The organism is Nesterenkonia alba DSM 19423, from assembly GCF_000421745.1.
GTDB lineage: Bacteria > Actinomycetota > Actinomycetes > Actinomycetales > Micrococcaceae > Nesterenkonia > Nesterenkonia alba.
Genome location: NZ_ATXP01000001.1, coordinates 57672 through 172103, shown reverse-complemented (window position 1 = coordinate 172103; position 114432 = coordinate 57672). Strand labels below are relative to the sequence as shown.

At 64.7% G+C, this 114432-nt stretch carries 111 protein-coding genes and 1 riboswitch (2 of these 112 running past the window's edge); of the genes, 16 read left to right on the top strand and 95 right to left on the bottom strand.

All coding sequences use genetic code 11. From position 1 onward, the window contains the following. From hemC to H578_RS0100775, 6 genes are all read right to left on the bottom strand, one after another. Window positions 1-53, bottom strand: partial view of a hydroxymethylbilane synthase gene (gene hemC / locus H578_RS0100800; protein ID WP_022871814.1) — the start only. It extends 967 nt beyond the left edge of the window; 53 of the gene's 1020 nt are visible here — the first part of the coding sequence; the start codon lies at window positions 51-53; its stop codon lies off the left edge, out of view. Between the two features lie 89 nt (window positions 54-142). Then, window positions 143-1303 (bottom strand): ferrochelatase, encoded by a 1161-nt coding sequence (locus H578_RS12255; protein ID WP_022871813.1) that lies wholly within the window; start codon window positions 1301-1303, stop codon window positions 143-145. Between the two features lies 1 nt (window position 1304). Further along, on the bottom strand, window positions 1305-2108 hold the full coding sequence (gene hemQ / locus H578_RS0100790) for a hydrogen peroxide-dependent heme synthase (RefSeq protein WP_022871812.1): 804 nt from the start codon (window positions 2106-2108) through the stop codon (window positions 1305-1307). A 67-nt stretch (window positions 2109-2175) separates the two neighbouring features. Beyond that, complete coding sequence (gene hemG / locus H578_RS0100785) at window positions 2176-3573, bottom strand: protoporphyrinogen oxidase (RefSeq protein ID WP_022871811.1); 1398 nt, start codon at window positions 3571-3573, stop codon at window positions 2176-2178. 257 nt (window positions 3574-3830) lie between these two features. Next, complete coding sequence (locus H578_RS0100780; protein ID WP_022871810.1) at window positions 3831-4571, bottom strand: MIP/aquaporin family protein; 741 nt, start codon at window positions 4569-4571, stop codon at window positions 3831-3833. Between the two features lie 37 nt (window positions 4572-4608). Continuing rightward, window positions 4609-5019, bottom strand: coding sequence for a hypothetical protein (locus H578_RS0100775; RefSeq protein ID WP_022871809.1), 411 nt, complete (start codon window positions 5017-5019; stop codon window positions 4609-4611). 117 nt (window positions 5020-5136) lie between these two features. Between H578_RS0100775 and H578_RS0100770 the strand changes: the two genes are divergently transcribed. Continuing rightward, on the top strand, window positions 5137-6111 hold the full coding sequence (locus H578_RS0100770) for a sugar-binding transcriptional regulator (protein WP_051130725.1): 975 nt from the start codon (window positions 5137-5139) through the stop codon (window positions 6109-6111). Here H578_RS0100770 and hemE read toward each other — a convergent pair. Next, the gene (gene hemE / locus H578_RS0100765; protein WP_022871807.1) at window positions 6094-7191 is read right to left on the bottom strand and encodes a uroporphyrinogen decarboxylase; all 1098 of its coding nucleotides are present in this window, start codon (window positions 7189-7191) and stop codon (window positions 6094-6096) included. The genes H578_RS0100770 and hemE overlap by 18 nt on opposite strands. A gap of 81 nt (window positions 7192-7272) precedes the next feature. On the opposite strand from hemE, the gene H578_RS12250 reads away from it, so the two are divergent. Next, window positions 7273-8745 carry a glutamyl-tRNA reductase gene (locus H578_RS12250; RefSeq protein WP_022871806.1) on the top strand — a complete coding sequence of 491 codons (1473 nt, stop codon included), beginning with the start codon at window positions 7273-7275 and terminating at the stop codon, window positions 8743-8745. Between the two features lie 138 nt (window positions 8746-8883). Further along, the gene (locus H578_RS0100755; protein WP_028463795.1) at window positions 8884-9951 is read left to right on the top strand and encodes a baeRF2 domain-containing protein; all 1068 of its coding nucleotides are present in this window, start codon (window positions 8884-8886) and stop codon (window positions 9949-9951) included. A 60-nt stretch (window positions 9952-10011) separates the two neighbouring features. On the opposite strand, the gene H578_RS12245 is transcribed toward H578_RS0100755, so the two are convergent. The 10 genes from H578_RS12245 to H578_RS12220 all read right to left on the bottom strand — a co-directional run bounded on the left by H578_RS12245 (window position 10012) and on the right by H578_RS12220 (window position 22858). Further along, window positions 10012-10869 carry an inositol monophosphatase family protein gene (locus H578_RS12245; protein WP_245554861.1) on the bottom strand — a complete coding sequence of 286 codons (858 nt, stop codon included), beginning with the start codon at window positions 10867-10869 and terminating at the stop codon, window positions 10012-10014. Then, on the bottom strand, window positions 10866-13151 hold the full coding sequence (ligA, locus tag H578_RS12240) for an NAD-dependent DNA ligase LigA (protein WP_051130738.1): 2286 nt from the start codon (window positions 13149-13151) through the stop codon (window positions 10866-10868). Before ligA ends, H578_RS12245 begins: the two co-directional genes overlap by 4 nt. 183 nt (window positions 13152-13334) lie before the next feature. Further along, on the bottom strand, window positions 13335-15146 hold the full coding sequence (locus tag H578_RS12235) for an alanine/glycine:cation symporter family protein (RefSeq protein ID WP_245554859.1): 1812 nt from the start codon (window positions 15144-15146) through the stop codon (window positions 13335-13337). A 263-nt stretch (window positions 15147-15409) separates the two neighbouring features. Continuing rightward, window positions 15410-16927 (bottom strand): Asp-tRNA(Asn)/Glu-tRNA(Gln) amidotransferase subunit GatB, encoded by a 1518-nt coding sequence (gene gatB, locus H578_RS0100735; protein WP_022871801.1) that lies wholly within the window; start codon window positions 16925-16927, stop codon window positions 15410-15412. Continuing rightward, complete coding sequence (gene gatA / locus H578_RS0100730; RefSeq protein WP_022871800.1) at window positions 16927-18441, bottom strand: Asp-tRNA(Asn)/Glu-tRNA(Gln) amidotransferase subunit GatA; 1515 nt, start codon at window positions 18439-18441, stop codon at window positions 16927-16929. The genes gatB and gatA overlap by 1 nt, the downstream gene beginning before the upstream one ends. Window positions 18442-18443: 2 nt before the next feature. Beyond that, window positions 18444-18743 (bottom strand): Asp-tRNA(Asn)/Glu-tRNA(Gln) amidotransferase subunit GatC, encoded by a 300-nt coding sequence (gatC, locus tag H578_RS0100725; protein WP_022871799.1) that lies wholly within the window; start codon window positions 18741-18743, stop codon window positions 18444-18446. A gap of 229 nt (window positions 18744-18972) precedes the next feature. Continuing rightward, window positions 18973-19725 carry a PP2C family protein-serine/threonine phosphatase gene (locus H578_RS12230; protein WP_022871798.1) on the bottom strand — a complete coding sequence of 251 codons (753 nt, stop codon included), beginning with the start codon at window positions 19723-19725 and terminating at the stop codon, window positions 18973-18975. Window positions 19726-19828: 103 nt separating this feature from the next. Continuing rightward, window positions 19829-21217, bottom strand: coding sequence for an adenylate cyclase regulatory domain-containing protein (locus H578_RS12225; RefSeq protein WP_022871797.1), 1389 nt, complete (start codon window positions 21215-21217; stop codon window positions 19829-19831). Then, complete coding sequence (locus H578_RS0100710) at window positions 21210-21824, bottom strand: hypothetical protein (RefSeq protein ID WP_022871796.1); 615 nt, start codon at window positions 21822-21824, stop codon at window positions 21210-21212. Before H578_RS0100710 ends, H578_RS12225 begins: the two co-directional genes overlap by 8 nt. A 101-nt stretch (window positions 21825-21925) precedes the next feature. After that, on the bottom strand, window positions 21926-22858 hold the full coding sequence (locus H578_RS12220; protein WP_022871795.1) for a biotin--[acetyl-CoA-carboxylase] ligase: 933 nt from the start codon (window positions 22856-22858) through the stop codon (window positions 21926-21928). Window positions 22859-22987: 129 nt separating this feature from the next. Here H578_RS12220 and H578_RS0100700 point away from each other — a divergent pair, with 129 nt between their 5' ends. From H578_RS0100700 to H578_RS0100685, 4 genes are all read left to right on the top strand, one after another. Beyond that, window positions 22988-24577, top strand: a complete 1590-nt coding sequence (locus H578_RS0100700; protein ID WP_022871794.1) for an acyl-CoA carboxylase subunit beta — start codon at window positions 22988-22990, stop codon at window positions 24575-24577. A gap of 124 nt (window positions 24578-24701) precedes the next feature. Next, window positions 24702-24962 carry a hypothetical protein gene (locus H578_RS0100695; RefSeq protein WP_022871793.1) on the top strand — a complete coding sequence of 87 codons (261 nt, stop codon included), beginning with the start codon at window positions 24702-24704 and terminating at the stop codon, window positions 24960-24962. Continuing rightward, window positions 24959-25693 (top strand): Maf family protein, encoded by a 735-nt coding sequence (locus H578_RS0100690; RefSeq protein WP_022871792.1) that lies wholly within the window; start codon window positions 24959-24961, stop codon window positions 25691-25693. Before H578_RS0100695 ends, H578_RS0100690 begins: the two co-directional genes overlap by 4 nt. Window positions 25694-25695: 2 nt before the next feature. Then, entirely contained in the window at window positions 25696-27480 is a 1785-nt protein-coding gene (locus H578_RS0100685; protein WP_022871791.1) for an acetyl/propionyl/methylcrotonyl-CoA carboxylase subunit alpha, read from the top strand. On the opposite strand, the gene H578_RS0100680 is transcribed toward H578_RS0100685, so the two are convergent. The 5 genes from H578_RS0100680 to H578_RS0100660 all read right to left on the bottom strand — a co-directional run bounded on the left by H578_RS0100680 (window position 27477) and on the right by H578_RS0100660 (window position 32422). Next, the gene (locus tag H578_RS0100680) at window positions 27477-28208 is read right to left on the bottom strand and encodes a TVP38/TMEM64 family protein (RefSeq protein WP_022871790.1); all 732 of its coding nucleotides are present in this window, start codon (window positions 28206-28208) and stop codon (window positions 27477-27479) included. The genes H578_RS0100685 and H578_RS0100680 overlap by 4 nt on opposite strands. A 71-nt stretch (window positions 28209-28279) precedes the next feature. Beyond that, entirely contained in the window at window positions 28280-29035 is a 756-nt protein-coding gene (locus H578_RS0100675; RefSeq protein WP_022871789.1) for an iron ABC transporter ATP-binding protein, read from the bottom strand. Beyond that, window positions 29032-30069 (bottom strand): iron chelate uptake ABC transporter family permease subunit, encoded by a 1038-nt coding sequence (locus H578_RS0100670; RefSeq protein WP_022871788.1) that lies wholly within the window; start codon window positions 30067-30069, stop codon window positions 29032-29034. The genes H578_RS0100675 and H578_RS0100670 overlap by 4 nt, the downstream gene beginning before the upstream one ends. 52 nt (window positions 30070-30121) lie before the next feature. Then, window positions 30122-31165 (bottom strand): ABC transporter permease, encoded by a 1044-nt coding sequence (locus tag H578_RS0100665; protein WP_022871787.1) that lies wholly within the window; start codon window positions 31163-31165, stop codon window positions 30122-30124. A 165-nt stretch (window positions 31166-31330) separates the two neighbouring features. Next, the gene (locus H578_RS0100660) at window positions 31331-32422 is read right to left on the bottom strand and encodes a siderophore ABC transporter substrate-binding protein (RefSeq protein ID WP_028463792.1); all 1092 of its coding nucleotides are present in this window, start codon (window positions 32420-32422) and stop codon (window positions 31331-31333) included. A gap of 148 nt (window positions 32423-32570) precedes the next feature. On the opposite strand from H578_RS0100660, the gene H578_RS0100655 reads away from it, so the two are divergent. Continuing rightward, complete coding sequence (locus H578_RS0100655) at window positions 32571-33986, top strand: class I SAM-dependent methyltransferase (protein WP_022871785.1); 1416 nt, start codon at window positions 32571-32573, stop codon at window positions 33984-33986. 103 nt (window positions 33987-34089) lie between these two features. Here H578_RS0100655 and H578_RS0100650 read toward each other — a convergent pair whose 3' ends face one another. The 5 genes from H578_RS0100650 to H578_RS0100630 all read right to left on the bottom strand — a co-directional run bounded on the left by H578_RS0100650 (window position 34090) and on the right by H578_RS0100630 (window position 39891). Then, the gene (locus H578_RS0100650; protein ID WP_022871784.1) at window positions 34090-34764 is read right to left on the bottom strand and encodes a copper resistance CopC family protein; all 675 of its coding nucleotides are present in this window, start codon (window positions 34762-34764) and stop codon (window positions 34090-34092) included. A 74-nt stretch (window positions 34765-34838) separates the two neighbouring features. Next, the gene (locus tag H578_RS12215) at window positions 34839-35468 is read right to left on the bottom strand and encodes a hypothetical protein (RefSeq protein WP_022871783.1); all 630 of its coding nucleotides are present in this window, start codon (window positions 35466-35468) and stop codon (window positions 34839-34841) included. Window positions 35469-35562: 94 nt separating this feature from the next. Then, window positions 35563-36396: a phosphosulfolactate synthase gene (locus tag H578_RS0100640; RefSeq protein ID WP_022871782.1), complete on the bottom strand. Its 834-nt coding sequence runs from the start codon at window positions 36394-36396 to the stop codon at window positions 35563-35565. A 135-nt stretch (window positions 36397-36531) separates the two neighbouring features. Next, window positions 36532-37959, bottom strand: coding sequence for an MmgE/PrpD family protein (locus H578_RS0100635; protein ID WP_022871781.1), 1428 nt, complete (start codon window positions 37957-37959; stop codon window positions 36532-36534). 99 nt (window positions 37960-38058) lie between these two features. After that, a complete protein-coding gene (locus H578_RS0100630) occupies window positions 38059-39891 on the bottom strand; it encodes a glycoside hydrolase family 3 N-terminal domain-containing protein (protein WP_022871780.1) in 1833 nt (610 codons plus the stop codon). A gap of 120 nt (window positions 39892-40011) precedes the next feature. Here H578_RS0100630 and H578_RS12210 point away from each other — a divergent pair, with 120 nt between their 5' ends. Continuing rightward, complete coding sequence (locus tag H578_RS12210) at window positions 40012-41160, top strand: glutamate--cysteine ligase (protein WP_022871779.1); 1149 nt, start codon at window positions 40012-40014, stop codon at window positions 41158-41160. Here H578_RS12210 and H578_RS12205 read toward each other — a convergent pair. Genes H578_RS12205 through tsaB form a run of 3 tightly spaced genes read right to left on the bottom strand, consistent with a single transcriptional unit; the run spans window position 41104 to window position 43797 of the window. Beyond that, the gene (locus tag H578_RS12205; RefSeq protein WP_022871778.1) at window positions 41104-42453 is read right to left on the bottom strand and encodes a tRNA (adenosine(37)-N6)-threonylcarbamoyltransferase complex transferase subunit TsaD; all 1350 of its coding nucleotides are present in this window, start codon (window positions 42451-42453) and stop codon (window positions 41104-41106) included. The two genes, H578_RS12210 and H578_RS12205, sit on opposite strands and share 57 nt — an antisense overlap. Beyond that, window positions 42450-43031 carry a ribosomal protein S18-alanine N-acetyltransferase gene (gene rimI / locus H578_RS12200; RefSeq protein ID WP_022871777.1) on the bottom strand — a complete coding sequence of 194 codons (582 nt, stop codon included), beginning with the start codon at window positions 43029-43031 and terminating at the stop codon, window positions 42450-42452. The genes H578_RS12205 and rimI overlap by 4 nt, the downstream gene beginning before the upstream one ends. A 7-nt stretch (window positions 43032-43038) precedes the next feature. Further along, entirely contained in the window at window positions 43039-43797 is a 759-nt protein-coding gene (gene tsaB, locus H578_RS0100610) for a tRNA (adenosine(37)-N6)-threonylcarbamoyltransferase complex dimerization subunit type 1 TsaB (protein WP_028463787.1), read from the bottom strand. A 52-nt stretch (window positions 43798-43849) separates the two neighbouring features. Here tsaB and H578_RS12195 point away from each other — a divergent pair, with 52 nt between their 5' ends. Both H578_RS12195 and H578_RS0100600 read left to right on the top strand, forming a co-directional pair. Then, entirely contained in the window at window positions 43850-44665 is an 816-nt protein-coding gene (locus tag H578_RS12195) for a MurR/RpiR family transcriptional regulator (protein ID WP_022871775.1), read from the top strand. After that, a complete protein-coding gene (locus H578_RS0100600) occupies window positions 44662-45525 on the top strand; it encodes a DMT family transporter (protein ID WP_022871774.1) in 864 nt (287 codons plus the stop codon). Before H578_RS12195 ends, H578_RS0100600 begins: the two co-directional genes overlap by 4 nt. 10 nt (window positions 45526-45535) lie before the next feature. Here the strand turns inward: H578_RS0100600 and H578_RS0100595 are convergent, their stop codons facing one another. The 9 genes from H578_RS0100595 to glmS form a co-directional block, all read right to left on the bottom strand. Next, complete coding sequence (locus tag H578_RS0100595; protein WP_022871773.1) at window positions 45536-47296, bottom strand: PhnE/PtxC family ABC transporter permease; 1761 nt, start codon at window positions 47294-47296, stop codon at window positions 45536-45538. Continuing rightward, window positions 47293-48075 carry a phosphonate ABC transporter ATP-binding protein gene (phnC, locus tag H578_RS0100590; protein ID WP_022871772.1) on the bottom strand — a complete coding sequence of 261 codons (783 nt, stop codon included), beginning with the start codon at window positions 48073-48075 and terminating at the stop codon, window positions 47293-47295. Before phnC ends, H578_RS0100595 begins: the two co-directional genes overlap by 4 nt. Then, a complete protein-coding gene (locus H578_RS0100585; RefSeq protein ID WP_022871771.1) occupies window positions 48075-49118 on the bottom strand; it encodes a phosphate/phosphite/phosphonate ABC transporter substrate-binding protein in 1044 nt (347 codons plus the stop codon). Before H578_RS0100585 ends, phnC begins: the two co-directional genes overlap by 1 nt. Before the next feature lie 219 nt (window positions 49119-49337). After that, window positions 49338-50630 (bottom strand): CapA family protein, encoded by a 1293-nt coding sequence (locus H578_RS12190; RefSeq protein WP_022871770.1) that lies wholly within the window; start codon window positions 50628-50630, stop codon window positions 49338-49340. After that, window positions 50627-51259 carry a tRNA (adenosine(37)-N6)-threonylcarbamoyltransferase complex ATPase subunit type 1 TsaE gene (tsaE, locus tag H578_RS0100575; protein WP_245554858.1) on the bottom strand — a complete coding sequence of 211 codons (633 nt, stop codon included), beginning with the start codon at window positions 51257-51259 and terminating at the stop codon, window positions 50627-50629. Before tsaE ends, H578_RS12190 begins: the two co-directional genes overlap by 4 nt. Beyond that, window positions 51256-52392 carry an alanine racemase gene (gene alr / locus H578_RS12185; RefSeq protein ID WP_022871768.1) on the bottom strand — a complete coding sequence of 379 codons (1137 nt, stop codon included), beginning with the start codon at window positions 52390-52392 and terminating at the stop codon, window positions 51256-51258. The genes tsaE and alr overlap by 4 nt, the downstream gene beginning before the upstream one ends. Continuing rightward, window positions 52389-54119: an NAD(P)H-hydrate dehydratase gene (locus tag H578_RS12180; protein WP_084709768.1), complete on the bottom strand. Its 1731-nt coding sequence runs from the start codon at window positions 54117-54119 to the stop codon at window positions 52389-52391. Before H578_RS12180 ends, alr begins: the two co-directional genes overlap by 4 nt. Before the next feature lie 3 nt (window positions 54120-54122). Next, window positions 54123-54473: a holo-ACP synthase gene (locus H578_RS0100560; protein WP_022871767.1), complete on the bottom strand. Its 351-nt coding sequence runs from the start codon at window positions 54471-54473 to the stop codon at window positions 54123-54125. 102 nt (window positions 54474-54575) lie between these two features. Then, window positions 54576-56465 carry a glutamine--fructose-6-phosphate transaminase (isomerizing) gene (glmS, locus tag H578_RS0100555; RefSeq protein WP_028463783.1) on the bottom strand — a complete coding sequence of 630 codons (1890 nt, stop codon included), beginning with the start codon at window positions 56463-56465 and terminating at the stop codon, window positions 54576-54578. Between the two features lie 130 nt (window positions 56466-56595). Between glmS and coaA the strand changes: the two genes are divergently transcribed. The 4 genes from coaA to H578_RS0100535 all read left to right on the top strand — a co-directional run bounded on the left by coaA (window position 56596) and on the right by H578_RS0100535 (window position 59737). Continuing rightward, complete coding sequence (gene coaA / locus H578_RS0100550) at window positions 56596-57645, top strand: type I pantothenate kinase (protein WP_028463782.1); 1050 nt, start codon at window positions 56596-56598, stop codon at window positions 57643-57645. A gap of 24 nt (window positions 57646-57669) precedes the next feature. Then, window positions 57670-58542: a D-alanyl-D-alanine carboxypeptidase family protein gene (locus H578_RS12175; protein WP_169558482.1), complete on the top strand. Its 873-nt coding sequence runs from the start codon at window positions 57670-57672 to the stop codon at window positions 58540-58542. 45 nt (window positions 58543-58587) lie between these two features. After that, window positions 58588-59124 carry a large conductance mechanosensitive channel protein MscL gene (gene mscL, locus H578_RS12170; protein ID WP_022871763.1) on the top strand — a complete coding sequence of 179 codons (537 nt, stop codon included), beginning with the start codon at window positions 58588-58590 and terminating at the stop codon, window positions 59122-59124. A gap of 121 nt (window positions 59125-59245) precedes the next feature. Then, window positions 59246-59737 (top strand): hypothetical protein, encoded by a 492-nt coding sequence (locus H578_RS0100535; RefSeq protein ID WP_022871762.1) that lies wholly within the window; start codon window positions 59246-59248, stop codon window positions 59735-59737. Window positions 59738-59739: 2 nt separating this feature from the next. On the opposite strand, the gene H578_RS0100530 is transcribed toward H578_RS0100535, so the two are convergent. The 53 genes from H578_RS0100530 to H578_RS0100270 all read right to left on the bottom strand — a co-directional run bounded on the left by H578_RS0100530 (window position 59740) and on the right by H578_RS0100270 (window position 108812). Beyond that, complete coding sequence (locus H578_RS0100530; RefSeq protein ID WP_022871761.1) at window positions 59740-60630, bottom strand: nitroreductase family protein; 891 nt, start codon at window positions 60628-60630, stop codon at window positions 59740-59742. 61 nt (window positions 60631-60691) lie between these two features. Continuing rightward, on the bottom strand, window positions 60692-61231 hold the full coding sequence (locus H578_RS0100525) for a flavin reductase family protein (protein WP_022871760.1): 540 nt from the start codon (window positions 61229-61231) through the stop codon (window positions 60692-60694). Window positions 61232-61259: 28 nt separating this feature from the next. Continuing rightward, the gene (locus tag H578_RS12165) at window positions 61260-62423 is read right to left on the bottom strand and encodes an LLM class flavin-dependent oxidoreductase (RefSeq protein ID WP_022871759.1); all 1164 of its coding nucleotides are present in this window, start codon (window positions 62421-62423) and stop codon (window positions 61260-61262) included. Window positions 62424-62425: 2 nt separating this feature from the next. Beyond that, on the bottom strand, window positions 62426-63811 hold the full coding sequence (locus H578_RS12160) for an LLM class flavin-dependent oxidoreductase (RefSeq protein WP_022871758.1): 1386 nt from the start codon (window positions 63809-63811) through the stop codon (window positions 62426-62428). A 43-nt stretch (window positions 63812-63854) separates the two neighbouring features. After that, window positions 63855-64562, bottom strand: coding sequence for an ABC transporter ATP-binding protein (locus tag H578_RS0100510; protein WP_022871757.1), 708 nt, complete (start codon window positions 64560-64562; stop codon window positions 63855-63857). 6 nt (window positions 64563-64568) lie between these two features. Then, entirely contained in the window at window positions 64569-65501 is a 933-nt protein-coding gene (locus H578_RS12155; protein ID WP_245554857.1) for an ABC transporter permease, read from the bottom strand. Continuing rightward, window positions 65482-66600 carry an ABC transporter substrate-binding protein gene (locus H578_RS12150; protein ID WP_051130723.1) on the bottom strand — a complete coding sequence of 373 codons (1119 nt, stop codon included), beginning with the start codon at window positions 66598-66600 and terminating at the stop codon, window positions 65482-65484. The genes H578_RS12155 and H578_RS12150 overlap by 20 nt, the downstream gene beginning before the upstream one ends. A gap of 21 nt (window positions 66601-66621) precedes the next feature. Beyond that, window positions 66622-66736: riboswitch (SAM riboswitch) on the bottom strand. Between the two features lie 168 nt (window positions 66737-66904). Further along, a complete protein-coding gene (glmM, locus tag H578_RS0100495; RefSeq protein ID WP_022871754.1) occupies window positions 66905-68257 on the bottom strand; it encodes a phosphoglucosamine mutase in 1353 nt (450 codons plus the stop codon). A 126-nt stretch (window positions 68258-68383) separates the two neighbouring features. After that, a complete protein-coding gene (gene rpsI, locus H578_RS0100490) occupies window positions 68384-68884 on the bottom strand; it encodes a 30S ribosomal protein S9 (RefSeq protein WP_022871753.1) in 501 nt (166 codons plus the stop codon). Between the two features lie 36 nt (window positions 68885-68920). Continuing rightward, complete coding sequence (gene rplM / locus H578_RS0100485) at window positions 68921-69364, bottom strand: 50S ribosomal protein L13 (RefSeq protein WP_022871752.1); 444 nt, start codon at window positions 69362-69364, stop codon at window positions 68921-68923. Window positions 69365-69711: 347 nt separating this feature from the next. After that, window positions 69712-72411, bottom strand: a complete 2700-nt coding sequence (locus H578_RS0100480) for a hypothetical protein (RefSeq protein ID WP_022871751.1) — start codon at window positions 72409-72411, stop codon at window positions 69712-69714. Between the two features lie 40 nt (window positions 72412-72451). Further along, a complete protein-coding gene (locus H578_RS0100475) occupies window positions 72452-75802 on the bottom strand; it encodes a tubulin-like doman-containing protein (RefSeq protein WP_022871750.1) in 3351 nt (1116 codons plus the stop codon). Between the two features lie 112 nt (window positions 75803-75914). Then, the gene (locus H578_RS0100470; RefSeq protein WP_169558481.1) at window positions 75915-78437 is read right to left on the bottom strand and encodes a vWA domain-containing protein; all 2523 of its coding nucleotides are present in this window, start codon (window positions 78435-78437) and stop codon (window positions 75915-75917) included. Further along, entirely contained in the window at window positions 78428-78820 is a 393-nt protein-coding gene (locus tag H578_RS0100465; RefSeq protein WP_211215165.1) for a hypothetical protein, read from the bottom strand. Before H578_RS0100465 ends, H578_RS0100470 begins: the two co-directional genes overlap by 10 nt. A 128-nt stretch (window positions 78821-78948) precedes the next feature. Then, complete coding sequence (locus H578_RS0100460; protein ID WP_022871747.1) at window positions 78949-80403, bottom strand: sugar porter family MFS transporter; 1455 nt, start codon at window positions 80401-80403, stop codon at window positions 78949-78951. 119 nt (window positions 80404-80522) lie between these two features. Further along, complete coding sequence (truA, locus tag H578_RS0100455; protein ID WP_022871746.1) at window positions 80523-81371, bottom strand: tRNA pseudouridine(38-40) synthase TruA; 849 nt, start codon at window positions 81369-81371, stop codon at window positions 80523-80525. 194 nt (window positions 81372-81565) lie between these two features. Continuing rightward, a complete protein-coding gene (gene rplQ / locus H578_RS0100450; RefSeq protein ID WP_022871745.1) occupies window positions 81566-82177 on the bottom strand; it encodes a 50S ribosomal protein L17 in 612 nt (203 codons plus the stop codon). Window positions 82178-82249: 72 nt separating this feature from the next. Further along, window positions 82250-83269 carry a DNA-directed RNA polymerase subunit alpha gene (locus tag H578_RS0100445; RefSeq protein WP_022871744.1) on the bottom strand — a complete coding sequence of 340 codons (1020 nt, stop codon included), beginning with the start codon at window positions 83267-83269 and terminating at the stop codon, window positions 82250-82252. 137 nt (window positions 83270-83406) lie between these two features. Next, the gene (gene rpsK / locus H578_RS0100440) at window positions 83407-83808 is read right to left on the bottom strand and encodes a 30S ribosomal protein S11 (RefSeq protein ID WP_022871743.1); all 402 of its coding nucleotides are present in this window, start codon (window positions 83806-83808) and stop codon (window positions 83407-83409) included. Between the two features lie 15 nt (window positions 83809-83823). Further along, entirely contained in the window at window positions 83824-84192 is a 369-nt protein-coding gene (gene rpsM / locus H578_RS0100435; RefSeq protein WP_022871742.1) for a 30S ribosomal protein S13, read from the bottom strand. Between the two features lie 265 nt (window positions 84193-84457). Then, window positions 84458-84571, bottom strand: a complete 114-nt coding sequence (gene rpmJ, locus H578_RS0100430) for a 50S ribosomal protein L36 (protein WP_022871741.1) — start codon at window positions 84569-84571, stop codon at window positions 84458-84460. A 16-nt stretch (window positions 84572-84587) separates the two neighbouring features. Next, the gene (infA, locus tag H578_RS0100425) at window positions 84588-84809 is read right to left on the bottom strand and encodes a translation initiation factor IF-1 (protein ID WP_022871740.1); all 222 of its coding nucleotides are present in this window, start codon (window positions 84807-84809) and stop codon (window positions 84588-84590) included. Between the two features lie 239 nt (window positions 84810-85048). Further along, window positions 85049-85471: a VOC family protein gene (locus tag H578_RS0100420; RefSeq protein ID WP_022871739.1), complete on the bottom strand. Its 423-nt coding sequence runs from the start codon at window positions 85469-85471 to the stop codon at window positions 85049-85051. A 133-nt stretch (window positions 85472-85604) separates the two neighbouring features. Further along, window positions 85605-86444 (bottom strand): type I methionyl aminopeptidase, encoded by an 840-nt coding sequence (gene map / locus H578_RS0100415; protein ID WP_022871738.1) that lies wholly within the window; start codon window positions 86442-86444, stop codon window positions 85605-85607. 13 nt (window positions 86445-86457) lie between these two features. Further along, the gene (locus H578_RS0100410) at window positions 86458-87027 is read right to left on the bottom strand and encodes an adenylate kinase (RefSeq protein ID WP_022871737.1); all 570 of its coding nucleotides are present in this window, start codon (window positions 87025-87027) and stop codon (window positions 86458-86460) included. Beyond that, window positions 87024-88334: a preprotein translocase subunit SecY gene (gene secY / locus H578_RS0100405; RefSeq protein ID WP_022871736.1), complete on the bottom strand. Its 1311-nt coding sequence runs from the start codon at window positions 88332-88334 to the stop codon at window positions 87024-87026. Before secY ends, H578_RS0100410 begins: the two co-directional genes overlap by 4 nt. 136 nt (window positions 88335-88470) lie before the next feature. Next, window positions 88471-88968 (bottom strand): 50S ribosomal protein L15, encoded by a 498-nt coding sequence (gene rplO / locus H578_RS0100400; RefSeq protein WP_022871735.1) that lies wholly within the window; start codon window positions 88966-88968, stop codon window positions 88471-88473. Then, window positions 88968-89198: a 50S ribosomal protein L30 gene (rpmD, locus tag H578_RS0100395; RefSeq protein WP_022871734.1), complete on the bottom strand. Its 231-nt coding sequence runs from the start codon at window positions 89196-89198 to the stop codon at window positions 88968-88970. Before rpmD ends, rplO begins: the two co-directional genes overlap by 1 nt. Before the next feature lie 2 nt (window positions 89199-89200). Continuing rightward, a complete protein-coding gene (rpsE, locus tag H578_RS0100390) occupies window positions 89201-89932 on the bottom strand; it encodes a 30S ribosomal protein S5 (protein WP_022871733.1) in 732 nt (243 codons plus the stop codon). Beyond that, complete coding sequence (rplR, locus tag H578_RS0100385) at window positions 89929-90300, bottom strand: 50S ribosomal protein L18 (protein ID WP_022871732.1); 372 nt, start codon at window positions 90298-90300, stop codon at window positions 89929-89931. The genes rpsE and rplR overlap by 4 nt, the downstream gene beginning before the upstream one ends. Window positions 90301-90303: 3 nt before the next feature. Then, window positions 90304-90840 (bottom strand): 50S ribosomal protein L6, encoded by a 537-nt coding sequence (gene rplF / locus H578_RS0100380; RefSeq protein WP_022871731.1) that lies wholly within the window; start codon window positions 90838-90840, stop codon window positions 90304-90306. Window positions 90841-90860: 20 nt separating this feature from the next. After that, window positions 90861-91259, bottom strand: a complete 399-nt coding sequence (gene rpsH, locus H578_RS0100375; RefSeq protein ID WP_022871730.1) for a 30S ribosomal protein S8 — start codon at window positions 91257-91259, stop codon at window positions 90861-90863. Window positions 91260-91360: 101 nt separating this feature from the next. After that, window positions 91361-91936 carry a 50S ribosomal protein L5 gene (rplE, locus tag H578_RS0100370; RefSeq protein WP_022871729.1) on the bottom strand — a complete coding sequence of 192 codons (576 nt, stop codon included), beginning with the start codon at window positions 91934-91936 and terminating at the stop codon, window positions 91361-91363. Continuing rightward, a complete protein-coding gene (gene rplX, locus H578_RS0100365) occupies window positions 91933-92259 on the bottom strand; it encodes a 50S ribosomal protein L24 (protein ID WP_022871728.1) in 327 nt (108 codons plus the stop codon). The genes rplE and rplX overlap by 4 nt, the downstream gene beginning before the upstream one ends. Window positions 92260-92262: 3 nt before the next feature. Next, window positions 92263-92634, bottom strand: coding sequence for a 50S ribosomal protein L14 (rplN, locus tag H578_RS0100360; RefSeq protein ID WP_022871727.1), 372 nt, complete (start codon window positions 92632-92634; stop codon window positions 92263-92265). 314 nt (window positions 92635-92948) lie between these two features. After that, window positions 92949-93263, bottom strand: a complete 315-nt coding sequence (gene rpsQ, locus H578_RS0100355; protein ID WP_022871726.1) for a 30S ribosomal protein S17 — start codon at window positions 93261-93263, stop codon at window positions 92949-92951. A gap of 2 nt (window positions 93264-93265) precedes the next feature. Then, on the bottom strand, window positions 93266-93538 hold the full coding sequence (rpmC, locus tag H578_RS0100350) for a 50S ribosomal protein L29 (RefSeq protein WP_022871725.1): 273 nt from the start codon (window positions 93536-93538) through the stop codon (window positions 93266-93268). Between the two features lies 1 nt (window position 93539). Next, window positions 93540-93956, bottom strand: a complete 417-nt coding sequence (gene rplP, locus H578_RS0100345; RefSeq protein WP_022871724.1) for a 50S ribosomal protein L16 — start codon at window positions 93954-93956, stop codon at window positions 93540-93542. Then, window positions 93956-94750, bottom strand: a complete 795-nt coding sequence (rpsC, locus tag H578_RS0100340) for a 30S ribosomal protein S3 (protein WP_022871723.1) — start codon at window positions 94748-94750, stop codon at window positions 93956-93958. Before rpsC ends, rplP begins: the two co-directional genes overlap by 1 nt. After that, window positions 94750-95115 (bottom strand): 50S ribosomal protein L22, encoded by a 366-nt coding sequence (rplV, locus tag H578_RS0100335; protein ID WP_022871722.1) that lies wholly within the window; start codon window positions 95113-95115, stop codon window positions 94750-94752. Before rplV ends, rpsC begins: the two co-directional genes overlap by 1 nt. 38 nt (window positions 95116-95153) lie before the next feature. Next, window positions 95154-95435 (bottom strand): 30S ribosomal protein S19, encoded by a 282-nt coding sequence (gene rpsS / locus H578_RS0100330; RefSeq protein WP_022871721.1) that lies wholly within the window; start codon window positions 95433-95435, stop codon window positions 95154-95156. Between the two features lie 12 nt (window positions 95436-95447). After that, a complete protein-coding gene (gene rplB, locus H578_RS0100325) occupies window positions 95448-96284 on the bottom strand; it encodes a 50S ribosomal protein L2 (protein ID WP_022871720.1) in 837 nt (278 codons plus the stop codon). A 33-nt stretch (window positions 96285-96317) separates the two neighbouring features. Beyond that, window positions 96318-96626: a 50S ribosomal protein L23 gene (gene rplW / locus H578_RS0100320; protein ID WP_022871719.1), complete on the bottom strand. Its 309-nt coding sequence runs from the start codon at window positions 96624-96626 to the stop codon at window positions 96318-96320. Further along, window positions 96623-97243, bottom strand: a complete 621-nt coding sequence (gene rplD / locus H578_RS0100315) for a 50S ribosomal protein L4 (protein ID WP_028463779.1) — start codon at window positions 97241-97243, stop codon at window positions 96623-96625. The genes rplW and rplD overlap by 4 nt, the downstream gene beginning before the upstream one ends. 5 nt (window positions 97244-97248) lie before the next feature. Further along, complete coding sequence (gene rplC / locus H578_RS0100310) at window positions 97249-97911, bottom strand: 50S ribosomal protein L3 (RefSeq protein WP_022871717.1); 663 nt, start codon at window positions 97909-97911, stop codon at window positions 97249-97251. Between the two features lie 19 nt (window positions 97912-97930). Then, window positions 97931-98239, bottom strand: a complete 309-nt coding sequence (gene rpsJ / locus H578_RS0100305; RefSeq protein ID WP_022871716.1) for a 30S ribosomal protein S10 — start codon at window positions 98237-98239, stop codon at window positions 97931-97933. A 356-nt stretch (window positions 98240-98595) separates the two neighbouring features. Beyond that, window positions 98596-100560, bottom strand: coding sequence for a hypothetical protein (locus H578_RS0100300; RefSeq protein WP_156837148.1), 1965 nt, complete (start codon window positions 100558-100560; stop codon window positions 98596-98598). Between the two features lie 233 nt (window positions 100561-100793). Beyond that, complete coding sequence (gene tuf / locus H578_RS0100295; RefSeq protein ID WP_022871714.1) at window positions 100794-101984, bottom strand: elongation factor Tu; 1191 nt, start codon at window positions 101982-101984, stop codon at window positions 100794-100796. 191 nt (window positions 101985-102175) lie between these two features. Then, window positions 102176-104239 carry an elongation factor G gene (fusA, locus tag H578_RS0100290; RefSeq protein ID WP_051130730.1) on the bottom strand — a complete coding sequence of 688 codons (2064 nt, stop codon included), beginning with the start codon at window positions 104237-104239 and terminating at the stop codon, window positions 102176-102178. Between the two features lie 96 nt (window positions 104240-104335). Next, window positions 104336-104806: a 30S ribosomal protein S7 gene (rpsG, locus tag H578_RS0100285; RefSeq protein WP_022871712.1), complete on the bottom strand. Its 471-nt coding sequence runs from the start codon at window positions 104804-104806 to the stop codon at window positions 104336-104338. Next, on the bottom strand, window positions 104806-105180 hold the full coding sequence (gene rpsL, locus H578_RS0100280; RefSeq protein WP_022871711.1) for a 30S ribosomal protein S12: 375 nt from the start codon (window positions 105178-105180) through the stop codon (window positions 104806-104808). The genes rpsG and rpsL overlap by 1 nt, the downstream gene beginning before the upstream one ends. A gap of 266 nt (window positions 105181-105446) precedes the next feature. Next, complete coding sequence (locus H578_RS15320) at window positions 105447-106808, bottom strand: OmpA family protein (RefSeq protein WP_022871710.1); 1362 nt, start codon at window positions 106806-106808, stop codon at window positions 105447-105449. A gap of 111 nt (window positions 106809-106919) precedes the next feature. After that, complete coding sequence (locus H578_RS0100270; RefSeq protein ID WP_022871709.1) at window positions 106920-108812, bottom strand: OmpA family protein; 1893 nt, start codon at window positions 108810-108812, stop codon at window positions 106920-106922. A 183-nt stretch (window positions 108813-108995) separates the two neighbouring features. On the opposite strand from H578_RS0100270, the gene H578_RS0100265 reads away from it, so the two are divergent. After that, window positions 108996-109667 (top strand): hypothetical protein, encoded by a 672-nt coding sequence (locus tag H578_RS0100265; protein WP_022871708.1) that lies wholly within the window; start codon window positions 108996-108998, stop codon window positions 109665-109667. A 29-nt stretch (window positions 109668-109696) separates the two neighbouring features. On the opposite strand, the gene H578_RS0100260 is transcribed toward H578_RS0100265, so the two are convergent. The 3 genes from H578_RS0100260 to H578_RS0100250 all read right to left on the bottom strand — a co-directional run. Then, window positions 109697-110302: a hypothetical protein gene (locus H578_RS0100260; protein WP_022871707.1), complete on the bottom strand. Its 606-nt coding sequence runs from the start codon at window positions 110300-110302 to the stop codon at window positions 109697-109699. Between the two features lie 21 nt (window positions 110303-110323). Beyond that, window positions 110324-112474 carry an OB-fold nucleic acid binding domain-containing protein gene (locus H578_RS0100255; RefSeq protein ID WP_022871706.1) on the bottom strand — a complete coding sequence of 717 codons (2151 nt, stop codon included), beginning with the start codon at window positions 112472-112474 and terminating at the stop codon, window positions 110324-110326. Between the two features lie 204 nt (window positions 112475-112678). Further along, window positions 112679-114432: the end of a DNA-directed RNA polymerase subunit beta' gene (locus H578_RS0100250; protein ID WP_022871705.1), read on the bottom strand. The gene runs 2227 nt beyond the window's last position; the window shows 1754 of its 3981 coding nt (coding positions 2228-3981); its start codon lies off the right edge, out of view — the gene reads right to left on this strand; it ends in the stop codon at window positions 112679-112681.

The following is a 114432-nucleotide window of genomic DNA, read 5'->3' as shown; positions in this document are numbered from 1 at the left end:
GTCTGGGTCAGGGCCAGGCGGGACCCGCGTGTGCCGACAGTAATAGTGCTCATACCTCTAGCCTCTCAGACAGCACGCGGGCGCCACCATGCCGCCGAAGTGTTCAGCACAGTGCTGACGTTCTTCGGTTCAATGCGTCAGCTCAACTCTTCAGGGGAGTACACCAGCCACCCTCGGTGGTCAGGTCAGACCAGTCGCCGGGCACGGTCTGCTCCCCGGCGGCCAGCGGCTGACCGTCAGCACCGGTGATGTACTCGCCCATGATGTCGACCAGCCCGGAGACGAACTCCTGGTGTGTGCCGGTGGTTGCCGCGCGGTAGAAGGCCAGTCCCTTCTCCTCAGCGGTTTCCTTCGCCTCGGTATCCAGGTCCCAGATAACCTCCATGTGGTCGGAGACGAACCCGAAAGGAACGACGACGACGCCGGCATACCCGGCCTCAGCATCGTCAGTGATCTGATCGTTAATATCCGGTTCCAACCACGGGGTGCGCGGGTCACCGGACCGGGACTGGAAGACCACCTGGTAGTCGAGTCCGCGGGCTGGCTCCACCGCGTCCATGAGGTAGTCGGCCACCGCCTGGTGCTGGGCGGTGTAGACGTCGGTCCCGTAGACCTCCTTGATCCGTGCTGGCCCCTGGCGTTCGGCCACTGCGGTGGGGATCGAGTGGGTGACAAAGAGCACCTTGATGCGACCCTGAGGTTTCCCAGCAGCCTCAAGCTGCGCGCGCACATCCTGCACCCCAGTGGCGAGGAACTCCTCGTTGGGGCGGGTGAAGGCCTTGTCATAGAAGAACTGCCGCACCTTGACCAGTTGCAGCTCCCCCTGAAGGCCGCTGGCCTGCAGGTCACGTTCGAAGTCCTCCAGGTACTGGTCGTTGGAGGAGTACCCGGCATAGGCGGAGGTGACCAGCACCAGAATTTTCCGGTGGCCGTCAGCGTGCATCTGCTGGAAGACATCAGCAAAGTAGGGGTCCCAGTTGCGATTACCCCAGTACATGGGCAGATCGATCTGCCGGGCGGCGAGTTCGGCCTCCAACGCGGCTTTTAAGTCCCGGTTCTGCTGGTTGATGGGACTGACCCCACCGTTGGCCCGGTAGTGGGTGGCGACTTCCTCCAGCCGCTCGTCGGGGATGTTCTTCCCCCGGGTGACGTTGCGCAGGAAGGGAATGACATCCTCCTGGCCTTCGGGGCCACCGAAGCTGGCCAGCAGGATGGCATCGTAGCTGGTGCGTTCGGCCTCGGTGGGCTGCTGGGCGATGTATTCAGCGGGCAGGGTCTTGGCAGCGGGTGCAGTCTGGCTCATATCAGGAAAGAACCTCGATGATCTCGGTGGTGTCGGTCAGGCGGCGTCCGGTGTAGAAGGGGGTCTCGTCCCGGACGTGGTAACGGGTCTCGGACTCACGGAGCTTGCGCATCATATCGACGAGGTCGGTCAGCTGGGGGGATTCCAGGGCCAGCAACCATTCCCAGTCGTTGAGGGCGAAGGCGGAGGTGGTGTTGGCCAGCACGGAGGGGAACTCTTGGCCGAGCATGCCGTGCTCGCGCAGCATCTTTCCTCGCTTGGCCGGGTCCATGAGGTACCAGTCGTAGGACCGGTTGAACGGATAGACCACGAGCCAGTCCTCGGCCTCGACTCCGCGGGCGAAGGCCGGTACGTGGGACTTGGCGAACTCGGCGGTGCGGTGAACTCCCATCGCGGAGAAGGCGATCTCAGTGGTGTTCAGCAACCGGGTGCGGTGCAGGCGGCGCAGGGCGGCCTGGATCTTCTCCGCTTTGTGCCCGGTCAGCCAGAGCATCACATCAGCCTCGGCCCGGAATCCTGAGACATCGTAGACCCCACGCAATTCGACGGCGTCGTCGTCAGTGGAGAGTCCACCTGCGGTTAGTTCGGCGACGGTTTCGTCGAAGTCGCTGCTGACCGCTGAGGCGTCGGTGAAGAAGTCGGTCACCGTCCGGGCGAGGCGATCGCTGCCGGTCAGCCCGTCACCGGGAATGAAGCGCTTGATGTCGGTGCCCGCCCGGCGAAAAACGGTGAAGAGGGTGTACCAATCCTTGCCCGAGGCGTTGACTTCCTCAGGGGTGCGCTGTTGGTTCCGGCCGTAGCTCATGTGAAGCCTCCGTTTTCTGAACTATTCATAATACGTAGCCTACCGCGCGGCAGGCACAACTTCTACATCATGTAGAAGTCAGGATCTCCCGGGCTGTTTCCCGGGCGTCGGGGATCACACGCGCCAGACCGGTGCCGGCAAACCACGCACCGGCGGTCCACAGCTGCGGACCGGACCCGGCCCGCTGTGCGGCCAGTGCCCCGCGGAAGGACTGGACCCGGCGGCGGTGTCCGGCGGCCGAGGGCGGCAGGGCGCGCTGCCATCTGACCACTGCGGAGTCAACGATGCACTCTGGGGAGATGTCGACGCTGAACAGCGCGCTCACATCACCAGCGGCCGCCTGAAGCAGTTGCTCATCAGTGCTGGAGAATCCCAGACCCTGACCATCGGTGTCACTGATCCGCCCGTAGGACAGTCGCACGGCATGGTGGCCCTCACCCAGGGCGGTATGGAGATGACGGGAGGCCCATTCCCATTTGGCGGTGATGTGGGTCATCGCCTTGGCCCCGATATGTGGGGCGTCACGAGCCACAAGCATCCCTGTTCCACGCGGACGGGCATCGAGTTCTGGGGCGTGTAGCACCAGCGTCACCAGGGCCACTCCCCGTTCGGCCCCGTCGTCCTCTGGCCGGGGGGTCAGCTGTGGAACCTGCACGGTGCCGGCGGCGAGTGCGGAGGCTGCCGGACCGTCCAGGGCCAGCAGCACCTTCTGTGCATCCAGGTCGGTCAACGAGTCCATCGGCGTGTTGAGGTGGAGCCGGACCCCCAGGGCCCGCAGCCGGGATTCCAGGGCGGCGGGCAGCCGGTGCATACCCCCGCGCAGGGAGGCCACCGCGGACCCGGACGGGGATTCAGCGCGGATGGCCGCTGCTGCCCGGGCCAGGGACCCGTGGGACAACATGGCGGCATAGAGCCCCGGAGCGGCGGTGGCCAGGTCCAGATCATCGGGATCGGTGGAGTACACGCCAGAAGCGATCGGGGCGACGAGTTTCTCAGCGACGTCGTCGCCCATCCGATCACGGACCACTGCCCCCAGGGTGGGGGAATCTTCGGCACCCCAGGTCATCATGGCGGTCAGATCCTCGGCAGCTCGGGCTGCGGCCTCGGGGCCGATGAGCCGGATGACATCCTCAGCTTGGGGATCCACCGGGATCCCCAGAACGCCGGCCGCCGGCAAGGGCCCGGCGATATCAGGCAGCTGCAGCCAGGCCGGGCCGGGGTGCGGGGGGACGATCTCAGCGGAGAGGCCCAGGTCTTCTAGCAGCCGCGGCACCTCGGGGCTGCGTGTGGCGAAGGCCTCGGCACCGGCGTCGAGGGTGATGCGGCCGGAGGCCATCGGCAGAGCACAGACGGCTCCACCGAGGTGGTCCTCGGCCTCGAAGACTTCGACCTCGGCTCCGGCGGAGGCCAACTCCCAGGCGGCGACGAGGCCAGCGACCCCTCCACCGATCACAGCAATGCTCATGGCCACCATTCTGCCCTGAGGTGATCGCGCTCCGGCAGCGGGAGTGAACATCTTCTCACCGGCCGCCGGCGCCGCAGACCCTCATGCCGCCCCCTCTGAGGGCACAAGGCCAGATCCTCCGCCCTGGATCCGCCGGGACCCTGGGACTGTGCCGAGCAACGCACCAAGAGAAAGCACACAGAAAAGAGGGCGGCCGCACCGTATCAAGGGTGCAGCCGCCCTCAGCGGCGGAATCCTGGGGCAGGGACGCCGGGCTATCAGCCGCCCAGGAGGGGGAGAATCTGGACGCTGATGCCGGCGAAGACTCCGCCGAGCACGGGACCCACCACCGGGACCCAGGAGTATCCCCAGTCGCTGGAGCCTTTATTGGGGATGGGCAGGATGGCGTGGATGATGCGGGGCCCGAAGTCACGGGCCGGGTTGATGGAGAAGCCGGTGGGACCACCGAGACCGATACCGATGACCACCACGACCAGGGCCACCGACAGCGGCCCGAGGGCCGCGGGAGTCTCGCCGAGCAGCAGCACCAGCAGCACCAGGACGTAGGTGCCGATCATCTCGGTCACTGTGTTCCAGGTCAGGTTGCGCCGCTCGGGTCCGGTGGAGAAGACCCCCAGGATCTTGGCGGGGTCCTCTTCTTCGTCAAAGTGGTTCTTATAGGCCAGCCACACCCAGACAGCGCCGATCATCGCGCCGAGGAATTGGGCAGCCAGGTAGGCCAGCAGGTGCGGGAAGGTCGCTTCAATCCCGGGGGCGAACTCCTCGGCCCCGGAGATCATGATGCCGATGGTGACCGCGGGGTTGATGTGCCCGCCGGTGGCGTGGGCGACGTGCACACCGGTGAAGACCGCCAGACCCAGGCCGAAGGGAATCATCAGCCAGGTCAGCCCGACCCCCTGGCCTTTGGTGCCCCGGAGCATCGCGTTGGCGATGGTACCCAGGCCGAGCAGCACCAGGAAGGCGGTGCCCATCGTTTCGAACAGGAAAATAGTTGCCATATGCGGCAGCTCCTCGATAGTTGAGTAGGGGCGAATGTCAGGTGATGGGTGTGGTCAGTGCGGTGTGCGTGGGAATGTCTTCGGTGGAGACCACCCGAGTGGCGAAGACATTGGCGAGGCTGCCGCGGCGCGGATCCCGGATGATGACGCCGACGACGTCGTCTCCGCGGGTTAGCTGCCCCACGACGTCGGTTTCAGTCGCCACATAGGGTGCCGCGCCCCGGTGAGCCCGGCCCACCAGCCGAGGCCAGGGCCGCGGCATCCGGATGCAGGCACCTGAGGCGATCAGGCCCACGCGCAAGCCGACTGCGGCGGCGTCGTAAGCCAATGTCGTCTCGGTCTCCCCATCGCCAAGGACCAGCAGGTCCACCGGCTCGGCGGGGATCGTGTCCTCCAGGTGCTGGAGGGCGTTCTCACGTTCAGCCAGTTCCACGGCAACGGCGACCATGCTGCGGTTCCTCTCCTCACAAGCGGGTGTGCTCGACACGGTCCATCTCACCGGCGGCCCCGTGGCGGGGGCCACGTTTTTGGACGGACGTTCACTGAGGCGTTGATACTGGGATCAATGAACGCAGTGACACCGAGTTTCCGCGAGGGACTGGAGTTCCGGGCTGCACAGCTGTACTACGAGCGGGACCGCACGATGGAGGCGATCTCCCGAGAATTGGGGGTCTCACGGGCCACGGTCTCGCGGCTGTTGCAGGAAGCTCGCAACCGGGGCATCGTCCGAGTGAGTGTTCATCCACCCACTGACCGCTCCCGCGCACTAGAGCATCGACTGCACGAGATGTACGGGGTCCGGGCGTTAGTCGCTGAACCGCCCCGGCGACGGGACCCGGCGGTCACCACGGCCTCGGTGGCGGCCTTGGCCGCCCAAGCGCTCGATGAGCTCATCACCCCGGGGGCGGTCATCGGCACCTGCTGGGGAAACACGATGACGGCGGTAGCCGAGCGGCTTCCCCACCGGGAGGTCGAGGACCTCACCGTGGTGGGGCTCAACGGCGCCATTCACCCGGACCCGCTAGGCACCCGGGAACGCGGTGGATATCGCACCGCCGCCGAGGAGATTGCCGCGGCCTACTCCGGTGCGGCGGAGCTGCTGCCGGTGCCACCGTTCTTCGACCATGCCAGCACCAAGGCCGCGATGTGGCAGGAGCGCACCATCCGCCGCATGCTGGACCTGCAGCGGCGCTGCACTGCGGCGATCTTCGGTATCGGCACGTTCCACAGCAGCCCGGTGTCCCAGGTCTACGCTCAGGGGTACCTGAACCGAGAGGATCTCAACGGCCTGACCGCCGAGGGTGTGGTCGGCGATGTGTGCACCGTCTTCTTCCGCGGCGACGGCTCCTGGCGGGATGTGGAGCTCAACCGCCGATCCACGGGCATGCTTCCCGATGAACTGCGGCGGATCCCCCACCGGATCGGAGTGGTCAACGGGCCGCATAAGGTCACCGCGGTGCGCGGGGCACTTGCCGCCTCACTGGTGAGCGTGCTGGTGCTGGACCGGGATTCGGCCAATGAGCTAGTTCACGGGCTGTGAGTGCACCAACTCCACCACGCGGGTCAGCACATCGGGGTCGGTCTCCGGGGGCACTCCGTGACCGAGGTTGACCACGTGGCCAGGGGCTCGGGAGCCGGCCTCAATGACCGTATGCACATGGGCTTCGAGCACCTCCCAGGGGGCTGTGAGCAAGGCCGGGTCAATATTGCCCTGGAGGGGGGTTCCGGGCAGCCGAGTAGCCACCTCGGCGAGGTCGAGCCGGTAGTCCACACCGATGACATCCGCCCCGGCCCGTTGCATCAGGTCGAGGATCTCCCCGGTACCGGTGCCGAAGTGCACTGCGGGAACCCCGAGGTCGGCCACTTCGGCGAAGGCGGCCGCGGAATGCTGCATGACCCGTTCGGCGTAGTCGGCCCGGCCCAGTGAACCGGCCCAGGAGTCGAAGAGCTGAACGGCGGAGGCACCGGCCAGCACCTGGGCACGCATGAACAGTCCGGAAGCCCGGGCGGTCCACTCCGCTAAGGCGTGCCAGGTCTGCGGGTCGGCGTGCATCATAGTGCGCGGACCCAGATGGTCCCGGCTTGGCCGGCCTTCGACCATATAGGCAGCCAGGGTGAAGGGTGCCCCGGCAAAACCGATCAACGGTCGGGGGCCCAGCAGACTCACGCACTGGGCGGCCGCTTCACTGATGACCTCGAAATCCTTCAGATCGAGATCCGGTAACGCGGCGACGTCGGCGGCGCTGCGGACCGGGTTCTTCAACACCGGCCCCACCCCGGGCTCGATCTCCACGTCCACCCCGGCCAGGCGCAGGGGGACGACAATGTCGGAGAAGAAGATGGCGGCGTCGACGTCGTGCCGACGTACCGGTTGCAGAGTGATTTCTGCCACCATGTCTGGTTTCAGGCAGGCCTCGAGCATGGTGGTCCCTTCCCGCAGCGCCCGGTACTCCGGCAGGGAACGCCCGGCCTGCCGCATGAACCACACCGGCCGCCGTGCCGGGCGGACTGCCTCCCCGGTGAAGGTCTTACCCCCCAGATACTCGGTGATGAGCGGGGCGTCGGCGGTGACTCCAGTGTGCAGCGGGTGGGAGGTCATGGCCTCAGGCGTGGTCGTCATACCCCCATTGTGTCCTCTGAGCGAACATTGTGCCGACGGCGACTTCGACATGACGTAGAAGACGGTAGAATATCCTACGCCGTGGTTCTCTTTTCACTTGTCGCATCCCACTCCGACCTCGATTTGGAGACGGTCGGGACCCTGTCCACAGGAGCGGCCGACGTCGCCGCTTCTGTGTCCCTGCCTGCCGTCACGCTGGCCACGTGCAACCGTCTGGAGATCTACGCCGAGACCCCTTCGGACCGTGAAGAAGATCTCGAGGCCGCCAAACAGACACTCATCGACGCTGTGGCCGACTCCAGCGGTCTGGATCGTGACGTGGTCGCCGAGTCCTTTAAAACCCTGGTGGAGGACGAGGCCGTGACCCATCTGTTCGAGGTGGGCGCGGGTCTGGATTCGGCCGTCATCGGGGAACGCGAAGTCGCCGGGCAGGTCCGTCGGTCCCTGGCCGAGGCGCAGGCTGCCGGGACTGTCTCCGGGAATCTGACCAAGTTGTTCGAGACCGCCACCCGCACCGCCAAGGAGGTCGGTACTCGCACCTCCCTGGGCAGTACGGGTCGGTCGATCGTCTCCGTGGCACTGGATATCGCCGGGGATATGCGCGGTGGCTCCGAGCAGTTCTATCCGCAAGCCAACGCGGTCCTCATCGGCACCGGCGCCTATGCGGGCACCTCGCTGGCGCAGTTGGCTGAGCGGCACACCGGCGATGTGGCCGTCTTCTCCGGCTCCGGGCGAGCCGAGCAGTTCTTAGCTGAACGTGCTGACATTCTGGCCGCCCGGGGTGGGCGAGCCCGCCCACTGGCCATGGAGGAATTACCGGAGGCGTTCCGCCGTGCCGACGTCATCATCGGCTGTTCGGGTGGCAATCGGCAGATCACCGCCGGGGAGATCGAATCGTTGGCCGGATTGGAACAGCGCCACACCCCTTTGCTGCTGATCGATTTGGCCCTCTCTCACGATTTTGCACCCGAGGTGGCTGACCTCGAAGGCGTCGAACTCATCACCCTGGAATCAGTGAAGCTGGCGGCGCCGCAGGAGACCCGGGACGCCGTGGAGGAAGCCCGCGATGTGGTCCGTTCCCAGGCGGAGGCTTACCTCACCGAGCGGCGGGAACGCACCGCCGACGACGCCATCGTCACCCTCCGCAAACATGTTCAGCAGCTCATGGACGCGGAGATGGAGAAGGTCCGCGGCCAACACGGGTGCACCGCCGCCTCCGAAGAGGTCGAATTCGCCACCCGCCGGATCGTCCGGAAGCTCCTCCACACCCCCACGGTGCGGGCCCGGGAGCTGGCCGCCGAAGGGCGGGCCGAGGATTATGTCTCCGCACTGGAGACCCTCTTCGGGCTGCGGGTGGAATCGGCTGTGGAATCGCAGCGGCCCACACGCGCCCAGCGGCGCAAGGCTGAGGAGTTCTCCGCGGCGGAGCTGGCACAGATGGCCGCCTACCTGCAGCAGGTCCCCGAAGGCGGGTTCTGCCGCCACCACCGGCCCGGGGAGTTCAGCGTCGAGCGTCTCCCCGCAGTGGCCCACCTGCAGTTGCGCCGCGCCTGAGCCCTGGGCACCATTGGCGTCAAGCCACTTTCCAGCTGCCTTTACGCCAGCGCTGACCTGCGGTTTCTACGTTGATCCCATGAGGTTCCGGTCACCCCGGAACAGCACGCGATGGGTCATAAGGAAGGTGAACGACCGATGCAGTTGGCCGCACTTCGCTCGATATATGAGGCTGAGCCTCCGTTCGCGACCGTCTATCTGCAGGCTTCGGATCCCTCTGCTGAAGCGGAGCATGAGCTGAGTCTGCGGTGGCAAGCGCTGCGCGACGAGCTCGCCGACGCTGGAGCGCACGATCAGACCCTGGCCGCCCTGGACACAGCCGTGACCTCCGATCCGGTCGCCGTCCACACCGAAGGGCGGGTCCTGGTAGCCAACCGGAGTGGTCTGCTGCTCAATGAAGCGTGTGACGCCACCGGGTCCGCCGGGGACCGGGCCGTCTTCGGTGAACCTGCACAACTGGGTGACTACATCCGTGAGCGGGCCCGCTCCGTCCACGCCCTGGTGGTCCTGGTCGACCAGGAGCGCGCCACCCTCCAACGGCGGGTCTTCACCTCCTCCGAGACCCTGGAAACCGGGCCGGAGACCCGTGTAGAGGGGTCAGCGACAGAGACGGTCAATAAGCCCCGTGAAGGCGGAGAGCATCACCGGCGGATGCAGCAGCGCGCCGATGAGGCCGCTGCACTGAACATCCGCGATATCACTGAGGAGGTACGCAAGGCTGCCGACCGCTGGCGCCCCGATGTTGTGGTGGTGGCCGGGGAGGTCCAAGGCCGCAAGCGGCTCCTCGGTGAGCTTCCGACAGACTTAGCTCAGCGGGCCCATGAGCTGGAAGCCGGCGGTGGGATCCCCAATGATTCCGCCGACGACGGCGCCATCGCCGCTGTCGAAGAGGAGCTCTCCTCGCTGGGTCGGCGGTTAACCATTGAACGGGCCAAGGAGGTCACCGAACGCTTCGGTGATGCCAAGGCCAACGGCCGCGCGGTCGAAGGTGCAGAGGACATTCGCCGGGCCGCGCAGCTGGGCGCGGTGGAAACGCTGCTGCTGCGTTACACCGCACGCGCTGAAGACGAGGACGAACTCCTGCGTGCCGCCGCAGAAGTCGACGCCTCTGTGGCACTGGTGGGAGCCGATGTCGCCGACCATGCCGCAGCGATTCTGCGGTATGAGGCTCCGGTGGATCAGATGGAGACCCAGGCAGCAGCCTAGGCACCCTCCCGCCTCACTCGGCCAGTCTGCACGCAGTGCCGAGAGAAATCACAGGCACGGTCAGAAGGCACGTGGCGGCGGGCTGAGCCGGTTCAGCTCGATGCCGAGCTCCCCGACCACACACCAGTCGGGGTCGGCGTTACCGTCGGGGAAAGCCGGGCGGTAGACCTGCAGTCCGGCTTCCTCGGCGATGAGGGCCCCGGCAGCCCAATCGTGCTCTTGGATGCCGTACTCCGCGTAGGCATCCAAGGTGCCGTCGGCGACCATGCACATATCGAGGGCGGCGGCACCGAGTCGGCGCAGGTTGCCGAATGTCTCGAGCATGGCTGCTACGGCCTGGGCCTGGTCTTGCCGCCGCTCAGCGTCGTAGCCGAAACCAGTGGCCAGCAGCCCCTCCCGGGCCACACCGCGGGGACCGCGCAACCGGATCTGCTCGGGGTGGTCATCGTGAGCCGTGTAGGCGCCCTGCCCACGAATGGCCCACCATCTGCGGCGCAGCACGGGGGCCTCCACCACTCCGATGATCCACTCCCCACTGGGGGCTTGCAGTCCCACTGACGTGCCGTAGTAGACCACACCACGCACAAAATTCGTTGTCCCGTCGAGTGGATCGATGCTCCACCGGTACCCGGTGGGTTCGCTCACCTCGGTGGTGCCATACTCCTCCCCGGAGATGACGTCGTGGGGTCTGTATGCGGCGATGACCTCCCTCACGGCGTCTTCGGCTCGCTTGTCGAAGTCCGTGACGAGGTCAGAGGCGGAGGATTTTGTCTCGATACCAGTGTCCGCGTGGCTTAAAGCGATCCCTGTGGGGGCGATCTGCGCACGGCGGCTGAGCACCTGGGCCCCGGCGGCGGTGGCCTCAGTGGCGATCGTGAGCAGACTCTGCAGTGTGCTCTGCGTGGGCATCTGGCTCATGTGGTTAGCCCTTCGGGTCCGTGGGTGAGCAGGTCGGTGAACTGATCCTCGGTCAGCACCGGGACACCGAGGGATTCAGCTTTCGTCAGTTTGGAGCCGGCGTTCTCCCCGGCGACAACATAATCGGTCTTCTTGGACACTGAGCCGGAGGCCCGGCCTCCCCGGGCGATGATGGCCTCCTTGGATTCGTCCCGGGAGTAGTTCTCCAACGAGCCGGTGACCACCACGGTGAGCCCTTCCAAGGTACGGGGAGTGGACTCATCGACGTCGTCTTCCATCCGCACCCCGGCTTGCGCCCACCGCTCGACCAGGCGGCAGTGCCAATCCACAGCGAACCATTCACGGATGGAGGCGGCAATGACCGGGCCGACCCCGTCGATACCAGCGAGTTCTTCTTCATCGGCAGCACGGATTTTGTCCATGGAACCATATGCCGAAGCCAGGGCTCGGGAGGCGGTGGGCCCCACATGGCGGATCGACAGAGCCACCAGGACCCGCCACAACGGCTGCTGTTTGGCTTTGCCGAGTTCACGCAACAGCGTCTCGGCACGGTCGTTGGGGGTGCCGTCCTGTTTGGCGAAGTAGCGCTCGACCGTCCACAGTCCGGTGCGGGACCAGCTGCGGGTCTCTGCCTCGTAGATGCGTTCTTCCCGCCAGACGTAGATGTCTTTGAGGTCGGCATGGGTGAGGTCAAAGAGGCCGGCCTCATTGGTGAGCACCGGCTGCTGAGGTGTGGGGGCGCCGTCGTCGTCGAAGACCACAGGTGCTCCGGTCTCGGTGACTGCCTGCCGGTTGATGAGTTCCGGGCCCGGACGGCGGTAGTCCGGGTTGGTCAACGCCAGCCCTGACTCTTCACCCAAGCCTTCGATGTCCAGGGCTCCCCGCGAGCCGATGTGGATGACCCGCTCGCTCAGTTGGGCCGGGCAGGATTCCGCATTGGGGCACCGGTAGTCCACATCACCTTCTTTGCCGGGAGCCAAGAGGGTGCCGCACGCCGGGCAGTGTTCGGGGAAGACGTATTCACGGAGTTCATCTTCTCGACCTTCCCGGGCAGGGAGGACCGGTCCGAGGACTTCGGGGATGACATCGCCGGCTTTGCGGACGAAGACGTCGTCGCCAATGAGCACCCCTTTCTTTTTCACGATCTCCTGGTTGTGCAGGGTCGCCTTGGAGACCACGGATCCGGCCACCGGCACGGGTTTCAACACGGCAAAGGGGGTGACCCGTCCGGTGCGCCCGACCTGCTCGCGGATATCCAGCAGGCGAGTGGTGACCTCTTCGGGCGGGTACTTATACGCTGCCGCCCAGCGCGGCACCCGGGAGGTGTGCCCCAGGGCGCGCTGTTGTTCGAAGTCGTCGACTTTAATGACGACGCCGTCAATCTCGTGGACGAGGTCGTGTCGCTTCTCGAGGAACTCATCCAGGTAGGCCTCAATCTCCTCGAGGCTGTCCAGGACGCGGGTGTAGGGACTGACCGGCAGCCCCCAAGCGGCGAGTTGATCGTAGGTTTCGTGCTGGGAGGTCAGCACCAGGGATGAGCGGGCCCCCACCCCGTGAACGAACATACTCAGCGGGCGTTCGGCCGTCTTGGCCGGATCCTTCTGCCGCAGTGACCCGGCGGCAGCGTTGCGGGGGTTAGCCAGCGGGGCTTTACCAGCGGCGACGAGCTTCTCATTGAAGGCCTCAAAGTCGGCGGTGGGCATGAAGATCTCCCCGCGGACTTCGATCTCCTCAGGGTGGTTATCCCCGGTGAGCTGGTGGGGGATGTCCTCAATGGTGCGGACATTGTGAGTGACGTCTTCACCGGTGGTGCCGTCTCCGCGCGTGGCGGCCCGCACCAGCCTGCCGTACCGGTACAGCAGGCTGATGGCCAGCCCGTCGATCTTGACTTCGACCAACCAGCGCGGTGGTTGACCGGGACGCATCCTCTCCAGGGAGGCGACGGTACGGTCGTACCAGGTGCGCAGCTCATCCCGTGAGAAGAGATCTTCCAAGGAGTACATCCGCTGCAGGTGCTCGACCGGGGCGAAGGCCGACGACGGGTCAGCACCGATCTGCTGGGTCGGGGAGTCGGAGGTGACCAGCTCCGGGTGGGCGGCCTCGATCTGCCGCAACCGCCGGATGAGCTGGTCATACTCCGCATCAGAGATCAGCGGAGCGTCTTTCTGGTGGTAGGCCACCTGGTGGGTGCGTACCTGTTCGACGAGTTCGGCGTACTCCTCGCGCAGTCCCGCCTCAGGGGTGGAGACGGCGTCGTCGGGCTGTTCAGTCACGTCGCACAGTCTACTGAGGAGCACTGACGTACAGCACCGAGAACTCCGGAACCCCTCACTGTTTCGGTGCGCGTTCTTCCGGTGAAGAGTCCTCTGCTTCAGGCAGCCAGACACACGGCAGGCCCACCGGTGCGTACACCAGCGGGCCTGCCGTGACTGGGGTCAGCCGAAGCTGCCCGGAAAGGACGGGGGTTAGCTCTTGGCCTCAGTGTCCCCGCTGACGGTGTCGACCGGGTTGGTGGCCGGGCCGGAGACATCGTCGGCGTCCTTGTAACCGGTACCCACGGAGGGACCGGGCTCCCCGCGCAGCTCCCAGGTGGTCACCGCGGCGGTGTCCTCCGGGCCGGGGATGTACTCCGGGTCCTCCATCAGGCGGCCAGCCTTGCGATCGGCGAAGTACTGTTCCATCTCCCGTTTCACCACCGGGGCCAGCACGACCAGACCGATGACATTGATGAAGATGCACAGGAAGAGGGCCGAGTCGGCGAAGTCGATGATGTTGGCGAAGGACACGATGCAGCCCACCACGATCATCACGCAGACGATGAGCCGGAAGATCGTGTCCCCCACCTCGGACTTGCCGAACAGGTGCCGCCAGGCCTGGATGCCGTAGTAGCTCCACGTGATGAGCGTGGAGAAGGCGAACAGCGCCACACAGATGGCCAGCAGCACCGAGAAGCCCGGCAAGAAGGTGTCGAAGGCGTTGGCCGTCAGACCCACCGGGTTGTCGTGACCTTCACCGATGGAGGCCTCGTAGTCGGCAGGCCAGGCGAAGATGATGACCAGAGCGGTCATGGTGCAGACCACCACCGTGTCGATGAACGGCTCCAGGGAGGCCACGAAGCCCTCCGAAACCGGCCGGCGGGTCTTCACCGCGGAGTGGGCGATCGGAGCCGAGCCAATGCCGGCTTCGTTGGAGAAGGCCGCACGCTGAACACCGATGATGATGACACCGATGACACCACCGGTAATACCCTCCGGGGAGAAGGCGCCAACGAAGATCGCCGAGAGAGCGTCCCCGATATTGGTGATGTTGGCCAGGATGACCACCAGGCAGGCCAGCACGTAGATAGCGGCCATGATGGGCACGATCTTGGCGGTGGCCGACCCGATGCGCTTGATCCCACCGATGATGACCAGGGCCACCAGTGCGGCAAAGATGATGCCGAAGATCAGTGCAGTCAGCTCAGACTCGAGGAACTCGAAGGTGTTCGGGCCGCCTTCGAGCTCGTAGACGCTGATGCCTTCGGCTTCGAGAGCTTCGCGCTCCTCGTCGCTGAGCTGCATCTCGTCGATGGTGGCACCGGCGGACTGTACAGCACCGTAGGTCTGGTTGGCCTGGAACATCCCACCACCGATGATGCCGAAGAGCATCACCGAGATAGCGAAGACACCGGTGATGATTGCCACCGGCAGCCGGCCGAGCCGGCGGAAGGCGATCGGCAGGTACCGGAAGGGTCCACCGCGGACTTCACCGTTCTCATCGATGGTGCGGTACCGCACCCCCAGGGTGCATTCCACGAACTTGGTACACATTCCGAACAGTCCGGCCAGCACCATCCAGAAGGTGGCACCGGGACCTCCCAGGGAGATCGCGGCGGCCACACCGGCGATGTTGCCAAGCCCCACTGTTCCGGAGACCGCTGCGGTCAGTGCTTGGAAGTGGGTGACCTCACCGGGGTCGTCCTTGCGGGTCCACTTACCGCGGACCGCCTCGAGGGCGGCGCCGAAGCCGCGGAACTGCACGGCTTTGAAATAGATGGTGAAGCCGATGGCGGCGATGATCGCCCACAGCACCACCAGCGGTCCGTCCCAGAGCATGCTGTCCTCGGGGAACGGGTTTCCTAGCGGAACCTGGACTTCGGTCCCGAAAACCAGGTTCACGAAGAATTCGGTGGCCTGCCCGAAACACGCGTCGACGACGTCGGCGGCGTTCTGTACCGCGCTTTCGTCAGGGTCGGCAGGGGGCGCCCCGCAGATTCGAGTGTCCCCCCTCGACATCATTATCTGCTGCCATCAGCAGCCCTTGTGCACCCATGGTGTTCATCCCCTCAGGTCAGAGTAACGAGGTACGTGATCCAACACTCCTGAAGGAGTATTTCACTCCCAGAATGTCAGCAATATACTCCCACTCTGTTTCGGATGCTTTGCAGAACACGCACAGATGTAAACATTATGTTTCTCGTGAACCTCTCAGATCACGAATGTGTTACATAGGTGCCTGTTCTGCTGATCCGTCGGGGCACCGGGCGCTCAAGCGGCGGAGCTCAGCCCTCGATCCCCAGTTTCTCCAGCACGATCTGGCGGACCTTTCCGGCATCGGCCTGGCCTTTGGTCTCCTTCATGACCGGACCAATGAGCGCACCAATGGCTTTGAGTTTGCCGCCTTTGACTTTCTCGACGACGTCGGGATTCTCCGCCATGGCTTTTTCCACGGCCGCAGTGAGCGCACCGTCGTCGGAGACGACCTCGAGCCCACGCTGGGCAACAATCTGCCCCGGGCTGCCTTCCCCATCAAGGTGGTATTCGAGGACCTGCCGGGCGATCTTGTCGTTGATCTTCCCGTCCTCGATGAGCTGGTTGAGCTCAACGATCGTGGCCGGCTCCACCCCGAGTTCAGCCGGAGCGGTCTCCCGCGCATTGGCCAGTCGGGAGAGCTCTCCCATCCACCATTTGCGGGCCACAGCGGGACTGGCCCCCTGTTCAACGGTCTGTTCGATCTCATCGAGGAGGCCAGCAGCGACGACATCACGGAATTCAGCATCCGAGTAGCCCCAGGCTTCACGGAGCCGACGGCGCCGCTCGGCTGGCGGCTCGGGCAACTCAGCCCGCAGGGTCTCGATCCACTCTTCGGTGGTGACGATGGGAACCAGATCCGGTTCGGGGAAGTACCGGTAGTCATCCGCGTCGGACTTGATCCGTCCCGGGCTGGTGGTCCGGGAGGTTTCCTGCCAGTGGCGGGTCTCCTGGACGATACTGCCGCCAGCGGCGAGCACGCCGGCGTGGCGGCGGATTTCGTAGGTCACCGCGTGTTCGACAGCCCGCAGGGAGTTGACGTTCTTGGTTTCCGAACGGGTCCCGAATCGTGATGCACCCTTGGGCATCAAAGAGACGTTGGCGTCACAGCGGACGTTGCCCCGCTCCATGCGGGCATCGGAGATCTTCAAAGCTTTAACGATGTCCCGGATCGCCGAGACGTAGGCCCGGGCCACTTCCGGGGCGCGTTCACCGGCACCGGTGATCGGTTTGGTGACGATCTCGATCAACGGCACCCCGGCCCGGTTGTAGTCCACCAGAGAGTAGTCCGCACCTTGGATACGTCCGGAGGTTCCGGCGTGGGTGAGTTTGCCGGCGTCTTCCTCCATATGCGCGCGTTCGATCTCCACCCGGAAGATCTCCCCGTCGTCGAGTTCGACGTCGAGCCAGCCGTCATAGGCGATGGGCTCGTCGTACTGGCTGGTCTGCCAGTTCTTGGGGGTGTCCGGGTAGAAGTACTGTTTACGGGCGAACCGGCAGGACTCGGCGATAGAGCAGTTCAGTGCCAACCCGAGTTTGATGGCCGACTCCACCGCACGTCCGTTGACCACCGGCAGCGTGCCGGGTAGCCCGAGGTCAACCTCGTTGACGTTGCTGTTGGGTTCATCCCCGAAAGCGTTGGGGGCCGAGGAGAACATCTTCGAGACAGTGTTGAGCTCCACGTGGACCTCGAAGCCGAGGACCGGCTCATACTTCTTAAGCGCTTCCTCGAAGCTCAGTGGCTGGGGGTCTGTCAACGTCTCATTCATCAGTGGACCTCCTCGAGTTCGGGGATCTGCTGCCAGATGGCCTCACCCTTTTCACCGAGCAGGTGCTCCAGGGCTCCAGCAGCGTGGTAGGCGCGGATGTCCTCACGGGCCGGGGCGAGGAACTGGATGCCCACCGGCAGCCCCTCGGATAGCCCGCCGGGCACGTTGATCCCGGGGATCCCCGCCAGGTTGGCAGGGATCGTCGCGATGTCGTTGAGGTACATCTTCAGCGGGTCGTCTAACTTCTCCCCGAGTTTGAACGGCACTGTGGGGGCGGTGGGGCAGATCAGCACCTCGGCCTGCTCGAAGGCGCGGTCGAAGTCCCGTTGGATGAGGGTGCGGATCTTCTGAGCGGAGCCGTAGTAGGCGTCGTAGTACCCGGCGGAGAGCGCGTAGGTGCCCAGCACAATGCGGCGCTTGACCTCAGGACCGAATCCGGCGGCACGGGTGGCGGCCATGACCCGTTCGATGGTCAATGGCCCGTCATCGGGTAGTACTCGTTTGCCGTAGCGGACCCCGTCGTAGCGGGCCAGGTTGGAGGAGGCCTCCGAGGGCATGATGAGGTAGTAGGCCCCCAGCGCGTAGTCGAAGCTGGGACAGTCGACTTCGACGATCTCAGCCCCGGCCTCTTTCAGCGACTCCAAGGACGAGTGGAAGGCATCGAGCACGCCCTGCTGGTATCCCTCTCCGTGGGAGAGCTGCTTGATGACCCCGATCTTCTTACCGGCGACGTCGTGCTCGGCGGCGGCCCGGGCGAAAGCCGGCACGGGGTCCGGCAGGGAGGTGGAGTCCTTGGGGTCGTGGCCACCGATGAGCTCGTGCAGCAGTGCGGCGTCCTCCACTGTGCGGGCACAGGGACCGATTTGATCTAAAGATGAGGCCATGGCGATCGCACCGTAACGGGAGACTCCGCCATAGGTGGGCTTGGTGCCGACGGTACCGGTAAAGGCCGCTGGCTCCCGGATGGAACCACCGGTATCAGTGCCCAGCGCCAGAGGTGCCTCGAAGGCGGCAACGGCCGCGGCCGAGCCTCCCCCGGAACCGCCCGGGATGCGTTCGGTGTCCCAGGGGTTGCGCGTCACCCCGTATGCGGAGTGCTCAGTGGAAGAGCCCATGGCGAACTCATCGAGGTTGGTCTTACCCAGGATCGGCAGCCGTGCGGCCCGGATTTTCTCCACCACCGTGGCGTCGTAGGGACTCATCCACCCTTCGAGCATCTTCGACGCCGCTGTGGTGGGCTGACCCTTGGTGACGATGAGGTCCTTAATGGCGATGGGCACCCCGGCCAGCGGGTGCAGTTTCTCCGCCTCAGCTCCCCCGGCGGCACGGATCTTATCCACCCCGGCGGCGGTTTCTAGTGCTTCCTCTGCATTGACGTGGAGGAACGCGTTGATCGTGGGCTCGACCTGCTCGATGCGGCGCAGATGCGCCTGAGTCAGCTCCACGGAGGTGATCTCCCCGGCGCGGAGTTTAGCGGCCATCTGGGCCGCGGTGAGTTGAATCATGGGGTCCATGCTTAGGCCTCCTCGTCCAGGATCGCCGGGACCTTGAACCGTCCGGCGTCAGCGTCAGGAGCGTTCGCCAGGGACTGCTCCGGGGTGAAGGTGTGGCCGATGACGTCCTCGCGGAAGACGTTGGTCAGCGGCAGGGGGTGGGAGGTGGCGGGGACGTCCTCACCAGCGGCCTCCTGCACGGTCTTGACGGCGTCGACGATTTCGCCGAGCTCTTCAACGGTCTTGTCCAGCTCTTCCTCGGTCATGGCGATATGGGCCAATCTGGCAAGATGCTCGACGTCGGCACGCGAGATCTCAGACATGCAGCTCCCTTGAGTAGTTTCAGATTCGTGGAAACGTCTGCCGCTCATCCTATCGGCCTACGGTGAGCCTTCCGGTGCCCGCTGGGGACTCCGCAAACCTCTCCTCCTTTACTCGCGCTTCACCTTGCCGAGCTGCGAAAGCGTAGCTCGGTAAGGTTAAGCCGCTCCCACAAGGAATCCTCCGAGGTTTGCTCCGCCCCCATCGGGAACCGGGCACAGGCGCTAACGATCAGTGGTCGCCGGAGACGACGTCGACAAGGATGACGGTGACGTTGTCACGTCCCCCTGCTTTCAGCGACGCGTGAATCAACCAGTCGACGGTGTCCTGGGCACTGCGCCCGGCGTTGAGAATCTGGGCGATCTGCGCGTCGGTGAGTTCTCCGGTCAGCCCGTCGGAGCAGATCAATAGCCGCTGCCCCGGGGTGACCGTGGCGGTGGAGAAGTCCGCTTCGAAGAAGTCCCCGGCACCTAGAGCCCGGGTGATGACATTGCGCTGCGGGTGGGTCTGGACCTCATCGGCGGTGATCATCCCGGAGTCGACGAGGTCTTGGACCTGAGAGTGATCCCGGGTGAGGCGGATGAAGGCGCCGTCGTGGAGAAGGTAGGTGCGCGAGTCGCCGATGTTGAACACCAGCCACTGCCACTGGTTCTCCGTCTCCACCACGACCGCCCCGGAGAGCGTCGTCCCGGCTTTGGAGTCGGTGGCCTGACGGATGCGGGCATCGGCGTCGTCGAGGAAATGCTGGATGTCTGCTTCGGTGACTCGCCCCTGTGCGCGCTCCCACCCTTCAGCGAGGGCCTCGACCGCCAGACGGGAAGCCACCTCCCCAGCTTCGTGGCCGCCCATACCGTCAGCAACGGCGAAGAGGTTATCGGCCACGACGTAGGAGTCTTCGTTGAGCTCACGGCGCAGTCCCACGTGGGAACCGCAACCGTAGTCGACGTAGGGCTCCTGGAGGGTGTCAGGACTGTTCGCGCTCATTGTCACTCCCCCATCTTGTCACGGATCGTTGCCTTCCTGTGATCCGCGACGTGTCATTTTTTACCTCATCGTGATGTGCGTATGCCCATCGCCCATCCCCCTGCTAGGCGGTGGGTTCGTCAGGAGCGCTCTCCAAGACGATGCTGGAGGCCCCGGTGCGTAACAGCATCGCGGGGGCGACTTCCCCGAAGCCGCGCACCACCCGGGGCGGCTGGGGTACCAGGAGGTAGTCGTCGCGGCCTTCGAGAGCCTCGGCGGTGGCCGCGTCGACGAGCACTGTGCCGGGATCAGCCAGGGCCGTCAGCCGCGCGGCGAGGTTAACCACTGGTCCGTAGATGTCCCCCATCCGGGAGAGCACCCGCCCCCACACCACCGAGACCCGGGCCTGGGGCAGCACATCATCGGCGGCGATCGCCTCAGAAAGCGCCAGGGCGATCTCCGCACCGGCCTCAGGAGTTTCGGCATTGAAGAGCACCTCGTCACCGACGGTCTTGACCAGCCGGCCACCACCGATGCTGATGATCTCGGCGCATTTGGATTCGAACCGTTGCACCATCTGGGCCAGGGTGCGTTCACTCATTTGCCGGGACAAAGAGGTATAGGAGACCAGGTCGGCGAACCCGACGGCTCGGGCCAGGGGAAGGGGGGAATCGTCGTCGTCCTCCCGCCCCAGAGAGGCCAGACCAGATTCAACCCGCACGGTCAGCCGTTGCAGGGCGGCAGAAAGCTGCCTGCGCCAGGCGTAGCCCATCAGCTGCTGGATCGGCTCGATGAGCCGGGGCAGGGTTTCGACCACGTGACTACGAGCTTCGGCGTCGGAGAGCTGCTCGTTGGCGATTTTGTCCTCTACCAGCGCCTCGATCTGCCACACGACCATCCGATCAGTCATCTGCCCCACCGAGCGGGTCAGCGAGATGGCAGTCTCCTGGTTGAGGTGGCCTTCGCGGACGAGTTCAACCATCGTGGTCAGCGCCTCGGCGTCCGCCTCTGTGAAGGCTTTGACGTCGTCATCCAGGTTGGGGAACCCCAGGGCGCGCCACAACCGGCGGGCCGAGTGGGTGGAGACCCCCATACGGGCGGCCATCTGACGGTAGGTCAGGGTCCGTTCAGCCCCCAGAAGGCGGTGTTCCAACTCCCGAATGGAGCGGTGCCACTCGCGCTGTTGGAAAGTCGGCACCGGGATGGCTGCAGTCTCCGGGTTCCGCTCATAGGTCTCATCCACAGATCCGCTGAATGCCTGGGCTTCCACGGTCTCTACCGGGGTGGCGGCACTAGGGGCGGAGGAGTCGACCCGGGCGGTGGTGACCCCGCGCGCCGGGAAATCGGACCAGTCGGCTCGGGCTGCGGCGAGTTCGTCAGCGGTGTAGTCATGGGGCTCGACGGCGGCGAATTCGGCGGTCTCACCGGCCATGTAGTCCGCTGGGGCTCCGAAGCCGCGGCGGGTGGCCCGCTCCCAGGCTTCCCGTCCGGAGTCCTGATGTTCTTCAGCCATAGGCTCCGCCGAAGGAGGCGTGCGGAACATCCCCGTATCCATGGGCAGGACCGGGGTGGGCGGGGCTGTTCATCTGCGCCCAATAGTGGGCGTTAGCACGACGCCGGTACTCGGCGAGTTCTTGGGCGATGAGGGTGTGAAACCGGGCGGCGTCGGGCATATCCCGCAATGTGGTGCGCTGGTACTGGTTACCGATCCCGTGGATGAGGATGATGTCACCGGCTTCGACCACCCCCTGGGCTCGGGATTGCCGCCAGTCCACTTGAGTCAACAGACCCAGGGGGACCACCACCGCTTGCGCGGCGCCGATCATGTTTTTCTGTACCACCCGGTGGCTGGTGAGGTAGGTGATCCGATTCAACCAGGCCAGCGCGGGTTTGACGGTGCCGAAGGCCACCACGAGCAAACCGATGGCCCAGACGGCGAAGACCCCGATGTGGCTGTAGTGAACGATGAACGCCGGCTGGGTGGGGCGGGTGATGTAACCCAACAGGAACATCATCACCGCCACGGTGACCAGCAGGTTGGCTGCGGCGGGGATCAGGGCCCGCCAGTGGGCACGGGTGCGCACGATGACCTGCTCGCCGTCGACGAGTTTCAGCGGCACCGACGCACCTCCTTGACCTCACGAGCCCGGGCTATCCCGCCGGGGACTCTGGTGTGACCATCTCTCTTCCGCCCGATTCTACGTGGCTTCGGCACCGCCGATCAGCTGTGCGCTCGTGAGGAGCGCAGGTGGATGACATCGGCGGCGGTGAAGTGCTGGACAGCCGCCGGCACAGGCTCCCAGAGGTCCTGGGGCCCGCCTCCGGCTTCGGGGTCTAACCGGGTACGACGACGTTCGGTGACCTCGACGATGAGCCCGCCGTCGTCGTCGACTCCCACTGCGGTTCCGCGGGCGGCGGTCTGGTCCGGCAACTCCACCCGCACCCGAGTGCCAAGGGTACTGATGGCGGTGACGATATCTGCCCGCAGCGCAGCGATACCACCGGTGGCCTCGGCGGTCTCGTGCAGGTGGCGGAATCGGCTCAACCAGGCCACGAGCAGGTCAGTACGCAGGGCCGCTGCCTCTGTGCTGTGTGCCTTCGGGGTCTGTTGCCCAGAGGCGGCCAGTTCCGCCCGTAGGGAGGTGGAGTGTTCGGTGGGCAGTTCATCGGCCCCCTGAAGGACGTTGATGCCGCAGCCGAGGATGACCGCACCGGAGTCCTCTGCGGGGAGGACCGCCAGCAATCCGGCGATTTTGCGACCGTCGATGAGCACATCGTTGGGCCATTTCAACCCGGCAGCCAGACCGTGTTCCTCACGCAATATGGTGACCAGCGCGTAGCCGGCCACCAGGGTGAACCACGGTCGTTGAGCCTGCGGAAGAGATGAACGCAGCACCACGGAGGTGGACAGGGAGGCTCCCCGGGGGGAAGACCACCCCCTGCCGAGCCGGCCCCGTCCGGCGGTCTGCTCCTCGGCGGTCAGCACACTGAAGTGCGGCCACCGGTTCACGAAACCGGGCTGGGTGGCGTCGGTGAGCAGCTCATGATTGGTCGATGTCGTCGTCTCTGTGACCTCCAGCCGGGAGATGACCCCGGTGTCCATGAGCTCACGCTGCAGCCGCTGCACCTGAAGTGGCGTGGGGTTATCCGTCATAGCTGCAACCTACTTCAGAGCCAGTCTGCGATGTTGTAGGGGTTCCACAACGGCTTCCGGTGACGCTGTGCTTAAACTGGCGGCTGATTTGTAGAGTTTCCATCACGACGCCGAGAAGCGAAAGGCCCCATGAGCGACGCGCCTGATCTGAACAGCACCGCCGGCAAGCTCGCCGAGTTCCGGCGTCGTCGCGATCAGTCCTTGGTTCCAGCCGGCGCCGCCGCGGTGGAGAAACAGCACAACCGGGGTAAGCTCACCGCCCGGGAGCGGATCGAGATGCTGCTGGATGAGGACTCCTTTGTGGAGTTCGACGCTCTGGCGGTGCACCGCTCCACGGCCTTCGGTATGGAGAAGAAGAAGCTGGTCGGTGATGGGTTGGTCTCCGGGTACGGCACCATCGAGGGCCGGCTGGTGGCTGTTTACGCCCAGGATTTCACCGTCTTCGGCGGGTCACTGTCGGCGGTCAACGGCAAGAAGATCGTCAAGGTTCAGGAGTTCGCAGCCCGCAACGGCTGCCCGGTGATCGGCATCAACGACGGCGGCGGTGCTCGCATCCAGGAGGGTGTGGAGTCTCTGGCGATGTTCGCCGATATCTTCCGTAACAACGTCCACTCCTCCGGGGTGGTGCCGCAGATCACCCTCATTATGGGCCCGGCGGCTGGCGGGGCGGCTTACTCTCCGGCGCTGAACGACTTCATCATCATGGTGGATAAGACCTCCCATATGTTCATCACCGGGCCCGATGTCATCAAGTCGGTCACGGGCGAGGACGTGGATATGGAGACCCTCGGTGGGGCGCGTTCACATGCGACCACCACCGGCACGGCTACCTACATGGCCCAGGATGAAGAAGACGCCATCGAGTTCGCCAAGGAGCTGCTGGAGTTCTTGCCGCTGAACAACCTGGCCGAGGCTCCGGTGGAGGCTGCGGAGGAGCGCCCTAAAATCGAACCGGAGGATCAGTCGCTCAATGAGCTCATCCCCGATTCGGCCTCCGCGCCCTATGACATGACCGTGCTGATCGAGCAGCTGGTCGATGACGGCTACTTCCTGCAGTTGCAGAGCCTGTATGCACCGAACATCATCATCGGGTTCGGGCGCATTGAGGGCCGCAGCGTGGGGGTGGTGGCCAATCAGCCCAGCCAGTTCGCCGGGACCCTTGACATCGCCGCTAGTGAGAAGGCGGCTCGGTTTGTCCGGTTCTGCGATGCGTTCAACATCCCGATCCTTACGCTGGTGGATGTGCCCGGGTTCTTACCTGGTACGGACCAGGAGTTCGGCGGCATCATTCGGCGCGGGGCCAAGCTGCTCTATGCCTACGCGGAGGCCACTGTGCCGAAGGTCACCGTCATCACCCGTAAGGCGTTCGGTGGGGCTTACATCGTCATGGGGTCTAAGAAGCTCGGTGCGGATGTGAATCTTGCCTGGCCCACCGCTCAGATCGGGGTGATGGGCGCTCAGGGTGCGGTCAATATTCTCTACCGCCGTGACCTGGCTGCTGTGGAGGCCGAAGGCGGAGACGTGGAGGCCAAACGGGCCGAGCTCATCGACCGGTATGAGGCGGAGCTGCTCAACCCGTACCAGGCAGCTGAACTGGGGTTCATCGACGCCGTCGTCGAACCGGCCGAAACCCGCTGGCAGGTCACCAAAGCCCTCCGCGCCACTTACCACAAACGCGAATCCCTGCCCGCTAAGAAACACGGAAATATCCCCCTGTAATGGCACACCACATGACCCCTGCCCCTTTAGGTGTGAAGGCCGGCGCCGCCGCAGCCGGCCGAGAGGCGCGCGGGCTCTGCCCGCCGCCGGGACCAGCACCGCAACACGGAAATATCCCTCTGTAATGGCACACCAACTGACTACCTCGGAGACTGCCTTGCTGGATATCCGCGGGCCGGAGTTGAGCACCGAGGAGACTGCCGCCGTGGTGGCGGTCATCGCTCGTCTGGCCTCGGCCGATGGAGGTGGGGACGACGACGCCGGCACCACCGGTCCCACTGACCGCACCACCCAGCGGCGTCACCGGCTCCACGCCAATGCCCACGGGCTGTGGGGTCGGCCCGGTCCGGGGTCCTGGACTCAGGCGGCGGGGGGTCTGCGATGAGTGCTGCACGCCAGCGTGCTGGGGATCGTCCAGCGCGGCTGATCCTCGCCTCAGCTTCCCCCTCGCGGAAGATGATTCTGCAGCAGGCGGGGATCGCCTTCGACGTCGTCGTCTCGGATGTGGACGAACCGACAGTGGTGCAGCAGGCGGCGGAAGCCTCGGGACCGTTGTCGCCGGCCGATGAGGCATTGTTGCTCGCCCAGGCCAAGGCTGAGGATGTCGCGTCCCGTCCGGAGGCTCGCGGAGCGTTGGTGCTCGGCTGTGATTCGGTGTTCGAGCTCGATGGTCTCGCCTACGGTAAGCCGATCGAACCGGAGGTCGCTATCGCCCGGTGGCAGCGGATGCGGGGGCATACCGGAACGTTGCACACCGGTCATTGGTTGGTGGAGGCCGCACCCACTGGTACCGAGGCCACGCACTGGGCCGGTGCGGGAATGGAGGTGCTGCTGGGCTCGGTCCCCGGTGGGACTGGTCAGTTCCGCGCCGCGTGGGAGACGGTTTCTTCCGATGTGGTCTTCGGTCACCCCACTGATGAGCAGATCCGGACCTATGTGGCCACCGGGGAGCCGCTCTACTGTGCCGGCGCGTTCACTCTGGAGGGCGGGGCTGCGGAGTTTATTGATCGGGTCGACGGCGACCGCGAGGCGGTCATCGGGGTCTCTCCGGCGGCCTTGCACCGGCTGGCCGAACAGCTGGGGCACAGCATGACCGAACTGAGAAGCGAAGGATGAGCATGACCAACACGTTCAGCAAAGTACTCATCGCCAACCGTGGGGAGATCGCGGTGCGGGTGATCCGTGCCGCCCGCGATGAGGGGCTGTCCACTGTGGCGGTCTATGCCGAGCCGGACCGCGACGCCGTGCATGTTCACTTAGCCGATGAGGCCTTCGCCTTGGGTGGGGAGTCGGCTGCGGAGTCTTATCTGGTGGCGGAGAAGGTGCTGGAGGCGGCCCGGGCCACCGGTGCTGATGCCGTCCACCCCGGTTATGGGTTTCTGTCCGAGAACGCGGAGTTCGCCCGGGCGGTGCAGCAGGCCGGACTGGTGTGGATCGGGCCCTCCCCGGAGGCGATCGAGACTCTGGGGGATAAGGTCTCGGCCCGTCAACTGGCGGAGAAGGTCGGTGCTCCCCTGGCCCCGGGCACCAAGGAGCCGGTCAGTTCGGCCAAAGAGGTGCTGAAGTTCGCGGAGAAGCAGGGCCTGCCGATCGCGATCAAGGCTGCCCACGGTGGCGGCGGACGCGGCATCAAGGTGGTGCGTGAACGCGATGAGATCGTCGAACTCTACGAATCAGCGGTCCGTGAGGCGACCGCCGCCTTCGGGCGGGGCGAGTGTTTCATCGAGAAGTTTCTGGATAAGCCACGCCATGTGGAAACCCAGTGCCTGGCTGATGCGCATGGCAACGTGGTGGTGGTCTCCACCCGGGATTGCTCCCTGCAGCGGCGCAACCAGAAGCTCGTGGAGGAGGCTCCGGCCCCGTTTTTGACCCGGTCGCAGAACCGGCAGCTCTACCGGTCCTCGAAGGCGCTGCTGAAGGAGGCTGGTTACACCGGTGCGGGGACTTGTGAGTTCCTCATCGGTCAGGACGGGACCATCAGTTTCCTGGAGGTCAACACACGCCTGCAGGTGGAGCACCCGGTGACCGAAGAGGTCACCGGGATCGACCTGGTGCGCGAGCAGTTCCGCATCGCCCGGGGGGAGAAGCTCGGCTACGACGACCCGGAGGTCCGCGGGCACAGCATTGAGTTCCGTATCAATGGAGAGGATGCCGGGCGGAACTTCATGCCCGCCCCTGGTGTGCTCCAGCAGTGTGAGATGCCACAGGGTCCCGGTGTTCGGGTGGATTCGGGGGTCCGGGCCGGGGAGACGATCTCAGGGGCTTTCGACTCCATGGTGGCCAAGCTGATTGTCACCGGGGCGGATCGGCGGCAGGCGCTGCAGCGGGCCGCACGGGTACTGGATGAGACCCGCATCGAGGGGATCCCCACGGTGTTGCCGTTTCACCGGCAGGTGGTGGAGCACCCGGCGTTCGCACCGGAGTTGCGCAATCCGAAGGCTTCCCGGTTCAGTGTGCATACCCGGTGGATTGAGACGGAGTTCGACGGTGTCATCGAGCCGTACAACACGTTGACTGCCCGGCCGGATGCCTCCGGCCCGCAGGCCCGTGAGGAAGTCGTCGTGGAGGTCAACGGCAAACGGGTCGCGGTCAATGTTCCCGCCACCCTGGCTGCCGGGAAGCTCTCTGGTGCGGCACCGTCGAAGAAGAAGCGGCGCCGTCGTGCCACCTCAGCTGCAGCCACCGACGGCGATGCGCTCACCTCCCCTATGCAGGGCACGGTGGTGAAGGTCGCCGCCAAGGACGGTGCGAAGGTCGCTGAGGGGGACCTCGTCGTCGTCCTGGAGGCGATGAAGATGGAACAGCCCATCACCGCGCATAAGGCGGGCAAACTCAAGGGGCTGAAGGTGTCACCTGGCACCGGGGTGAAGGCCGGTGAGACCCTGGCGACTATCGAAAGCTAAACCCGTCCCCCATTGTGGTGGGCGGTGCGCCAACGCCGGTAGGCCAAGAGGGTCAGTGTGAGGACCACCGCCCAGGCGATGACGACTACGGCGCCGGTCATCACCCCCGGTTCTGCGACGAATCCCCCCAGAGCCACGAGGGAGATCTGACCCGGAATGATGGACAGGAACGTCGCCGGTAGGTAGACATGGTGCGGGACCCCGAAGGCTCCGCTGCCGTAATTCACCGGCCAGTACGGCACCCCGGGCATCAGTCGTAGCGTGCAGACTGCCTCAAAGCCTGCGCTGGTGAGGTGGTGTTCCACCCGGGCCCGGTAGCGGCCCAGCATGCGTTTGACCGTGGGTTCACCCAGGGCCCGGGCCAGCCAGTACGCTGCCCAGCAGCCCAGGAAGGCTCCGGCGACCGAGAGCACACTGCCCAGCACTGTGCCGAAGAGGAATCCACCGGTCATCGCCATGATGGTCACCGGGATGGGTGTGGTGGCCACCAGCGCGTAGAGTCCGACGAAGATGAACCAGGCGGCCCAGCCGAACCCGTCGATGGTGGTCTGCAGTTCCTCGGCTGGGGGCAGGTCGACGTTGAAGACCAGCCACACCATTCCCAGCACGACCAGGACCAGGGCGGTGTTGCGCGCGGCAGCTACCCAGGGGGATTCGACCTCGGCACGGTCGCTGGGAGAACGTTTGCTGACGGAATGGTCAGGTTCGGGGTCGTGGGGCGGATGCATCCCGGCCATGCTACGCCGTCGGCGGGCTGACCCCGGTGGTTGAGGGGTAGCCGGCTGAAGAAGGGGACAGTTCAGTAGTAGACCGCCAGGGGGCCGTTGGGCCCGTCAATGACGTTGACTTCGGTGTTGAAGATCTCGCTTAAGACCTCATTGCGCATGATCTCTTCTGGGGTGCCGTGCTTGACGACCTGACCGTGCTTCATCGCGAGGATCTTGTCCGAGTAGTGGGCAGCGAAGTTGATGTCGTGCAGCACGATGACGATCGTGCGACCCAATTCGTCGGCGGCACGGCGCAGCTGCTTCATCATCTGCACGGCATGCTGCATGTCCAGGTTGTTCAGTGGTTCATCCAACAGCACGTAGTCGGTCTGCTGGGCCAACACCATGGCCACATAGGCGCGTTGCCGCTGCCCCCCGGAGAGCTGGTCGAGGTAGCGGTTCTCCAGTTCGGTGAGGTTGAGGAAGTCGATCGCCTCGGAGATGTACTTCTCATCCCCCAGAGTCAGTCGGCCTCCGGAATGGGGGAAGCGGCCAAAGCCGACCAGTTGCCGGACGGTCAACCGGGTGACGAAGTGGTTTTCCTGACGCAACACCGAGAGGATTTTCGCGATCGCTTTTGACGGGGTGTTGACGACGTCGTGCCCGGCCACGGTGATCTGGCCCTGGTCGATGTCCAGCAGGCGGCCAATCATGGTGAGGATGGTCGACTTACCCGCCCCATTGGGGCCCACTAGGGCGGTGATGCCACCTGATTCGATCTCGGTGGTGACCGGTCCGATCTGGACGGAGTCGCTGTAGTCCTTCTGGACGTCGGTGAGAGTAATCACAGGCGGCCCTTTCGCAGGATGAAAATGAGGAACACGGTGCCGCCGATGAGCTCGACGATCACGGTCACCGCTCCCCCGGCGTCCCAGACGTGCCGGAGGATGAAGTAGCTACCGGAGAGGATCGCGTAGCCGAAGAGGAACCCCATGGGGAACAGCAGGCGGTGGGAGTAGGTGTCGGCGAACTGGTAGGCCAGGATCGCGGTGAGGAAGCCGAGGAACATCATCGGGCCCACCAGGGCAGTGGCCATGGAGATCAGCACCGAGACCAGGGCCAGGATGAGGATCAGCTCGCGTTTGTAGTTCACCCCGAGGTTCAGCGCGGTGGATTTCCCCAGGGCGATGACATTGAGCTTATGCGCCCGCACCCACAGGAACCCGGTGACCAGCAGGGCGATGGGAATCGCATACGGCAGGTACTCGGCACGGGCGTTGGAGATGTTGCCGAAAAGCCGGGCGGTGAGTACATCGAACTCACTGGGGGTGAGCATCCGCTGCATGAAGTTCGACAGTGACCCCAGGGTTCCGCCGATGACCACACCGACCAGCAGCATGATGTGCACATTGGAGAACTTCCCGCTGAGCAGCCAGGTGTAGAGCGCAGTGGCCAGCAGCATCATCATGGCCATCTGCAGGAAGAACTGCGGCACCCCGACGAGCATCGTCACCCCGGCCATGCCGAAGACGTAGACGAACATCGTCTGGATCGCCGTGTAGAGGGACCCGAAGCCCATGATTCCGGGAGTGATGATCCGGTTGTTCACTGCGGTCTGGAAGGCGATGGTCGCCATGGCGTGGCAGAGGGCCACCACACCGATGGTCAGCAGGGAGTCACGTCGCATATCGGCGATGACCCACCATCCATCAGAGCCAAACTCCGCGGGATTGTTGTAGCCCATGATGCCGATGGTGAACCCGACGGAGAGCACCCCGAGCAGGATCATCATCAGCACATAGTTACGCATGTGCTTGCGGTCGGTGATCGGCTTGGAGTGGCGCTGCTGTGGTGCCTGCTGCTCAGCGGTCTTAAACATCATCGTTGACTCGTCTCCTCGCGGGATCCTGGAGACCCGGCAGGTATCTGCTCACTCAACTGGCCAGCCCTCCCTTTCGGCGCTGCCGCAGCAGCAGTCCGACGAAGACGACGCCGCCGACCAGTCCGAGTACCAGCCCGACGGGGATCTCGAAGGGGGCTCGGATGGTCCGGCCGATGAGGTCGCAGACGGTGACCACGCAGATGCCCACTAGACACACCCAGGGGAGGTTACTGCGCAGGTCATCACCGCGGAAGAGGGCGACAATATTGGGCACGACCAGCCCCAAGAACGGCAGGGTTCCCACCACAGTGGCGGTGACCCCGGTGGCGACCGCGACCATGGCGGTGCCCATGAACAGCACGAAGGCGTAGTTCAGTCCCACATTGGTGGCCATGTCTTTGCCGAGCCCGGCCACGGTGAACTGGTCCGCGACGATGAACACCAGCACGGTGACCGCCAGCACGATCCACATCAGTTCGTAGCGGCCCTGGATGACCCCGGTGAAGGATCCGGCGAACCAGATACCTAGGGTCTGTAAATGGTCGGTCATCAGCGCCAGGTACGTGGTGAAGGAGGAGACGACCGCACCGAGCATGATGCCGATGATCGGCACGATGAGGCTGGACTTCAGCGACACCCGGCGTAAGAACATAAAGAAGACCATGGTGCCGATGAACGCCATGAAGGTGGCACCCGACATCCGGGCAAAGAGGCTCGCCCCGGGGAAGAGCCACATCACCAGGATCAGTCCCAGTCCGGCCCACTCGGTCGTTCCGGTGGTGGTGGGTTCGACGAAACGGTTCTGGGTCAGCAGCTGCATGATGACCCCGCACATCGCCATGGAGGCCCCGGCCAGCACCAGCGCCACAGTGCGTGGAATCCGGGTGATCCCGAACATCCAGAAGTTTTCCCAGTCTTCGCCACCGAAGACATCGAACTGCCCGGTCAGCAGGGATAGCACCAGCAAGACCAGGGTGACGAGGATGGCGACGAGGAATGCGGGAGTCCACAGCCGGCGTCGGCGGTGCCGTCGCCCGTCATCGACGAGGACGTCGCGGCTGGTCTGGGAGACGTCCTGCCGCAGGGTGGTAGTCATAGGGGCTTCCGGGTCTCGATCGGCAACGGGCGAGTGATGAAACGAAGGTAAGGCAATGCTATGGGTGTTCTGCCACACGCGTCGAATGCGCTGCCTTCATGCCGGTGCCCCGCTCGCTCAGGTGAGGGAACGGGGCACCGTGATCAAGGCACCGGCCTCGGCGTCTTACTGGGCGTCCTCCAGGGCGTCAGCGAAGTCGCGGAGGAACTCGGTGTAGGCCTGGATGTCCTCGGTGAGGTACATGTCATCCGGGGTGTAGACGATGTTGCCCTCCTGGACAGCGGTGACTTCCTGCAGGGCCGGGGATTCGGCGAGCAGTTCATCAGCCGGCTGGTAGTCGGGGTCGTCGGAGTCCAGTCGGGCATCGCGGTCGGTCACCAGCAGCCAGTCTGGGTTAGCGTCGGCGATGGCTTCTACGGAGATGTCATCACCGTGGGCCTCATCTTCGGCGTCCTGTTCCAGGGCGGGCACCAGGTCAAAGGCGTTGAACAGTGGGCCGATGGTCCGTCCGGTACCTGGAGCCAGGTACTGGATGTCACCACCGGAGGTCATCAGACCCATCACTGTGGACTCTCCGTCGTAGAGTTCGGTGACACGGTCCACCTCGGCTTCGAACTCGTCGATGATCTCCTGGGCGGTCTCCTGCTCGCCGAAGACCTCGCCGAGCTTCTCCGTCTTCTCGATGAGCCCCTCGATGAAGGTGTCCGGGTCGTTGACGGCTTCATCGAACTCCAGGACCACGGTGTCGTAGCCGGCGGATTCTGTGACATCGATGATGTCCTCGTAGTACTGGCTGTAGCGCTGGCCGTTGATGATGAGGTCGGGCTCAGCGGCGATGATCTGCTCGAGGTCCGGTTCGCGGTGGTTACCGGTGTCGAGGATGTCCTCATCGGTGGCGTAACCGTGGGTCTGCTCATCCATCAGGGAACGGGCGGCCACACTGAGCTCCACACCGAAGGCTTCCAGCGTGCGGAAGGAACGGTTGTCAAAGGCTCCGATGGACTCCGGGGTCTCCGGAATCTCGTGGGTGCCGTGGTCATCCTCGATGGTGAGGCCGCCAGCTTCGGCGTCGTCACCATTGTCCTCGGCGTCGTTGTCATCACCGTTGCTGTCAGCATCGGTGACTTCTGTGTCGGTGTCCTCGTCGGCGTCGTCGTCGCCATTGTCACCGCAGGCGCTCAGCGCCAGAGTTCCAATAGCGACCACGGAGAGAAGCTGGAGGAAACGGTTCTTCTCCTCAGCGGGTGCAGTGGTCATGCTCATCGAAGGGTACCTTCCTTGGTCATTATTCGACTTAGCCTGTCCTAAGCTGAATAGAACCCTAGCTCTTCCCTAATGAGGCTGCAAGGTCGATGTCGTTCCGTGACATCGCCGGCGCGGCATCACCCCGCGATACCCTGAGGCCGTGGTTGATACCGGCGATCCGCACCATCCCGCCCTCTCTGACCAGGCACTGCAGCTTCTGGATTCACTGGAGGAATACACCGAGGACGCCGCTGACGAGACAAACATCACACTGCGGAAACAGGGGTGGGATCCACAGACGGTCGCCGCCGTGCTCACCCAAGCCCGGCTGCGCCGGGATGCCCGCGGCAAGTTCGGTGACCGGGCCGAGCGCATGCTTTTCACTCCCACCGGATTGGAGCAGGCCACCCGCTGGCCTGTAGCACTGCGACATGCTGAACGGTTCGCCACAGCCGGGGTCCCTCGTGTGGCGGATTTAGGGTGTGGGCTCGGGGCCGATGCCATGGCACTGGCCGAGGCTGGACTGGAGGTCACAGCCGTGGAGGCCGATGCACACACGGCGTGGATTGCCGCCCATAACCTGGCCCCCTTCCCGCAGGCGGAGGTACTGCACACCACAGCCGAGCAGTGGGCGGCCGCGCATGGGCTGGTGCGCCAGACGGATCCCGTACCGCGTCAGGAGCAGGCTCAGGCCCCGTGGGGTGTGTGGCTCGACCCGGCGCGCCGGAACCGGCGCTCACGCCTATGGAATCCCGAGGAATTCTCCCCGCCGCTGAGTTTCATCACCGCCGTGGCGGCCAACGGTGTACCCCTGGGGGTCAAGCTGGGTCCCGGGATCCCCCACGAGGTGATCCCCGCTGACTGCGAGGCCGAATGGGTCAGCATCGATGGTGAGCTGGTGGAGGTCGTCCTGTGGTTCAATGCTCTCTGCCGACGGAGAACTCTGCCCCGCCATACAGCAGGCTCCGCGCCCGCAGCAGACTCTGAACACTCCGCGGAGCCCGAAGACACTAGTCGGCTCATCCGTCGGGCCGCTACGGTGCTGACTAGCCGAACCACTACACCGCGTGAGAAACAGCCTGGGCCGAACATCCAGCAGCCGAATACCCACCACAGTGCCGAGCTGACCTCGACCGAGGACTTCGGTTCCGGCCCCGAGCCTGCCCCGGCCGGCCCCGACGGGCTTACCGGTGTGCTCTACGAACCGGATCCGGCGGTCATCCGTGCCGGTCTCGTCGCTGACCTCGCCGAAACCTGGGGAGGGCGACTACTGGATGAGCACATCGCCTACTTCAGCCTCCCCCACACCTCGGCGCCGGCAGGGGAAGCTCCCTTGGCGCGCGGCTACCGGATCCTGGAGGTGATGCCCTACTCCCCCAAGCGGCTGGCCCGCTGGTGCGCAGAACATCAGATCACCAGTGTGGAGATCAAAAAGCGGGGGGTCGACGTCGTACCCGAACAGCTGCGGTCCACCATTCTGCCGAAGAAGCGGCGGGGCAGGGAACCCCGCCACGCTGTCTTCATTCTGGTACGCATCGGCCCGGAGCGTTTCGCCGCTGTGGTGGAACCGGTCTGAGTGCGGCGGCGAGCACAACACGCCACTCAACCGCCGCACTCAGGGCACCGCATTCAGGACACCGCATGCAGCGGGTCAGCTCATGGAATGGAGGCCGTTGGCCTCAGTCCTCGGTGGTGCCCTTCATCTTGTGGCGGATGAGCACGCCGACCACGGCGAGAAGGCCCAGCACACCGGCACCGATCGCCAACGGGATCCACGCTGAGGTCTCGGACTCCTCAGCGGTCTGTTCGGTCTGAGGGGACTCGGTTTCCTCTTCTGCGGGAGTGTCCTCCTCCGCGGTGTCGGTCTCCTCTTCGGTGGCCGCTTCGGAGGTCTCCTCCTCGGTGGCCTCGTCCTGCTCGTCTTCCTCGGTGGCGTCTTCCTCCCCGGCCTCGACCTCGAAGCTGAAGCTGAGCTCTTCGTCGTGCCCGTCGGAGTAAACCACCCGGTAGAGGACCTCATACTCCCCGTCCGGTAATGGTTCGGGGATATCGGTGCTCATGATGTTGCCGTCGACCTCAGCGGGATCCTCGGAGGCCCAGTTCTCCCCGTCGGTGTCGAGAACCCAGATGTCATTGGTGACGGCATCCCCCACGGTGAGGCCGGCACCGGAGAATTCCAGCACCACCTCATCGGGGGATTCCTCCAGGACCTCACCCTCTTCCGGGGTGGAGGCGATGAGCGTGTCATGGGCGTAGGCGGGGGTGATGCTCAGCCCACCGAGGGCTAGGGCCGCACCTGCACTCAGTGTCAGGAGTGCGGGCATGCGGGCAGGGGTGTTGTAGGTGATGGTCATTGGTGTGTCCTTTGGTCTGGTGATGGTTCTGCGGCTCAGGCGGTACCTGAAAGCCGCACGGGAGGGTGGGGTCCTCACCAGACCGGTGGACCGCGCAGAGTACGGGGACTGCGGCCCAACCAGAGTTCATCACGCAGGGGAACCACCGCGGGCCACTGGGGCAGCCGTGGGCTCGGTGTAGGAGCTTTGTCCGGTACCTCCAGGACCGCGGGGCTGACACCGAGTGCATCGGCCAATGCGGCCAGCAGCACTTCGCCATGGCGCAATACCGCGTAGGTCACCGCGGCGGCCAGCACGTGAGCAGCGAGCATGGTCGCATCACTGGAATGGGCGAGGTGTTCGGCTGCCCCGGTGGGGCCCCCAGCTGCCGACACCAGGCTGAGGCTTTCGTGGTGGGCGTGTCCGGCTGCCGGTGAACTGACCTGCACAGAGGAAGCCGTTGCGGCGGGGAAGAGGGCGAACAATCCGTGCAGCAGTGCCTGGCTGGCCACCACGGCTGCGGCCAGGCGCCTGCGGCTGAGGCGGACCGAGGACAAGGCAGTACTGATCGGCACGGCCACCAGCAACGCCAAGAGTACGACGACGCCATGGGGGCTATGGTGGCCCGCTGCGGTATGTGCCAAGGCCGCTGAACCCACTGCGGCCGAGGCGGTGAGCCCACCCCGCAGCACACGCGCTGCACCGGAGACCGCGGAGGCTGACATGTCCCGGATTCTACAGGGTGTAGAAAGCTTCCGGCGCAGGCTGCACGGGGGCATGCAGCCTGCGCCTCAAGGCCAAGCTCAGCGGTGAAGGGGCTCAGGCGGCGGGGTTGATAACCCGACCCCAGGTGGACTTATTACCCCAGATGTTTTGCCGCAGACCTTCCAGTTGCAGCACCTGGGAGTGGTCCACAAAGAGGTTGACCTCATTGCCGTAGTTCTTGATGTACCACTCGAAGACCGGCGGATCCGCGGCCTCGAACATCACGTTCTCAATCCCGAGCCCGTTCATGATGGCCGCAGCGGCCCCGGTGTTCCATTCGCGCACGTTCTCAGTGATGCCCTCGGACTCGATCATGATGATCTCCGCACCAGCGTCCAGGGCTCGCTTGCCGCGGTCGATGAGGTCTCCGATGTCCTTGGCTCCTTCGGCGGCGAGTTCCTCTTCTGTGGAGTCTCCTCCGGAGCCGATCTGGATGCCGAGTTCGGGCTTGGCTTTCAGCCCGGCTCGGGTGACTTTCTCCACGAGCCGTTCCAGCCCGGAGGCCGGCAGCATGATGAACCCGGTGGAGATCTCGATGACGTCGAACCCGACTTCCTTGGCCTCTTTGAGGTAGTGGTCGACGGCGTCGTCTCCGTAGCGCAACACGGTTTCGATCCACCCGCCGGAGGAGACGTAGGCGTCGTGGGCGTGGGCGATCTCAGAGAAGGCCCGGACCTGCTCGGTGGGCAGCAGAGCGAAGGATCCGCCGGCCCATTTGATGCCGTCGATCCACTGGCCGGCGACGTCGAAGACATCCTGCAGGTGTCGGGTGCCGAAGGTGGTGTAGTACGGAGCTCGGATCTCGGTGAGTCCGTGGCTGCGGGGTTTGGCGGGCCGGTGGGCCCGGGGGACGAAGTCGAAGGACACGGTGTGGGCGGTGGTGCTCATCAGTGGTCCTCCTTTCACTACTCGGGGGTGGATTTTGACTATTCGATGGGTGGGTTCGATGGGGGATGGCTCAGGCACCGGTGCTGGGCAGTGGTGCCGGGCAGTGGTGCCGGGGATGGGCAGTAGCGCCGGGGCTCAGTCTGGGTCCCGGTGGGCCGGTTCACGACGGATGTGCGCGAGCAGCCCCGTGAGGTCGGTGACCCGATGGTCTTCGAGGTGGGCGACGACATCGGCGATCTTCTCGCGCTCAGACGCAGTGGTGTAGGGGGTCGCCAGTGCGTCGAATTTCCGCCGGGCCTCATCCCAGCCGAGCGGGTTGTCGTGGAATCCTTCGTAGGAGTCCAGGTGTGCCCGGAAGCTCCGCCCGTCACTGAGGATGACTTCCAGGTCTGCCGGCATGGAGTCGGGGAAGCGGCGGCTGAGTTCCGGGTCCGGGATGATCTCAACACGGCTCATCAGCGTTTGGACATCCGGGGCGGTGATGCGCTCGGGCTGGTACTGCTGTGGGGTGAGTTCGCCGTCGAGTAGCACGGCGGCCAGCATCCAGGGCAGGGAGTGGTCGGCCTCCTCCTTGGTGCGGATGTGCCGCTTATCGCCTTCTTCTCCACCGCCGATGATGTGGTACGCCACGTCAAAGGTGCGCAGGAGGATGTTCTGGATGTCGCCGGCGTCGGCACCTTCGGCATGCAGTGCGACCCGGACCTGTTGGGCGGCGTCGAGGGCGGATTGGGAGTGGATCTCCGCATTGTGCTTTTTGATGATGGTGCGGGTGACCTGCTCTAAGTCTTCAGCGGACCAGTCGATCTGGAAGTCCCCGGCGATGGATTCTTTGAACCCTTTGTTGCCTTCGAAGACCTCCGGTGGTCCGGTGATTCCGCGTTGGGCCAGCAGCGCTGCCCAGGTACCCTCCTTGGCCACATGCGGGTAGGCCAGACCTTTCCAGTGGGAGAGGTCCCCGGTGCGGGTGACCCGCAGAGCGTTGTTCGCAGTACCGGCGATGGCCATGGCGTGGGCGGTCTGTTCCAGGCTGAGCCCCAGCGCTTTGGCGGCTCCGGCTGCGGCGGCGTAGGTCCCTTGGGTGGTGTGGTCGAAGCCTTTGGACCGCACGGGAGCCACATCAGCCAGCCGGGTGTGAACTTGGTAGGCCACGGCCAAGGCGGTGAGCAGATCGGCTCCGCTGGCTCGGCTGACCTCCGCAGCGGCGAGGACGGCCCCGAGGTTATCGGAGGGGTGGTTGGTCTCCCCTGGGGCCAGGTAGGAGTCCATGAAGTCCAGGTAGCGGCTCAGCGCGGAGTTGTAGAACGCGGCACGGTCAGCGGGAGCATGGCCACCGCCGATGAGCGTGGCCTGCAAGGGGCCGTGTGGCGTCTCGGGATCGAGGTCAGCGAGCAGATCCCGGATGGCGGTGGTGGGTTCGGCCTCCAGTGCGCCGATGGCGACCCCGATGGTGTCTAGGATGCGGATCTTGAGTTGTTCCAGCGCGGGGTCGCTCATGGTGCGGTAGTCGGCCTGGTGGACGAACCGGGCCAGCTGGCCGACTTCAGTGGAGGTGATCTCCGGCATGGGAATCACGTCCTTTCAACACCCTGATAACTCGAATAAGACCAGGCTTACCGTGTAACACGATGATGACGTGATCTAATCCCGCAGGCGATAGGCGTTTCAACAGGCGGAGTGACCCAGCGGGTGGTCTCCCACCTCAACCGGTAGCATCCCGGGGGCTTCTGCTCCGGTGAGCACCTCGATGAGCGCGGCGAAGGACTCCTCGGTCCGCCCGTAGAGCGCGATACGGGTCTCGGCGGATGCCTCAGCCAGCACCTCCGGGCGGTCGAGAGCGACGACGACGTCTCCCGAGCCCGGGGTGGAGCCACCCAGCAGGGTCACCACCGTCCCGGAGCCCACCGGTACACCGGCGGCTTCAGCCGCGGCTGCCAGGCGGGCTCGATCCTGCTCCGTGCCCCCCAGGATCTGGATTCCCTCATCGGTGAGGTCCGCCCCGCACTCCCCGGTGACCAGAGTCACCGAAGCGCTGGCGAGCCGGGCGGTAACCTCCTCTGCGGTCAGCTCACCTCGGGTCAGGTCCTGCCCGGTGGGGGTCTCGGCGGCCTCGGATGCCTCGGCGAGTTCGGTCCAGTTCCCCGGGGCGGGGTAAGTCCACGGTGGTGGGCTGAAGAACTCTGCCCCCGGGTCGATCAGTTCTGCCGGCGGCTCGACTCCCGGTCCGGCGTGCAGGTCCCCGGCGGCTAAGTCTTGCTGCCAGAGCATGAGGGCCACCACGCGCTCGGCGGCCTCAGTCAGCCGCTGGTGCTCAAGGTCGCCTGCCTCCACGGCCTCGAGGATTCCGGCGTGCGCTGCCTGGATGTCCGCGGGCATGAGGATGAGGTCCGCCCCAGCTGCTAAGGCCTGCACTGCAGCGTGAGTCTCCCCAGTGTGCTGCAGTACTGCGGCCATGTTCATCGCATCGGTGACGACGACGCCGTCGTGCCCCAGATCGCGTAACGCCTGGTAGGCAGCCGGGGACAGCGAGGAGGGCACCCCAGCCTGCAGGGCCGGGACCTCAATGTGACCCATCATCACCATGGGCACCCCCGCCTCGGCGGACTGGGCGAAGGGCACCCAATCGCGGGATTGCAGTTCTTCTAAGTCCGCGTCCTGCACCGGCAAGGTGTGGTGGGAGTCCTCGGTGACTGACCCGTGGCCGGGAAAGTGTTTGACCGAACCGGCCAGCCCGGCATCGGCTAGCCCCCGAGCCGCCTGAACCGCCAACATGGAGACCGCCTCCGGGTCTGCGCCGAACGCTCGGGAGCCGATCGTGGGATCAGCGGCACCGACGGTGACATCCCCTGGTGGGGCGAAGGTGGCGGTGAAACCCAGTTCGCGCAGATCCTGGGCCATGAACCGGTGGGCCTGGGCGGCCGGACCGGCATCTGACTCACTGAGGTAAGCGGCACCGGCAGCCATGGGCGCGGGCCATTCGGTCAGCGGCTGACCGATCCGGGTCACCAGGCCGCCCTCCTGGTCCACCGAAATCAGCGCCGGGTAGCCACGGGGCTCGGCCGCCTGCTGGATACGCTCCAACTCGGTGGCGAGTTGCTCGAGATCTGCGCCATCCTCCCCGGTGGGCACGTTCTCACCCATGACGATCATGCCAGCTAGGTGCAGTTGTTCGACCAGTTCGGCGGCCTCCGAGGAATCGGTGGTGTGATACTCCCCCACAATGACCTGACCGGCCATCTGGTCCAGACTGAGTTCGGAGACGATCTCCGCGGCGGCATCACGGTGGTTCTCATCCGGGCCGGCCAAGGCCTGGTTGATGCGTTCTTCAGCCGCGGTGATTTCTTCGGCCCGCTCGGCGAGCTCTTCAGCGGCCTGTTCTTCAGCGGTGAGCCCGGGGCTCTCTGGGGAGTCACCGGCGTCGGGCTCTGGCGAACAGGAACTCAGCAGCAGCGCGGCAGCCAGGGCAGTGGCGGACAGACGGTGTGGGCAGGACGGCACAGCACCAGGGTACGGTCCCGACCGCAGCGTCGCAGGTCAACGTCCAGCCGATGCTGAGCCTGCCCTCAGCTGGGCAGATAGGGTTGAGCCGTTGCACCCTCGACGTTTCAAGGAGTTCACGTGGAACTGCCCTTTGCGAAATCGGAACGCGGGACCCTCGGTCTGGAGTGGGAGTTGGCACTGGTCGACCGGCAGACCGGAGACCTGCGCAGTGTGGCCGAACGGATCCTCGAACAGTCCCGGGCAGAACTTCCTGAACTCTCCGGGGAGGACGAGCACCCCTATGTGAAGCAGGAGCTGCTGCTGAACACCATCGAGTTGGTCACCGATGTGTGCGACACCGTCGACCAGGGGGTCGAGCAGCTGCGCAGTACAGCCCGGAACGTGATGAAGCTCTGTGAGCCGCTCGACGTCGACCTCTACAGCCAGGGCAGTCACCCCTTCGCACCGCCGACCAAGCAGCCGGTGACCGATAAGGAACGGTACAACGAGCTGATCCGCCGCACCCAGTGGTGGGGCCGACAGATGGTCATTTACGGGGTCCACGTCCATGTGGGGCTCGACGACGTGAAATACGCCATGCCCGCGGTGAACGCGCTGTGCAACTACAACGCCCATTTTCAGGCGTTGAGTGCCTCATCTCCCTACTGGTCCGGGGAGGACACCGGCTACGCTTCGAACCGAGCATTGATGTTCCAGCAACTGCCTACTGCCGGCACCAGTTTCCAGTTCGAGGACTGGTCCGGGTTTGAACACTGCGTCGGGGACCTCAAACACACCGGAGTGATTGAAGACGAGACCGAGGTTCGCTGGGATGTGCGGGCCGTGCCACGCCTGGGCACCGTGGAGCTGCGGGTCTGCGACGGGGTGGCCACCCTCGATGAGATCGGCGCGATTGCCGCGCTGACTCAGTGCATTGTCATCGACACGCTACGCACCCTTGACTCCGGCGGCCGCGTGACCTCCATGCCGCCGTGGTACGTGCAGGAGAACAAGTGGCGGGCGGCACGGTACGGGCTGGATGCCATCATCATTCTGAACTCCGCTGGTGACGAGGAACTGGTCACCGAGCACCTCGCCAAGGAGCTGGACCGGTTGGAACCGCTGGCCGAAGAGCTCGGCTGCGCCGAGCAGCTGCGGTTCGTGGAGACGATGATGAAACAGGCCGGGTACCAGCGGCAGAAGAAGGTCGCTGAAACCCACGACGGCGACTTACGTCAGGTGGTGCTGGACTCCGCAGCCCGTACCCGCACCAGTATCAACGGGTGATGTTTCGCCGGCGTGGCCCTGCGCGCGAGGCTCCTCAACCTGGATGGTGCTGGGCGGCAGCGAGGAGCTCGCAGGGATCGCCAGGGACGACGGCGACTCTCCGGCGGCGACGAGCTGGGCACCCAGCGCGGCGACCATGGCCCCGTTATCCGTACACAGACTGACCGGTGGCACCACCAGGGTGATCCCCGCTTCAGCACATCGCGTGGCCAACACCTCGCGTAGGCGCCGGTTGGCGGCCACTCCCCCACCGAGCAGCAGATGCTCGAGGCCGCGCTCTCGGCAGGCGCGCACCGCCTTGGAGGTCAGCACATCCACCACAGCCTCCTGGAAGCTGGCCGCGATATCCGCCGTCGGGACCGGCTTGCCCGCGGCCTCGAACTGCTCGGCGGCCCGGGCCACGGCGGTCTTCAGTCCGGAGAAGGACCAGTTATGCCGATGCTTGCCGGGGTTCGCCGCACTGCCCTCGAACTTAGGCATGGTCAGCCCGCGCGGGAAACGGAAGGCTGCCGGGTCGCCCTGGGCCGCGGCGGCGTCGATCTTCGGTCCACCGGGGTAGCCGAGACCTAGCAGACGGGCCGTTTTGTCGTATGCTTCCCCGGCGGCGTCGTCGATCGTTGAGCCGATCAGTTCGACGTCGTGGGTCAGCGAACCGATACGCAGTATCTCGGTGTGCCCACCGGAGACCAGCAGAGCTCCGGTATTCTCCGGCAGCACGGTCTGACCCGGCAACCCATGTGGCCCGGTATTCGCCTGCGGTCCCGGGTTCATCTGCAACCCCGTGTTGGTCTGCAGTCCAGTGCTCTCCTGCTTCGGGTGGCCACTGCCGATGGGGTTTTCCCGGTCGCCGGGGCGTGCAGTCTCCAGGATGCCGACGGCGACGTGGGCCACCAGATGATTGACCCCGTAGAGCGGTTTATTCAGCGCCATGGCAAGACCCTTGGCCGCGGAGAGCCCGACCATCAGTGCCCCGGCCAACCCGGGGCCGGCGGTCACTGCGATCGCATCAAGGTCGTGAAGGTCCACCTCCGCGGTGTCCAGGGCGCGCTGCAGTGTGGGACCGAAGGCCTCTACATGGGCGCGGGCGGCGATTTCGGGGATCACCCCGCCGAAGCGCACATGCTCCTCCATGGAGGAGGCGACCTCGTGGGCCAGCAACTGCCGGCCCCGCACGATACCGATACCGGTCTCATCACAGGAGGTCTCGATCCCCAGGACCAATGGTTCACCGGCAGCGGATACGGCAGTCTCCACGGAGGCTGGGGTGCTCGGACCGGTGGTGTAGGCACTCATCGGCGGTCTTCCTTGCTCGGCCACGTCTCCCGGCCGGTGTCGCTGCTGGCCAGCTCACTGCCGACCGGTCCCACCTTGGCCGGTGCGGCAGGCGCCGTCGCGGTGTGCTCAAGTGACTTGCGCATCACGAGCGCATCTCCGCCGTCGGGGTAGTACGAGCGGCGGAGATGGATCTGCTCGAAACCCAGCCGTCGGTAGAGCCGCTGGGCGCCGGGGTTATCGGCCCGGACTTCCAGCAGCAGGTCATCAGCCCCGCGCCGCCGGGCTTCATCCTCGATGAGCCCCATCAGCCAACTACCCAGCCCGCGACCCTGGTAGGCGGGATCGACAGCCACAGTCTGCACATCAGCCAGCGGCAGAACGCACATCATCCCGGCGTATCCGATGATGCGCCCGGCCTCCTCCACCACCCAGAATCGGCGGGTGCGCTGGTTTGCCGGCAAGCGCTCATCGGCTTGGGCGAGTTCCTGACGGAAGAACTCTTCGGGCCAGGCATCGTGCGGGAAGAGCTGGCGCTCCAAAGCGAGCACGGCGGGGATATCCGCTGTCCGCATGGCACGGGCGATGAGCTCAGTCATGGCAGCTTCACCCAGCTTTCCTCATCTGTGCGGGCACCTGGGCGTCAGATTCCCTCAGGTACAGAGGTCGGGGCTCACAGAGCACGCCGAAGAGGTCGCCGCTCAACGCGGAGGCAGCCAGGCACCCCAGTTCTGCCGCGTGTGGGGTCCATTCGGCGGCTTCAGCGGGAGCCTGCTCAGCCAGCTGCAGCACTTCGGGGTAGAGCCCGACGCCGGCTCCCACGGCGGGCAGATCCGGCAGCTCAGCGGGGGATGAGACGAAAGGTCCCTGGATGAGGCGCGAGCCGTCGTCGTCGGTGACGTATTCGGCCCAGTACACCTCTCGGCGGCGCGCGTCGGTGGCCACGAGGAACTCTCCGCGCACCGTAGTGCTCTCCACTGTGCGCAGAGCGAGGGCATCGAGACTGCAGACCCCGTGCACGGGGACCCGCCACCCCAGGGCCAGTCCATGCGCGGCGGCCAACCCGACCCGAAGTCCTGTGAAAGGTCCGGGACCGACGCCGACGACGACGCCGGTGATCTCCTCGGCAGCGACCTCACTCGCCGCCAGGACTCGCTGAGCGGCCGGCACGAGCCACTCGGCGTGAGCGGTGGTGGCCGGGGTTTGCTCGGCAGCGAGCACCTGCGGCCCGACAGGCTCTGCGTGGCCTGGGGGTTCTGGGCCTGCCGGGGATTGCGAGGCACCCGGGCTGCTGGAGCTCCTCGGGGACAGACTGACCAGCGCCGCAGAGGCGCCAGCCGAGGTATCGAGAGCAAGCAGCAGCACCCGACCATGGTAGGCCACCAGCTCATTTCATCCATGTGCTAATTTATGAAATATGATTTCATCTTCTGGTGGACTGGCGGTGTTGGCGGCACGGCTGCGGTCACTGCGGCCCGGACTGCAAGGGGCGCATGCCCGCGTGGTAGATGTGGTGCTCGAGGATCCAGAATTCATCACTGCTGCAACCGCCCAGCAGATCGCTGACCGGGCGGGAGTCTCCGCGGCGACAGTGGTACGGGCTGTTCGCACCGCTGGTTTCAGTGGACTGCCCGAGTTGAAGCTGGTCCTGGCCCGAGCCGCAGGCAGCCCCGAGGGATCGGGCACCACCCGCCCACAGCTGAGCCAGGCCCACAGTGTGGCTGACCTCATCGACGTCGTCACCGCCAGTCATGCCGAAAGCCTCACCATCGCCCGCGGCACGGTGGATTCCACAGCATTGGCGGAGGCGGTGGGCCTGCTCCGCAGGGCCGGTCGGGTACTGGTGACCGCCTCGGGAACATCCCTGCCGATCGCTGAAGACGCCGCCTACCGCCTCACCATGAGTGGGGTCACCACCCAGCACTCCGCAGACACCTATACGGCCATTCTGCTAGCCGGCCAGCTCGATGCCGCGGATACGGTACTGGCGGTGAGCCACTCGGGGGAGACTCGTCAGACCCTCGACGTGGTCGAGGCGGCCCGCGCGGCCGGAGCCCGGACCGTGGCGGTGACTAGCTACTCACAGTCCACACTCGCCCGCACAGCGGAGGTGCCGCTGGTCGCCGTAGGAAGCGCGGCCGCCGGGCACCTGGTTGAGTCCTCGAGCCGGATCGCCCACCTTGCAGTTATCGATGTGCTCCACACTGCCTTGGTGTTGGACCTTCCGGGATGAGCACTGCCGCACTGACTATGGTGCTTACCGCCGCGGTGCTACATGCCTTGTGGAATCTGGCTGCGAAGGGGGTCCGCGGAGATCCGGTGGTCTTCGTGTGGCTCTACTTCACAGCGAAAGCCTGCCTGCTGCTCCCGTTAGCCCTGGTGCAGATCATCATCCAGAACCACAGTTTCGGTTGGGAGCTGCTCTACGCTCCGGTGGTGACCGCGATCCTGCACATTGCCTATTCAGTGCTACTGCAGGTGGGCTATCGACAAGCTGACCTCGGGATCGTCTATCCAATAGCTCGTGGCACCGGACCACTGCTGGCTGTACTTGCCGCCGTCGCCCTGCTCGGGGAGCGCCCCTCTTCTGTGGCGTTGACCGGTGGAATCATCATCATCGGCGGGATTCTGGTGGTCACCGGAGCCAGGCTCTTCCGACGAACGTCGGGATTGAGCACTGGGCTGTTCTATGGGCTGGCGACGGGGACAGCCATCGCCGGCTACACCCTGTGGGACGACCTCTCCGTCACAACGCTGGCGATCCCACCGTTGATCTACTACGGACTCGGCTGTGTTGCCCAGTCACTGGTGATGCTGCCGTGGGTGGTGCACCGCAGGGCACAGCTGGCACTCACGCTGCGGACCAACCGCCGGCAGGTCGCCGCCGTTGCGGTCCTCTCACCGGCGGCTTACCTGCTAGTGCTCTATGCGCTGCAGACCACATCAGTGGCCCTGGTGGCCCCGGTGAGGGAGTCCTCTATTGTGATCGGCTCACTGATGGCGTGGTGGCTGTTCCGTGAACCCGATCCGGTGCGCCGGATCCTGGGAGCCGGCGTCGTCGCCATCGGCATCGGGCTGGTGGCCACCGGCTAACCGATGCGTCTCAGCGCAGCAGTCGGCGCATCACACTGGTGATGAACTCCAGCAGCAGGATGACCCCGACGATCATCAGGCAGATATAGGTGACCACCTCGAACTGCAGCACCCGGTTGGCGTTGAGCAGGTAATAGCCCACACCGCCAGCCCCCACGATGCCTAGCAGGGTCGCAGCTCGGATATTGACGTCCAGCTGGTAGAACAGGTGAGCGACAATCGCCGGAGCCGCCTGCCGCACCGTCGAGGCGAAAAACACCTGCGTGCGGGCCGCACCGCCGGTGGCAATGGCCTGCTGGACACGGATGTCGGTCTCCTCAATGGAGTCGGCCACCAGCTTCGACAGCAGCCCCATCGCACCCACCGCCAGGGCTAGCACACCCGCCACAGCACCCATCCCCATGATGACGATGAGGATGATCGCCAGGATCAGCTCCGGCACCCCCCGGGTGACCACGATGAGAGTCCGGAAGAACTGCACCACTGCCCGGTTGGGGGCCACATTGCGGGCGGCCAGCACGCCCACCGGCAGGGCCAGCAGGGCGCCCAGGAAGGTCGCGGCCAGGCCCATCTGAATGGTCTCCAGCAACGTGGTCCACAGACGTTCGGCGATGCCACCATCACTGGGTGGGATGAACTGACCCGCGACCGCGGGGATGGATAACAGGCCGTGGAAGAAGGCGATCCAGTCGATGTCGGCCAGCCAGACAGAGGCGAGGATGACCAGACCGAAGAGCCCGATGTAGGTGAACCGGGAAGTCCGCTCCCCGTTCCACGGCGGGGTGGTGCGCTCACCCCAGGCGGCGGGACGCGCACCAGAGGGAGCCTCGAGCCGGTTGGCGTCGTAGCGGCGCCGCATCTTTCCCACCAGCCAGAAGAACCCAAAGCGGCTGGGCTCAGAGCGACCGAGCAGCTTCATGCGAAGGAACCCGGAAAGCAACTCGGCGGCGATGCAGATACCCAGAATCACCAAAGCCAGACCGATACCCAGGGAATAGTTCCCCACACCCAAGGCGCTGGAGAGCTCCATGCCAAGCCCGGGCAGCCCCACATAACCGAGGATGACCGAGGCACGCAGGTTGATATCGAAACGGTGCAGGCCGTGGGCAACCACAGCGGGCATGATGCCCGGAAGGGTCGCTCCGAAGATCTGCTGCAGGCGCACGGAACCGCCGGTCTCCAGTGCTTGCCGAGGACCGTCGTCGTGGTCTTCGATCGCCTCGGTGTAGAACTTGCCGAGCATGCCGATGGAGTTGAGTCCGAGAGCGAGAATTCCGGCGACCGCGGCGGCTCCGAAGCCGAACACCCGAATGAAGATGATCGCCATGATGAGCTCTGGAACCGCCCGCATGACGATGACAATCACCCGGGCCACCGCCCGCACGGGGGCGTGTCGGCAGGTGTTTGTTGCCGCAAGCAGTCCCAGGATGAGGGAGAGGACCATACCCAGAGCAGTGGCACAGATGACGATCGCCAGGGTCATCACCGTCATCTGGGCCAGTTCTCCCAGCGGGGGCAGTTGCAGGGCCCCCACCCGATTGGTGAAGAAGTTCACCGCGTTCTCGTAACCGACGATGAGCGAGGCGATATTGACGCGCAGCTCGATCAGCGACCAGATGCCACCGGCAACGAAAGACCCCATGATGGCCAAGCCCAGCAGTGCTCGGGCGGAGGGAGGCCGCAGTGTTCGCCGATCGGTGAGTTGAGGCCGGGCACCCCCACCCGCGGGCACCGCACGGGTATCGGCACGTTCCCGGGTCAAGGTGGTCATACTGCAGCGGTCTCCGGTGGTGCCGGCCGGGCAGAGGCCATAGAGCCGTAGATACTCATCGCGTCCTCCGAGGTGACGTTCGCGGCGGGCTCGTCCATGACTTTCTTGCCCTGCCGCAAACCGATGATCCGGTCACCCCAGTGCATGGCCAGCTCCACCTGATGCAAGCTGCACACCACGGTCAGCTGGTCTTCGCGGGCGATCTGGGCGATCAGGCTCATCACCTGATGGGAGGACTCCGGGTCCAGGGAGGCGACAGGTTCATCAGCCAACAGGACCTTGGGCTGCTGGACCAGTGCCCGGGCAACAGCTACCCGCTGCTGCTGGCCCCCGGAGAGGGTATCGGCGCGCTGGAACCGCTGGTCAGCCAGTCCCACGCGATCCAGTTGCTCTAGGGCCCGCTGCCGGACAGCTTTCGGGTAACTGAACAGTCCGATCCGCGGTCCACGCAGCGATCCGAGGGCCCCGGTGCAGACGTTTTCCAGGGTGGACATCGAACCCACCAGGTGGAACTGCTGGAAGACCATGCCGATATCGCGACGCACCTGCCGCAGTTGGGACCGGCGGGCGGTGCCCACCTCCGTGCCCAGCACGGTGACTGAGCCGGAGGTGGGCGTGTGCAAGCCGTTGATGAGCCGCAGAAGGGTGGACTTACCGGATCCGGAAAGGCCCAGCAGCACGGTGAAGGTGCCAGCGTCGATGCTCAGGCTGATGTCATCAGCGGCCACCGTCGATGGCGGGAACTTCTTGGTGACGTTCTGCAGGGTAATAGCGGACATCAGTCGCAGGCTTCGGCCTCGGTGATTTCGCAAACTTCGCGGATACCGTCGTAAATGTCGTCGTCGACGGGGGTGTATTCGTAGGACTCCTCGGGCAGGGAGCACTCGTCGGCGGAGTCGCAGTACCCGGCGTCCACGAGGTTGTCCACGTTGATGAGGTTCTCCTCGAAGATGCTCTCCAGGGTCTGCTGGGTCTCCTCATCGAGAGTGTCCCGGTTCATGAAGATCGGGGAGGCGGGGATCAGCGGGGACTCCCAGATGATCTCGTAGTCCTCTTCAGAGAGTTCCCCGCGGTTGGGCATCAGCACCTCAACCATGGAGTCATAGGCGAAGGCGACATCGCACTGGCCATCAAGCAGGGCCAAGATAGCGCCGTCGTGAGAGCCGGGGAACTGGGCATCGACGTCCTCTTCGGGGTCAAGGCCGGCCTCCAACATGCCGGCCGAGGGGTAGAGGAACCCGGAGGTGGAGCCCTGTTCGACGTAGCAGACACTTTCGCCTTCGGCGTCCTCGAGGCTCTCGATGCCGGTGTCCGGGCGGGTCAGAGCGTAGGAGTGGTAACCGGCTTCTTCGCCCTCTTCCTCAATGCGGCCGCCAAGCACATCAACGTTGGCTCCGGCATCACCGGCCCGCACATAGGTAAACGGGGAGCCGATGCCCATATCAGCCTGGCCTGCAACCATGGCCTCAATGACGGCGTTGTAGTCGGTGGAGTGGCTGAACTCGACTTCGCGACCGGTTTCGCCTTCGATGACTTCCATCAGCAGTTCAAAACCGGCCTCCAGGTGGGTGGCTTCTTCGGCGGGCACCCCGGTGAGGCGGATCGGGCCCTCATCGCTGGCGTCCCCGTTGTCATCACCGGCGTCGGCGTCGTCACCGTTGGTGTCTTCGACATCGGTGTCGTTGTCGGCCCCGTTGCCGTCATCGGCGGCTTCCCCACAGGCAGTCAGCGCAAACAGTGCGGCGAAACCGGCGACGGCCAGGCGGGACAGCGGCTGAAAGCGAACGGTTTCGGTGGTCTCGGCGGTCTTGCGCAGCGTCACGTGCTTCTCCTCCAGTGGTGTGATTCAGCAGGCAGTGATTCTGACGCGGCGGGGCTGGACGCACTCCACCGGCGTACCAGTACTACTCAAACGAGCCAGCGTGAATCGTTTCAGACAAGAGGTTGTCTATACGGTGAACGCCACGTGAACACTGCGCTCCCCATAAGTCACGCCAAGACCCCACCCTGACGCGCTGACCCCGCAGGCAGGATCAGTGCATCAGTCCTGGGTGCGGGGGATGACCTCGGGGTCCTCACCGGTGGGCTCCGGGGGGTCTGTGCGCAACGAATCCTCCCCCATCACCTCAGCGATGCGTTCCCACCGCCGTTGGATGGTTGCCTCGTCAAGTTCCACCGGCTCCGGAGCACCGTCCTCGTAGAGGTCCAGCAGCGGCCAGATGCCGCGGTGGCCGTCCTCATCCTCGGGGCCGCGGTCCACTGTCACCGGCGCCCACTCCAGTGCCGTGACCCGAGCCGGCTCCCCTTCAGGTGCCTCTACCGTCGCCACGGCCATTGTCCCGGTGGCGGTCTCCATCACGCAGCACTGCTCATCCTGGTTGGAGAGGAAATTCCCCATCGACCACACCACCCACACGCCCTCATCCCCGGGGCCACCATCGAGCTGTTCGATGGGCTGCGGAGTGTGCGAATGGTTGCCGTAGATCAGGTCGATCTCGCCACCGGCAGCCAACGCCTCGGCGTACTGGATCTGCTCAGGCCCCGGTTCGTGGACATACTCCTCACCCCAGTGCACAGAGGCGACGACGACGTCGGCCCCCTCCTCACGCGCCTGAGCCGCCATATCAGTGAGCACCTCGGGATCATCGTCGGTGACCATCCACGGGGCATCCTGCGGTGGGTAGAACGGATCATTGTGTAGCTCAGTGGTGGACAGGTGCGCCACAGTGATCTCCCTGTCCCCACGCTGCAAGGTGTACAGCTGGGGGCTGGCGGCCTCGGCCTCCGTACGGGCGGTCCCCACATGCCCCATACCGTGCTCGTCGAAGGTGTCCAAGGTGCGCTCCAGCCCCTCGACCCCGGAGTCCAGGGAATGGTTCGTCGCGGTGTTGCACCCGTGGAACCCGACCTCCGCCAGGCTGGGGATCAACTCCGGCGGGGCACCGAATACCGGGTACCCGACCGGCTCCTCACCGGCAGGCTTGATCGGCACCTCCAGGCTGCACAGCGCCAGATCCGCCCCGGAAATCCACTCGGCGACCGGCTCCATGAGCGGGGCGAAGTCATACCCATCACCGGTCTCGGCCGAGTCGATGACGTTGGTGTGGATGAGAACATCCCCCGTCGAGACGATGGTGAAGGTCTCGTCCCAGTCCTCATCGGCGTCGTCGGAATCCCCGCCCTCACCGGGGTCGGTGTCCTCTGGTTCCGCCGTTGCCTCCGTGGCACTGTCACCGGCAGGAGTGCCTGCCTCCGGGGGGTCGAAGGGGTTGCTGCACCCGGAGGCACAGAGCACCACACCGGCGAGCACCACACCCACGCGAGTTGCCTTCATCCGGTCTCCTCCACCAGCATCAATCCGTGCGGGACCTCCGCCCACCGGGGGCCGTAACCGCGCACCACCGCAGTGCGAGCCGAACCGGTCTCCTCCTCAGCGGAGAAATCGGTGCGGATGACTGACTGAGGCTCCACGGCGTCGTCGGGCTCAGGCTGCGATGCCGCCGTCCAGTCCGCGGCGGAGAGTTCCACATCCAGCCAGGAACCCCCGGGGCCTAGCAGCAATTCTTCGACGAGGCCGCGCCCCCACTCCACCACGGTCACCGCATCCGGCAACGTCGCCGCAAGATCCAGGGTCTGAACTCCGGCGGCGTCGGTGCGGTAGGCGTCCACGTGGACCAGATCGGGACCATCGCAGAGGCTGGGGTGGACTCGGGCCAGCACGAACGTGGGGGAGGTGACCGCTCCGGCCACCCCCAGATGCTCAGCCAACCCGCGGGTCAAGGTGGTCTTGCCCGCCCCGAGCCCGCCGCTTAAGACCAGCAGGTCGCCAGCACGCAGGACTGATGCCAACGCTCTGGCCAGCTCGGCGGTCGACTCGAGATTCTCCAGCCGGAACTGACGAGTCCACTGTGCGCCAGGAGGCGGGGGTGTACTGAAGGTGGAACCAGACATGTGCTCGCTCACCCGATGACCTCCCGGGGCACCCGGGCACCGATGCGCGTGATGATCTCGTAGTTGATGGTCTGGGCGGCAGCACCCCAATCTGCCGCGGAGATGCCGGAGTCCCCACCGAAGACGACGACGTCGTCGCCCACCTGAACCTCCGTGTCCGGGTCCTGAAGATCCACCACAAACTGATCCATCGCCACCCGTCCGGCCGAATGGTAGATCCGCCCGTTGATGAGCACCGGCCCGTGGACCGCGATCCGGGGGATGCCATCGGCGTAACCCAAGGGGATGAGCGCCAAGGCGGTCGGTCGGTCCACCCGGTGGGTCAGGCCGTAGCTGATCCCCTGCCCGGCGGGGACGCGTTTCACATTGGCCACGGTGGTGCGCAGCTCCATCGTGGGTTTCAGGCCCAGGTCCTCCGGGGTGCGGTCGGCAAAGGGACTCTGCCCGTAGACCCCCACCCCTACGCGCACCATGTCGAAGTGCGCATCCGGCCGGGACAACGCCGCGGGAGTGTTAGCCGCGTGCCGTAGATCCGGGGTGATGCCGTGCTCGGCGGCGATCTCAAGTGCTTCACGGAACGCGGCGAGCTGTTCGTCGGTCTCCCTCCGGTCTGGCTCATCGGCGACAGCCAGGTGGGTGAAGATACCTTCGACGCTGAGAAGCCCCCGTTCCCGGTGCTCGACGGTGCGGCGCAGCAGCTGCGGCCAGTCGGCCCGGGCGGCACCATTACGTCCCAGCCCGGTGTCGATTTTCAAGTGTACGCGCGCCGGGGTCTGCAACGACTCGGCGGCCTCGGCGATCGCCTCGATCTCCCAACCGGAGACGCCTAAGTCGATGTGCTGCTCAATAGCGTGGGCGAAATCAGTACCGCGGGTGTGTAGCCACGCCAGGATCGGCGCTTCAATCCCCGCCTGACGCAGCGCGGCGGCCTCCGCGACGTGTGCGGTACCCAGCCAGTCCGCCCCACCGGCCAAGGCTGCCTGGGCTGCGGTGAGCGCACCATGCCCGTACCCGTCGGCTTTGACCGCGACCATGATCTTGGCAGGACGCACGTACTCACCGATGGTGCGGACATTGTGCTGGATGGCGCTGGCGTCAATGAGCGCCACCCGTTCGGCGTCGACGGCGCCGGCGGGATAACTCATGGATTCAACTCTATCGACCGGGTGGGATCTCTCCGTGCCACACTGCCGAAACCCACGACGCCGCCACCTGGCCGGCTCACGGGTGTGCGGGTCGGTGCCGCACAGCTCAGTTCGGTGTGGGTCAGGGCGGTGTGGGTCAGGGCCGAGGCACCAAAACATCCGCTACCGTGCGGATCCAGCCGCCGGGCGGTCTCAGCGTGCAGCGCCACTGCGAGCGCAGCCACCCGCTGTATCTGCTGAGTCGCCTCCGTCTGGGTCGTATCCGCCTGGGCCGCTTCTTTGTCTTCTTTGTCTTCTTTGCCGGGCAGTTCCATCTGGGTGGCCAGCAGGCTGCCGAGCATCCCAGCAAGCACGTCCCCACTTCCGGCAGTGGCCAGCCCGGGAGTCTGCGCCCGGTGCAGTATCGGCGTACATCCCGGTGCCGCCAGCACAGTGGTGGCACCTTTAAGCAGCACGGTCACACCCCAGGTCTCCGCGGCCTGCTGGGTGGTGCGCACCGGATCCGTACTCAGCGCCTCACGGAGCGAGTGCTGCCCGGTCTCCTCCAGGACGCGACGCATCTCCCCCAGGTGAGGGGTCAGGACCACATGCGGCCCCAGGGAACGCTGCTCCCTCAATGGCCCGGCCACCAGTTGCACAGCTGAGGCGTCGACCACACAGGGTGTGCCCGTGTGGCCCGCATGCCGGATCGCCTCCGTGGCGGCGCGGAGCTGTTCTAAATCCTCACCGATACCGGGGCCGACGACGACGGCAGCAGCACGGGCCAGAAACTCACCGACGAGATCCTGCTCCCCTTCAGTGGTAGAGCCGTGCGCCGCAGACCCACCCACCACTTCAGGACAGCGGCTCAGCACCTGGGCACGGACGGATTCTGGGGCGCAGAGAGTCACCATGCCCACCCCGGTGGTCACCGCAGCCGCCGCAGTCAACTGTGCAGCACCGGGGTACTGGGCTGACCCGGCCACCAGGTGGACTGTGCCTCGAGAGTACTTGTGCATCGCCGGATCCGGGCCACGCCTGCCCAAGGTCACACCGGTGTCGGTGGCCGGAGCAGAGCGCTGAACTGCTTCCTGCGGTTGGAGCCAGAATGCGGCCGCCTCCGGAAGGTGGGCACTCACACCGATGTCCACAGTGTGGATCCGTCCGCTGTGGTACCCGCCCTCCCCCGCCAACAGGCCAGTCTTCATCCCGCCGAAGGTTACGGTGTGGTCGGCACGGATCGCTGTACCCCGCACTGCCCCGGTACTGGCATCGACCCCGGAGGGCACATCACAGGCGACCACCAGCGGGGCCACCGGCAACTGGGGTGCCTGGTAGTCCCCAGTGAACCCGGTGCCGAGGACCGCGTCGACGACGATGTCGACGTCGTCGTCGATCTCTTCGGTGATCTTGCCGCCGGCCGCCGTGAAAGCAGCCAGCGCCTGCTCATGGGCGCGGCCGCGAGTCAGTACCGCCTGGACCTCCACACCGCGGCGGCGCAACCATGCCAGGGCGTACAGCCCGTCACCGCCGTTGTTCCCGGAACCGATGAGCCCGGCCACTTTCCGCCCGTAGACTCCCGGCTGCAACAGCTCACTCAGGTGCTGGGCCAGCCCGTAGGCGGCCCGACGCATGAGCCCGGGCCCCTCACCAGCCTCAAGCAGGGGCTGCTCGGCCTGGCGAATCTGATCGCCGGTCCAGGCTGGTTGCACTGTCCACGCCGGTTGCGTTTGCTCTGCCGTATTCATGATTCAGGCTTCGGCGATGACCATAGCGGTGGCGACGTCGCCGTCGTGACTCAAACTCAGGTGCCAGCGGGCCACCCCTTTGCTCTGGGCCACTTCAGCCACTGTCCCCTCGGTGAGCACCTGCGGCACACCGGCGGGAGTGAGCACCACTTGGCAGTCCTGCCAGTTCATGCCGGCAGGGGCACCCAGGGCTTTGGCGACCGCCTCCTTAGCGGCGAATCGGGCAGCCAAGGACCGGATACCCAAGTGCCGTTCAGCCGGAGCGAAGAGCCGTTGTCGCAACGCCGGGGTCCGCATCAGCTGGTCTTCGAAACGGCTGACCTGAACGACGTCGACACCGATCCCTACGATCATGCCCCTCTCCTTCCATTCTTCCCAGCCATAGTGCCTCCTCCCCGCGGAATGTCACACCACAATGTTGCGAGGAAAACCGGTCGGGCGAGACGTGGCGGAGGCCTACTCCACGGTGACGGATTTCGCGAGGTTGCGGGGCTGGTCGACGTCGTAGCCTTTCTCCGAGGCCAACGTGCAGGCAAAGATCTGCAGCGGCACCGTAGCCAACAGCGGCATCAACATCGGAGGCGTCTCCGGAACGAAGAACACCTCCTCGGAGTACTCACGCACATCATCATCACCGGCCTCGGCCACAGTGATGGTCTTGGCACCCCGGGCGCGGACCTCCTGAATATTAGAGACCACCTTCGAATGCAGCGAGTGCCTCCCGTGCGGAGAAGGCACCACCACAAACACCGGTTGACCCTCTTCAATCAACGCGATCGGCCCATGCTTCAACTCCCCGGCCGCGAAACCCTCAGCATGAATATAAGCCAGCTCTTTAAGCTTCAACGCCCCTTCCAATGCCACCGGGTAACCCACATGCCGACCCAAGAACAACACCGAAGGCGAATCCTTCATCGACCTGGCCAAAGACTTCACCTGCTCAGCGCCAGCCAAAATCTCAGTGATCTTCTGCGGGATCTTATGCAAATCCGCCAAAATGTCACGGATCTGCTCGGTGAACATCTGCCCGCGCAACTGCGCTAAATACAACCCCAGTAAATACGCCGCGGTGATCTGAGCCAGAAACGCTTTGGTCGAGGCCACCGCGATCTCCGGGCCGGCATGGGTATACAACACCGCATCAGACTCCCGCGGAATCGTGGACCCATTGGTATTACAAATCGACACCGTCCTGGCACCTTGCTCCTTGGCATACCGGACCGCCATCAGCGTATCCATCGTCTCTCCCGACTGAGAGACTGAAACAATCAAGGTGGTGTCATCAATAATCGGATCCCGATACCGGAACTCATGGGCCAATTCCACCTCCACTGGAATCCGGCACCAATGCTCAATAGCGTACTTCGCCACCATCCCTGCATAAGCAGCGGTCCCACAGGCGATCACAATAATCTTGCTCACTGCCTTTAACTCCGCCACCGGAATCCGCAACTCATCCAATTGCAACCGACCCGACTCATCAGTCCGGCCCAGCAACGTATCCTCCACCGCCTTGGGCTGGTCATGGATCTCTTTCTCCATGAACGTGGCGAACCCGCCCTTCTCCGCAGCCGAGGCATCCCAATCCACATAGAACTGCCTGCCCTGAGCAGCAACCCCATCAAACCCGATGATCGCCACCTCATCAGCAGTGATCGTCACAATCTGATCCTGCTCCAACTCCACCGCATCCCTGGTGAAATCAATAAACGCTGAAACGTCACTACCCAGGAAATTCTCCCCATCACCCAGGCCCACCACCAAAGGACTGTTCCGCCGAGCCGCCACCACCCGGTCAGGCTGATCGACATGCACCGCCAACAACGTAAACGCACCCTCTAACTGGTTGACCACCTGCCGCATCGCCTCGGTCAGATCCCCACCAGCAGAGGTCTCAAAGACCCGGCCCAGCAACTTCGCCGCCACCTCAGTATCAGTCTGAGACTCAAACACCACGCCCTCAGCCACCAACCGGGCCCGCAACGAGGAGAAGTTCTCAATAATCCCGTTATGGATCACCGCCAACTTCCCCGCAGCATCCAGATGCGGATGCGCATTCACGTCCGTAGGACCACCATGAGTTGCCCACCGGGTATGCCCAATCCCCACCACACCCGGAACCATCGGGTCGGCCTGAATCTCAGCCAGCACATTCGACAGCTTCCCCGCCTTCTTCCGCACCGAAAGCTGCCCCTGACTCATCGTGGCCACACCTGCAGAGTCGTACCCTCGATACTCCAACCGACGCAGACCCTCTAACAACACATCCAACGCCACTCGACCACCAGCAGCACCAGAGACCGACGACGACGCCGCAGAGCCCACATAACCCACGATTCCACACATAGGGGTCACCTTAACGCGGGAAACTGAGCGCAGTGGGGAGGCGCTGGGCCTGCTCCGATCTCATCCTCCGATCTGTCGAAGAGGTGTCACCAGAACGCGGGCCCTGCCGGCGGAAGAGTATCCTCTCAGGGTGACCGCCCAGCCTGACCCTCAGCCGCCGGGCCGCGCCGTACCCCCTGTGACCCCCGTGCCGAACTTTCACAACACCGCACCGTGGGCGGGGTCTCCCGCGGCCGAGCCGGCGTCGTCGTATTCTCCGTTCGCGGAGCTGGACCGGGAGACCTGGGGTCGGCTTGCCGAGTCGATCGAGCAGCCACTGAATCAGCACGATGTCGACCGGCTCCGCGGTATCGGCGAGCACCTCTCCCTCAATGAGGTGGAGCAAATCTACCTGCCGCTGAGCCGCCTGCTGTCCATCTACGTTGAGGCCAACGCCCACCTGCGGGAACGGACCAATGAGTTCCTGCGTGAGGAGCACCGGCGGACGCCGTTTGTCATCGGGGTAGCCGGTTCGGTGGCCGTGGGGAAGTCGACTACCTCACGCGTGCTTCAGGAACTGCTACGTCGCTGGCCGTCCACACCTCAGGTGGAGTTGGTCACCACCGATGGGTTCCTCTACCCCAATGCGGAGCTTCAGCGCCGGGGGTTGATGGACCGTAAGGGCTTCCCGGAGGCGTATAACCGCCGGGCGCTGCTGCGGTTCGTCGCTCAGGTGAAGTCCGGGCAACCGGAGGTGCGGGCTCCGAAGTACTCGCACCTGCACTACGACATCGTTCCGGGCGAAGAGGTCGTTGTCCGCCGCCCGGATGTGCTGATTCTCGAAGGACTCAATGTGCTCCAGCCGGCCCGGGTCCGTGACGATGGCACCACCGGCTTGGCGCTGAGTGATTTCTTCGACTTCTCCGTCTACGTGGACGCCCGGGCCGAGGATATCGAACGCTGGTACGTAGAACGGTTCATGCGGTTGCGTCACGGGGCCTTCGCTGATCCGAACAGTTACTTCCACCGCTACAGCACCCTCACCGATGAGCAGGCAGTGGCCCGCTCCACAGATATCTGGCAGCGGATTAACGGTCCGAACCTGCGGGAGAACATCGCCCCGACCCGTTCCCGAGCCAAGCTGGTCATGGTCAAGGATGCCGACCACAGCGTCTCCCGAGTGTTGTTGCGCAAGGTCTGAGGCAGAATGCCACGCGAAGGTCAGATGACACAGCCGACGACGACGCCGGAGGGGCTGCTCTCCCGCCGGGTGCTGTTGGCAGCCGCGGCGACTCTAGGGCTCAGCGCCTGCGCCGGTGAGCCGATCTCCCCGGGGCAGACGACACCCTCGGGCTCGGCTGCACCCTCACCGGCTGATACGCAGCCTGCGGAGACCTCCACCCCATCCGCTGAGACCCCTGCTGAGACGGACACTCCGAGTCCGACCCCAACACGGGCCTCGGATCCCAGTTGGGATGCAGATTCCCGCTACGTGTTGGTCAACAAGCGCAACCCGTTGGAGCCGGCCAACTACGAACCCGATGACCTGCGTGTGCTTGATCTGCGGGGTGTCTATGAAACACCGCAGATGATGCGCGCTGAGGCCGCCGAGGCCTGTGAGGACCTCTTCGCCGCGGCCGCAGCCGAGGGACTCGCCCTGGCGGTAAGTACCGCCTACCGGGGGTTTGAGCATCAGCGCAGTCTCTATGAGACCCGGTATGCCGAGCGGGGCCAGCAGGCCACTGATGAGTCCACGGCCCGGCCGGGCTACTCCGAACATCAGACTGGTCTGGCGGTGGATTTAGCGAGCATCGAGAACCCCGAATGCCAGCTGGGGCAGTGCTTCGGGGAGACCCCCGAGGGCATGTGGGTCGCTGAGCACGCCCACGAGTTCGGGTTCATCATCCGCTACCCGGACGGGGCTGAAGCCCAGGAGATCACCGGGTACTTCTACGAACCCTGGCATCTGCGGTACCTGGGTGTGGAAACTGCCACGGAGGTGGTCCAGGCGGGAGTGACCCTTGAGGAGTACTGGGAGCAACCGCCTGCTCCGGACTACGAACACGACTACGCGACTGATCCCCATCTGCATAGCTGAGACCACCGGCTGCCCTGCGATCTCCGAGCCGCTTAGACTGAACGCATGCTCAAGGGATTTCTGAACTTCATTAAACAGGGCAACGTCGTCGATCTCGCCGTCGCGGTGGTCCTCGGTGCAGCCTTCGGCGCGGTCGTCAATGCCTTGGTCGAGCACGTGCTGATGCCGCTGATCGGGCAGCTCTTCGCCCAGGATCCCGACTTCGACAATCTCTTCACCCTGGTGCTCCCGGGTCTGGATGGTCCGCCGATGCGTTTCGGCATACTGCTGACCCAGGTGGTGAACTTCTTGCTCATCGCCGCGGCGATCTACTTTGTCATCGTGATGCCGATGAACAAGATGATCGAGGCTCGCAATGCCGCCCTCGGGGAGCCGGAGGAGGCCCCGGAGGAGAACATCGTGCTGCTGCGCGAGATCCGCGACCAGCTCAAGGCCCAAACTGAGGTGACCAACCCGGCGTTCATCCAATCCCTAGTCGAGGCGGAGAAGAAAGCCGAAGAGGAACAGCAAGCCAAGGAAGAGGCCGAGGCGAAATCCGGTCTGCTCGGTCGAGCCAAAACCATCGTCTGGGGTAAGGACTGACCGGCGGACTGACCCTGGAGGACAACGATGTCCGACCCCTGCCTTAGCGTGGTGTTCGTGAGGCGCTCACCACCAGCCTCGCACCGGAACCGATGACATCAACGGAAGGGAACTAGGCACCATGGCACTGCACGAACACTGGGCACAGCGGTACAAGGAAGCAGTTGTTGAGGACCTCGGCTGGGGGTTCGAGGTAGACGGCGACGGCGATTTGAAGCTCGACGACGGCGAGTACCGTTTCTTCATCAACGACACCGCCGCAGGGGATCCCGAGTACCTGGATCTCTTCTGCCTCTTCAGCCGCCCGGAAGGCGTCCCGGATGACAAGCTGGCCGAGATCTTACGGGAGCGCACCGAACGGATGAAGGGGGCCAAGCTGTTGGCCACCACGGACGGGACCGGGCTGATCGCCACCATCGGGATTTTCGCCGCAGGGAAGGATCAACTGCCCACCCGTGAGCACATCGCTGCAGTTCTGCCGCGGCTGCGCCAGGTACTGCTGGAGGCGGTGAAGACCACCTTCCGCCAGATCGATGAACTCCAGCGCGGAGCCGATGTCACCCCGGGTGAGCTGCGGGAAGCAGCCACCAATACAGTGCCGAAGATCCCCTGAGCTCAGCGCAGCTTCAGCTGGGCCTTCTCAAAGGCCCGGCGCAGCAGGTGCCGTTGGGTGGAGGTCGTCGCCTTCTCTGAAAGTCGTTTGAGCAGCTGCCGGCTCCATACGTGCTGTTGCCCATAACCGGCGTAATACTCCGCCAGGGTGTCGTCGTAGCCGGCATAGGCGGCGGCGGCCCGGTCGGCGTCGTACTCCTCGAAGTGCAACACCGCCTCCTGGGGCAGACGGGGTTTGATCCCGGCCGGCTCCTCGGGGTCCGGGTGACCGATCTCTAGGCCGAGGAAAGCCACGACTCCCTCCGGCAGGTTGAGAATCTCGGCGACCCGGTCGACGTCGTTCCGTAGGGAACCGAGGAACACTGCACCCAACCCGAGGGATTCGGCGGCGACGACCGTGTTCTGCCCGGCGATGCCGATGTCAGTGGCTGCCACGAGCACCGCATCGAGGTACTCCTGCCCGGGGATCTGCGCCCCGGCCTGCTCGGCCAACCGGCGGGCATGGGAGTAGTCGATGAGCCAGACCAGCACCACCGGGGCAGTGCTGATGTGCCCAGCCTGGCGCGGACCACCGACCTCTGCCAGGGCCTGCTTGCGCTCCGGGTCCCGGACGGCGACCACACTGACGATCTGCTGATTCGAGGAGGTCGAACCCGACTGCCCGGCGGCGATGAGGGTCCGCAGCGTGGCGTCGTCAACCGGTTCATCCCGCCACTGGCGGACCGAGCGGTGACGCAGCAGGACATCCAACGTCTGATTCCACGCCGGTGGCTGCCAGTGCTGTTCAGCGCCATACCGCTGTCGCAACCGCTGGTGACCGGTGGCACTCTCGGCGGCATCGACACCCTCAGGCTGAGCAGTCGTGGGCTGGGCGGTGGTGGACTGGACGGTCATGAAACCTCCGGGGTCAGATCTCGATGTCGGGCCTGAACACTGGCCCAGCCTGGCTGGCCTCTCAATGAGACAGTCGGCTGAGCTGTTTGAGTTCACTCTGGTGGAACACCAGGGCCCCGGCGTTGTGTTCCACCCCGTAGTTCAGCACTTCGAGGACGACAACGTCGTGATCCCCGGCGGGGAACTCGTTGTACACCCGCGTGGCGAACCACAATGGGGTGGGCTCCAGGGTGAGCGCCCCTCCAGGATGGTGGCGGGTCCCGACGCCGGCGAACCGGCCTGCCGGGTCTTTGGAGCCAATCTGCCGCACCAGGTGGGATTGCTCAGGGCCCAGCACGGAGACACCGATGTGGTCGGTGACCGCCCGCAGTCGAGGCCAAGTGCGGGAACTCTTCTGTACCGCGAAGCTCACCAAGGGTGGTTGAAGACTCACCCCCACGGTGAAGGTCGCGGCCACCAGTCCATCGGGGACACCGTTGATCTCCGCAGAGATCACCACAACTCCCTGGGGGAACTGGGCGTAGATGGTGCGCAAAGCGGCGGGGTCGGTGAGATCGGCCTGTGGTGTGGCCACAGCTGGGCTGAGGGATACGGCGGTCATGTCTGTCTCCTTGTCACGGTGGGATCGATCAGAGCGTGCCTTGGACGAGAGTGGGGCTGTGCACGGTGGTGTTCTCTGTGGTGCTGTGGTGTTCTGCAGCCTGGGCGGATTCTGCGGCCCGAAGCAGAGGCAGTACGTGGTCCCCAACCCGGGGAATCTCCCGGAGATAGGGGGTGTCGGAGAGCACGAAGTGAGTAATTCCCAGGCTCCGGTATTTCTCCAAGGCGTTGGCGACTTCCTGGTAGGAGCCGACCAGCCACGTGGTGCCAGCTCCTCCGCCGCCGACCCGGGAAGGCGCGGTGTAGAGAACATCATCGAGGACCTCGTCCTCCGCACCGAGGGCCTCGAGGCGTTCTTGCCCGACAGAACCGAGTTGACCCCGGCCCTTTTCGCGGGTGCGCCGCCAGTGTCCGGCGTCGTTGCGTGCCATGGTGGCGACCCGAGCGCGGGCATCCTCCCACGCTTCTTCACTGGTGTCTCGAACCACCACGGTGGTACGCAGGCCGAACTCCAGTGGCGGATGCTGGCGGTCGAGCTCTTCGGAGAGCGCCTTCAACCGTTGGATGCGTTCGTGGATGGCCGCGTAGGTCTCACCCCAGAACAACTGCACATCGGCTTCGGCGGCGGCGACCCGTTCCGCCTCTTCAGAGGCTCCACCGAAGTACAGTGTGGGGTGCCCCCGCTGTTCGGTGCCCCTCGGAGCGATGCCGAGGGTGGCGTCGTCGAGCTGGTAGTACCGGCCGTGGTGAGTCACCGAGGTCTCGGTCCACAGTCGCCGCACCACGTGGAGGAACTCCGCGGTCCGAGCATAGCGGCCCGCCCGGTCGGTGAGGGTGTCTCCGTAGGCATCGGGATCATCGGTGCCGGTGACGATGTTCACCAGAACCCGTCCGCCGGTTAAGTGGTCCAGCGTGGAGGTTGCGGCCGCGAAGTTCGCCGGGTGCCAGTACCCGGGACGGGCGGCAATCAACGGCTTGAACGTTTCGGTCCGGGCGGCCAGAGTGGCCCCCACTGTGAAGGTGTCCGGCCGGGACCACCCGGTACCGATGAGCGCACCTTCCCAGCCGTGACGCTCTACCGCGCGGGCATGCTCCGTGAGGGTCTCCAGAGAGTTGTGGTCGGGGCGGATCTCATCACCCCGGTGCCCGGGAACAGTCTGGTTCGGCACGTACCAGAGGTATCGACTCGTCATGGTCAGTGTCCTTCCCTGGTGCTCTCGATGGCCAGGGCGGCTCGAGGTCGGCTGAGCTCCTGTGGCCGGGTGAACGGTGGAACCGGTAACCCGTAGTGGCCGCGCAGTGTGGTGGCCGTGTAATCGCTGCGGAACAGTCCCCGTTCTTGAAGGATGGGAACCACGGTGTCGACGAACTCTTCGAGCCCCGAGGGCAAGGCCGGTGGCATGATGTTGAACCCATCGGCGGCTCCGTGGGTGAACCACTGTTCGATGACATCGGCAACCTGTTCTGGGGTGCCGGCGAAGGTGAAATGTCCACGCCCGCCACCGAGACGTCCGATGAGTTCCCTCACAGTGAGGTTCTCCCGACGGGCGAGACTAACGATGAGACTGTACCGGGACTTCGAGCCTTCGATCTCGTCCTCGTCGGGAAGATATTCCGGCAATGGTTGGTCGAGGCTCAGCTCCCCGGGTTCCAACCTGAGGGTCTGGGTGAGTTGCTGCAGAGCGTATTCCGGGCGGATCAGCCGGTTCAGCTGCACTTCCTTGGAGCGCGCCTCGGATTCGGTGGCCCCGATGATCGGCACGATGCCAGGGAGAACTTTGACCTGGTGCGGATCCCGTCCGTGGCGGGCCGCTCGCGCTTTGACGTCGTCGTAGAAGGCAACAGCATCTTCAATGCGCTGGTGGGCGGTGAAGATCGCCTCGGCGTACTGTGCCGCGAGGTTCTTCCCGTCCTCAGAGGAGCCAGCCTGCACCAGCAGCGGATACACCTGAGGTGTCCGCTGGACGTTGAGCGGACCGGCCACAGAGTAGAACCGCCCATGGTGGTCGGCGGGGTGGACCTTGCTGTTGTCGCCCCATATGCCAGTGGCTTTATCAGCCAGCACCGCCTCGGGCTCCCATCCTTGCCAGAGTGCCTGGGCGACCTGGAGGAACTCGGCGGCCCGTTCATAGCGTTCCCGGTGGCTGGGTTGGTCCTCGAGCCCGAAGTTTCGAGCGGCGTTCGGCCCGGCGGTGGTGACAATATTCCACCCGGCCCGTCCCCGACTGATGTGATCGATCGAGGCGAACCGACGGGCCAGGTTGTACGGGCTGTTGTACGAGGTGGAGGCGGTGGCGATCAGCCCGATCCGTTCGGTGTGAACCGCGATAGCTGATAGCAGTGTCAGGGGTTCGAGACCTCCGGCGGGACGCCGCCCAATATCGGTGTAGAGCTGGGGACTGTCGGCGAAGAAGATGGAATCGAACTTCCCCCGCTCGGCGGTCTGCGCCAGGCTGATGTAATGGTCCACCTGGGTTTCCCGGTGCAGTGGGCTCTCCGGGAGCCGCCAGGCAGCCTCATGGTGTCCCACGCTCATCAGAAAGGCGTTGAGGTGTAGGGGTGCGTCGTCTCGTCTGGTCATGGTGTGCTCCTTATCCGGCATCTCGGGCGGCTGAGCGTACGGTTCAGACGCCGAGGTGCTGCAGCAGAGTCTTGCGGATCGTGATGAGTTCGGGGTCTTCGACGTCGCGGGGACGGTCTGCGACGACGGGGAGGTCCTCGGCGATCTGGCCGTCTTTGAGGACGAGGACACGGTCGGCGAGGGTCACAGCCTCTTCGACGTCGTGGGTCACCAAGATGATCGCCGGACGATGGATGTCTTTGAGCCGCAGCAGCAGTTTGTGCATTCTGCGCCGTGTCAGGGCATCCAGAGCACCGAAGGGTTCATCCATGAGCAATAGTTCCGGTTCTCCGGCCAGGGATCGGGCCAAGGCGACCCGCTGTTGCTCCCCGCCGGAGAGCTCATAGGGCCAGGAGCGTTCCCGTCCAGCCAGGCCGACCTCCTGAAGTAGGGTTCGACCCCGTTCGACGGCGTCTGGGGCCTCGAGCCCGAAGATGACGTTGTCGAGGACGCGCTTCCACGGCAGCAGCCGGGAATCTTGGAACGCAAAGGAGACCCGCCGCGGCACCGCGATGTCTCCACTGCCAGCGACTCCGTGGTCGAGACCGGCGATGGCTCGCAGCAGGGTGGACTTTCCCGAGCCGGATTTACCAATCAGGGCGATGAACTCCTCCGAGAGTACGTCCAGGGATATGTCATCGAGGATGGTCTTATCCCCGAACCGTCGGCTCAGTGCGGTGACCCGGGCGGCCAGCAGATCAGTTGCAGTCATGGTCGCCTACCCTTCGATCGTCTTCCGCCACCGCAGAGCAAATCGCTGCAGGGCCTTCACGCCGCTGTCCAGGGCCAGACCGAGAGCCGCGTAGACGACCAGCCCGGCGATGATGACATCGGTCTGACCGTAGGTGGAGGCCAGGGTCATCATGTAACCGATCCCTTCGGTGGCGTTGTACTGCTCGACCACGATGAGCGAAAGCCACGAGCTTAAGACCGCAAAGCGCAGCCCGAGGAACAGTCCTGGCAGGGAGCCGGGGAAGATGACGTGCCGGATGAACGTCCACCGGCTGACCTTCTGTGTTTCGGCCAGTTCGATGTAACGCTTGTCAATGCCGCGCAACCCGTTGTGGGTGTGCATGTAGATGGGGATCATCACGCTCAGGGCAATGGTAATGATCTTCATGTCTTCCCCAATGCCGAACCACAGGATCAGCAGTGGCATCATGGCCAGACCCGGGGTGGCGCGGTTGATCTGCACCGGACCATCGATGAATCCCTCACCGAGACGACTGAGCCCGGAAATGACCGCTAGCACCAGCCCGACAGCGAATCCTGCGGAGAACCCCAGTGCAGCTCGGACCACCGAGGCCTGCATATGTTCGGGCAATCGCCCTTCGACCAGCTGGTACCACAGTGTCTCGACAATGACCCAGGGCGCCGGCAGAGTGCGGGGATCGATGATCCCCAGGATGCTGCCGACTGACCAGATGAGCAACAGCGCCACAATCCCGTAGGACCAGCCGAAGGGATACTTCCGACCCAGTCCCAGCGGCCGGATACTCACCGGACCCAGCCGGGTACTGGATGGGCCCGGGACCGTGACGGCAGGTGCCGTGGCAGCGGAGGCGGCCTCGGCGGGAGCGGGTGAAGCCGGCGTCGTCGGTCGCTGTGCAGTGGGCCGGGCCTCTGTGACGTCACTGATCGGCATATTCATCCCTCGCTTCTTCCCAGGCTTCCCCGGCGATGGACTCGAACCGCAGATCGAAGATCTCATTCTCCACATCGATCGGCTCAGCGCGGTCCTGCTCCTGCAGCAGGATGTCTGCGGTCTCCTGGTCTTGGGCGATGATCTCCTCCCAGGAACTGGGCACCTCACGGTCGCCCTCCAACTCGAGGAGTTCCTCGGCCTGCTCGGGAGTCAGGCCCTGGTGTTCGACGTACCACTGTTCAGCCCAGATCTCCGGATGGGCGTCGATCCAGGCCCGTGCCCGGCCCCAGTAGTGGGCGTATTCGACCAGTGCTGCCGCCTTGGCCGGGTCCTCGAGACTCTCTGCGTGGACGTAGATCCCCCCGCGGTCATCCCGGAGTCCGTGCTCTAAGGTGATGGCACCATCCTCGCCGTACTGATCGGCGTAGCGGATGGCCGACTGGATGCCCAACGGGGCGGCGTCGACCTGGTTGCTGCTGAGCGCATTGGGGTAGGTGTCATCTGTACTGGCCAGTTCGACGAGTTCGACGTCGTCTGTGGTGAGTCCGACGTCGTCGAGCACCCGAAGCACCAGAGCGCCCTGGGCTTGGCCGGGACTGTAAGCGATCCGCAAGCCTTCTAGGTCTTCGAGGGTCTCGACCTCATCGGCAACCCCGGGGGCGATGCCGATCTCATAGACCGGGTGCTCGAGGTGGTCGACTTTGCGGCTGGCGGTGATCGTCCGGGTCGGCAGGTCAGTCCAGTAGGCGTGCAGGGCGGGGATTTCGGCGACCGCTCCGGCGTCCAATGCCCCGGCCCGGAAAGCCTCCGAGGTACGGGGCCCGCCACTGAAGTTGGCCCATTCGACGTCGAAGGAGAGCTCGTCGATCTCCCCGGAGAGTTCCAGTGCCCGTTGGGTGGCGGGATCTCCGATGACCAGTTCAGTTCCTTCCGGGACCTCCTCGGGGAGCGGATCATCAAAACTCAAGGGACCGGCGTCGTCGTGATCCTGGCCTTCTCCGGCGGCGCCGACTTCAGAGCAGGCAGTCAGCAGCCCGATGAGCGCCAGTCCCGCCACAGCAGGACGAACAAAACTATGAACATATTTTGGCGAGAGCTGCGCCATGGTGCGGTTCCTCACTGATCGATTCCATCGGTCCTGGCGGTAGCACCCGGCCTGCGATGCACAGGAACATCACTCCTGCACTCCCGGGTTGCTGCGGCGTCATCGAGCCAGATCTCTCAGCCGCTCGTGATGGGGTGTGGACTCAGCTTAGGGGATACTTGAACACAACTCGACTCAACGTGTCACACAAGGAAATATGTTCACGCATGTGGTTCGCAGCACGCCAGCGCGGTGCTGGATGAGTTCGGACAGTTCGACGAGAAGTACGCCGGTTTGCAGCACGCCTGCGGGGGTGCTGCAAACTCTATAGGGCGAGGTGGGTACCGACGATCTCGGCGAGGTGTTTAGATTCTGCTTCAGCAGCGGCGGCGGTCTCGGCTTCAACCATGACCCGGACCACCGGTTCGGTTCCAGAAGGGCGTAAGAGCACTCGGCCAGTGTCTCCCAGGCGGGCCTCAACCTCAGCCACCGCTTGAAGAACCACCCGATCGGTCTTCACTTTGGCCTTATCCACCCCGGTGACATTGATGAGTACCTGTGGCAAACGAGTCATCGCCTCCGCCGCCAGAGTGTGCAGAGTCTTACCAGTAGCAGCCACCCGTGCAGCCAGCTGCAACCCAGTCAGCACCCCATCCCCGGTGGTCGCGTAGTCAGCGAAGATCAAATGCCCGGACTGTTCCCCACCCAGGGAATATCCCCCAGCACGCATGCCTTCGAGCACATACCGATCCCCCACTTGAGTCTGCACCAGCCGGATCCCCGCCTCAGCCATCCCCAGTTTCAACCCCAGATTACTCATCACCGTGGTAACCAAGGTGTCCTCCACGAGAGTGCCGGCCTCTTTGAGCCCCAGGGCCAGGATCCCCATAATCTGATCCCCGTCAATCACGGCCCCGGTGTGATCCACCGCCAGACACCGATCAGCATCCCCATCATGGGCCACCCCCAGATCAGCCCCTTGAGCCACCACTGCCTCCTGCAGGGCCCCCAAATGAGTGGATCCATACCCGGAGTTGATGTTCATCCCATCGGGCTCCGCCCCGATGACCACCACTTGAGCGCCAGCTGCAGCGAAAGCCTCCGGCGAACACCCACTAGCGGCGCCATGAGCACAATCGATCACGATCTTCAGCCCTGCCAGGCTCACCCCACCTAAAGACTGCAACAGGTGGACCACATACCGGTCCTCCGCATCGGAGAACCGACGGATCCGACCCACATCAGCCCCCGTGGGTGCCAACGGCTCAGCCCCCATCTGCGCCTCAATCGCATCTTCGACCGCGTCATCGAGCTTATGCCCCCCGGCACCGAGGAACTTAATCCCGTTATCCGGAGCCGGATTATGCGACGCCGAGATCATCACCCCGAAATCCGCATCAATATCAGCCACCAAGAACGCCGCCGCCGGAGTCGGCAACACCCCCGCATCAAAAACATCCACCCCAGAAGAAGCCAACCCCGCTTCCACTGCAGAGGACAAAAATTCCCCCGAGACCCGCGGATCACGAGCCACCACCGCCACCGGACGACGTCGGTCACCAACACGCTGATGACCCAACACCACCGCAGCAGCTTGAGAAAGACGAAGAGCTAAGTCCGCAGTCAGCAGCCCATTAGCCACCCCGCGCACACCATCGGTTCCGAAGAGTCTGGTCATATTGAAGCTGAGTCTAACGCCGGGAACGCGAAAGTGCCCCGCCCGGGGACCGGACGGGGCACTTTCGATATGAAGCTGTGAGGTTCTTCCGCAATCAGCGCTGGGAGGAACCACACACGGTGAGCATCACCGCTTGGAGTACTGCGGGGCTTTGCGGGCCTTCTTGAGTCCGGCCTTCTTCCGCTCCACCGCGCGCGCGTCGCGGGTGAGGAAGCCGGCCTTCTTCAGCGCCGGACGGTTGTGGTCCCGGTCGATGCCGTTGAGCGCCCGGGAGATCCCCAGACGCAGTGCACCGGCCTGACCGGAGGGTCCGCCACCGTCGATACGGGCGATGACGTCGTAGGCGCCTTCAAGCCCGAGCAGGGTGAAGGGGTCGTTGACTTCCTGCTGGTGCAGCTTGTTGGGGAAGTAGTCTTCCAGGCTGCGGCCGTTGATGGTCCACTGGCCGGAGCCGGGGATGATCCGGACCCGGGCGCGGGCGCGCTTGCGGCGGCCGATGGCGGCACCGGGCACGGTCAGCGGAGCACGCTCGGCGGCGGGCTCCTCGGTGCTGGTGCTGGGGGCGGACTCCGAGGTGTAGCTGGTCAGCCCCTCGGTCTCAGTGAGCTCTTCAGTGTTCTGAGCCACGGTTCTCCTCTGTAGGTCTGTCGAGTCGGGCCCGGATTACTGGGCGACCTGGGTAATCTCGTAGGGCTTGGGCTGCTGGGCGGTGTGCGGGTGCTCGCTGCCGGCGTAGACGCGCAGCTTGGTCAGCTGAGCACGGCCGAGCTTGTTCTTGGGCAGCATGCCCTTGACCGCCTGCTCCACCACGCGGGTGGGGTGACGCTGGATGAGCTCCTCGAAGCTCTGCGACTTGATGCCGCCGGGGAAGCCGGAGTGCCGCCAGTAACGCTTCTTGCTGGCTTTGTCACCAGTGACGGCGACCTTCTCCGCGTTGATGATGATGACGAAGTCGCCGGAGTCCATGTGGGGGGCGAAGGTCGGCTTGTGCTTGCCGCGCAGCAGGGTCGCTGCGTGGCTGGCGAGCCGGCCGAGCACGACGTCGGTGGCGTCGATGACGTGCCACTGGGCGTCATTGTCGCCTTGCTTGGGAGTGTACGTACGCACGGTGTGTTTGCCTTACGGTCGGTTTACGGTTCAGCGCACGTGGGCCGGGCGCGTGTGAGATGCACGCCGGACCAGTGCCTGATGCACTGTCAGTCTTGCGAGTGCGCTTCCGGCGCTCCAGGTGAGGGCTGGAACGGTGCCGGGCCCGTGGGGTCCCTGCGGTCGGTGGAGGCTGTTTCGGCTATGCAACGGAAGCCGCCTCGACACGAGTCCGCGCAGGGGTGGACACGCACAACAACCCATCACTATACCGGAGGGCGCACGACGACGCCACCGCACCGGTACGCCCTCACGCGCTTCCGTGCCCCAGCTGGGTGCCAGGCGCGCCCGTCTCCGCGCACCCGGGGTCAGAGTCGGCCACGGGTGGGGTGGTAGTCCTGCCCGGCATCCGGAGAGGACTCGGCGGGGGCGGTAACCTCCTCGAAGGTCTCCAGTTCGCGGTGCTGTAGCCGCACGGTCAGTGCCAGCACATCGGGTACCAGCTCTTCGATGCGCTCCTGGCCGCTGCTGGCGGCACCGGCACGGGGCTCACCGGAGCCGCCACGAGTGCCAGCGAGCCGGTAGTCGCGCTGCCAGCGGTCGGCGTCGTCGTCTTGTGGCCAGGGTTCGGCCAGAAAGTCCTCGAGCTGTGGGGCGGGACGCTCCCCTGCGGCAATGGCGGCAGCACGGTGCTCGGGGGTGATGATCTCCAGCGCGCGGGTGCCGTCTTCGACGAGCCGACTGGCCAGGGAGTCGGCGATCTCGGTGCGCAGGCTGCGCTCGTAGTCGCGCCAGAGGTGGCTGATGTCTTCGGCGAGCCGGGCCAGGAGTCCTCCGGTGAAGCCATCGTCGGTGCAGAGTTCAGCGAAGGCGTCCGCTTCGGCGTCCACCCCTTGATCGGCGCGGGCAGCCCAGGCCAGGGCGCGGTGCCGCCACCCGGGCTCGGCGGCCTCATCGGCCAACCAGAGGGTCAGTTCGCGGCGCTGATATGTGGGTTGGGCGAAGGCGGTACCTTTCGGGCTCCGCTCAGGCACAGTGCTCTGCTCGGGCTCCTCGTGCGGGTTCTCGACCCGCGGGAAGATCCCAGTGAGGATCACCGCCCACCGGCCCAGCACCCGACGCGCGGAGTGCAGGCGGACTGCTTCCTGTGCGGCGTGCAGGCTATGGCGGTAGAACATCTGCCGATATTCGAGCCGACGTCGTCCGCGTTCGTTATAGGACTGATAGGCCCGGAACAATCCGGTGAAGGTACCGACCAGGTGGGCCACGGCGAACACAGCGAGGATGACGAAGCCTAGTGGAACGCTGAACCAGGCGGGCAAAACGGTCAGCAGGTCGGCGGCGAAGTACCACCATCCGGCGGCCAGGGCTGCGAAGATACCCAAGCCCAGCCAACTGCGGCGGCGGAAAGAGCGTTCGTGTTCCTGCCAGTCCTGGGCCTCAGTGAGCGTCTCATCGGCGGCGATGTCCATCCACCGGTCGGCGTCGAGGTCAGCACGCACAGCGGCCCCGGCTACGGCACCGCGGAGCCTCTCAAAGTACCCCCGTGCGACCTGCCCACCCACCTGCCCGGTGGCCTGCGGGTAGTCGCTGAGCTGGGCATTGAGTGCCTCGGCATCACGGGCGGCTCCGTGGCGGGCGAATTCCTCAGCGCTGGCGGAGACGGTGGCTGAGACCTGTTCTTCGGTGACCCAGGCGGTGACCGGTGCCGGGCGCCGGGCATGTAGCGTTGCCAGTGCGACCGTGGCGGCGGCGGATCCCTCCTCGGCGAAGACGCCGAGGCTCTGGTCAACCTCCGGGGCCGGTGCCTGCGGGTTCGGTGCCTCCGGGTTCGGTGTCTGCGGGGCTGCGGTCTCCGGGATGACCACCTCCGGTGGGATCGTCACCGTGCGGTTCTCACGTTGCGGCGGCCGCCAGCTGGTCACCTGCTCTGCTCCGTCGACCAGTGCGGTGGCGGTTCCAGCGACAGTCCGCCACACCCCGGGCGGTACCGGGTGAGAACGGCTGCGTAGCTTCTCCCGTTCGGCAGTGAGGTCACGACGCGCCGCCGAGGCGGCTGCGGCGTCGTCGGCGTTGTAGTCGCGGATCCGCAGCCCCCAGCCGAGGTTCAGCGAGTACCGCTCCACCGAGTACCCCAGATCGGTAAAGTCGAAACGGTCCGGCAGCAGCGCCTCAGGCACCATGCGCCGCCCCAGCAGAGCCAGCAGCCCGGTCAGCAGCACTGAGACCATCTGCCGCAGGTGCTGAAGCAGGCTGACTTTCTGCGGGGGTTCGAACCCACTGGGCGGTAACGGGGTGTAGCTCAGGGCGGCGTCCCCCTCGGCCAGCACGTGATGCACCGCGGAGTCGAGCACCTGCTCGGCCTCGGCACCCTCCACGGTGAGGTAACGCCGCGGGTGGGCTTCTCCGGCGGCCAGCGCCGGGAGATCTTCGGCCAAGTAGCGTTCAGCCGCTGAGCGGGCCACCGTTCGGCCCAGCACCAGTCGGCTAAACGCCCGGAACTCGTAGTGCCGGTTGGCCTCTGCCGCGCCCCAGGGTGTCTGGGTGAACACTCCTCCGAGAATGCCGATGGCGGCCAGGGAGGCGTGCAGCGGCACGTGCAGGTCCAGGTCCCATCCGGCGTCAGTGACATCAGGAGTGGCCCGGTCTTCGGGGAGCACCCGCAGGCGCACCCATCGTCCGGGCAGCGGGGCGAGTTCCGCGTCGGTGCGCCGCTGCGGGATGACGATATCGAACCACCGGTACGTATCCTCCGGCAGCAACTGACGCAGCAGTGCCTCCAGCTCGGCGATGGGTCGGGTGGCATCCTCGGCAGGGGTACGGATCCATCCAATGCGGGCCTCATCCAGCGACCCGAGGGCAGAGAGGGATTTGGCCAGGCGGACGCCGTCATCGATCCGGTGGGGACGGATACGGCGGGCAGTGATGCTGTTGGGCTCATCCGGGTCGATGCTGTCGACCTGCTCACTGCTGATCCACAGGCTGTCAGCAATGAGCCCGGCCCGGCCCCACTCGGTGGCCTGCTCAAGGATCACCGGAGGACAGACCACGACGACGCCGACCGTCACCTGTCCACCTCCGTCACCTGGCTGCCATCTTCCCACCAGCTCACAGGCGGCCCGGCAGGTTGGACCCGGTGCCACGCTCCACACAGGCATCGAGCGTGGTGAGGGCCTCGAGCACGTCGTGGATCACCTCGTAGGTGGCGTGAGCCTGGGCTGCGGCGTGGTTGTGCAGCCGGCCGCCGATGGCCTCGTAGCCGGTGCGCCATTCGGCGATGAGCCAATGTGCGGCGTCCTGGCGGGAGAGGTCGCGGGCTTCGGGATCCTGCAGATCAGCAGCCCCGGGGGCCTGCACGCTTCCGGCGACCCAGGAGACGACGTCGTTGCTCGCCTGCGGCACGGAGGCCCCCACACCGATGAGGTGCTGATAGGGCACCAAGGCGTCCAAGGTCTTAGTGCGGTAAACCTCCACGAAAGCGGCGAAGAGCCCCTCAAGCAGCAGCCCCACGTGATCCTGTGGGGTGGCTTCCCGCACTCCGCGCTGGGGCAGCTGGTGCCGGGTGCTGTCCACCTCCACGGAGAGGACCGGTTTATTGCCCTCCACAGTGATCGTGGCCCGGCCCAGCAACCGTTCGGCGAACCACCCGGTGATGAGGGCGCGGCGGGCCGCCGGAGACAGTGGCACCCATTCGGGGAGCGGTCGGGCCCGGCGGAAGTTCCACATCCGGGTGGAGGTGCTCTGTTGCCACTGTTCGACGATGGGAGCCATAATGCTGGCGATCTCCACTAAGTGGTAGGGCTCGCGCAGCAGGGTCATCATCATCGCGTCGCTGCGCGGATCGGTGGTGAACCGCACTGCGGAGGGGTCACCGAGCAGGGAGGCCGCCGAGTCTTGAAGCCGTTGGCGTAGGTCCGTGGCTTCACTGGGGATGTTCAGCGCTGAAGCGTGCGGACGGTAAGGGGCCTCGGCCGAGCCGTGGATGAGGTTGGTCAGCGCCGGGTCCAGGGCGACCAGCGGGCGGGAGGAACGGACCATGGAGTCGAAGGCGCCGACGACGCCGTCTTCACGCCGACGTCGTTCCGCTGCGTCCACCATGGGGTCAGTGAGATAGTCAGCCAGCGACTGGCTGAGGAACTTACCGACGAACTTCTCCCGGTCGTGCAGCCAGGCGTGGGTGCGGGTGGCGATGTCCTCCACCCCAAAGGCCAGGTGGATCTGCGCGGTGGAGCGGTTCTGCCCGGCAGGCCGGGCCTGCCGCAATTCCGGCACCCAGGGACGTTCGGTGCGGGCGACCTCACCGCCGCGGGCGTTGAGTCCCAGCTGGCGGCCCTGGATGATGTCCTCGACTGCCCGGGCCACAGCCGCCCGGCCTTGAGCTCCGCTGAGGGAACGTTCGATGACGTGGACGAACTGGTCGGCGAAGGTGTCGGTGTCATCGAGCAGGAATTCGACTTTGGAGGGCTGCAGGTAGTCGGGCACCCCGTGCTCGCCGGGCCAGATGTCCAGGGGACTGGCTCCGAGCTCCGGGTAGAGGTCCATGCGGAGGAGTCCGGCGGCGTCGCGCAGGGCATCCCGCCACGGCACCAGCAGATTGTCGGTGAGGTCTTCGAGCACATCGGCTCCCTGGGCGCGCCGCTGAGCACTGACGTGCCACTGGAGGCCTTCAGTGGTCGATGAGACGAGGAACCCGCTGAAGTCAGAGTTGTCCCGGGTGAAGTCGTTGGGTTCCCCGCTGACTCCGCGGCTGAGCACTGCCAGCCGGTCGGTGAGGTGCTTTCGGTCGGTGGCCGCGCGTTGGCGCAGCTCAGCGGCGGCACCGCGACTGGACTCGATGAGCCGGGCAATGAGGTCAATGGTCACCGGCAGACCGTAGGAGGCCGCGGCGTGCAGGACCACACGGCGAACATCCTCTTGGGCCGCCGCGGCGAGCCGGGTGACCAGCCGACCGAAGACGGTGGCGACGTCGGCGGAGTACTCATTGTCCTCCCGGGTGGCGACCTGCAGCCGGTTGACCAGCGCTTGGCGGGCCTCAGGGGTGGGGATGCGTCGCCGGTGTTGCTGGCCCAGGGTGGAGATCTCGTTCTGCAGGGCGGAGGTGAAGCGCTGGCGGGTGGCGGCGAAGCCGTCGTCGTCCCAGACGTTGAGGCGACGATCGATGGTATCGACATCAAGGCCGATGTCATCGAGGAACCCGGGCCAGGCTTCATCAACGGCTTGGTCTTTGAGCTCCTCGTCGCTGGAGAGATCGTCGGGCCGGCGACGTTCCAGGTGGCCTTCGAGCAGCCGGGTACCGGCCTGCTTGAGGATCCGGTCAGTGGCGTAGCGGTCGAAGAAGTCCCGGCCCACGGTCATGCGGGCAAACCCCATGGAGCGGAAGGGCGCGATATCCCGGCGCGTGGCCGAGGCCGAAAGCCCCAGGTTGTCGGTGCCGCCTTCCGCTACCGCCTGAGAGTTAGCCATGTCATAGGCGACGATGTTCGCCGTCAGCGCGGGGTCCAGGACCAGTTCACCGACAGAGCGGCCCACGATCTTGAACACGTCATCGGCGGAGTCGAAGGCCACCGTGGAGTTACGCCGGCCCACCAGCAGGAATGTGGTCGAGGTGTCATGACCTGTGGGTTCGCTGACCCCGGCGCGGGCAAAATGCAGGGTGCGGGAGACCGGAGCATCCTCGGCGGAGGTGATCCACAGGGAGTTCGAGGCCTCTGTCAGTGCGAGGAAGGTATTCGGCGCGACGCCGGGGTCGATGGCCCCGGTGGGTCGCTGGAACACCTCGGGGGTGAACAGGATGCTGTTGAGGTTGCTATGCCCGTGGGCGCGCAGTACATCGCAGACGTCTAAGAACATTCCCGAACCGGAGCCTCCGGCCACGGATCCGACGACGAAGACCACCGGATCATCAGCGCCGTCAGCTCCGGTGAACCGCTGACCGGTGACCTCCTGCAAGGCCCGGCGTAACTGGGCGTTGGCCTCGGAGTCCACGGCTGCGTCGCGGGCGCGTTTGAGGGCGGAGTCGATGTCCTTCAGCGCGTGCAGGGCCGCGACCCGACCCACAGCCCGGTATTGACCGGCCCCCTGGGTGATGTCGACCCGCACGCTTTCGGGCGGTTCGGGGTGCCAGCTATCCCAGGCGAGGTAACGGGAGACGGCATCAGCGGAGGTGCGCTGCAGCTGTTGGCTGATGGATTGGTGGTAGCCGGCATAGGTGCTCTTGGCCGAGCTCAACGGCACGTAGACACTGCGGGGCAGGGCGAAGGCGGGGTCGGCGGCGCCGGTGTCCGGGGCTGCGGGCACGTCGATCTGCACGAACTGCCAGGCCGCGGGCCAGCCGCCGTCCCACCCGGCGCGTTCCAACGCATCGGAGACGGTTTTCCGCACGATGCCGAGCGTCTTGCCCCCAGTGCCGCCGACGCCAACGAAGATGAACGGCCGGACGGGAGTGGGCTGGTCTGCCATAGTGTGTGCCTTTCGTGTGTGCTTCGGCCTTCAGGGGTCGTCGGGCTGTGGGTTTCCCTGTGGGGGTTCTGCGTGCTGTGGGGCTCCGTGCGGTGATGGTGTCCCACCGGGTCTATCCCCGCCAGGTGAGGGAGGCTCCCGGGGAGGGGCCGGCGTCGTCGGGTGGTGTGGAACCGGCTGTGTAGCTGGCGGCTGCCGCCGGTGTCGCGGACTGCTTGGCTTGACTGCGCCACTGGGCGATGGTGCTCCAGGGCACGGTGTCCCGCAGGAGGCGGTCGAGGTCGGCCGACCACAAATGGGTGTCAGTGACCAAGACCACCGCAGTGGCGCGGATCTCGTCCTCATCACCGGCCAAGGTGTGCTCATCGATGAGCACCGCAGCGAAGAACCCGAGCCCGGGGGTGGCCCGGCCGCGGGAACCGTCGGCGGTGGGCGGCTGTTCACTGGTGAGGATGCGCTGCCCGGTCGCGGCCGGTTCGGCGTAGAACTCCGGCATGCTGAACGGGTTCAGCAGCTTCTTCTCCACGCCGAGGCGGACTCCGTTGTGGGTGAAACCTCCGGGATCGGCGGGCACCGGCACCAGCCGGCTGTCATCGAGCAGCAGTCCATTGGGAGCCGCCGGTTCTCGGCGGGGACCGTCCGGGCCGATGACCAGCTCGATGGTCTCCCCCTGCAGTCGGGCGGTGGTGTACTTGGCGGTGGCAGCTTTGACCGCCACGAGGATGAGATAGAGCGGCAGCACGGAGAGCAGCATCAGCCCGGTGAGCACGGTGAAGAACGCGCCGACGTCGCGGGGGTCCTCATAGCGCCAGATGACCGGCAGATCCACATCCACTGAGGTGCCAGCGGCTTCGGACCCTTCGGCGGCACTGAGGCGAACCGGCAAGTCGGCTTCCCCGTTACCCACAGTGGGCGCACCGGGGGTCACCGAGACCTCCACAGTGCGGGTTTCGCCGGTATCCAGCCCGATGCAGCCGGTCTCCACAGTCAGCTGGTCGCCACTGACTTCTTCCGGGACGGTGAGGGTCTCGGGCTCACCCAGGCACACCTCGGTGGGCCCGTCGGGGGATCCGCTCAGGGTCAGCTCAGCGGTGGCAGGGTCCTGGCGCACTGCGCTGCCGAGGTCGAGTTCATCCAGCGGTCGCACCGAGGGGAACACACTGCTCAGTGCCAGGGCGATGCCCTCCTCCGCCCCGACGGGGGTCAGATGCAGCCCGGAAATGGTGGTGGGCTGGGCGGAGACCCGCACTTGGATGCGGGCGTCGGTATCCTCGGTGTCCACGGCGACGACGACGCCGTCGTCGGTCATCTCCGCTGTCGCCTCCCGCGGGTGACCATCCTCACCGTGGGCAGCGGCAGTGAGGGTGACATCCTCGTAGTCGGCGAAGCTGGCCTGTCCGCCGTGGGTGTCGACGACGTCGAAGGCGATATGCGCGGTCTGTCCCGCTGTGGGCTCGTCACCGCCGGCGTGCTGGAGGCTGACCCCCGGGTAGACGCACCAATCGGTGAACTCCTCCTCAGTCTCCGGAACAGAAGACACGCTCCACGTGCCCGAAGCAGCACCGGGCGGGAGGGTAACTGTGACCGAGTGGTAGGACTCATCCGAATGCGCCACGGCGGTGTAACCGGACTCCGTGACGGTGCCGTCCGGTCCGGCGGTGATGACCGTACCGTCCGGGGCGGTGAGCTCGACCTGCTCGGTCTGCTCGAGAGTCTCCAGGGTCACGTTGAGTCGGCCGACTCCGGGGTCGATCTCTGCCCCGCGTTCGCCCTGCGGGGTGCAGCCTTCGATGATGTTGCCCAGGGAGCCGAAAAGCCGGCGCAACCCGGCGGTGTCGTCAGCGTGGAGGAATGCGCCATTGGCCCAGTCAGAGGGCACCGGGACAGTTCCGCAGTCCTGGGTGCCGCTGGATCCGGTGGCCATGGAGAGCAGGTCATCGGAGTCGAGGTCCTCCATATTCAGCTGCAGCCCGATGATGGTGATGCCGGCGGCACGCATCTCATCGAGCAGACCGTCTTCGCGGCACATCCGCTCCCGAGCCGCCTCCACCGAGTCCTCGGCACGTTCGAACTCCCCGTCGGTGAACCAGAACAGCACCCGGCAATTGCCTCGGGTGCCGCGATCTGCCAGATCCTCGGCGGCACCTTCTAATGCGGCCTCGAAGTTCGTCCCGCCCTCAGGCTGGGTGCGTTCGGCGGTGGTGGTAACGATCTGATCGATGATCTCGCCCCGGTCGGCGTCTTCCCCATCATTGAGCTGTGTCCAACCGACCACATCGCGAGCGGGGTAGTAATCGCCGTCGAAGGCGGACACAGCCACTTCAATGTCCAGGGAGTCCCCGGTGGCCTCGGAGGCGTGCTGCAGCCTCGACAGGCTCAGCAGTGCGGTCTCCAAACCCTCGTACCGGACCTCATCGGGGTCGTTGCTGCTGAGACTGCCGGACTGGTCGAAGAGGAACAGCCCGCTGATACTACGAGCCGACTGCAAGCATGTGGCGATCTGGGAAGCATTGGTGGCCAGGGCGTCGTCGGGCGCGTTCTCTTGAGTGGCGGAGGCAGGCAACAGACCCCCGGCGGTCGCCAGGGCCGCAGCCGAAAATGCTACGCCCAGGCGGGAGATCCACTTCAGAACCACACCGACCACCCCGCCGCCTCATAGGCCAGCACCGCCCCATGGGCGAGGCACGCCAGCGCAAGTGTGATGATGGCCAGTTTCTCCAACGGCTGGACACTGAGGTCCGCGAACCCTCCCCCGGTGCGGGTCGCCCGGATCGCCTCGTAGCGGCGATAGCCGATGAGCGCGCATCCGCCTAGCAGCACCACCAGGTAGGAGGCCAGCGCCAGGCCCGGCAGGTCGTAGACCAGGTGGGAGGTGAGCACAGCCATCACGACGCCGACCAGACTCAGCACAAAGACCGCGACCACAGGCCACTGCTTCGCGGAGCTGCCGACTGAGGGCGAGGAGAAGCGCAAGGTGTCACCGCCGGCTGGCGATGTCCACGTCGGCTCCCCCGTCACCTTGGTTCCCCCTCACTGCATGCTGAGCTGTTCCTTAACGTAGCACGCAGCCCGGAGATCGCAGCGGGCCCCGAACGTGGCATGACGCTCAGGGCCCGCTGCCAGTGACAGAACTGACAGAGGTGAAATCAGCTCCGGCGGTGGGCAGTCTCCTGCATCTCTTCGATCTCCCGACCCTTAGTTTCCGGGACGAACTTCAGCACGAAGAACAAGCTGATCAGCGCGGAGATCGCGTAGAACCCGTAGGAGAAGACCAGGGAGAGCTCCGCCATGGAGGGGAAGCTGGAAGAGATAGCGAAGTTGGCCAGCCAGTTGAAGGCCGAGCACACTCCCAGGGCCACGGCCCGGACCCGGTTGGGGAACATCTCCCCGAGCATCAGCCACATGAACGGACCCCACGTGGCACCGAAACCGACCACGAAGACATTGGCCGCCACCAGGGCGATCGGACCCCACATACCGACGAGGTTCGGTTCGGTCTCGATCTCCCCGAACTCGTTGACCACTTCGACGAGTTCAGCCTGGGAGAACGCAATGGCCATAGTTCCCAACCCCACGGCCATGACTGCCGACCCGACAGCCAACGGGATACGCCGGCCGACCTTGTCCACGATGAGGATCCCGACGATCGTGGCGATGATGTTCACACTGGTGGTGATGACCTGGACCAACATGGCCTGCTCCTCAGCGATACCAACGGCGGTCCACAGGGAGGTCGAGTAATAGAAGATCACGTTGATGCCGACGAACTGCTGGAACACCGCTAGACCGATACCCACCCACACGATCGGCATCAGTTTCCCACCGAGGAACAGGTCTTTAAGTTTCTGCCGGGCCTCAAGGTTGATGGTGGCGCGGATGTCCTCGATCTTCTGAGCGAGATCGTCCTTGCCCTGGATGCCGACTACCTCGGTGAGGACCTTTTCGGCGTCGTCGTTGCGTCCGCGGGAGACCAGGTAGCGGGGGGATTCGGGGATGGACAACGCCAGCAGGCCGTAGATGAGCGCCGGGGCGGCCTCGGAGAGGAACATCCAACGCCAGGCCTCCAGCCCGAACCACAGCTCTTCGGAGGCGCCACCGGCCACCTCAGCGAAGATCCAGTTGGAGAAGGCCGCCATGAAGATACCCACGACGATGGCCAGCTGGAACAGCGATCCGAGACGGCCTCGCCAGGCAGCCGGAGAGACTTCGGCGATGTACGCCGGGGCAATGACAGAAGCCATCCCGACGCCGATCCCGCCGATCACACGCCAGGCGATGAGGTCGGTGACTCCGAAGACTAGCCCCGTGCCGATCGCCGACAGGAAGAACAGTCCGGCGGCTACCAACATGGCTTTCTGCCGGCCGAGCATGTCCGAGATCTTTCCACCGGTGAAAGCGCCGATCACACACCCCAGCAGGGCGGAGGAGACGCTGAAGCCGCTCATCCCGGCGCCGAGGTCAAACTCCTCAGCGATGGGGCCTACGGCCCCGTTGATGACGGCGGTGTCGAAGCCGAAGAGGAATCCGCCGAAGGCGGCGACGAGCACGACCCAGGCGACAGCGCCAACGGCGGGCTCGCCAGAGCGAGTCTGTGTAGTCATAGGTCAGGTGTCCTTAGGTGAGGGACGTGTTGGGAGGTTACCGGCACGTAAGGCGCGGTGAGCCTCAGAGAGTATGCCTGTTTGAGTCGGTCCGTGCAACAAAAGGTGACCCGCACCGCTTACGTGGTGCCCTGGGTGGGGCGCATTGCGCGGGTCTGGGCGGCACGGCTAGCCAGTTGGTCCGGCGCAGGGTAGTCGACGCGTTCGAGCACGAGTCCCTGCGGCGGGGCGAGGCGCACGCGTTCGTCCCACTGGGGGTCCGCTAACCGGGTGGTGACCCATCCGGGGGCTCGGCGCCCGGAGCCGACGTCGATGCAGGCCCCGATGAGCGCCCGGACCATATGGTGACAGAAGGCATCGGCTGTCAGTGCCGCGGTGATGACGCCGTCGTCCCCCCGGGTGATGTCGAAGGCGAGGAGCTCCCGGATGGTGGTGGAGTGCTCTCGGGGCCGACAAAAGCTGCCGAAGTCACGCAGACCCGTGGCAGTGATGGCTTCGGTATGCATGAGGGTTTCATCCAACCGCGTGCGCAGCCAGGCAGTGTGGTGCCGGCGCAGCGGGTCCCACAACTCGCGCTGGTCGGCGATCCGGTAGGTGTAGGTGCGGCTCAGTGCCGAGAACCGGGCGTCGAATGTCTCGGGAACTTCTGCGGCACGGTAGACGACGACGGCGCCTGCTTCGTTGGCGAGTACGGCGTTGAGTCGGCGGGCCATCGCCTCAGCGGCGGTCAGCTGCCGATCACGGGCCAGGCGCTGCCACTCGGCGGTCTCGAGGTCGAGGTGGACGACCTGCCCTCGCGCATGCACGCCGGCATCGGTCCGTCCAGCGACCACGACCGGCACCTCGCGGCGGATGATGGTGACGAGCGCCTCCCGCAGGGCTCCTTCGACGGTGCGCAGGCCGGGCTGGTGCGCCCAGCCCTTGTACGCGTTGCCGTCATAGGCGAGATCCAGGCGGATGCGGGGCATGGTCCCAGCCTACTGAACACCCGTTCCTGCATAACCCTATGAACTCTGCATCACGCTATAACCCTATGCAGAGTTCATAGGGTTATGCAGGACTGCTTCGGTGCAGGCGGCAGACACAGCAGTGCCCCGGACCTCTTGGTCAGGTCCGGGGCACCAGGCTGTATGCGACAGGGCCGGTTTACTGCCCAGCCCGCTTACTTCTCAGCTTCGGGATCGCCGTCTTCTGCAGCGGCTTCTGCGGCCGCCTCGTCGGTCTCGGTGTCCGCTGGGGTCTCAGCGGCCGCGTCATCAGAGGCTTCGGCATCCGGGGCGTCGGCGGTCTCCGCGGCGACCTCGTCAACCTGCTCGGTCTCTTCAGCCGCGGTGTCCTCAGCCGGCGCAGCTGCGGCGGTGGCCGCCTCGGCGTCGCGGACCACCTTCTGCTTGGGGCTGACCGGTTCCATCACCAGCTCGATCACGGCCATGGGGGCGTTGTCACCCTTACGGTTACCGATCTTGGTGATCCGGGTGTAGCCACCAGGACGTTCGGCCATGGCCGGAGCGATGACGGTGAACAGCTCGTGCACCACGCCCTGGTTCGTGGCGTTGGAGGCGCTGATCTCAGCGACCACACGACGCCGGGCGGCCAGGTCACCCTTCTTGGCGTGGGTGATGAGCCGCTCGGCATAGGGGCGCAGGCGCTTGGCCTTGGTGACAGTGGTGGTGATGGAGCGGTGCTCGAAGAGACTGACCGCCAAGTTGGCCAGCATCTGCTTCTCGTGCGCCGGGCTGCCGCCCAGGCGTGCTCCCTTGGTGGGGGTTGGCATGGTCTCTTACTCCTGTTGGTCTGCTCGCCCGGGGCGAGCACGATGTTCTCTAGGGGGCGACGTCGGTGAGGCTCAGTTGGAGAACTGAGCGTCGGCCTCGTCGTCGTACTCGTCCTCTTCTGCGGCGAAGCGAGCGGCCGTCGGGTCAAAGCCCTCCGGGGAGTCCTTCAGCTGGAGGTTGTATTCGGCCAGCTTCTCCTTGACCTCGTCGATGGACTTGGCTCCGAAGTTCCGGATGTCCATCAGGTCGGCCTCGGAGCGGGCGGTCAGCTCACCGATCGTGTGGATGCCTTCGCGCTTGAGGCAGTTGTAGGACCGCACCGTGAGGTCGAGGTCCTCAATGGGCAGCGCCATGTCGGCGGCGAGGGCGGCGTCGGTCGGCGAGGGGCCCATCTCAATGCCTTCGGCGGAGATGTTGAGCTCCTTGGCCAGGCCGAAGAGCTCCACGAGGGTGGAGCCGGCCGAGGCCAGTGCATCCCGCGGGGAGAGGGAGGGCTTGGTCTCGACGTCGATGGTGAGTTTGTCGAAGTCAGTGCGCTGCTCCACACGAGTGGCTTCGACCTTGTAGCTGACCTTCAGCACCGGGGAGTAGATGGAGTCCACCGGGATCCGACCAATCTCGGAGTCCTCAAGCTTGTTCATCGCAGCGGAGACGTAGCCACGCCCACGCTCGATGGTCAGCTCAAGATCCAGCTTGCCGTCCTCGTTGAGGGTCAGAAGCTGCAGGTCCGGATTGTGGAATTCCACACCGGCCGGAGGGGTGATGTCGGCAGCAGTCACCGGGCCGGGACCTTCCTTACGGAGGTAGGCGACGACGGGCTCGTCGTGCTCGGATGAGACCGAGAGTTTCTTGACGTTGAGCACCAGTTCGGTGACGTCTTCTTTAGCTCCGGCGATAGTGCTGAACTCGTGCAGCACGCCGTCGATGCGGATGCTGGTCACCGCCGCACCGGGGATGGAGGACAGCAGGGTCCGGCGCAGGGAGTTGCCGAGGGTGTAACCGAAGCCGGGCTCTAACGGCTCGATGGTGAAGCGGGCGCGAGTGTCGTTGACGACTTCTTCGGTCAGCGTGGGGCGCTGTGCAATGAGCACTGGTGGTTCCTTTCAGAGTCCGTCCGCTATATGACGCACTCTTTCGTCGACTGGAGGGATGAGGCGGTCGCCGGCGACGGCGGGTTGGCGGGTAACCGCCGACGCCGGCTGAAGTCAGCTGTCTGCGGCGTGGCGGGTCAGACGCGGCGGCGCTTAGGCGGCCGGCAGCCGTTGTGCGCGCTCGGGGTCACGTCCTGGATGGAGCCGACCTCCAGGCCAGCGGCCTGCAGCGAACGGATGGCGGTCTCCCGGCCGGAGCCCGGACCCTTGACGAAGACGTCCACCTTCTTCATCCCGTGCTCCTGGGCGCGCTTGGCGGCCTGCTCGGCAGCCATCTGCGCGGCGAACGGAGTCGACTTACGGGATCCCTTGAAGCCGACCTCGCCGGAGGAGGCCCAGGAGACCACGGCGCCGGTGGGGTCGGTGATGGAGACGATGGTGTTGTTGAAGGTCGACTTGATGTGAGCCTGACCCTGGGTGATGTTCTTTGATGCGCGGCGGCGCGGCTTGCGCGCGGCGGCTCGAGTCTTGGGGGGCATGGTTCTCCTGCTCGACTACTTCTTTTTGCCTGCGACGGTCTTCTTGGGGCCCTTGCGGGTGCGGGCGTTGTTCTGGGTCTTCTGGCCGCGCACCGGGAGCCCGCGGCGGTGGCGCAGACCCTGGTAGGAGCCGATTTCGACCTTGCGGCGAATGTCTGAGGCGACTTCGCGGCGAAGGTCACCCTCGACGGTGAAGTTGCCTTCGATGTAGTCGCGCAGGGCGACCAGCTGATCGTCGGTGAGGTCCTTCACCCGGGTGTTGGGGTCCACTCCGGTGGCCTCGAGTGCCTGTTCGGCGCGGTTGCGTCCGACGCCGTAGATATAGGTGAGTCCGATGACCGCGCGCTTTTCGCGCGGAATGTCGACACCTGCCAGACGTGCCATCTGTGCAGTTTCCTCCTTGTATGTGTCCGAAGGTCTTCAGCAGCGCGACCCCGCGTCACCGTGGTGAGTCCGCGACGTCGGAGGTGACGCCGCAGCTGCGGGTCTCCGGCCTTCGGCAACCGGAGGTGTGCTTGCCAGCTCGCGCAAGCTGCACTGCCATATCTGTGAGCTGTATTGAGTTGTTGGCGGTGTTCCTCACCGTAAAAGGCGGGTAACACTGCCGGGACCTGCCCCGGGATGCGGCACCCCGGCGCAGCAAGAGCATTTAGCCCTGGCGCTGCTTGTGGCGCGGGTTCTTGCAGATCACGCGGACCACGCCGTTGCGGCGGATCAGCTTGCAGTCGCTGCAGATCTGCTTGACGCTCGGCTGAACCTTCATAGTGGTGGGTTCCTTCTTACTTGTAGCGGTAGACGATGCGGCCGCGGTTGAGGTCGTAGGGGCTCATCTCGACGACGACCCGGTCCTCGGGGAGGATCCGGATGTAGTGCTGACGCATCTTGCCCGAGATCGTGGCCAAAACGACGTGGTCGTTCTCCAGCTTCACCCGGAACATGGCATTCGGCAGGGCTTCGACAACCTGACCCTCGACCTCGATGACGCCTTCTTTTTTGCCCATACTCTCCACACACCGATCGCGATCCCCGTCAGCGCACGCATCGACCCGCTAAGCTGTGGGCCGACGGTGAACGTCAGAGGGAATCTGGACTTCTGCCTGATACGCCCTGCAGATGACCGTTTCGCACGACGACGCGCGGGCACGGCTCACCCACAGAGACAACCAGCAGTCAACTCTACCTGAGAATTCGCGACACCGCCACTTACATGGTAGGTCAGCCTCGGCCGCTGGGTGGTGCGCTACTGGCTGCCGAGGATGAACATCCATTCGACGCCGAACTTGTCCTTCAGCTGGCCGAATCGGTCCTCAGGGTTCCACGGTGCTGCTTCTAACGGGATGGAGATCTCGGCCTCCGGCGCGAAACGCTCCCACCACTGCGCGATCCGCGCATTGTCGTCTGCGGTTTCGTCACTCGAGGTCAGCGAGATGGTGCCCAGCCCATTGGCCACCTGGCCGGGGAATAGATCAGCACCCATAATGTGGGCGCCACGCTCCAAGTACAGGGAGCTGTGCATGATGCGGTCTTGAGAGTCGTCATCGACACCCATCCCCTCTCCGTAGGTGAGAAGGTCGAGTTCACCGCCGAAGACCTCGGCATAGTACGTCATCGCTTCGCGAGCGGTTCCGTTGAACATCAGATACGGGGTGAAACCGAGTGCCATGGTGGGCCTTCCATACTCAGTGGGTAGGTGCGCTCATTGTGCGCCTGCATCTACCCGAGGGGGAAGAGTTGCCGGACAGAGCTCGGATGAACTTCTGGTGAACTCTGCCACGGTCTGACCGTAGCCTTTCCAGCTAGGGAATGGGCACCGGGGTGATCCCGTGCGGCGCGAGGTCGGCGGCTCCGCCGTCGGCGGCGGTGAGCACCCAGATACCGTCCTCGTGCCGGCAGACCGAATGTTCCCACTGGCAAGACCGGGCACCATCGGCGGTGACGACAGTCCAGTCGTCGTCGAGCACGCGGGTTTCGATGCTGCCGCGGACCAGCATGGGCTCGATCGCTAAGGCCATACCCGGTTTAATCTTGGCGCCCTTCATCCCGGTGGCGTAGTTGAACACGTCCGGGGGAAGGTGCATGGCCGAGCCGATGCCGTGGCCCACGTAGTCTTCGAGGATCCCCAGCGGCTCACCCGGCTGGGAGGTGACGTAGTCTTCGATGGCCTCACCGATCTCCCCGACGTGCTTGGCTTCAGCGAAGGCAGCGATACCGGCCCACAGGGCGCCGCGTGTCACATCGGAAAGCCGCTCGTCGGCCGGATCGGCGGTGCCCTCGTCGGATGAGCCGAGGATCACGGTGCGGGCCGAGTCGGAGTGCCAACCGTCGATGATGCAGCCGGCATCGACAGTGAGGACATCCCCTTCGGCAAGAACCCGGTCCCCTGGGATCCCGTGGACGACTTCTTCATTCACGGAGGTGCAAATATGCCCCGGAAAACCGTGGTAGTTAAGGAAGTTCGGCTGGGCACCTCGTTCAGCGATGAACTTAGCGAACACCGCGTCCAGCTCACCGGTGGTGACTCCCGGGCGGGCTGCGCCGATGACCGCGTCAAGCGCCTGGCACAACACTGTGCCGGCGGCGTCCATAGAGCGCAGCTGCCCGGGAGTTTTCAGCTCAATGCGTGAGCGGTTGAACATGCTGTGGTCAGATTCAGCTGCTCTTGATGGCTTGCATGATTCGGGCGTTGACGTCCTCCACGGAGCCCAGGCCATCGACCTGCTTGAGTAGTCCCCGCTGACGGTATTCCTCGATCATCGGGGCGGTCTCCGAGTCGAAGACCTCCAGTCGGTGGCGGATGACGTCTTCATTGTCATCGGTGCGGCCGTCCGTTTCGGCGCGCTTCACCAGCCGGGAGATCAGCTCTTCGCGATCGGCAGTGAGCTCAAGCACGACGTCGAGTTCCACACCTAGGCGGGCGAGGATTTCGTCCATTGCGCTCACCTGAGTGCGGTTGCGGGGGTAGCCATCCAGCAGGAAGCCGTCTTTGGCGTCCTCCCAGGTGAGCCGATCCTCCACCATGCGGTTGGTCACCGAGTCGGGGACGAGTTCACCGGCGTCGACGTACTTTTGGGCCTCTTTGCCCAGTTCGGTCTGGCCTTTGATATTCGCCCGGAAGATGTCTCCGGTGGAGATGGCCACGATGCCAAGCTCCTCGGAGATCAGAGTCGACTGGGTTCCCTTACCGGCCCCTGGGGGGCCGACGATCAACAATCGCGTCATCGCAACAATCCTTCGTAGTTGTGCTGTTCCAGTTGGGCACTAATCTGCTTCACTGTGGTCAGGCCCACACCAACCATAATCAGAATAGAGGTGCCGCCGAACGGGAAGTTCTGATCGGCACCGATGAGCACGAAGGCAATCAGCGGGATCAGCGCGATGAACCCGAGGTAGAGAGCACCGGGGAAGGTAATACGGCTGATGACGTAACCCAGATAGGACTCGGTGGGCTTACCAGCCCGAATACCGGGGATGAAGCCACCGTATTTACGCATGTTTTCGGCGACCTCGTTCGGGTTGAACGTGATGGTCACGTAGAAGTACGTGAAACCCATCGTCATCAAGAAGAAGACCGCCATGTACACCGGGTGGTCACCCTGACCGAAGTACTGGGAGACGAACTGGGTCACCGGGCCGGGCTCTTCACCGGCGGCGGGCTGATTGAACTGCATCCAGACACTGGGCAGCATCAGCACCGAGGAGGAGAAGATCACCGGGATCACACCGGCCATGTTGACCTTGATGGGAATGTACGTGCTGGTCCCACCCACGGTCCGGCGGCCGACCTGTTTCTTGGCGTACTGCACCGGCACTCGTCGTTGAGACTGCTCCACGAAGACGATCGCGGTGATGAGGATCAAACCGATGATGCAGACCACGGTGAAGACCTGCCAGCCCTGCACGGTGAAGATGTCCCGCATCGAACCGGGGAATCCTGCGGCGATCGCCACGAAGATGAGGATGGACATCCCATTACCCACACCGCGTTCGGTGATCTGCTCACCGAGCCACATGATCATGGCCACACCGGTGACCATGGAGAGGATCATCAGCAGCAGAATGAGGATGTTGCCATCGGGGATGATCATGCCGGGTTCGCAGCCGAGCAGTGCCCCGGTATTGGCCATGGTGACCAGAGTGGTGGCGTTCAGTGTGCCGATGCCCAGGGTGAGGTACCGGGTGTACTGGGTCAGCTTGGCCTGGCCCTGAGCACCTTCGCGCTGCAGGGCTTCGAATCGGGGAATCACCACACGCAGCAACTGGGTGATGATCGCCGCAGTGATGTAAGGCATCACGCCGAGAGCGAAGATGGAGACCTGCAGCATCGCTCCGCCGGAGAACATGTTGACGAAGGCGTAGAGCCCGCCTTCGGTATTGCCCAGCTCCAGGCACTGCTGCACGCCGTTGTAGTCCACGCCGGGGGCGGGGATAAATGCGCCGATCCGATAGATCGTGATGATCCCGAGCGTAAACAGGATCTTCATGCGCAGGTCGGGTGACGCGAACACCCTGGCTATTGCGCTGAACAAGCGTCCTCCTCTAGGGGCCTGGCGACCACACAGTCAGTCATCCTAACGCGGGGGCGGCGAGGGGAAGAATCGGTGCCTGGGTGCACGCAGCGCCCCGACGTGTGCCGTCGGGGCGCTGAGCATGCATCAGACCAGATCACGCTGGAGTGGAACCGCCCTTGAGCGGGATTTCCTCCACCGTTCCTCCGGCTGCGGCGATCTTCTCTTTGGCGCTGCCGGAGAAAGCGTGAGCCTTCACCGTCACCGCCACGGAGATCTCACCGGTACCGAGGATCTTCACCGGCTTGCCCTTGCGAGCCACACCTTTAGCCACGAGGTCAGCTGCAGTGACCTCCCCACCTTCGGGGTAGAGCTCGGCGAGCTTGGCGAGGTTGACCGGGGAGTATTCGACCCGGAAGGGGCTGGTGAAACCACGCAGCTTCGGCAGGCGCATGTGCAGCGGCAGCTGCCCACCTTCGAATCCGGGGCGCACCTGGTAACGGGCCTTGGTGCCCTTCGTGCCACGGCCGGCGGTCTTGCCGCGACGGCCGGACTCACCGCGACCCACGCGGATGCGGGACTTCTTGGAACCGGGGGCCGGCTTCAGGTCATGAAGCTTGAGGACCTCCGATTCTCCGGGAGTGTTCTCAGCCATCACTTGGCCTCCTCAACGTGAACGAGATGCTTGACAGTGTTGAGCATGCCCACGGTGACGGCGTCGGCGTCGCGGACCACAGTGTGGCCGATGCGCTTCAGACCCAGGGACCGGATGGTGTCCCGGTGCTTGGGCTTGGTGCCGATCGTGGACTTGATCTGGGTGATCTCCAGCTTGGTGTCGGAGGGCTGCAGATCGCGGGCGGTGTTGTACTGAACCTTCTGTGCCACTGTTACGCACCTGCCTTCTGGGTCCGTGCCTCACGGTCCGCAGCCAGCGTGCGGAGCATGGGGGCCGGAGCAACCTCGTCGAGGGCCTTGCCGCGGCGTGCTGCCACGGACTCGGGCTCCTCGAGCTGCTTGAGGGCGTCGATGGTGCCGTGAACGATGTTGATGGCATTCACCGAGCCCATGGACTTGGTCAGCACGTCGTGGATACCAGCGCACTCCAGCACGGCACGGACCGGACCACCGGCGATCACACCGGTACCGGGGGATGCCGGACGCAGGAGCACGACGCCGGCAGCATCCTCACCCTTGACCAGGTGCGGGATGGTGGAGCCCACGCGCGGGACGCGGAAGAAGTTCTTCTTGGCCTCTTCCACACCCTTTTGGATGGCGGCCGGAACCTCTTTGGCTTTGCCGTAGCCCACACCCACGGTGCCGTCGCCATCGCCGACGACGACCAGTGCGGTGAAGCTGAAGCGCCGACCACCCTTGACGACCTTGGAGACGCGGTTGATGGTCACCACGCGCTCGAGGAACTTGTCACGGTCGTCGTCGCGCCCGCCGCGGCGTCCGCCTTCCCGGCGGCCACGGCCCGAGCCGCGGGAGTCTCCGCCGCGCGAGCCCCGGCCCGAACGGTCGGACTCGGTCTTCTCAGCCTGCGGCTGCTCCTGAGCAGCCTCGGCGTTCTCGTTGGCCTCAGTCACCTGAACGTCCTTCTCATTGGTGTTCTCACTCACAGCTTCAGACCACCTTCCCGGGCGCCGTCGGCGACGGCGGCCACACGGCCGTGGTACTTATTGCCCCCGCGGTCGAAGACGACAGCTTCGATACCGGCGGCCTTGGCGCGCTCGGCGATCAGCTCACCGACCTTCTTGGCCTTGGCGGTTTTATCGCCGTCGTAGCTGCGCAGGTCGGCTTCCATGGTGGTGGCCGAGACCAGTGTGCGGGACTCCTGGTCGTTGACGACCTGGGCGACCATGTGGCGCGAGGAGCGAGTGACCACCAGGCGCGGACGCTCAGCGGTGCCGTGGACCTTTTTGCGCAGGCGCAGGTGGCGCCGGCTGCGGGCAGCGGACTTGGACTTGCCCTTGATACCGATAGCCATGGGTTACTTACCTGCCTTTCCGGCCTTGCGGCGAATCTGCTCGCCCTCGTAGCGCACGCCTTTGCCCTTGTACGGGTCAGGCTTGCGCAGCTTGCGGATGTTCGCGGCGACCTCGCCGACCTGCTGCTTGTCGATGCCGGAGACGGCCAGCTTGTTGTTGCCCTCCACGGCGAAGGTGATCCCCTGCGGGGCTTTCACCGGAACCGGGTGGGAGTAGCCGAGCGCGAATTCGAGGTCGGAGCCCTTGGCCTGCACACGGTAACCGGTGCCGACGATCTCGAGCTTCTTGGTGAAGCCCTCGGTGACCCCGATGATCATGTTGTTAATGAGGCTGCGGCTCAGACCGTGCAGGGAGCGGGACTCCCGCTCGTCGTCGGGACGGGTGACGGTGAGGACACCGTCTTCGATCTCGACGCCGATACCGGCTGGCAGGGTGCGGGACAGTTCGCCCTTAGATCCCTTGACGGTGATGTCGCGGCCATCGAGAGTGACCTCGACGCCGGAGGGGATGGTGATCGGAAGACGACCGATGCGTGACATAGTGCTTCGACTCCTTCCGGTTACCAGACGTAGGCGAGGACTTCCCCGCCCACACCCTTCTTGGCTGCCTGCCGGTCGGTGAGCAGACCGGAGGAGGTGGACAGGATGGCAATGCCGAGGCCGCCCAGCACGTGGGGCAGGTTGTCGGACTTGGCATAGACCCGGAGACCGGGCTTGGAGATACGGCGCAGGCCGGCGATCGAACGCTCACGGTTCGGGCCGAACTTCAGGTCGATGATCAGCGTTTTGCCGACCTCGGCCTCTTCTTCACGCCAGTCGGTGATGTAGCCCTCGGCCTTGAGGATGTCAGCCACACGGGTCTTCAGCTTGGAGCTGGGCATGGAGACCTGGTCGTGATAGGCCGAGTTGGCGTTGCGCAGACGCGTCAGCATGTCTGCGACGGGATCGGTCATGGTCATAGGGGCTTATGCCCTTTCTGCCGCGGTTTCCTCATCTCCGGAACTCCCCTGCTTGACAGTGAGGGGCTCTGGTGAAGGGACCTGTCGGCGTCGTACGGGTTTTACTCGCTCTTGAACGGGAAGCCCAGTGCGCGTAGCAGCGCCCGGCCTTCGTCGTCGGTAGTTGCGGTGGTCACCACAGTGATGTCCATACCGCGAGGACGGTCGATCTTGTCCTGGTCGATTTCGTGGAAGACCGACTGCTCGGTCAGACCGAAGGTGTAGTTACCGTTACCGTCGAACTGCTTATCGCTCAGGCCGCGGAAGTCGCGGATGCGCGGCAGCGCGAAGGTGATGAGGCGGTCGAGGAACTCCCACATCCGGTCCCCACGCAGCGTGGTGTGGGCACCGATGGGCTGGCCTTCGCGCAGTTTGAACTGGGCGATGGACTTCTTAGCGCGGGTGACCTTGGGCTTCTGACCGGTGATGGCGGTGAGGTCTTCGACGGCACCGGTGATGAGCTTGGAATCGCGGGCTGCCTCGCCCACACCCATGTTCACCACGACCTTGACCAGGCCAGGAACCTGCATCACGTTGTCGTAGCCGAACTCGTTCTGCAGCGCCTGGCGGATTTCCTCGCGGTACTTGGACTTCAGGCGGGGGGTGATCTTCACCGGGGTTTCAATCGTCTCGGTCATGACAGCTCCTTCCCGGAGGCCTTGGCGTAGCGGACCTTCTTGGTCTCACCGTCGACCTCTTCGAAGCGGTAGCCCACGCGCGTCGGCTTGCCGGTCTCCGGGTCGACGACGGCGACGTTGGAGATGTGGATGGGAGCCTCGGACTCCACGATGCCGCCTTCGGTGTTGCCGAACTGGCCGGCGCGCAGGTGGCGCTTGACCCGGTTGATGCCCTCGACGACGACGCGGTCGCGCTTAGGGATCACCTCGAGCACTTTGCCCTGCTTGCCCTTGTCCTTGCCGGTGAGCACCTGGACGAGGTCATCTTTTTTGATCTTGGCCATGACTCAGAGCACCTCCGGAGCGAGCGAGACGATCTTCATGAACCGCTTGTCACGCAGTTCACGACCCACGGGCCCGAAGATACGGGTCCCGCGTGGCTCAGGGGTGTCGCCCTTGAGGATGACGGCGGCGTTCTCGTCGAAGGAGATGTAGGAGCCGTCGCTGCGGCGGGTCTTCTTCTTCGAGCGCACGAGCACACCCTTGACGACGTCGCCCTTCTTGACGTTGCCGCCGGGGATGGCGTCCTTGACGGTGGCGACGAACGTATCGCCAATACCTGCGTAGCGGCGTCCGGATCCGCCGAGCACGCGGATGACAAGGATTTCCTTGGCACCGGTGTTATCGGCGATCTTCAGCCGCGATTCCTGCTGAATCACGTGGTTTCTCCTGTCGTCGCACTGGTCCTCGCACACTGGTGGGCCCTTCAACGGACCGGCGAGCCTGGTGGAACTTCAATTGATGTGTCATCGCTCCCCCGCCGCTTACCCACACGCCATGGCTCATGATGAGCACCCTATGTGGCGGATGGCCGAGGCGACCTTGGGGGACGTGCGCTGTCCGCGGCGGATTCTTCACGAAACCAACGCACACGGGCGCACAACTTCAATATCATAGCGCACAACGACGTCGGGGCCCAACTCGCCGTGATGAGCGAGCCGAGCCCCGACGTACTGCGCGGTGGGAAGAAGTCCTACTTCGCCTTCTCTACGATCCGCACCAGGCGCCACCGCTTGGTGGCGGAGAGGGGGCGGGTCTCAGAGATCTGAACGATATCGCCGATGCCGGCTTCTTCGTTCTCGTCGTGGGCCTTGAACTTCTTGTGCCGCTTCATGACCTTGCCGTACAGGGAGTGCTTTTTGCGGTCTTCGACTTCGACGACAATCGTCTTGTCCATCTTGTCGGAGACCACCACTCCACGGAGGTTCTTACGGTAGTTACGCTCCGAGGCGGCGTCGCTCTGTGCCGCGTTGGTCGGGGCGGCGGTGGTTGTGTTCTGCTCAGTCATACTCAGTCCTCTTCACTCTCATCCGAGTCAGCTGCCTCGGCGGGTGCATCCACGGCTTCCCGGATACCGAGCTCACGCTCGCGCAGGATGGTGTAAATGCGGGCGATATCCCGCTTGACGGCCTTGAGCCGGGCGGAGTTCTCCAGCTGACCGGTGGCGGCCTGGAACCGGAGGTTGAACAGCTCTTCCTTTGCGCCGCGGAGACGCTCAGCGAGCTCATCCTGGGTCATCGTTGCGAGCTTGTCCACCGTCAGGTCTTTGGAACCGACTGCCATGTCACTCACCACTCTCTCGGCTGATCACGCGTGCCTTCAACGGCAGCTTGTGGATTGCCAGGCGGAGGGCCTCCTTGGCCACCTCGTCGCTGACACCGGACAGCTCGAACATCACGCGTCCGGGCTTGACGTTGGCGACCCACCACTCCGGGGAACCCTTACCGGAACCCATACGGACTTCGGCTGGCTTCTTCGTGAGCGGGTGGTCGGGGTAGATGTTGATCCAGACCTTGCCACCACGCTTGATGTGACGGGTCATGGCAATACGAGCCGACTCGATCTGACGGTTGGTCACATAGGCCGGGCTCAGCGCCTGGATGCCGTACTCGCCGAAGGCCAGCTCGGTGCCGCCCTTGGCCTGGCCACCGCGCTTAGGCTTGTGTGGCTTGCGGTACTTGACGCGCTTGGGCATCAGCATCAGTTCTGCCCTCCTTCTGCGGCAGGTGCGGCACCGGCTGCTGCGCCGGCGCCTTCACGACGTCCTCCGCCGCGGCGACGGCGTTCGCCACCACCGCTGCGTCCGCCGCGGCCCCGACCCGAAGGCTGGGAGGCCTGCTGAGCGGCGAGTTCCTTATCAGTGAGGTCACCCTTGTAGACCCAAACCTTCACGCCGATACGACCGAAGGTGGTCTTCGCCTCGTGCTTACCGAAGTCGATGTTGGCCCGCAAAGTGTGCAGGGGAACACGGCCTTCGCGGTAGAACTCCGAACGCGACATCTCAGCCCCGCCGAGACGCCCGGAGCACTGGATCCGGATGCCCTTGGCACCGGCACGCATGGCCGAGGAGATCGCCTTCTTCATAGCACGCCGGAAGGCCACACGAGCAGCGAGCTGCTCGGCGACTCCCTGGGCGATGAGCTGAGCGTCGGTCTCGGGGTTCTTCACCTCGAGAATGTTGAGCTGGATCTGCTTTTTGGTGAGCTTCTCCAGCTCGGCGCGAATCCGGTCGGCTTCCGCACCGCGGCGACCGATGACGATACCCGGCCGTGCGGTGTGGATGTCGACGCGCACCCGGTCACGGGTGCGTTCGATCTCGACCTTGGAGATACCGGCCCGTTCCACGGACTTGGCCAGCAGCTCGCGAATCTGGACATCTTCCTTCACGTAGTCCATGTAGCGCTGACCCGGTTTGGTGGAGTCGGCGTACCAGTGGGAGACGTGGTCAGTGGTGATGCCCAGACGGAAACCATTGGGGTTGATCTTCTGTCCCACTACTGATCTCCACCTTTCTCTTCTGTGCCGACCACGATGGTCACGTGGCTGGTGCGCTTGTTGATGCGGTAGGCACGTCCCTGCGCACGGGGACGGAACCGCTTCATGGTGGGGCCTTCGTCGACGCGCGCCTCGGTGATGTAGTAGTCGTCCTCGTTGAAGGCGACTCCTGCACGGTCGGCGTGCTGCCGGGCGTTGGCCATAGCGGAGGCGACGACCTTGTACACCGGCTCAGAGGCACCCTGGGGGGCGAACTGGAGGATCGCCAGCGCCTCATTGGCCTGCTTGCCGCGGACAAGGTCGACGACGCGCCGGGCCTTCATAGGCGTCACACGCAGGTAGCGCGCAATTGCCTTGGCTTCCATTGCTTTCCTTCTCTCGTCTCTCGTCAGAGGGACAGCGCTTAGCGGCGCTTGCCCTTCTTGTCGTCCTTCACATGTCCGCGGAAAGTCCGGGTCGGAGCGAACTCGCCGAGCTTGTGCCCGACCATCGACTCGGTGATGAACACGGGGATGTGCTTGCGGCCGTCGTGCACGGCAATGGTGTGGCCGAGCATGTCAGGGATGATCATGGAACGGCGGGACCAGGTCTTGATGACGTTCTTGGTGCCCTTTTCGTTCTCAGCCTGGACTTTGAGGTACAGGTGCTGATCAACGAAGGGGCCCTTCTTCAAGCTGCGTGGCATGTTTCCAGGCTCCTATCGCTTGTTCTTCTTACGACGGCGACGCACGATGAGCTTGTCGCTCTCCTTGTTCGGGCGGCGGGTGCGGCCCTCGGGCTTACCGTTGGGGTTGACCGGGTGGCGACCGCCGGAGGTCTTACCCTCACCACCACCGTGCGGGTGGTCGACGGGGTTCATGACCACACCACGGACAGTGGGGCGCACGCCCTTCCAGCGCATCCGTCCGGCCTTGCCCCAGCTGATGTTGGACTGTTCGGCGTTGCCCACCTGGCCGACAGTGGCGCGGCAGCGCACATCGACGTTGCGGACTTCTCCAGAGGGCAGACGCAGCTGGGCGTATTTGCCTTCGCGGGCAACCAGTTGGATACCGGCACCGGCCGAGCGGCCCAGTTTGGCGCCACCGCCGGGACGCAGCTCCACCGCGTGGATGACAGTACCCAGCGGGATGTGGCGCAGCGGCAGGTTATTGCCAGGCTTGATGTCCGCGTTGGGTCCGGACTCGATGGCGTCACCCTGCTTCAGCCGGGCCGGGGCCAGGATGTAGCGCTTAGTGCCGTCAGCGTAGTGCAGCAGGGCGATGCGCGCTGTGCGGTTCGGGTCGTATTCGATGTGGGCGACCTTGGCGGGGACACCGTCCTTATCGGAGCGGCGGAAATCGATCACGCGGTACTGGCGCTTGTGGCCACCCCCCTTGTGGCGGGTGGTGATCTTGCCCTGGCCGTTACGGCCGCCGGTCTTGGTCAGCGGGCGCAGCAGGGACTTCTCCGGGGTGTCCCGGGTGATCTCTGCGAAGTCGGCCACGGACGAGCCGCGCTGGCCCGGTGTGGTCGGCTTGAGGTTACGGATAGCCATGTTCTCTTCCTTCGATCAAGTGGCGCGCACGACCTAGGCCGCGGCTCCTCCGAAGATGTCAATTGCGTAGCCCTCTTTGAGGGTGACGACCGCACGCTTGGTGTCATTGCGCTTACCCCACCCGAAGCGGGTGCGGCGGCGCTTGCCCTGGCGGTTGATCGTGTTGACCTTGTCGACCTTGACGCCGAAGATCTTCTCCACGGCGTACTTGATCTCCGGCTTAGTGGCCGAGGTCGCGACGAGGAAGGTGTACTTGCCCTCGTCGATGTTGTTGTAGGACTTCTCCGAGATCACCGGGGCGATCACGACGTCGCGGGGGTCCTTTTCAGTCAGGACGCTCACTTGGTGTCCTCCTTCTTCGCTCCGGTGGCCTGGGCGATGAACGCGTCATAACCGGCCTGAGTGAACACGACGTCGTCGGCGACGAGCACGTCATAGGTGTTCAGTTGGTCGGCGTAGAGGGTGTGCACCTCGGGGAGGTTGCGCACCGACAGCGCGGTGTTGTCCTCGTCGCGGCCAATAACAACCAGCCAGTTCCGGCCCTGACCGCCAATGGAGGCCAGAGCCTCTTTGGCTGCCTTAGTGGAGGGCTTCTCCGCGGCGATGGAGTCCACCACGTGCACCCGGCCGTTGCGAGCCCGGTCAGAGAGGGCACCGCGCAGGGCAGCGGCCTTCATCTTCTTCGGCGTGCGCTGGGCGTAGTTGCGCGGGGTTGGGCCGTGGACGATGCCACCGCCAACCATGTGCGGGGCGATCATCGAACCCTGGCGAGCCCGGCCGGTCCCCTTCTGGCGGAACGGCTTGGCCGTCGTGCCGGAGACCTCGGAGCGGGTCTTGGTCTTGTGTGTCCCCTGGCGGGCAGCAGCCTGCTGGGCGACGACGACCTGGTGAATCAGGGCGTTATTGGTGGGGACGTCGAAGACCTCAGCGGGGAGGTCGACGGATACCTTGGTAGCCATAGTGGTCATGCTCCCTTCACTGCCGTGCGGACCAGGATGACCCCGCCCTTGGGGCCGGGAACGGCACCCTTGACGAGCAGCAGGTTCTTCTCGGCGTCCACGGCGTGGACGGTGAGGTTGTGCGTGGTGTGGCGGGCGTTGCCCATCCGGCCGGCCATCCGCTGGCCCTTGAAGACACGGCCCGGGGTGGCGGCACCACCGATGGAGCCAGGCTTGCGGTGGTTCTTGTGCTGGCCGTGGGAGGCACCCACGCCGGCGAAGCCGTGGCGCTTCATCACACCGGCGAAGCCCTTGCCCTTGGTTTTACCGATGACGTCGACCTTCTGACCGGACTCGAAGACCTCGACGGAGAGGTCCTGGCCAAGCTCATAGTCGCCGGCGTCGGAGGTGCGGACCTCGACCACGTGGCGGCGGGGGGTCACCCCGGCCTTCTCGAAGTGGCCAGCCAGGGGCTTGGTCACCTTGCGCGGGTCGATCTGGCCGTAGCCGATCTGCACCGCGTTGTAGCCGTCGGTGTCCTCAGTGCGGACCTGGGTGACGACATTGGAGTCAGCCTGGATGACGGTGACGGGAACGATGTTGTTGTCCTCGTCCCAGACCTGGGTCATGCCGAGCTTGGTGCCCAGCAGTCCCTTCACAGGCAGTTCAGTGCGGGAAATGTTAGTCATCGTCTCTGGCGCACCTCCCTTAGAGCTTGATCTCGATGTTGACGTCTGCAGGCAGGTCGAGACGCATCAGGGAGTCGACAGCCTTCGGTGTGGGGTCCACGATGTCGATGAGGCGCTTATGTGTGCGCATCTCGAAGTGCTCGCGGGAGTCCTTGTACTTGTGAGGAGAACGGATCACGGCGTAGACGTTCTTCTCAGTCGGCAGCGGCACGGGACCGACCACCGTGGCGCCTGCGCGCGTGACCGTGTCGACGATCTTCCGGGCCGAGGTGTCGATGACCTCGTGGTCATACGACTTCAGCCGGATGCGGATTTTCTGTCCCGCCATGGCGTTGAGCCTCTTTCTGGTCAGCTTTCACATCGTTCGTCGCGGGCAGGCCTGCTCACTGCGGTCAGGACGCGGAAGTCCCAGAAAGATCTTCAACACCTTCTGCAGTTGCGGCCGCCCGTATATCAGACCTTGGGGCCTGATGGGCGCTCCGGTCCGACTGAATCCGCGGTATGCGGGTTCCTCAGCCGGCCGGCCTCCGTCCCCCGCGGTCGGGCGTGTCGCTTTGAATACACTCGAGATGAGCGCACAGCGGCACCCGCAGGTTCCGGTCTTGTTTGTGGGGCTTTCTCGCTCGAAGCGGGCCCCGAGGGCACGCCGGGACGCATCTGTCCCTGAGCAACTTGTCTATAGTGTCACGAACTGTGGTGCCGTGCAACTCCACGGCGTTGGATGACGATCAGACGCCAGACTCCGGCCGAGATGAGCAACAGGCCAAGCACCGCAATGACGGCCCATGCAGTGTCGCGTAGCGACCACAGCACACTGAGCACAATGATAACTGCACCCCAGTAGGCTCCAGTCCGACTCCCCCGGATCATGCCGAAGACGATCATCGCCACGGCCCCGGCCAGCGGCGCCACCTGGACGATGAGCCCATCGGAGAAGATCGCGATCAATGCCAGCACGCTGGCTAAGACCCCAGCACTGATGGCATGAGCCAGGGAGACCGCTGGTGAGCGGCTGGCGGCCGGGGTCAGAGCCTCATTGGTTAAGGTCAGCAGCAGGACGATCAACAGCACTGCGGAGAACACGCCGACATCCTCGGTGGCATCCACCACGGCCCAGCCGACGACAGCAGCCAAACCCACTGCGAGGATCCGCTGGGTGACCAGTAAGACCTCGCGCCGGGAAAGCAGCAGTTCGGTGAGCATCCAGAGAATCATCCAGGCCACTGCGTAGAGCGGTGTGAAGAAGACAGAACCCAGCACAGCTGCACCAAAGAAGGCGCGTAGAACCCACCGCCGAGCCCGCTCAGGACGGTGATGGAGCAGCTCATGGAAGCAGATGAGCAAGGCGACGAGCATCACCGCGATGACCCAGAGATGCTCGTAGAGTCCCGATTCGCTTCTCGAGGACAGCTCGATGTGCAGCAGGAAGTGTCCACCGGCGATGAGGAACAGGGCCGTGCCCAGACTGGCTGACCGCGCGACCTGGCTCACGACTCCCTGGCCGTTACGACTCCGCTCCGGTCCGTACACCACGGATAGATGCACCAGCAGACACCACAGACTCAGCATGAGCACTGCAAGCTGCAGGTCGGCGTCGAACCCACTCATCAGACTGATAAGCGCGGCAGTGGCCGCAGCCCGAGCGGCCATGGCGTAGACGATCCGCAGCGTTCCCGTGAAGCCCGCCGCAGGCGGGCGCACCGCACTGACGGTGTAGTAGAACGTGGCGGCGGTGAAGATGATGGTGTAGTCGAAGCTGCCGAGTTCATCGCCGATGAGGACGCAGGCGAGGATCACCCCGGGGATAACCGCCCAGTGTAGGTGCCCGAAGGGACGACGCAACACAGTCGGGACCCGTTCTCCCAGAGCAAGGATCGCCGTCTGGACAAGTGTGCACAGCAGGATGATGGCCGTCAGTGTGACGACCAGCGCCGGTTGGATCACCGCGGTGCTGGAAAACAGGGCCGAGTAGAGGAAGGGGATCACCAGGTAGCCAAGAAGCCGGCTATCCAAGTGCACCGCGGCGGCACCGTAGATCACCAGTCCCCCCAGACTGAAGATCAACCAGGTGAGCTGCCCGAATCCAATGAACGCCTGATTCACGGGGACGGCGGCGACGGCGAACAGCGCGAGAGATGTGCCGAATAGGGCGAGTCCAGCCGGCTTGAGCATGGGCACGGCCACGGCCAGGAGGTATCCGGCGGCGGCGAAGAGGAGAAAAGCAGCCAACAGAGCAATGGCCGTCACGGCGGCGTTCTGCACCACGGCAACGAAGGACAGGGCCGCAGCGGTGATGAGCAGTCCGCCGATATAGAGGGCTACATTGATGACTCGACTCTCAGTGGAGAGACGGTCCGACGCCACCGAAGGGGCCGCAGACGGTGTGCCGCCTCGTTGCCAGGAGGGATCGGGCCCAGGTGCGCCACCCCATGGTTGGCCCTGTTGAGGCCCAGCGTCCTGTGGTCCTCCGTACGGCAGAGATCCCCTTGGCGGGACCGATGGTCTTGTCGATGGGGTGACTACTGTCTCGTTCTGGGTTTCGCGACGTCCCTTTCGTTTGCCGAGCGGGTATCCCACGGCCATACCGATACCGAAGGGGATGGCGAAGAGAATCGCCAGGACGAAGAGTGCCAGAGCGACCCATTCCATGCTGCGCGGCCTCCTTGAGTCAGTGATGCACCTGGCGGGCACAGTGTATGCCCCGCAGCTGGTCTAGGTCGTGACTACCCCGCCGGGCACACGAAAGCCCCCGTGCTCTCACCTCAAGCGGGAGCCGGGGGCTTTCATGCTGTGCTCTTCAGCCAGTATTCGGCCAGTGCTGCCGGTGTTATCCGGGGAAGCCCGGGGCCACCGGCAAGGTGACCTGCATCAGCTGAAGAATGTCACTCGATGATCTTGGTGACACGTCCGGAGCCGACGGTGCGGCCACCCTCACGGATGGCGAAGCCGAGGCCCTCTTCCATCGCGATGGGCTGGATGAGCTCAACGGTCATCTCGGTGTTGTCACCAGGCATGACCATCTCAGTGCCCTCCGGCAGCTCGATGACACCAGTGACGTCCGTGGTCCGGAAGTAGAACTGCGGACGGTAGTTGGTGTAGAAGGGGTTGTGCCGGCCGCCTTCATCCTTGGAGAGGATGTAGACGTTGGCCTCGAACTTGGTGTGCGGAGTGATGGAGCCGGGGGCAGCCACGACCTGGCCACGCTCGACGTCGTCACGCTTGAGACCACGCAGCAGCAGACCGCAGTTCTCGCCGGCCCAGGCCTCGTCGAGCTGCTTGTGGAACATCTCGATACCGGTAACGGTGGTCTTCTGCTTCTCCCGCAGACCGATGATCTCGACCTCGGAGTTGATGGCCAGGGTGCCGCGCTCGGCGCGACCGGTGACCACAGTACCGCGACCGGTGATGGTGAAGACGTCCTCGATGGGCATCAAGAACGGCTTGTCCTTGTCACGCTCCGGCTCGGGGATGTACTCATCAACGGCGTCCATCAGCTCTTCGACGGTCTTGACCCACTCGGCATCGCCTTCGAGGGCCTTCAGGCCGGAGGTGCGGACAACGGGAGCGTTGTCGCCGTCGAACTCCTGGTCGGAGAGCAGCTCGCGGACTTCCATCTCGACGAGGTCGAGGAGCTCTTCGTCATCGACCATGTCAGCCTTGTTCAGGGCGACCAGCAGGGCGGGAACACCGACCTGCTTGGCGAGCAGGACGTGCTCACGGGTCTGCGCCATCGGACCGTCGGTGGCGGCAACCACGAGGATCGCACCGTCCATCTGAGCAGCACCGGTGATCATGTTCTTCACGTAGTCGGCGTGGCCAGGGGCGTCGACGTGGGCGTAGTGCCGCTTCTCGGTCTGGTACTCAACGTGGGAAACGTTGATGGTGATGCCGCGCTCGCGCTCCTCGGGAGCGTTGTCGATACCGGCGAAGTCCTTGGCCTCGTTGAGGTCCGGGTACTTGTCTGCAAGCACCTTGGAGATCGCAGCGGTCAGCGTCGTCTTACCGTGGTCGACGTGACCGATGGTGCCGATGTTGAGGTGCGGCTTAGTCCGCTCGAACTTTGCCTTGGCCACAGGTTCCTCCTATAGAACGTGTCAGGTCAGAAGACTCACTTCAGGCACAGGGGTGTCCTACGCTGAAACTCTCGTAAGTCTACTAAGCACAGGTGTTTTCGGGAAATTCTCCGGGTTTATGACGAGCTTCGCCCGGTCCGCAGTGTTCCGGAGCTCACTGCGGACCGAGCGGTGAAGAGGTGGGCGGAGGATTATTCCCCGCGGTTCTTCTCGATGATCTCCTCGGCCACAGCCTTGGGGACCTCGGCGTAGGAGTCGAAGTGCATGGTGAACACGGCGCGCCCCTGGGTGCGGGAGCGCAGTTCCCCGATGTAGCCGAACATTTCGCTCAGCGGCACCAGGGCCTTGACCACTTTGACTCCTGCGGCATCGTCCATGGACTGGATCTGACCGCGGCGGGAGTTCAGATCACCAATGACATCGCCCATGTACTCCTCGGGGGTGCGGACCTCCACAGACATCATGGGCTCCAACAGCACCGGGTTGGCACGGCGGGCGCCTTCTTTGAAGACCTGGGAGCCGGCGAGCTTGAACGCCATTTCCGAGGAGTCAACATCGTGGTACTGACCGTCACGCAGGGTGGCCTTGACGCCGACCACCGGGTAACCGGCGAGGATACCCAGCTGCATGGCGTCCTGGATGCCGGCGTCCACCGATGGGATGTACTCACGCGGGATGCGACCACCGGTGACGGCGTTCTCGAACTCGTAGAGCTCGCCGTCAGTGGTGTCCAGGGGTTCGAAGTCCACGAGCACCTTGGCGAACTGGCCGGAGCCACCGGTCTGCTTCTTGTGGGTGTACTCGACCTTTTCGACCTTCTTCTTGATGGTCTCGCGGTAGGCCACCTGCGGCTTGCCGACATTGGCCTCGACCTTGAACTCGCGCTTCATCCGGTCAACCAGGATGTCGAGGTGGAGCTCGCCCATTCCGCCAATCTCGGTCTGGCCGGTCTCGTCGTTCTGGTGCACGGTGAAGGTGGGGTCCTCGGCGGCGAGCTTCTGGATGGCCGTGGAGAGCTTCTCCTGGTCACCCTTGGACTTCGGCTCGATGGCCACCGAGATCACCGGCTCGGGGAACGTCATGGACTCCAGAACGATGGGGTCGTTGGGGTCACACAGCGTGTCACCGGTGGTGGTGTCCTTCAGGCCAATGACCGCGTAGATGTGCCCGGCCTGGATCTCCTCGACCGGGTTCTCCTTGTTGGCGTGCATCTGGAAGAGCTTGCCGATGCGCTCCTTCTTGCCCTTGGTGGAGTTCAGCACCTGGGCACCGGAGGACAGCTTGCCGGAGTAGACGCGAATGTAAGTCAGCTGCCCGAAGAACGGGTGGGCTGCGATCTTGAACGCCAGGGCGGAGAACGGCTCGTCCTTGGCGGGCTTACGGGTCAGCGCGGTCTCTTCATCACCGGGCTTGTGCCCCTCCATGGCCTCGACATCTGCCGGGGAAGGCAGGAAGTCGACGACGGCGTCGAGCATCGGCTGGACACCGCGGTTCTTGAACGCCGAACCACAGAAGACCGGATAGGCCTCACCGGCGATGGTGATCTTACGGATACCGGACTTCAGCTCATCGATGGTGAGCTCTTCGCCTTCGAGGTACTTCTCCATGAGCTCTTCGTCGGCCTCGGCCACGTTCTCGATGAGCTCGTTGCGGTACTCCTCGGCACGCTCTTTGAGGTCATCGGGGATCTCACGGGTCTCGTACTCGGCACCCATGGTGACATCGCCCTTAGCGTCGCCAGGCCAGACCAGCGCCTTCATGGAAAGCAGGTCGACGACGCCGACAAAGTCGTTCTCCGCACCAATGGGCAGCTGCATCACCAGCGGCTTGGCGCCCAGGCGGGACTTGATGGTGTCCACGGTGAAGTAGAAGTCGGCACCGAGCTTGTCCATCTTGTTGACGAAGCAGATGCGCGGCACGTTGTACTTATCCGCCTGACGCCACACGGTCTCCGACTGCGGCTCGACACCTTCTTTACCATCGAAAACGGCAACGGCACCGTCGAGCACGCGCAGTGCGCGCTCCACCTCGACGGTGAAGTCGACGTGACCGGGGGTGTCGATGATGTTGATCTGGTTGTTCTCCCAGAAGCAGGTCACCGCGGCGGAGGTGATGGTGATGCCGCGCTCCTTCTCCTGTTCCATCCAGTCCGTGGTGGAAGCACCATCGTGGGTCTCACCGATCTTGTGGTTGAGCCCGGTGTAGAACAGGATGCGTTCAGTGGTGGTGGTCTTCCCGGCATCGATGTGGGCCATGATGCCGATGTTGCGGACCTTCTTCAGGTCAGTGAGCACCTCTTGTTGTGCCACGGTGTTTTCCCCTTTAAGTGGTTGCTTCAGGTGTGGGAGGTCTTACCAGCGGTAGTGAGCGAAGGCCTTGTTGGCCTCAGCCATCTTGTGGGTGTCTTCACGGCGCTTCACTGCGGCGCCGAGGCCGTTGGAGGCGTCGAGAATCTCGTTCATCAGCCGCTCGGTCATCGTCTTCTCGCGGCGATCCTTGGCGTAACCGACCAGCCAGCGCAGGGCCAGGGCAGTCGCACGGCCGGGCTTGACCTCAACGGGCACCTGGTAGGTGGCACCGCCGACGCGGCGGGAGCGGACCTCCAGAGCCGGGCGGACGTTATCCATGGCTTTCTTCAGCACCGCGACGGAGTCTTCGCCGGTCTTCTGGGCGACACCGTCGAGAGCGCCGTAGACGATGCGCTCAGCAGTGGATTTCTTACCATCGACGAGCACCTTGTTAATCAGCTGGGTGACCAGCGGGGAGCCGTGGACGGGGTCCTGAACGAGCGGGCGCTTGGGTGCGGGTCCCTTACGAGGCATTACTTCTTCTCCTTCTTCGCGCCGTAGCGGCTGCGGGCCTGGCCGCGACCCTTGACACCCTGGGTGTCGAGGGCGCCGCGGACGATCTTGTAGCGCACACCGGGGAGGTCCTTCACACGACCGCCGCGCACGAGCACGATGGAGTGCTCCTGCAGGTTGTGGCCTTCACCGGGAATGTAGGCGGTGACTTCGACGCCGCCACCGAGGCGCACACGGGCGACCTTACGCAGTGCGGAGTTCGGTTTCTTCGGGGTGGTGGTGTAGACGCGGGTGCAGACGCCGCGGCGCATCGGGGACCCCTGCAGGGCAGGGGTGTTGTTCTTGCTGCGCTTGGGGTTACGCCCCTTGCGCACCAGCTGTTGAATAGTAGGCACTATGCGTTCTCCATCGTTGTTCAGGTCTTGAGGCCGCTGCTCGGCCGGGCAGTCTCTGCGGCGGGGGCGGCGCCACCCTTTCTCGCCGGATGCCCTTGCGGGCTCCCTGCGCACGGCCGATGTCATTCAGACGCGCAAAAAGGTGGCATTCGTTGCGCACTAACCCCGCAACCCGGACCGAGTCCTTTGCCACACAGAAACAATCAAGTCAACGATACCAGGTCATCTCGACTCAAGCGAAACCATGGGAGGACGCTCGCGCCAGGCTACTCATCCTCGAGGTCATAGTCGATTTCATCCTCGGCGTCTTCGGGGTACACCGTGATGACGACGCGGCGGTTCTCCGCTCGGCCTTCCTCGGTGTCGTTATCCGCCCGGGGATAGTCCTCCCCGCGGCCAATGGCTGTGATGACATCGACGTCGACGTCGGCGTTGGTCACCAGCCATTCAACAACCGACTCCGCGCGCAGTTCGGAGAGTTCATCATTGTCGTCGTAGACCTCGGTGGGCAGGTTGTCGGTATGCCCTTCGACGACGATGACAAAGTCGTCGTCGCGTGCGGCGATGTCTTCGGCGATCGCCTCAAGCTCACTTTCGGCATCTGAGCGCAGTTCGTACTCATCACTGTCGAAGAGGACATCACCTTCGGTGATATAAGAGACCGCATCGTCGTCATCAGTGCGCTCGGTGTGGTCACTGCCGTCGAGCCGGTAGGTTTCCAGCCTCTCGGTCGGGATCGTCACCGTAGGCAGACTGAGACTACTTGCTGAGATGCTCTGCAGGGACATCGTGGGGGCGGTGACGTCGTCGAGCCGTTCTGACCAGCGCGTCTCTGACCACTGGGTCTCTGACCACTGGGTTTCTGACCAGCGCGTCTCTGACCAGCGCGTGACACCCCAGACCACATCGCCCTCTTCCAGGTCGTCGTCTTCCTCTTGGCAGACTTCCTCAGCGACGACACCATCAACCTCGATCGCGTCGATCACGATCTCCTCCTGAGCGACTTCCTCCAAGATGGTGCCATCAGGCAAGTCAACCTGCGGGATACTGCGCTCGGGCAGAGTGACTCCGGGCAGGTAGCCCCGGGAGATCTCCACTCGGGGCAAACAGGCACCGGGGGCCTGGTATTCGATGATGCAACCGGCTTGCCCCACCCGCTCGGGGATAATGACCGCCGGTGCGCCGGGAAGCTCGATCTGCTGACCGTTGATCTCGATCACTTCATCCTCGGTGCCGCTGTACTCTTGCTCCTCCATGGTGACGTCATCGAGCCAGGTCACGCGGGCGACGTCGTCATCTTCCTCGGCCTCTTCACATTCCTGGAGAGTGATGGGCTCGTCGACCTCAGCAGTGAGGACCTCATCGGAACCGGGCGCCTGGGTGGCATCCTCCCCCGCCTCCGGGGTCTCATCCGGGGAGTCCGTTTCTTCGGGAGTTTCCTCCACAGGCGGGGTCTCTTCAGTGGAGCCGCCACCCTGGGGGAAGTCCAGGATGGCGCAGGAGCTGGTCAGCAGTGCGAGCAGACAGAACCCGGTCAGCGGAGCGGCCGCCGGTCCACCACGGCGGACGAGTGTTTTCTGCGGCAAACTCATCAGGGCCTCGCGGGGTGTGGGATCCGTGCTGCGCATTGCTCTACTCCTCGATGCTTAGGCTCCACTTCGGGGCGGTGCGGAGGTCTCGCGATACGCCCCAGCATGCCACAGCAAATTCGCAATTGCAACGCATAGCTGATCTGTCCCTCATTCGTCTGAGTCTTCAGCCTCATCGTCTTCCGGGTCGCCGTCCTCCGCCCGGTCAGTGTTGCTGTCGATATCGGTGACGGGGACGTCTTCGAATCGGAAGGGGTTCACCCCGAATCCGCGCTGCAGTTGGCTGGTGTCCTCATCCTCGCCCGGTGCTTCGAGGGTCACCTCGTCGACGCCGAGATCGGGATAGACGAGATAAGCGACTGCAGATTCACCGGCGTCGTACGTCTTGGCGAAGGCGAAGAGCGCATCCGTCAGCAGGCGGTAGTCCCGGCGGTGCAGGTCAGTCTCTTCGGGAGCTTGCTCGTCGAGTTCGATGTCTCCGGGGAAGTAGCGCAGCGGCTCGACCCACTGGTCACCGGCTGCCAAGTACGGCAGGTCCACCGCACCCAGTTGCGCCATCCCTCCATGGATGGTGCTGATGCCGGTCTCCAGCGGCCAGTCCAGAAACTGGTCATCCTCCACGGCGGTGACACGCAGACCGACGACGACGAGCCCGTCAGCACGTTGGACACTGTCCACCTCTAGGTCCAACTCCTCTCCGGCGTTGGGACCGTGGCCGCCGTTGACCAGACGCAGGGTCTCATCCGCTGAGGCGACCGGACCGTAAGGCTCGGGCAGCTCACCGGTGACTTCGATCTCCTCGTCCGGGGTCACCGTGGTGAAGTGCAGCTCCACCCGGCGGTTGAGGGCACGGCCCTCTTCCGAGGTGTTGTCGGCAATCGGTTCACGGAATGATTCCCCTGAGACGGCGACCTCGTCGAAGGCATCCAGATCAGTGAGTTCCTCGAGCCGAGCGTGGACGGCCTCCGCCCGCTCCTCGGAGAGCACCTGGTTGTACTCCTCGTCGAGGACGTTGTCCGTGTGTCCGATGATCTGCAACTGGCCACCTTCGGTGCCTTCCATCTCCTCGGCGGCGGCTTGCAGAGCTTCATCTGCCTCGTCGGAGAGATCAGCGGAGTCGACGTCGAAGAGCACATCGGAGGGCAGACTGACGGTGGTCTCCTCCCCCTCGACGTCCACGGAGTAATGCGGAGACTGCCGCCAGGTCACCAGGTCATAGGCTTCGCCGACCATATCCCCGTAGTTCTCCGAGCTCCCGGTGGGGTGGGCGTCATGGAGGTCACCCTCCACTACGGGGACCCCGGTGACCAGTCCGAAGTGTGGCAGCAGCACACTAGCGGTCTCCCCCTCTGGAGCGGCAAACACTCCGGTCCAGGACATCGTCTCCCCGGGCTCGGTGGCGCATTGGAAGCTGTCTCCGGTGGCGTCGCAATATGAGGCGATCTGCCCCTCTCCACCGTCACGACGGGCCAGTTCTGCAACGGTCATCGCCTCGTGATCGATGAGACGGACCTGACCTCCGGCAGATTCTGCGTCGGTGATCCCCACCAGACCGTGGAAGAGATCACGCGGCATGACAGTTCCCTCCCCGGTGACGAATTCCAGGTGCAAGGGGACTGCGGCCAGGTCACCCTCGGCAACGATGGGTCCGGCGGTCAGCTCCATGGTGATCTCCTCACCGGAGCCAAGGACACCCTTGTGGACGAATGTCTTCTCGACAGTGACCCCAGCGTCGGCGTCCGCGGGGGAATTGTCCTGGTCAGTCTGCTCGGTGGCGGCCTGGGTCTGGTTCCCCTCCTCGGCGTCGTCGGGCTCTTCTGTGGTCTGAGTGTCTTCGCCGGAGTCGACATCCTCGAACTCCGCCTGCCCCTCCGGAAAACAGGCGGTGAGCCCCAGGGCGGCGCTCAGCCCCAGGCCGGCGACCAGGCGCCGGTGGCCTCTTCGGCGAGCGCGGGTGAGGATCTCAGCGGACTGAGTAGGTGTCGGGCAGCGACCTCGAAAGGACGTACCTGAGGGCGGGGTGTCAGGGGTCAGGGTGCTCATCCGTTCGCTCCTTGCAGCGTGATCCGTTCACAGCCACCACTGTGGTGACACCTGTGAGTCGTAGCCCGCAGCGGAAAAGTTGCCTCCGTCACTCATCAATATAGCGGGCGGTGGCATCGGGCTCTGCGATAGTCACCTCTCGATAGAGTGAGGGCTAGGTCGCACTGATGAGGGGAGTACGCCGTGGAATTCCTGGCAGACATTGACACGTGGATGCTGCAAGCCGCTGCGGCGGTGATCTTCGCCCTCGGCTGGTTCATTGCCCACCTCGCTGGGGATCACTCGACGGCGACTGGCTCAGGGTATGGCAATGCAGCCCGCGGTAACGGCGGAGAGTCCGGCATGCCCGCCTGGAAGCGACAAGTGCGCAAGGAGGCAACCACCCGGTTGGTCCTCGGTGCTGTGGCCCTCGTAGCGGCCGGGGCTCTGCTGACCTGGATGGCCGCTCCCGCACTGGAGATGGCCCGCGAGGATTACCCGGATGAGTACGGGCCGGTGATGTGGTTGCAGGTGTTCGCCCTTCTGCTGTTCTTCTTGGCTCCCTCCCTGCTGGTATTCCTACCTGCAGCCCTCTACCGGGTCTTCGCTCGTGATGTTGGAGGGTGTTCGCTCACGGTGGTCATCATCGGCGCCGTGGTCCTTGCCCCGTTGGCCTCGGGCGGATGGCTCAGTTCCACGGAACCGGGCATCGTCCGGTGGAATAGTCACGGGTGGTGGATCTACACCCTGGTGATGATTGCGTTGTGGATCGCGACGGAAGCGTTCCGCCTGGGCCGGGCGAAACTCCGCCGCCTGAGGTGGCAGCCGAGCCGGAGCGGCTCCTCCTTCGCAACCTCACAGCAGACCGGAAGCTGAGGGGCACCACCAGCGGGTCTCTGCCGCGGCTATTTCTGCTTCTTACGCAGCGGGGCGATGCCCTGCCCGTGACTGGCGACGTCTTCTAAATAGGTGAGCACCCCGGCGTGGTTCATATGCCACCGCTGGTTGAACGAGTCGGTGAACTTCACCGAAAGCACTTTGAACCTATCTGTACCGGCGTAGGGCGTGAATGTGGTTTGCAGGGCCTCCACCGCCTGGGGAAAGTGCCAGTTCGGAGAACCTACCTGCGGCCCGGCGGAGTAATAGCGCCCGGGTGGGAGGACTTTGACCTGCGGGGAGACAGTAACGGCTTTGCTCTCCTCCCCGAAGGTGACGTCGATCTCCAGGTTGTAGAAGGATCCCTCGGAGTCATTGGAGAGCAGCAGTCCTCGGGATTTCGGGGAGATCTGTGCCCGTGCAGACTCCAGTCCCCCGGCGGCGATCTCCTGCCCCATCCAGGCGGAGAGCTTGGTCGCCTGCTCCATGGAATCTTGTTCATGCCGGCGCCGGCGTTCGAGCCGGTCATCGTGGATGCGTTCACGATCCTTCATGTAGGCAATCGCGGCTACCAGCACAGCCAGGCCCGTGGCCACACCCTGTAAAGCGATGAATAAGGTTTGAGTCAACTCCATAACGAGCAAGCCTTTCTTCCTCTAGACGGCCATCCTGGTCAGGCGGGTCAGGGTCTTGGCCCGGATCGGTTCGTCGCCGACGGGGACCAGCCAACTACCAATCTCTTCGAGGAACTCTTCAGGGGTCATCAATTCGGGCAGACCGCGTTTCTTGGCCTCCACGTTATTGGTGCGGATCTCACCGGTCTCGTCACCACAGTGCAGCACCACCACAGGGCGAATCTGAAGGTGCGGGAAGAGGTCTGCAAATCGCTGAAGGGCATACACCATGGGTTCGCCCCGCACCTCGGCTCCGCCGTCGGCGCGACGCCGGTGCACCTTCCCGTCGAGCCAGAAATAGTCACCGGGGGCGTAGAGCTTGGCGTCGACGAGGACCAGGCGATCTCCGCAAAGAATCGCGTGGTCGATATCGGCTTTATCCGTACCCGGCACACCCAGACTGTGGATGACCCGGACGCCGGGAATGCCGGGACTCTCCCCCGGTAAGCCGAGGAAGACGTCCATCAGTTGCTTCGTCATGCGTTCACCTTTGACACCCATGGTGGTTGCATCGGCACCGAAGGTCTTCTCGCTGTCGGCGACATTGCCTCCCGGGGTCCCCCACTCCCTCTCCCGACGGATCTCCTCCGCCGGGAGGATGGCACGCTTCTTCTCCTCGGCCAGGCTCAGGGAGCGTCGCGGTTCGTTCGCCGTGGACCGCTCATTGAGTTTCCGCCACCGCCACAGCTTCTCCCGGTACTGACGTCCAACCTCGGTCAAAGCGATGAACAACACCGAGCTCAGCACCGGGATACCCGCCTGGAAGAGCACGACCTCGGCGAAGAGCAGGTACAGCACGTACTTCGTCCAACCGGCCCAGTTCAGCGCACCCCGGCCGGCCCGCAGCTGATACGTTCTGCGCCCCATCCACAGGGCAAGTGCCGGGGCCACGGGCACCGACCACAGAGCACCCGCCCAGGCGCTGGCACCCTCGGTCTGCGCCGGCAGGTCCCAGGCGAGGACCATCCGCACCAGGTAGGTCGCCAGCCAGAACCCCACCAGTGTCAGCAACACCAGACGCAGTTTCGTTACGATGCTCAGGCCATCTTCAAACACCGAACGATTGACCCGGACGGGTTCTCCACTGTCCTTCAGCTTTTTGTTCTGCAGTTCGGCGATCGGCAGCCAGGAAAGTTGCTGAAGCGGAATCTTCAACCGCTCCAGGGCATCAATACCTAGCAGCCGTAGAGGGTCCTGCTCCCGGATGGGACCTGTGGGAGGGGCCTTCGACGTCGTATTCTTCCGGTTGCCCACGCCAGAGGACGAGTGGGAAGGGTGGTCCGCAGACTCCTGGACGCGCCCTTCTTTCTCCACGGAGATGAAGGTCGCCATCACCTGCGGCGGATAGCTTCCGGCATCCCGGCGGCTGACTGTGCCGTGGACGGTGAGGCGGGCGCCTTCGCCGGCGCGGGACGAAACGGCCCGATAGACCTTCTCTCTGGCCACCACCTCGACCCTTCCACTTGCATCCTCCAAGGTGAGGATCCCGTACTGGTTTCCCCGGGCTGAGGTGCGGTGCGTGAAGCTGGCCACCATGCCGGAGAGGGTCACTGCCTCATCGTGGGCCGGTCCGTCATCAGCTGTGATGCGCGCGGCCGTGGTCTCCTCCGCGCGCGGGGGTTGTTCCCTTTCGGAAGCGCCCTCAGTGGCCGTGACGTCTGTGCGTGTTGCGCTAAGGTACGTTTCGCTCGGGCCTGTTTCGCTCGTGGGCGTTTGCTCAGTGTGCGTTTCGTCCGTTTCTGTCCGCTCAGTGGCTGTTTCAGTGCTCTGCCGGTCTGGGACAGTAATCTCCTCGGCGGTAATCCACACTGCCTGATCGAAATGCAGGGTGCGCCCGGTCACCTCAGCGGTATCACCGCGGTGTAGACGGGGAAAGACAGAGGCGTAGAGCGACCCCCTGACGACAACCCGTACGGTGGCACCCTCGGACATGAGGTCCACGGCTCCACGCGGCGGGTGGTCAGTGGCGAGCTCGAAACCGGTGATCCGGCCGGTGACGGTAACAGCGGTGCCCTCGGTGAGGCGTTCGGGGAGGATCACCTCGCTGATGGGCAGGGGGGTGGCTGCCGCGAGAGCCTCGTCGGAGTCATCACGCCAGTGACCGTCCGCGTCGCGCCGACGTTGCTCTGACACAGCAATCCCCCCCTTGAGTGTGCGCCCCACAGCTACACGTTCTTCACCGAATACGAGTGCATTTCATCCTAGCAACGGGGCTGGTCATCGCTGGGAGTAAGCGGCTACGACAGAGGCCCGGACCCCCTCATACGGGGATCCGGGCCTCTATACGGTACCCGTCAGGGCAGTCAGTGCCCCTGAGACGGCGTCACTGCGGTGACATCACCGGAAGTCGACACCGGTGTCGTAGTCGTCGAGGGGAACGGCGTGGAATTCACCGTCTCCCTCGGCACCGGCGTAGTCGAAGCTGGACCCGTAGAGGCTGGGACCGGTGAACAGGTTCGCCTTGGCCTCCTCGGTGGGCTCCACCTCGGTGTTGACGTAGCGGTCCAGGCCGGTACCGGCCGGGATGAGCTTACCGATGATGACGTTCTCCTTCAGACCCAGCAGCGGATCCGACTTGCCTTCCATAGCCGCCTGGGTGAGCACCCGGGTGGTCTCCTGGAAGGAGGCTGCCGAGAGCCAGGAATCGGTGGCCAGGGAGGCCTTGGTGATTCCCATGAGCTCGTCACGCCCGGAGGCCGGGCGCTTGCCCTGCTCAAAGGCAGCCTTATTGGCCTGCTGGAAGCGGAACCGGTCGGCCAGCTCACCGGGCAGCAGGTCGGTGTCACCGGATTCGATGACGGTGACCCGGCGCAGCATCTGCCGGACGATGACCTCCACGTGCTTGTCGTGGATGGCCACACCCTGGGTCTGGTAGACCTCCTGGACCTCGGCGACGAGGAACCGCTGGGCAGCCCGGGGACCGAGCACCCGCAGTACCTGCTTGGGGTCCACGGAGCCGTGGGTCAGCTGGGTGCCGACCTCGACGTGAACAGTCTTATCCAGGTTCTCCCCCAGGTCGACGAGCAGCTTGGCCCGGCGCAGGATCGGGTAAACCTGCTCCTCGGAGCCGTCGTCGGGAGTGAGCACCAGGCGGGACTGTTTCTCGTCCTCCTCGTAGCGCAGCCGTCCGGAGGACTCGGCGATGGGTGCCACACCCTTCGGAGTGCGGGCCTCGAAGAGTTCCTGGATACGCGGCAGACCCTGGGTGATGTCATCGGCGGAGGCGACACCACCAGAGTGGAAGGTACGCATGGTCAGCTGGGTTCCCGGCTCACCGATGGACTGTGCGGCGATGATCCCGACGGCCTCGCCGACGTCGACCCGCTGGCCAGAGGCCATGGACCGCCCGTAGGAGGCTGCGGAGACACCCACCGGGGACTCATCGGTCAGCACGGAGCGAACCTTGATGGTCTTAATCCCGGCGGCAAAGATCCGCTTGATCATCTGGTCGTCGACCTCGTCACCGGCAGTGGCGAGCACCTCGCCGTTTTCGTCGACGACGTCGGCAGCCAGGGTCCGCGCGTAAGCGGAGGTCTCGACCATCTCGTGCAGTTCCCAGTCGGTGACGTCCGGGTTATCGGTGATGAGCTTGCGCCCGGACTTGATGAGCACGTCATCGGCGCCCTGGGCGTCGTGACGGTAACCCACCGGCTGAGCGATCGGCACGGTGATGCCGCGGGTGCTGCCGTCGTCCTCGCTGCGGATGATGACGTCCTGGGAGACGTCGACCAGACGCCGGGTGAGGTACCCGGAGTTCGCAGTCTTCAGCGCGGTGTCGGCCAGACCCTTACGGGCACCGTGGGTGGCGATGAAGTACTCCAGCACGGTCAAGCCCTCACGGTAGGAGGCCTTGATGGGCCGGGGGATAATCTCACCCTTCGGGTTGGTCACCAAACCACGGATACCGGCGATCTGCCGGACCTGGTTCCAGTTACCACGGGCTCCGGAGGACACCATGCGGTTGATGGTGTTGAGCTCATCCATCCCCGCTTTCATCTTGGACTCGATCTCTTCGGTGGCCTGACGCCAGATCTCTTGGAGCTCTGTGGTGCGTTCTTCCTTACCGATGAGACCCAGACCGTAGTCGTCCT

Excerpts from the sequence above, each read along its gene's own strand:
- H578_RS0100775 (WP_022871809.1), bottom strand. The coding sequence starts at position 5,019 with ATGGTCGCCGTTGCCGTGGAACTGGCTGAACGTGAGAACGCCCTCCAG.
- infA (WP_022871740.1), bottom strand. The coding sequence starts at position 84,809 with ATGGGCAAAAAAGAAGGCGTCATCGAGGTCGAGGGTCAGGTTGTCGAA.
- rplQ (WP_022871745.1), bottom strand. The coding sequence starts at position 82,177 with ATGCCAACCCCCACCAAGGGAGCACGCCTGGGCGGCAGCCCGGCGCAC.
- H578_RS0100640 (WP_022871782.1), bottom strand. The coding sequence starts at position 36,396 with ATGAGCACCACCGCCCACACCGTGTCCTTCGACTTCGTCCCCCGGGCC.
- H578_RS0100660 (WP_028463792.1), bottom strand. The coding sequence starts at position 32,422 with ATGACCACTGCACCCGCTGAGGAGAAGAACCGTTTCCTCCAGCTTCTC.
- H578_RS0100270 (WP_022871709.1), bottom strand. The coding sequence starts at position 108,812 with ATGAGCACCCTGACCCCTGACACCCCGCCCTCAGGTACGTCCTTTCGA.
- rpsH (WP_022871730.1), bottom strand. The coding sequence starts at position 91,259 with ATGACCATGACCGATCCCGTCGCAGACATGCTGACGCGTCTGCGCAAC.
- alr (WP_022871768.1), bottom strand. The coding sequence starts at position 52,392 with ATGAGTTATCCCGCCGGCGCCGTCGACGCCGAACGGGTGGCGCTCATT.
- H578_RS12235 (WP_245554859.1), bottom strand. The coding sequence starts at position 15,146 with ATGATGTCGAGGGGGGACACTCGAATCTGCGGGGCGCCCCCTGCCGAC.
- rpsS (WP_022871721.1), bottom strand. The coding sequence starts at position 95,435 with ATGCCACGCAGCTTGAAGAAGGGCCCCTTCGTTGATCAGCACCTGTAC.
- H578_RS0100300 (WP_156837148.1), bottom strand. The coding sequence starts at position 100,560 with ATGGAATGGGTCGCTCTGGCACTCTTCGTCCTGGCGATTCTCTTCGCC.
- H578_RS0100595 (WP_022871773.1), bottom strand. The coding sequence starts at position 47,296 with ATGACCACCTTGACCCGGGAACGTGCCGATACCCGTGCGGTGCCCGCG.
- H578_RS0100530 (WP_022871761.1), bottom strand. The coding sequence starts at position 60,630 with ATGACCGTCCAGTCCACCACCGCCCAGCCCACGACTGCTCAGCCTGAG.
- gatC (WP_022871799.1), bottom strand. The coding sequence starts at position 18,743 with ATGTCTGAGATCTCGCGTGCCGACGTCGAGCATCTTGCCAGATTGGCC.
- H578_RS12215 (WP_022871783.1), bottom strand. The coding sequence starts at position 35,468 with ATGTCAGCCTCCGCGGTCTCCGGTGCAGCGCGTGTGCTGCGGGGTGGG.
- rplF (WP_022871731.1), bottom strand. The coding sequence starts at position 90,840 with ATGTCACGCATCGGTCGTCTTCCGATCACCATCCCCTCCGGCGTCGAG.
- H578_RS0100535 (WP_022871762.1), top strand. The coding sequence starts at position 59,246 with ATGGCACTGCACGAACACTGGGCACAGCGGTACAAGGAAGCAGTTGTT.
- rpsG (WP_022871712.1), bottom strand. The coding sequence starts at position 104,806 with ATGCCTCGTAAGGGACCCGCACCCAAGCGCCCGCTCGTTCAGGACCCC.
- rpsQ (WP_022871726.1), bottom strand. The coding sequence starts at position 93,263 with ATGACTGAGCAGAACACAACCACCGCCGCCCCGACCAACGCGGCACAG.
- H578_RS0100525 (WP_022871760.1), bottom strand. The coding sequence starts at position 61,231 with ATGACCGCCGTATCCCTCAGCCCAGCTGTGGCCACACCACAGGCCGAT.
- rplC (WP_022871717.1), bottom strand. The coding sequence starts at position 97,911 with ATGACTAACATTTCCCGCACTGAACTGCCTGTGAAGGGACTGCTGGGC.
- H578_RS0100510 (WP_022871757.1), bottom strand. The coding sequence starts at position 64,562 with ATGACTGCAACTGATCTGCTGGCCGCCCGGGTCACCGCACTGAGCCGA.
- H578_RS12230 (WP_022871798.1), bottom strand. The coding sequence starts at position 19,725 with ATGAGCGCGAACAGTCCTGACACCCTCCAGGAGCCCTACGTCGACTAC.
- H578_RS15320 (WP_022871710.1), bottom strand. The coding sequence starts at position 106,808 with ATGCGCAGCACGGATCCCACACCCCGCGAGGCCCTGATGAGTTTGCCG.
- hemE (WP_022871807.1), bottom strand. The coding sequence starts at position 7,191 with ATGACGACCACGCCTGAGGCCATGACCTCCCACCCGCTGCACACTGGA.
- rplE (WP_022871729.1), bottom strand. The coding sequence starts at position 91,936 with ATGACCGAGACGATTGAAACCCCGGTGAAGATCACCCCCCGCCTGAAG.
- rpmC (WP_022871725.1), bottom strand. The coding sequence starts at position 93,538 with ATGGCAGTCGGTTCCAAAGACCTGACGGTGGACAAGCTCGCAACGATG.
- gatA (WP_022871800.1), bottom strand. The coding sequence starts at position 18,441 with ATGGACCCCATGATTCAACTCACCGCGGCCCAGATGGCCGCTAAACTC.
- fusA (WP_051130730.1), bottom strand. The coding sequence starts at position 104,239 with ATGGCCCACATCGATGCCGGGAAGACCACCACCACTGAACGCATCCTG.
- rplV (WP_022871722.1), bottom strand. The coding sequence starts at position 95,115 with ATGGAAGCCAAGGCAATTGCGCGCTACCTGCGTGTGACGCCTATGAAG.
- H578_RS12190 (WP_022871770.1), bottom strand. The coding sequence starts at position 50,630 with ATGAAGGCAACTCGCGTGGGTGTGGTGCTCGCCGGTGTGGTGCTCTGT.
- rplO (WP_022871735.1), bottom strand. The coding sequence starts at position 88,968 with ATGGCTGAGAACACTCCCGGAGAATCGGAGGTCCTCAAGCTTCATGAC.
- H578_RS0100635 (WP_022871781.1), bottom strand. The coding sequence starts at position 37,959 with ATGCCGGAGATCACCTCCACTGAAGTCGGCCAGCTGGCCCGGTTCGTC.
- glmS (WP_028463783.1), bottom strand. The coding sequence starts at position 56,465 with ATGTGTGGAATCGTGGGTTATGTGGGCTCTGCGGCGTCGTCGTCGGTC.
- H578_RS12220 (WP_022871795.1), bottom strand. The coding sequence starts at position 22,858 with ATGACGGATAACCCCACGCCACTTCAGGTGCAGCGGCTGCAGCGTGAG.
- H578_RS0100780 (WP_022871810.1), bottom strand. The coding sequence starts at position 4,571 with ATGGCAACTATTTTCCTGTTCGAAACGATGGGCACCGCCTTCCTGGTG.
- hemG (WP_022871811.1), bottom strand. The coding sequence starts at position 3,573 with ATGAGCATTGCTGTGATCGGTGGAGGGGTCGCTGGCCTCGTCGCCGCC.
- rimI (WP_022871777.1), bottom strand. The coding sequence starts at position 43,031 with ATGACTGAGCTCATCGCCCGTGCCATGCGGACAGCGGATATCCCCGCC.
- H578_RS0100260 (WP_022871707.1), bottom strand. The coding sequence starts at position 110,302 with ATGGAGTTGACTCAAACCTTATTCATCGCTTTACAGGGTGTGGCCACG.
- H578_RS12165 (WP_022871759.1), bottom strand. The coding sequence starts at position 62,423 with ATGACGAGTCGATACCTCTGGTACGTGCCGAACCAGACTGTTCCCGGG.
- H578_RS0100755 (WP_028463795.1), top strand. The coding sequence starts at position 8,884 with ATGCAGTTGGCCGCACTTCGCTCGATATATGAGGCTGAGCCTCCGTTC.
- H578_RS0100695 (WP_022871793.1), top strand. The coding sequence starts at position 24,702 with ATGGCACACCAACTGACTACCTCGGAGACTGCCTTGCTGGATATCCGC.
- rpsM (WP_022871742.1), bottom strand. The coding sequence starts at position 84,192 with ATGGCACGTCTGGCAGGTGTCGACATTCCGCGCGAAAAGCGCGCGGTC.
- H578_RS0100650 (WP_022871784.1), bottom strand. The coding sequence starts at position 34,764 with ATGACCATCACCTACAACACCCCTGCCCGCATGCCCGCACTCCTGACA.
- H578_RS12160 (WP_022871758.1), bottom strand. The coding sequence starts at position 63,811 with ATGACCAGACGAGACGACGCACCCCTACACCTCAACGCCTTTCTGATG.
- rpsJ (WP_022871716.1), bottom strand. The coding sequence starts at position 98,239 with ATGGCGGGACAGAAAATCCGCATCCGGCTGAAGTCGTATGACCACGAG.
- H578_RS12225 (WP_022871797.1), bottom strand. The coding sequence starts at position 21,217 with ATGGCTGAAGAACATCAGGACTCCGGACGGGAAGCCTGGGAGCGGGCC.
- H578_RS0100680 (WP_022871790.1), bottom strand. The coding sequence starts at position 28,208 with ATGCATCCGCCCCACGACCCCGAACCTGACCATTCCGTCAGCAAACGT.
- H578_RS0100670 (WP_022871788.1), bottom strand. The coding sequence starts at position 30,069 with ATGATGTTTAAGACCGCTGAGCAGCAGGCACCACAGCAGCGCCACTCC.
- H578_RS0100700 (WP_022871794.1), top strand. The coding sequence starts at position 22,988 with ATGAGCGACGCGCCTGATCTGAACAGCACCGCCGGCAAGCTCGCCGAG.
- glmM (WP_022871754.1), bottom strand. The coding sequence starts at position 68,257 with ATGACCAGACTCTTCGGAACCGATGGTGTGCGCGGGGTGGCTAATGGG.
- rplB (WP_022871720.1), bottom strand. The coding sequence starts at position 96,284 with ATGGCTATCCGTAACCTCAAGCCGACCACACCGGGCCAGCGCGGCTCG.
- rplX (WP_022871728.1), bottom strand. The coding sequence starts at position 92,259 with ATGGCCAAGATCAAAAAAGATGACCTCGTCCAGGTGCTCACCGGCAAG.
- H578_RS0100560 (WP_022871767.1), bottom strand. The coding sequence starts at position 54,473 with ATGATCGTAGGGATCGGTGTCGACGTCGTTCAGGTCAGCCGTTTCGAA.
- H578_RS0100460 (WP_022871747.1), bottom strand. The coding sequence starts at position 80,403 with ATGACTACACAGACTCGCTCTGGCGAGCCCGCCGTTGGCGCTGTCGCC.
- rplD (WP_028463779.1), bottom strand. The coding sequence starts at position 97,243 with ATGGCTACCAAGGTATCCGTCGACCTCCCCGCTGAGGTCTTCGACGTC.
- H578_RS12245 (WP_245554861.1), bottom strand. The coding sequence starts at position 10,869 with ATGAGCCAGATGCCCACGCAGAGCACACTGCAGAGTCTGCTCACGATC.
- mscL (WP_022871763.1), top strand. The coding sequence starts at position 58,588 with ATGCTCAAGGGATTTCTGAACTTCATTAAACAGGGCAACGTCGTCGAT.
- H578_RS0100685 (WP_022871791.1), top strand. The coding sequence starts at position 25,696 with ATGACCAACACGTTCAGCAAAGTACTCATCGCCAACCGTGGGGAGATC.
- H578_RS12155 (WP_245554857.1), bottom strand. The coding sequence starts at position 65,501 with ATGAATATGCCGATCAGTGACGTCACAGAGGCCCGGCCCACTGCACAG.
- H578_RS12195 (WP_022871775.1), top strand. The coding sequence starts at position 43,850 with ATGATTTCATCTTCTGGTGGACTGGCGGTGTTGGCGGCACGGCTGCGG.
- H578_RS12180 (WP_084709768.1), bottom strand. The coding sequence starts at position 54,119 with ATGAATACGGCAGAGCAAACGCAACCGGCGTGGACAGTGCAACCAGCC.
- rplR (WP_022871732.1), bottom strand. The coding sequence starts at position 90,300 with ATGGCTATCGGTATCAAGGGCAAGTCCAAGTCCGCTGCCCGCAGCCGG.
- H578_RS0100665 (WP_022871787.1), bottom strand. The coding sequence starts at position 31,165 with ATGACTACCACCCTGCGGCAGGACGTCTCCCAGACCAGCCGCGACGTC.
- map (WP_022871738.1), bottom strand. The coding sequence starts at position 86,444 with ATGTTCAACCGCTCACGCATTGAGCTGAAAACTCCCGGGCAGCTGCGC.
- H578_RS12175 (WP_169558482.1), top strand. The coding sequence starts at position 57,670 with ATGACACAGCCGACGACGACGCCGGAGGGGCTGCTCTCCCGCCGGGTG.
- H578_RS12150 (WP_051130723.1), bottom strand. The coding sequence starts at position 66,600 with ATGGCGCAGCTCTCGCCAAAATATGTTCATAGTTTTGTTCGTCCTGCT.
- H578_RS0100600 (WP_022871774.1), top strand. The coding sequence starts at position 44,662 with ATGAGCACTGCCGCACTGACTATGGTGCTTACCGCCGCGGTGCTACAT.
- H578_RS0100770 (WP_051130725.1), top strand. The coding sequence starts at position 5,137 with ATGAACGCAGTGACACCGAGTTTCCGCGAGGGACTGGAGTTCCGGGCT.
- truA (WP_022871746.1), bottom strand. The coding sequence starts at position 81,371 with ATGCCCCGCATCCGCCTGGATCTCGCCTATGACGGCAACGCGTACAAG.
- phnC (WP_022871772.1), bottom strand. The coding sequence starts at position 48,075 with ATGTCCGCTATTACCCTGCAGAACGTCACCAAGAAGTTCCCGCCATCG.
- H578_RS12255 (WP_022871813.1), bottom strand. The coding sequence starts at position 1,303 with ATGAGCCAGACTGCACCCGCTGCCAAGACCCTGCCCGCTGAATACATC.
- H578_RS0100690 (WP_022871792.1), top strand. The coding sequence starts at position 24,959 with ATGAGTGCTGCACGCCAGCGTGCTGGGGATCGTCCAGCGCGGCTGATC.
- H578_RS12205 (WP_022871778.1), bottom strand. The coding sequence starts at position 42,453 with ATGAGTGCCTACACCACCGGTCCGAGCACCCCAGCCTCCGTGGAGACT.
- rpmJ (WP_022871741.1), bottom strand. The coding sequence starts at position 84,571 with ATGAAGGTTCAGCCGAGCGTCAAGCAGATCTGCAGCGACTGCAAGCTG.
- H578_RS0100420 (WP_022871739.1), bottom strand. The coding sequence starts at position 85,471 with ATGGCACTCGGTTTCACCCCGTATCTGATGTTCAACGGAACCGCTCGC.
- gatB (WP_022871801.1), bottom strand. The coding sequence starts at position 16,927 with ATGAATGAGACGTTGACAGACCCCCAGCCACTGAGCTTCGAGGAAGCG.
- rpsK (WP_022871743.1), bottom strand. The coding sequence starts at position 83,808 with ATGCCCCCCAAGACTCGAGCCGCCGCGCGCAAGCCGCGCCGCCGCGCA.
- hemQ (WP_022871812.1), bottom strand. The coding sequence starts at position 2,108 with ATGAGCTACGGCCGGAACCAACAGCGCACCCCTGAGGAAGTCAACGCC.
- H578_RS0100410 (WP_022871737.1), bottom strand. The coding sequence starts at position 87,027 with ATGACGCGATTGTTGATCGTCGGCCCCCCAGGGGCCGGTAAGGGAACC.
- rplP (WP_022871724.1), bottom strand. The coding sequence starts at position 93,956 with ATGCTGATGCCCAAGCGCGTCAAGTACCGCAAGCCACACAAGCCTAAG.
- H578_RS0100475 (WP_022871750.1), bottom strand. The coding sequence starts at position 75,802 with ATGGCAGACCAGCCCACTCCCGTCCGGCCGTTCATCTTCGTTGGCGTC.